The organism is Streptodolium elevatio (assembly GCF_053592165.1).
In genome coordinates, this window is sequence record NZ_JBSFVE010000017.1 from 111,572 (window position 1) to 197,600 (window position 86,029).

An 86,029-nucleotide genomic window follows, 5' to 3' on the forward strand; every position below is an offset into this window, starting at 1 on the left:
GTGCGGGAGCTTCTTGACGATGCCCGTCTCGCGACCGTGCAGGACTTTGTCGCGGTCGCGCAGTTGCAGGCCCTTGCACCAGCGCACGGTGACGACGTACGCGACGACGGGTGCGACGAAGAACGCGATCCGCCCGGTCCAGGTGATGGTGTTGATGGACAGGTGGAAGTGGGTGGCGATGATGTCGTTGCTGCCGCAGACCCACAGCACGCCGTAGGCCGCGATCCACGCGACCCCGAGCCCTGTGCGGACCGGCATGTTGCGCGGGCGGTCCAGCAGGTGGTGTTCGCGTCTGTCGCCGGTGATCCACGCCTCGATCCACGGGTACGCGCCGAGCAGCGTGAACATCAGGCCGGGGACGATCACCGCCGGGACGAGCACGTTGAAGCTGACGGTGTGACCGAACGCGTTCGCCTCCCAGTTCGGCATCAGGCGCAGCGCCCCTTCGAGGAACCCGATGTACCAGTCCGGCTGGGACCCGGCGCTGACCTGGCCGGGGTGGTAGGGGCCGTACGCCCAGATCGGATTGATCTGGGCCAGTCCGCCGAGCAGCGCGGTGACCCCGAAGACGACGAAGAAGAAGCCGCCCGCCTTGGCGGTGTAGACCGGCAGGAACGGCTGCCCGACGACGTTGTCCTCGGTGCGGCCGGGCCCGGGGAACTGCGTGTGCTTGTGGTAAAAAAACCAGGATCAGGTGCACGGTCACCAGCGCCACCATGATCGCGGGGACCAGCAGCACGTGCAGCGTGAACAGCCGGGGTATGGCGTCGTCGCCCGGGAACTCCCCGCCGAACGCGAAGAATTGCAGGTACGTCCCCACCACGGGAATGGCGAGGATGACACCCTCGGCGATCCGCAGGCCGGTGCCGGACAGCAGGTCGTCCGGCAGCGAGTAGCCGAGGAAGCCGTTGAGCATCGCGAGCACCAGCAGCAGGAATCCGAAGAGCCAGTTGACTTCGCGTGGTTTGCGGAACGATCCGGTGAAGAAGTGCCGGAACATGTGCACGAACAGGGCCGCGATGAAGATCAGCGCCGACCAGTGGTGGATCTGCCGGATCAGCAGCCCGCCGCGGACGTCGAAGCTGATGTCCAGGGTCGAGGCGTACGCCTCCGACATGTGGATGCCCTGGAGCGGCACGTAGGAGCCGTCGTAGACGACCTCGCTCATGCTCGGCTCGAAGAAGAACGTCAGGAAGACCCCGGACAGGAGCAGGACGACGAAGCTGTAGAGGGCTATCTCGCCGATCATGAAGGACCAGTGGTCCGGGAAGACCTTCCTGATGTACGGCCCGGCGAGCCGGTAGATCCCCAGTCTCTCGTCGACCGCGTCGGCGCGGCGTACGGCCTTGCTGTCGGTTGCGCCGACAGGTCGTGCGGTGTCGCTCATGCCGGACTCCCCTGCATGACGCCTCCTCGATGCGGACTCGGCACGGACTGGATGTGAAAGGGGCTCTGCCCTCAGACGATCCGGAGCCGCGTTTTGTGACGTCGAGGGGCCCGACCACCCCGCCCTGCCGCCGCACGTTGCAGGTCGCATGCCGCTTGCCGCTTGTCGCTGCCGTACGCGGCCGCCGCACACCGCCGCGTCAGTCGCAGGGTTCCTCGGGTGGCGTGGGGAGGTCCCGAGTGTGCCGGTACTCGCGTGGTGTCGTCGCGTACCGGCTGCGGAAGGCCCGGGCGAACGCGCTGGGGCTCTCGATGCCCACCGACCGGCCGATCGCGGCGATGGGCCGGTGGCGCTGCCGGGGGTCCGCGAGCATTCGGCGGGCCTCGTCGAGCCTGCTCTCACGGATGAACCGGGCCGGGGACCGGCCGCCTTCGCGGAAGACGAGCTCCACGTACCGCAGGGAGACGTCGAACGCCTCGGCGACGGCGCGGGGCGACAGGTCCGGGTCGCCCAGATTGCGGCGTACGAAGTCCAGCATGCGCGGGAGTTGGGCGCTGCGGGACAACCGCGGGTCGGCCAGGTCCTGTCGGCCCGCGCTCTCGAACCGCAAGGTGGAGGCCAGCAGTTCGGCCACCGTGTGGCCGAGTTCCAGGAGTACGTCGCCGTTCTGCGCGGACGTGTTCCGGGCGAGTTCGCCGATCACCGTCGTGAGCACGCGCAGCGTGGGGTTCTCGGCACGGATGGGCCGGCCGAGCGCGGCCTGCCCCAGACTGCCGACGCTGCGCTCGAGGTCCTTCCTCGGTACCCCGACGACGAGTTGGTGGACAAAGCCGTCGGCGGTGAACGCCCAGGGCCGGGAGCTGTCGAAGAGCAGTGCGTCCCCGGGATTCAGCCGGGCGAGCCGGCCGCCCTGGGCGGCCCAACTGGCGCGCTGTCCGATGGACAGGTGGTGGAGGTCGATCGGGTTCCGGTCGATGAGCCGTGCGGTCCGGGCCACGCGCATGGGGTCGGAGCCCACGTCGCTGATGGTGGTGCGGCCGAGTTCGAGGAGATAGACCCACCCGGTGTACCCGGGTCTGCCGTCGTCTGCCCGGTCGTAGCGGGCGGTGGCGCCGATCGGTGTGGCGTCCAACGCGACGATGGCATCGCGCAGAACCGTGCGCCAGGTGTCCGGATCGGGCACCCGGGTGCCCTGGAGGTGCGGGCCGACGCGGACCACCGGCCGGCGCGCGCCGCGCCGGAGGGTGTGGCGCTTCGACGGGCCGGCGCCCGGAGCTGCCGACGGCGACCGGTTGTTCGCCGCGTCGTCCGCAGCGGGTGGACGGCTCACGGTCACGGCCCTCCCGGGTACAAGTCACGCCTGCCGACGGCCGGTCATGTTAACGGCGCGATGCCGCGCGGGGGCGGCAAGGCTCCGACAACGCGGTTCGACAGGTCAGATGACGCGGGAAGGCGGCGTGCTCAGCGGCGGTTGGCCAGGGCGGTGCGGCTGCGGATCGAGGCGGCCGCGAGTTCGTAGCAGATGGTGATGACGCCGAGGACCTCACGAGGAGTGCCGAACTCGCCTTCCAGCGTGCGGTCGGCGGTACGCGTCACCGTCGGGATGAGTGCGCCCAGTTCGGCCGCGGACGCGTTGGGCATGTCCAGCTCCAGCCGCAGCACCTCGGGGATCTCGGCGAGGGCGAGCGCGTCGCGGTCGGCGAGGGCCGCGGCGGCGGCGGCCCGGATCCGCGCGCACGCCTCGGTGGGCGAGAGGCTGTTCGCGGCCGAGAAGCCGTGCGAGGTCTTCACCGCGAGGGTGTGGGCCTTGGGCAGTCGGGCGCGTACCGTCTCGCAGATCACGTCGTCGCCGGTGACCAGCGCGACCGGGACACCGACGGCCGCGGCCTGGAGGGCGTTGACCTCGGTCTCGGAGACCGGGCGGCCGTTCAGGCGGACCTCGGTGAAGTGCGAGGAGTACGTGTGGGCGAGCACGCCGTGCGCGCCGGCCGCGGCGTGGTAGCCGAGGAACAGCGCGACGTCGTGTTCCTCGGTCAGGCCCTCGGCCATGCAGTCCAGCTTCGGGGTGCCGAAGACCAGCCGGGCGCGCGGGTCGAGTTCCGCGTGGACGAGGTTGTCCATCGTCCCGTGGCTGTCGTTGACCACGACCGTCTCGGCACCCGCGTCGAACGCTCCGGCGATCGCGGCGTTCGCCTCGCCGGTCATCAGGCGTTGCGCGGCCGGGTAGCCGTGGCCGCCGCGGACCACCTGGTCGATCGTGGCGACACCGGCCACGCCTTCCATGTCTATCGAGATGTACACCTGCACGGCGGGCTCCGGACGGGTCGGCCTGCGAAGGCGGTGGACGGGCACCGGTACGTACCGGATGCTACCGGCGACGCGGCGGGGCAGCCGGTGACGCGGGGCGGCGGTGCTCCCGGAGGCGGCGGCGGATGTTTCACATCCCTGCCTCGGGCAAGCCGCGGAGCATGATCGCTATCGGCTACACGATGATGACGGAGCAGGCGGGGCCGCGGGAGCTCGTGGACCATGTGGTCCACGCCGAGGAGGCGGGCTTCGACTTCTCCGTCACATCGGACCACTACTCTCCGTGGCTGGCCGCGCAGGGGCACGCGCCGTACGCGTGGAGTGTGCTGGGTGCCGCCGCCCAGGCCACCACGCGCATCCCGCTGATGACCTATGTGACCTGCCCTATCCTGCGCTACCACCCGACCGTGGTGGCGCAGAAGGCGGCGACGCTGCAATTGCTCAGCGAGGGCCGGTTCCGGCTCGGCCTGGGATCCGGCGAGAACCTCAACGAACACGTGATCGGCAAGGGGTGGCCGCCACCTCGGATCCGCCACGAGATGCTCACCGAGGCGGTGGACATCATCCGGGCGTTGTTCGCGGGCGGTGAGGTGACGTACCGCGGAACCCACTTCCAGGCGTCCGGCGCCAAGCTCTGGGACCTTCCCGAGGAACCGCCGCAGATCGGCATCGCCATGTCCGGCCCGCACAGCTGCGCGCTGGCGGGAAAACACGGCGACATCGGCGTGGCCGTCGAACCGGACTCCGACCTCGTCGACGCCTTCGCGAAAGCGGGCGGCGCCGGAAAGCCCGTGGTCGGGCAGGTCCCGGTGAGCTGGGACCCGGACCGCGCGGCGGCGGTGGCCCGCGCCCATCGGGAATTCCGCTGGTTCGGCGGCGGCTGGCCGGTCAACGCCAACCTGCCGGGGACCGAGGCGTTCTCGGCCGCGACGCAGTTCGTGCGCGAGGACGACATCGCCGGCAGCATCGCCTGCGGCGACGACGTGGACGCCTTCGTGGACGCGGTCCGCGCCTACGCCGACGCCGGCTTCACCGAGGTCGCACTCGTCCAGATCGGCGGGGACCGGCAGCACGAGTACATCGACTGGGCCAAGGACAAACTGCTGCCCGCGCTCAAGTCCCTCTGACCAGCCGCCGCGCGCTTCAGACCGTCGCGCCCAGCACCGCCGCCCGCAGCCGTACAACCTCCGCGGGATCCCAACCCGGCCGCGGCACCGAGCCGACGAGGAGCTGGGTGTACGCGTGCCGCGGCGCGGCCAGGACCTCGGCCGTACGCCCCTGTTCCACGGCGACGCCGCGGTAGAGCACGAGCAGGTCGTCCGTGACGTGCTGGACCACCGCCAGGTCGTGGGTGACGAACACCAGCGCCACGTCGGAATCCCGCCGGAGGTCGGCAAGCAGCCGCACGATCTGCGCCTGGATCGACACGTCGAGCGCCGAGACCGCCTCGTCCAGCACCAGGACGCGCGGCCCGGCGGCCAGCGCCCTGGCGATCGAAAGGCGTTGGCGCTGTCCACCGCTCAGCGCGTGCGGCCGGGCGGCCGCCTCGCGGGAGCCCAGGCCCACCTGGTCGAGGAGTTCCGCGGTACGCCGCGCCCGGGCGGCGCGGTCGCCGAGGCCGTGCAGGCGCAGGACCGACCCGACGCACTGCTCGGCGCTCAGGCGGGGGTCGAGGGAGACGTACGGGTCCTGGAACACCATCTGCACCTCGCGCGCCCGGGCCAGGCGCTGTGCGCGGCCCACGTGCGAGCGGAACGACCTTTCCCGGCCGTCGACTTCGACCGTGCCCCGGTCGGGCGCCAGCAGGCCGACGAGCATGCGGGCGATCGTCGACTTGCCGGATCCGGACTCGCCGACGATGCCCAGCGCGCCGCCCGCCGGGACGGCGAAGGACACGTCGGACGCGGCAACCGTGCCGTCCCCGGGCCGCTCGCCGCGCGCCCGGAACTCCTTGCACAGGCCGTGCACCCGGAGCGCGGGAACCGCGTCCGTGTCGGCGCCCGGCGTCGCCGGATCCCGCGGACTCCACTTCTGCCGGGCCTTGCCGGCCTTCGGATCCACCGGGGACATCACGAACCCACCTTCTCGATGCGGACCACCTGGTCGACCGGATCCGACCCGGGCCGGTCGCGTACGTCGGCCAGTCGGCAGGCCACCACCCCGTCGTCGTCCACGCCGCCACCGATCTCCCGCGGGAACGGGCGCCACGTCTCGCACTCCGTCTCGGCCGAGGGACAGCGCGCCACGAACGGACAGCCCTCGAAGGCGTCGTCGAGCGAGGGCGGCCGGCCCGGGATCGGGCGCAGCGCCCGGGCGTCACCGAGTTCGGGCGTGCAGTCCAGCAGTCCGGCCGTGTACGGGTGCCGCGGGTCGCGGAACAGCCGCTCGGCGGAGCGCTCCTCGACGACGCGGCCCGCGTACATCACGTACACGCGGTCGCAGTACGCCGCCGCGAGGTGCAGGTCGTGCGTGATGAACAGCATGCCCAGCCCGCGCGCCGCCTGGTGCTCCCGCAGGATCGCGAGGATCTCGGCCTGGGTGGTCACGTCGAGCGCGCTGGTGGCCTCGTCGGCGAGCAGCAGCTCCGGGTCGCCGGCCAGGGCCGCCGCGATCACGACGCGTTGCAGCATGCCGCCGGAAAGCTCGTGCGGGAACTGGCGCATGCGCTGCTCGGGGCGGGTGATGCCGACGGCGGTGAGGAGTTCGAGCGCGTGCGCCCGGGCGTCCGCCGGGCGTCGGCCCATCGTGTGGACCATGCGCTCGGTCAGGTAGTCGCCGATGCGGCGCACGGGGTTCAGGGACGAGCGCGGGTCCTGGTGGACCATGGACACGCGGTTCGCCCGGAGTTCGCGCAGTGTGCGCGCGTCCATGGCCAAGACGTCGGCGCCGCCGACCGCGACGGTGCCGGCGATCTCGGCGTCGTCCGGCAGCATGGCCAGGACCGCCTTGGCGGTGGTGGACTTGCCGGAGCCTGACTCGCCCACCAGGCCGACCACTTCGCCGCGGTGCACGCGCAGGTCGACGCCGTCGAGGACGGGCCGCCGGGCGCCCGCGCCGGGCAGTTCCACGGTGAGGTCCGCGATGTGCAGCAGCGGGGCCGCGTCGGTTCGCATGGTCATCAGCGCTCCCTCGCGCCCAGGCGGTCGGAGATCCGCACGCCGACGATGTTGAACGCCACCACGACGAGGGCGATCGCCGTACCCGGCACGATGACCGGCCACAATGCCCCCTGCACCAGGGCGGCCTGCCCCTCCTTGACCATCAGTCCCCATTCCGAACTGGGCGGCTGCGCGCCGAACCCGAGGTAGCTGAGCGTCGCCATGCCCATGAGCACCTGGCCGAACATCAGCACCAGGTAGCCGAGCAGCTGCGGCGCGAGATTGGGCACCAGGCGCAGGGCGCAGATCGCCGTGCCGCTCATGCCCTGGACCCGGTACGCGTCGATGTACGGCTTGGACCGCTCGGCCAGCGCGATGCTGCGCGTGTACTTCGCGACGACCGGCGAGTACGCGAGGGCCAGCGCGACGACGGCGGTGGTCAGCCCGTCCCCGAACACCGAGACGACCAGGATCACGAACAACAGCCCCGGGAACGCGAACATCACATCCGTGACCCGGGACAGCAGGGCGTCCACCCACCCGCCGTGCCACGCCGCGACGGTGCCGAGCGCGATGCCAACGACCGACGCGAGGGCGAGGAGGGCGAGGGGCGCGACGAGGCTCGGCCCGGCTCCGTGCAGGACGCGCGAGAGCAGGTCGCGGCCGGATTGGTCGGTGCCCAGCAGGTGGTTCGCGTCCGGGTCGGCGAGCGAGGCGCCGAGGTCGATGGCGTCCGGCGCGTACGGCGAGATCACCGACGCGAGCAGCGCGGCGAGCGCGGTCAGGGCGAGGAAGCCGCTCGCGATCCAGAACGACAGCGGCCACTTGCGGCGCGCGGACCGGCGGCGGCGGGTCGCCGCGGGCTCGGCCCCGGTCCGCGGGCCGGATGCGCGGCCCGGCGAACGGGGGTCGGACGACGGACGCCCCGGCTGGGAGTCCTGAAGGAGGGTCATGCGCGGCTTCCTTCGAGGCGGACCCGCGGGTCGATGAGCGGATGGAGGAGGTCGACGACGGTGGTGACGACCATGTAGGCGAGCACCATGAGCAGCAGCACGGCCTGTGTGACGGGGAAGTCGTGCATGTCGATGGACTGCACGAGCAGTGAGCCCATGCCGCTGATGCCGAACGCGGTTTCGACGACCACGGTCCCGGCGAACAGGCTCGCGACGATCAGGCCGCACATGGTCACGACGGGCGCGAGGGCGTTGCGCAGCACGTGGCGGCGTACGACCTTGTGCTCGGCGAGGCCCGCGGCGCGGGCCACCGCGACGTGGTCCTGTTTGTACTGCTCGACCATGCTCTGCCGGGTGACCCGGCTGACGACGGCGAGTTCGCCGAGCGCGAGGGCGAGCGCGGGCAGGGTCAGGTGGTAGAGGCGGTCGGTGAAGCCGTCGCCGGCCCCGGTGACCGGGAACCAGCCGAGTTGCACGCCGAAGAACGCCACGAGGGCGAGGGCCTTGACGAACTTGGGGATCGAGGCGAGAAGCGTGGACACCGCCACGATCACCGCGTCGAGGCGGCCGCCGCGTACCGCCGACACGACGCCGAGGGCGATGCCGGCGACCACGAACAGGACGGCGGAGTAGGCGACCAGGAACAGGGTCGTCGGCAGTCGGGAGGAGAGCAGGTCCGCGACGTGGTCGTTGTATTGGAGCGAGCGTCCGAAGTCGCCGTGCAGGACGCCGCCGAGCCAGTCGCCGTAGCGCACCAGGAACGGGTCGTCGAGATGGTAGGCGGCGCGTACCGCGGCGAGCTTCTCCGGTGTGGCGTCTTCCTGGCCCCCGACCAGGAAGGTGGCGGGGTCCCCCGGAGCCGCGTACAACGCGCCGAAGATGACGAACGACGCGGCGAACAGGGTGGCGAGCAGCCCGAGTGTGAGGCGCAGGGCGCGGGCGGCCATACGGGAGACCTCCGTAGGAGTGGGATGCGGCGGGACGGCGAAGCGGCGTGGCGGGACGGTGGTGCGGCGGGCGGCCCGGCCGGGGTGGCTGCCGGGCCGCCCGCCGGGCTCAGGCCTTGGTGCCCACGTGGGCCAGCCACGGGTACGCCACGTTGGCCATCGACGCGGGTGCGCCGGTGAACTTGGCGTTCACGACCAGGGTGTTGGGCACCTGGACGAGCGGCAGCCACACGGCGTCCGCGGTGAACATGCGCTCGGCCTCGACGAGGAGCTTGGCGCGCGCCGGGTCGTCGATGGTGCGCAGCGCCTCTCCGACGACGCGGTCGTACTCCGGCGAGCTGTAGCCGATCCAGTTGTTGGACGAGCCGGTGACCGCGTTGTCGTAGAAGCCGGCCGGGTCGGACTTGGAGATGTACCAGTCGTCGGCCACCAGGTCGACCTGCTTGCGCAGGCCCACGTCGCTGTAGAGGGAGGAGAAGTCCGAGCCGGACATCGTCTTGATCTCGGCCTTGAGGCCGATCTTGCGGGCCGCGTCCACGACCGCGTTGGCGATCAGGTTGCGGGTGGGCGTGCCGTCGTTGGCCACCACGATCGTCGGGGCGCTGCCGCCGACCTCCGCGACGAGGCGCTTGGCCTCGGCGAGTTCGGCCTCGGTGGGCTGCGCGGGCGCGCCGGTGAGGGCGTCGTACGCGGCCTGGAACGCCTGCTTCTCGTAGCCCCACGCGCCCGGTCCGAGGGGGGTCTTCCACGGGGTGGCGAGCCCGTTGAAGCCGGATTTGGCGATGCCGGCGCGGTCGAGCGCGAGCGAGAGGGCGCGGCGCAGGCGCGGGTCCTGCATGCCGCCGCGCTCGGTCGGGATCAGTGCCCACGCACGGGTCGAGTTGCCGTACGCCACCGTGAGCTGCCCGTTGGCGGCCAGCGGCGGGACCGCGTTCATCGAGGTCAGGTAGGTGCCGTCGGCGGCGCCGGTGGTGAGGCTGTTGACCATCGCGTTCTCTTCGGCCCACGTGAAGGTCGCGGACCTGGTGAGCGGCTTGACGGCCTTGTCCCAGTAGGCGTCGTGGCGGTCGAGGGTGAGCTTGCTGCCCGCCTGCCAGCCGGCCACCTTGTAGGGGCCGCTGCACGCGTCGGCGCGGCCCGGTGTGCCGTAGTCCTTGCCGGCCGCCTCGGTCTGCTCGCGGTCGAGCACGACACCCGCGTTGCCGGCCAGGGCCTTGAGGAACAGTGCGTCCGGCTCCTTGAGCTTGACCGTCACCTCGGCGTCGCCGGACTTGGCGACGGACGCGACGCGCTCGAACTCGTCGGACTCGTTGCCGCCGTCGGCGGCGTGCCGCTGGAGGCTCCAGACCACGTCGTCGACGGTCATCGGCGAGCCGTCGTGGAACGTCACGTCGGTGCGCAGCTTGAGCACCAGGGTCGTCGGGTCGGTGTACGTCGCGCTCTCCGCGAGGTGCGGGCGCGCCGACAGGTCCGGCTGGGTCTGGAAGAGCCGTTCGCAGACGTTGGCCAGCACGATGTTGGAGTTGGTGTCCGAACGCAGGTCCAGGTCGAGGGACTTCGGTTCCTTGGCGAGGAGCCAGCGCAGGTTCTCCACGGCTCCGACCGCGGTTCCGGTGGTGTCGGTCAGCGCGAGGTCGGCGGGCTCGCCGGGGGCGGCGGTGTCGGCCTTGTCGGCGGAACACGCGGTGGCGACCAGGCCGAGGGCGGCGGCCAGGGATATCGCGGCTGTCCTGCGGAGCACTCTGGGGCGGGGCATGCGGCTCTCCGGGAAGTGGTCGGGCGCGGGGCGCGAGGGGTGGGCGGGTCCGGTGGCGGGCGACGGGTGCGGCTCAGTCATGGGAGGGCCCGTCGTAGAGGTTCCAGGGGGCGAGTCGGTACTCGTTCTCGCAGGGGGATCCCGCGGTGACCCGGTACTCGCCGGTGGTCAGGTCCACGCAGCTGGACAGCAGCGTCGCCCACCGGCGCACCTCCGGTCGGTCCGGGTCGGGGTGGGTGCACAGCGACTCGGGGTGGCCGAGGTGGTCGGACATCGCCTCGCGGATGAACTTGCGGGTCTCGGCCGGGTCGGCGGTCTCGCGGCAGCGGCGCAGCCCGGCCTCGGCGCGCGGCACGCGGAGCAGCGAGTCGGGCGCGGAGGGGCGGTAGGTATGGGCCAGCTGCGGAGGTACGAAGGCCTGGTAGTGGTTGCCGTGCACGAGCAGGCCGTCGACCGGGTACATCCAGCCGTTCGGGCCGGGGGTGGTCTCGACGTCGATCGCGAAGCCGCTGCGGTGGGTGAGCAGGGCGTTCGAGGCGATGTGCGCCCGGGTCCGGAACAGTACGTCGAGGGCGCGGGCCGGGTCGGGCGAGTCGAGGACCCGTCGGCGCACCAGGGTCTGGGGGACGCCGACGGCGTGGTCGAAGCGGCCTCCGAGGCCGTTGGCGTTGAGCGCGATGCCTGCCGAGTTGGCGCCTTGGCGGCCGATCTGACCGGCCTCGACCTGCATAATCACGGTGGGTCGGCCGGGCTGCACGATGCGCAGGAGCATGACGGTGTCGCGCACGCCGTACCGCCAGTCCCAGTTCTGCCCGGCGTACACGTGCCCGTCGCCGGCTGCCGGGCCCAGCAGCGCGAAGGAGGTGCACCCGTCGGGCGCGTCCTCGTGGTCGGCATCCGTCATGTCGGATTCCGAGCGCTTGGTCCCCATTGCCGCGAAGGTGCTGTCGTAGATGATCTCACCACGGGCGTTGAGCGCCATGATGTCGGCCACACCGAGGCCGGCGCCCTGGGCGATGCCGTGCATCTCGTCGAGCAAATCGGGGGCGAAGTCGGCGGCGGGGCCGAGCCAGGCCTCGGCGCGGGCGGTGACCTGGCCCCAGGTGAGGCCGGACGACGCGCCGAAGGCTTCCGCGTAGTAGTCGACGGAGGCGGCGATGCGGCCGCGTGCGGCCTCGCCGTACTGGCGCCCGCGCTCCAGCGGCGTGCCCGAGATCTCGAGCATGGGAAGGGACTGGCCTGCCACGGTGACTCCTTGCGGTACCCGACGTCCCGGATCGTGTATTCCAGGATTCAAGTTTGCGGTAACGTGTAATTCACGGTTCAGGAGGAGAGTAATGGCTGATACGCGAGAGTCAAGAGCCGGGCACGAGGAAAACGGCAACCCCGCCCTCGCACGCCTGCGCTCCGCGGTACGGGACAACTGGGAGACTCTGACGCCGGCCGAGCGCAACGCCGCCCAGCACCTGGCCCGCGCCTCCGCCGAGCAATTGCTCTTCGCCAGCGCGCAGGACCTCGGCACCGCGATGGGCACGAGCAGCGCGACGATCGTGCGTACGCTCCAGCGCCTCGGCCTGGGCGGACTGTCCGGCCTCAAGCGCGACATCGCGGCCGACTTCAACGCCGACGTCGCGCCGGAGGACCGGCTGCGGCAGCGGATCGCCCGGGTCGGCCAGGACCTCGACGGGGTCGTGGCACGGGTCTATGACGAGGCCGCCGAGCGCCTGGAGCACGGCCGGGCCGGCGTCGACCACGACAGGTTCCGGAGCGCGGTGGAGTTGCTGGCGCGCGCCGAGGAGGTGTTCGCGTACGCCGTCGGCGCGTCCGAACTCGCGGGCCGACACGTCGCGCTGCGCCTGAACCGCATGGGCCGACGGGCGCGCTTCGTGGGCGCCACGGGCTTCACGCTCGCCGACGAACTGCTGCACCTGCGCGGCGGCGACGTCGTGGTGCTGTGCGTGCCGGGGCGCATGCTGCGCGACATGGAGGTCGTGCTCGAACGCGCCCGACTCGTCGGCGCCCACACCATCGTCGTCACCGACGAACTCGTGGAACGCCTGGCCGACGACGCCGACGTGGTCCTGTACGCCCCGCACACCCCGGCCGGCATCACCGCCGAGTCACTCGCCGCAATCGTCCTGTGCGACGCCCTGCTGCTCGCGGTGGCCTCCCTGGACGAAGGCCGATCGATCGAACACTCGCACCAACTCACGGTGCTGCGCGGACAGTTGCTTCAGCCCAAGGAGAGCCGCCAACGCCGGTGAGCACGTGGCGGCGCGGTGCGGGGCCGACGTACGACTCCCCCCGTCGCCGAACTGCGCGCCGCCGTGCCGGGGCCCCACGCGGCGAGGTGTCCGGCGCCTGATGGGGACGGCAAAGCGAACGTGCCCGCCCCCACCCGAAATGACGTATTTGGCCCTCGGAGGGCCGGTGTGGGTTGATGCTTGCGTCAACTTGCGGGACTCTTGACGGATGTCTCGCTGACGAAGGGTGGTCGGGCTCGCTGGAATGCGGGCCGAAATTATGACGAGTGTCGAAGGCTCCACGCGCTTGGCGCAGAGCTTGCTGTCGTCCGTGGGCGCTTCGTGGATGCGAGCGCCCTACCCCGCGCTGGTTGTTGACGCGGCAGGCGCCGTCGTGGGTTCCAACGAAGAGGCCTCCCGGCTGTTCCCGGAGGCCGTTCGCGGCACACCGCTCGAAGCGGCGGCCCCCTACTGGCTCGTGCAGGCCCATCGGCGCGTCGCCGCCGGTGCCGGCAATTCCGCCGACCCGGTGCACGGTTGGCACGGCGATTCGTCGCTGGAGGCCCACGCGACCCCCGGTCCGGACGGTGAGGTGGTGTGGTGGCTGATCGACGACACCGACCGACGTCTGGCCGAGACCGCGCTGCGGAGCGAGCAGGAGCGCACCGCCTTCCTCGCCGAGGCGTCCTCCCGCCTGCTGGCCTCGCTGAACCCCGAACGCTGCATGGAAGTGGCGGTCGAGCTGGCGGCCGAGTCGTTTGCCGACGCGGCCGTGCTGGTCGCTCCCGCGACGGGGCGGCGCCATCCGCTCGCCACCTCGTCCGGCGGCGGCCGGTCCACCCGCCGGTCGGTGCGGATCGATCCCGAGATGGTGCCCGGCCTGGCCGAGGCGCTCCAGGGGTTCCCGCCGGTGCCGTCGCGCTGGATCGACCCCGCGGCACTGCCCGACTGGGCCTTCCCCGAAGGATTCGCCGGGCCGGTCGGATCGGTCGTGGTGACCCCCCTTCCGGGGCACGGCGTCTCCGCGGGCGCGCTGATCCTGCTGCGGCGCAGCGACCATGCCGCCTTCGACGCATCCGAGGAGGTCTTCGCCCGGGTCTTCGCCGCCCGCGCCGGCGCCGCCTTGTCCGCGGCCCGGCTGTACCAGGAGCAGAGCGGCGTCACCGCGACCCTCATGGCGGAGTTGCTGCCGCCGACCCTGACGCAGGTGCACGGCGTGGAGTTCGCCGGGGGCTACCGCGCCTCGCAGGACACGGAGCGCATCGGCGGGGACTTCTACGACGTCCACCCGGGTGCCGACGCCGGTCAGCAGACGCTGGCGGTCCTGGGGGACGTGTCCGGCAAGGGGCTGGACGCCGCCGTCCTGACCGGCAAGATCCGCAACACGCTGCAGGCGCTGCTCCCGCTGGCCGACGACCATCAGAACCTGCTGCGGCTGCTCAACGGGGCCCTGCTCAACAGCCACCACACCCGGTTCGCCACGCTGGTGCTCGCCTCGATCCGCCGCCGCGGAGGGCTCACCGCGCTGCGCCTGACCTGTGCGGGCCACCCCGCGCCGCTGATCGTGCGCCACGACGGCACGGTCGAGGAGGCCGCGACCGTCGGCACGCTGATCGGCGCCCTGCCCGAGACGAGGTCCACCACCGCCGAGGCGGTCCTGCGGCCCGGCGAGACCTGCCTGCTGTTCACCGACGGCGTCACCGAGGCCCGGGGCGGACCGTTGGGCGACACCATGTTCGGCGACGAACGCCTGCGGGCCGCGCTGGGCGAGTGCGCCGGAATGCCCGCCGAGGCCGTCGTCGAGCGGATCCAGATGCTCGTCGCCGAGTGGCTCGACGGCAATCGGCACGACGACATCGCGGTCATGGCCATCACCGCACCGCGCACCGCGCATCTCACTGCGGTGAACGGACACACTCCGGGCAGGTACACCTCATGACCAAAACACCCATCGCCGTAGAGGACGGCCAGCTGCTGGAGCAGGCTCGCCAAGCGCTGTGGCAGGCCGTCACCGAGCGCGACGAATACGCCGCCGGCCAGGCCGTCTTCGCCCTGCAGAACGCCGGGGTGAGCGTCGAGGACGTGCTGCTGGACGTCGTCGTCCCCGTACAGCACAAGGTCGGCACCGAGTGGGCCGCCGACCGCCTCACCGTCGCCCAGGAACACGCGGCCACCGCGATCCACGACCGCGTCATCGCCGCGCTGTCCCACCGCCCTCGGGAGACCGGCCCGCCCGGTGCCGCCGGCACGGTCACGGTCTCCTGCGTGGAGGGCGAGTGGCACGCGCTTCCGGCCCGCATCGTCGCCGAGGTGCTGCAACAGCGCGGGTACCGGGTCGACTTCCTCGGCGCCCAGGTCCCCACTGCCCGGCTGGTCGCGCACCTGCACCAGACCGCGCCGGCGGCCCTGGCCCTGTCGTCGTCGTTGCCCACGCGCCTGCCGGACGCGCACAAGGCGATCACCGCCGCGCAAGCGGTGGGCGTACCGGTCCTGGCGGGCGGCGCGGCCTTCGGGCCCGACGGGCGCCACGCCCGCCAGTTGGGCGCGGACGCCTGGGCCCCCGACGCCCGCGCCGCCGTCGCCGTACTCGACCGGGGCCTGCCGCGCCCCCGGACCGGCGCCATCCGGCAGACCGTGGACGACCTGCCGCACCTCGTCGACCAGGAGTACACGCTGGTCGCCCGCCAGAAGCGGCAGTTGGTCAAGAACACCCTCGCCGGGCTGGACGGGCGGCTGCCCGCGATGCGGGCCTACAGCGACGCGCAGCGCGAGCGCACCGCCGAAGACGTCGGCCACATCGTCGACTTCCTCGCCGCCGCGCTCTACACCGACGACGCGCGCCTGTTCCGCGGGTTCATCGGCTGGACCGGCGACATCCTGGAGGCGCGCGGCGTACCCGCTCGCGTCCTCGACCCCGGTCTCGCGCTCCTCGAGCAAGAACTCAAGGACTTCCCCCGGGCCCTCGGTTTCCTCGCCCAGGGCCGCGCCGCCTTGCGCGGCGACACGTCCCCCGCCCCCGGCCCCCACCCCACCGTATGACGACACATCCTGAAGACACCTTCGACCTCCACGTCGGCCGGGACTCGGCCGGTGACGGACACATCCGTGTCGCCGGCGACCTCGACTGGGAGACCGCCGACGAACTCACCCGGGCCGCCCGCGACCTCCTGCACGCCGGCCCCGCACCCGGGCGCCTGCGTGTGGCCTGCGCCGGGCTGACGATGTGCGACTCCATGGGGTTGGCGGCGCTGCTGATGATCCGGCGCGACGCGGCCGCGGTCGGCACCGCTCTGCACCTGGACGACCAACCGCCGGTCCTGCGGCGCCTGCTGGAGATCACCGGCACGGCGTACCTGTTCGGAGGGTCGGCCCTGGGCGAGGAACGCCCGGACGCCGACGAGTGGCAGGCATCGGACAACTACTCCTCGGCGCGGCCCTCGCAGGCGCCGCCGCGGCAGTGAAGCGGCCGACGCGGCGAACAGGCGACCCGGATTCCCCGTCCGGACGCACGCCTGTGAGAATTTCGCCGATGAGGACCGATGTGACCGTGACCGCGCTCGACGACCTGCGGATCGTCCGGGTGGCCGGAGAGTTCGACGCGGACGAGACCGACGCCCTGACCGAACGGCTCGCCCTGCCCCCGGAGGGCTCCGGCGGCACGATCGTCGACCTGGCCGACGTCACCTTCGCCGATTCGTCGTTGCTGCACACCCTCCTCACCGCGCAGGCCGACCACGTGGGGGCCGGAATCCCCCTCGTCCTCGTACGGCTCTCCCCCTTCGTCGAACGCCTGCTGGACCTGACCGACACCGCCCGCGCCTTCCGCGTGGCCGGCAGCGTCCCGGAGGCCGCGGACCTGATCCGCACCGACGACGCCGGTGTCGGCCCGTGAACAGCGCGCCGTCCGGGCCCACCAGCGCCGCTTCCCGGGCCCGGGCCCGCGCCCGGGAGCTGCTGCACGGCCTCCATGGCCCGCACCCTCCCACCACGGTCGTCGACGATGTGATGCTCGTCGTCTCGGAACTCGTCACCAACGCCGAGCGCCACGGGGGCGGCCTCGTCGCCTTCGACGCGTGCCTGGCCGACGACGCCATCGTCATCAGCGTCACCGACGCCTCGCCGGAGCTCCCGCGCACCACCCCACGCGAACGGTCCGCCGCCCCCGGGGGGTTCGGCTGGCCCTTGATCCAACGGCTCGGTCGCAAGGTGGACGTGACGCGCGGCGAGCACGGCAAGACGATCAGGGTCGCGATGTCGACGGGCCACCCGGCCGCCGAGCCTCAGTAGGAGTCGCCGCGTCGGCCTGCTCGCGCAGGATGTCGCCGTGGCCGGCGTGGCGGGCGAACTCCTGGATCATGAGCAGGTAGATCCACCGCAGGCTGACGGTGCCAAGGACGGGATGCTGCCGGGTGTCGTCGAGGCCGACGTCCGCGGCGATCTTTCGCGCGCGGTCGCCGGCGCGCTCGAACTCCGCGACGACGTCGGCGACCGTCTCGCCGTCGTCGACCTCGAAGCTGGCCTCGCCCACCATCGCTCCGTCGCACTCGGACTCCGGCAGCCCTCCCAAGATGTGCTGGAACCACTTCCGTTCCGCGAACGCGGCGTGCTTGACCAGCCCGATCGACGTGGTCATGGACGGGACGAGACGGCGGCGGGCCTCCGCCTCGGACAAGCCGCGCACTGTGTCGACCAGTTCGGCCCGCATGTGGTCGAGCAGGTATTCGAGCAGCGGGCGCTCGGGACCGTCGGTCAGACGAGTCGGGTCGTGCATCTTGGGTGCTTCCTTCCGTGGACAGCATGGGAGACGGGCACGCGGGCCCGGGTCGAGCGGGGTGGTGGTGGCGGGGGCGACGCCGGTGTGGGTGACGGTGTGGCCGTCGCGCCCGAAGCGGGTGTCGACCGGGATCCCCGGGCGACGAAACGTCGTCGACGACCTAGGCGATGACCGAGGCAATGACCGGCAACCGGGCCACCGCGACGAGGGGACCGGCTCCGCCTCGGACTTCGTGTCCGGGCTGCCGCAGATGTCCCGCCGGACAACACGCTACCCCAACGGGCGGCGGGAGCGGAGTCCGGCGGGAACGAGATCCGGCGGAAGGGATCCGGGGGTCAGCCGGCCTGCGGGAGCACGTACGCCTTGACGCCGGGGACCTCGTGGGCCGTTTCGACCGTCACGAGGCCGCCGGGCTTGGACTTGTCCACCTTGAGGATGAAGGTCTGGTACGACGGCGGCCTGCTGTTCGACGAGAAGTCCAGCTTCAGCCCCAGTCCCACGTCCATGCCGGTCTGCTTGCGGTGCGCCGCGACGACGCCTTCGCGGGTGAGGTCGCCGGCCGCGCAGGCCGCCCTCAGGTCCTCGCCGAAGATGCCGGCCGCGGCGTACCCCGAGATGACGCCCTGGTCGACCGGCATGCCGGGGAACTTCGCGAGGTAGTCGGCGGACAGTTTGGCGACGGCCGGCAGGTCCGTCGAACTGACCGGCGGTGCCGGGCTCGCGATCATGAGACGGGCCTCCATCGGGGCGGCGGCCACGGCGAGGAGTTGCGGGTGGAAACCGACCGAGTGCGACAGCACCGGGACCTTGAGCCCGGCCGCCTCGGTGCCGACCATGACCGGGGCGACCTGCCGCGGTCCGGAGCTGATGACGATCGCCTTCACCCCGGCCGACTTGAGCGCGGTGACGACGGCGGTCATGTCCTGGTCGGTCGGCTTGACCTTCTGCTCGACGACCGAAACGCCGGCCGCCTGCGTCGCGTACTTGACGCCCAGAGCGCTGTTCACGCCGAACTCGTCGTCGCTGTAGATGTGTCCGACTTTGTCCCCGGCCGCAAGCGGCGTGGTGCGCGCCAGGTATTCGAACCCGTTGATCATCTCGATGTCGTACGTGGTCGCGGTGACCTGGATGAAGTCCTTGCCGAGCAGCGTGGACGCCCACGCCTGCGGCAGCGTCAGCAGGCCGTCGCGCTCGATGTCGTCCTGGAGCTGGGTGACGATCGCCGAGCCGACCAGCTGCGATATGCCGATCACCTTGCCGGACAGTTCGGTGTAGGCGGTACGCGCCTTCTGCGCGTCGTACGCGTGGTCCTTCACGTCCATGACGACCTTGCGGCCGCAGATGCCGCCGGCCGCGTTGATCTGGTCGAAGTAGAGCTGCTGGGCGTTGGTGACGCTCTTGCCCAGCGGTGCCTGCGGCCCGCTCAGGTCGGAGAGTTCGCCGATGTGGATCTCGGTGTCGGTGACTCCCGGCCCGGTCTTGATCCCGGTGTTCTCCCCGCCGCCGGGGGTCTTCGTGTCGTCGTCCTTGGCGCTGCACGCCGTGACGGTCAGCGCCAGCGCGGCGAGGACCGCGCAAACGGCTCTGGTGCCCGAACCTGGCTTCACGAGTCTGCTCCTTGGGGGCTGCCTGGTACGCGGACGGGTGGCGGCGCCACGACCGGCGGACAGTCCGGTGCCGCGTCGGCGAGCGGCGTCTTGCGCCTGCGGAGGTTGTCCATGCCGAGCACTCCTCTCGGAGTCGCTGAAATCATGGAAGGCACACTGATACAAATCCTGTTGCTGCGTATCACGCAGCGAAGCGGAAGCGGATGGCGAGCACAAGCCTTTGTGCGGGGGAACTTTCGGAGGACCACCGAGTTGTCGGCTGTCCACGGGCGGGCGGTGGAATCCGTACCCCTGGCGAAGCATGGCGTTTCGCGGGCTCGGTGATCGGCGCGGGTAGAGCAGCGGAATGAACCTCGGGGAACCGGAAGGCGGCAGTGGCGCCGATGCGGACGAAGGCGCGTCGGTGCCACCGCCCTGCGACAGCTGCGGAACGGTGTCGACAGCGAAGGCGGGGCCGCGGCCGGGGCCGCGCGAAGGCCCGTACGTGGCCGTGCTGGCGGACTCCTCGTGGATCGATCCGGTCGACCCCGCCCAGGACGGCCGCCGACCGGTGGTCGCATGCTCGGGCCGGTGCCTGGACCGAGTGCGCGCGGTACTTGCGTCCCGCCCGTACACCACGGTCGAACTGTGGGCGGGCAAAGTGGCCCGCGCCGTGACGGCGAGTCAAGGTCCGCCCGTACGTGCCGAGTTGGAACGCGCGACCGGTTTGACGCCGCCGCAGATCCGCGCGGCCTACGACTGGCTGGAGGAGCACGGCATCTGGCTGGAGCGGCACAGTAGATGACGTGCTCCCCCGGACCCCGTGGGAAGGCGGTCCACGGGCGGTCCGGGCCGCTTGCCCGACTGGCGTTGTTGCCAGCGGATTTCGAGGTTGTTGCCGGGTGTCCGAGGCGATGGACAACCCCGCGCGGCCCGGGTTAGCTTCCGGACCACGGCTGTTCACAGGCCGGAATCCAGGGATTGGGGAGGCGCGATGCGGCCTACCAGGCTGCCGCTGACGCTCCTGACCAAGTGCCTGCCGATCGACCTGCGTCGGTCGGCCAGTTCCCTCTGTCGCTGACTCCCCGTCCGGGCCCGTACGCCGAACCGCGGCGACCGCCCGTACCGCAGACCCGGCAGCGCACCGGGCCCGCCGGACGCACCGGGTGCGTGCGGCGGCTTACCCGACTTCGCATCCCACCGCCGGAATCCGCCCAGCGCATCGCCGTCCGCATCGTCGTGCGCGACGCGTCCTTGCCGCCCCGCGCCCGGCGTCCGGGTCTGGATTCCCGCACATCGGAGGAGACCACTCATGAGCCCCACCCCTCTGGCCGTCCTCGACCTCCTTCCGCTCAGCCAGGGAGAAACGTCCCGCGACGCCGTGTCGCACGCGATCGATCTGGCCCGCCGCGCCGAGGAGTTCGGGTACGCCCGCTACTGGTTCGCCGAGCACCACCTGAACCCCGGTGTGCTCGGCGTCGCGCCGGCCGTGGCGATCGCGCTGGTCGGCCAGGCGACCCGGAGCATCCGGCTGGGTTCGGCGGGCGTGCAGTTCGGGCACCGGACGCCGCTGTCCGCGGTCGAGGAATTCGGGCTGCTGGACGCCGCGTTCCCCGGCCGGCTCGACCTGGGCATCGGACGCTCGATAGGACGCCGTGGGCCGGTCGGCACCGCGGGCACGCCGGGTAGCGGCGACGCGGGCGGTGGCGCACCGGACTCCGGCGCACAGGCCATCGCGCGCTACCAGGCCGGCCGCGGCACCTCGGACCATGACCGCCGCGCCCCCAACGGCCTGCTGCTGCCCAGGCAGTTCGATTTCTCGACGACCGTCGACCCGGCCCGACTCGGCGCGCTGCTCGGCCTGTTGCAGCAGCCCGGCGCCTGGACGCCCGGCTATGACGAGCAGATCGAGGAGGTTCTCGCCCTCCTCGGTGGCACCTACCACGATGCCGGCGGTGTCGAGGTGCACGCGTACCCGGGCGAGGGCGCGGACCTGGAAGTGTGGGTGCTGGGCGCGTCCGGCGGTGAGAGCGCCCGGGTCGCCGGAGCCCGGGGGTTGCGGTTCGCCGCGTCGTACCACCACAGCCCGAGCACGGTGGTCGACTCGGTGGAGGCGTACCGGTCCGCCTTCCGCCCGTCCGCGGCGCTGGCCGAGCCGTACGTGTCGGTCTCCGCCGACGTGGTGGTCGCCGAGGACGACGAAACCGCCCGCCATCTGGCCGCCGGGTACGGCCTGTGGGTGCGCAGCATCCGCCGCGGCCTGTCGGCCGTCCCGTTTCCGCCGCCGGACGAGGCGCTCGCCCACGTGTGGAGCGACGAGGACCGCGAGCTGGTGCGCGACCGCGTGGCGACCCAGTTGGTGGGGTCGCCGGAGACGGTGGCCGATCGGCTGGAGCAGCTGCGGGACGCCACCGGGGCGGACGAGTTGGCGGTAACGACGATCACGCATCGGCATGCCGACCGGGTGCGGTCGTACGAGTTGCTCGCGAAGGCGTGGGCCGACCGCGCCTGACGCACGACGGGCGCCCCGGAGTGTTCGCCGGGGCGCCCTGGTGTCTGGTGTCCGGTGTCTGGCGTCGCCTGGTGCCGTCAGGGCCTCATGAGGCGGCCTGCTCCCGGCCGGCCTCCCGCGCGAGCCGCGGAGGGCGGCGCAGCCCCAGGTGGTCGCGCAGCGTCTCGCCTTCGTACTCGACGCGGAACACGCCGCGTTCCTGGAGCAGCGGTACGACCGTGTCGGCGAACTCGTCGAGTCCGCCGGGGGTGATGTGCGGAACGAGGATCACACCGTCCGCGGCGTCGTTCTGGACCAGTTCGTCGATCTGCCCGGCGACCGTCGCCGGACTGCCGACGAACGAGTGCTTGCCGAACAGTTCGACGACCAGCTCGCGCGAGGACAGCTTCTTGGCCTCGGCCAGCTCCCGCCACTCGGCGGCCTGGCGCAGCGCCTCGCGTCCGGCCACCGATCCGGCGCGCCCTTGGGACAGTTCGGTCTCGCCGAGGTACGGGTCGACCGACGGGAGCGGACCGTCGGGGTCGTGGTCGGACAGGTCGCGGTTCCACACCCGTTCCAGGAACGCGATCGCGGTCCGTCCGCTGACCTGTTGGCGGGATACGGCGTACGACAGCTCGGCCGCCTCGGCGTCCGTGTCACCGAGCACGAAGGTCGCGGCGGGCAGGATCTTCAGGTCGTCGTGGGACCGTCCGTGGCGGGCGAGGCGGGACTTCACGTCACGGTAGAAGGCCTGGCCCTTTTCGAGTTCGGAGTACCGACTGAAGATCGCGTCGGCGGACGACGCGGCGAACTCGCGGCCTTCGTCGGAGTCGCCGGCCTGGAACATCACCGGACGGCCCTGCGGGGCCCGCGGCACGTTGAAGCGGCCGGAGATGGTGAAGTGCCGGTCGTCGTGGGCGAATCGGCCCGCGTCGGGGTCGGCGAGGAAGATGCCGGACTCCTTGTCGGCGACGATCTCGTCACCCTGCCAGGAGTCGAACAGCTCCCACGCGGTGTGCAGGAACGTGCGGGCGCGCTCGTACCTCTGTTCGCGCGGGAGGAACCCCCCGCGCCGGAAGTTCTCGCCGGTGAAGGCATCCCAGGAGGTCACGACGTTCCACGCCGCGCGCCCCGCCGAGAGATGGTCGAGGCTGGCGAACTGGCGGGCCACTTCGTACGGTTCGTTGAACGTCGAGTTGATCGTGCCGGTGAGGCCGAGGCGTTCGGTCACCGCGGCCAGCGCGGCGAGCACGGTGAAGGTGTCCGGGCGACCCACCACGTCGAGGTCGTAGACGCGGCCGTGCTGTTCGCGCAGCCGCAGTCCTTCGGCCAGGAACAGGAAGTCGAACTTGGCGCGTTCGGCGGTGCGCGCGAGGTGTGCGAAGGACGCGAAGTCTATGTGGCTGCCCGACCGCGGGTCGCTCCACACCGTCGTGTTGTTGACGCCGGGGAAGTGCACGCCGAGGTGAATCTGCTTGAGCGGCTTGCCCGTCGGGCCGGCCCCGTGGCCGCCGGTGGACCCCGGGTTGCCCCGGGAGTCGCCCTGGGGGCTGTTCTGGACGTTGCTCATGACCGTGGGTACCTTTCAGACCGAGGGACGGATGCTCAGATCCGCGCGTAGCGGTTGGCCGGGCGTTCGAGTCCGAGCAGCCCGCGCAGCGTTTCGGCTTCGTAGGCGGTCCGGAACACGCCGCGGCGCTGCAACTCCGGCACCAGTCCGCGCGTGATCCCGCGCAGGTCGTACGGCAGTGCCGCGGGCCGCAACCGGAACCCGGAGAGCCCGGCGGCACGCCGGTCGAGGAGCAGGTCGGCCAGTTGCGCGGGGGTCCCGGCGAAGATCTCCGCGTCGCGCGTGTACGCGGCGCCCGCGACCTCGTCCAGCCGGTCCCGGCGGGCCCGGGCGGCGCTCTCCGAGTCGTCGACGAACACCACCAGTTCGCCGAACACGTGCAACGGCCGGTCGGCTGATCCGGCGGCGTCCTGGGCGGCGCGGATCCCCGCGACGATCACGCGCGCCTCGTCGGTGCCGTGCGGGGTGATGTAGCCGACGTCGGCGGAACGGGCCAGGAGCCGGTGCCCGGTCTCCTGGTGCACCAGCGCGGTGACCAGCGGCTGCCCTTGCGGCGGTCGCGGCGTGATCGAAGGGCCCTTGACCTGGAACCAGCGGCCCGCGAAGTCGATGTAGTGCACCTTGTCCCGGTCGATGAAGCGACCGGTCGAGGCGTCGCGGATCTCCGCGTCGTCCTCCCAGCTGTCCCACAGCCGGCGCAGCACCTCGACGTAGTCGGCGGTCTCGTCGAACGCGTCCGCGAGGACCGCCTCGAACCTCTCGGCGGGGCCGGTGAGGAAGTCGACGTCCGGGACCTCGCGCCGACCGAACAGCGCGATGTCGGCCGGCCGCAGCGAGACCTGGGCGCGAAGCCCCGCCCGGCCGGTGCTCGCATAGTCGAGCGTCGCCACGGCCTTGGCGAGGTGGAACGGCTCGGTGTGGGTCACGACGACGGTCGGGACGAGGCCGATCCGGCTGGTCAGCGGGGCGACCCGGGCGGCGACGAGGACGGCGTCGAGGCGTCCCCGGACCCGGTCGGTGCGCCGGTCGGCGTGCTGCGGATGGTCGGACTGGAAGCCGAGGGAGTCCTCGAAGGTCGCGAAGTCGAGGAGTCCGGACTCGGCTTCGCGCACCAGATCGGTCCAGTACGCGGCGCCGAACAGGTCGGCCGGGCGGGCGTCCGGCTCCCGCCAGGACGCCGGGTGCCAGCCGGTCCCGTCGAGGGCCACGGCCAGGTGGAGAGGTACGTCGATGTCGCTCCCGGGCTGTTCGGGTGTTGCGGCGGTCATGGCGAACTCGCTCTCTGTCATGGGAGGTTCGGCGGTGCGTGCGTCGGCCGACGCGCAGCCCACACTCTGCGTCCGCCCCACGCCTCAAAGCGTGGCAGGCAGTTGTGAACGTCCCATGTCCCGATCCCCGCCCCGTAGGAAGCGACGGCGGACCGGCGTCTCAGTACGAGCGGTGACTCGGCAGGTAGTAAGGGCAGTACAGGGCCCACGTGTTGTTGGTGCCGAACTTCAAGAACACCATGTCGATGATCGACTGGCCGGTGTCCTTGCCGATGACGCCGTCGGCGCTCAGGCCGAAGAACCGCTGCCAGTTCCTGGTGGCCTGCTCGGTGAGCGGGCCGTGCTGTCCGTCCGGATCCAGTCCCTGGCCTGCGACCGAGTTGTACGCCCACTGCGCGCACCGGACACCGTCGTGGTTGGCCGACCACAGCCCGATGTTCGGCTGGCTCGGGTCGGCCTGCGCGGCGGGTGCGGCAAACAGCGTACTGAGCGCGACGGCGAGCGCGGCCACGAAGGCGGCCGCTCCTCTGCGTCCGACCGTGCCCGTGTTCGGCGTCTTCACGACTCTCCCTGAGTGTTCGACGTGCACCAAGTCCTATGGAACTGCTGTGTATTACACGCATGGCGGGGCGAACCGCCGCCGCTCGCCCGGGTCGTCGAACCACCGGGCCCGGCAGTCGCGACAGTGCTATCGCAGGCGGCCGTCATCGACAAGGGCCCATACCCAACAGGCATCGATCGACTTGCCGGCTCACCTCGCGAGAGTGAAGACCATCGCCGCGACCACTGCGCCGACCAGGCCGCCCACGACCGTCTGCATCGGGGTGTGGTCGCGGAGTTCGACGCGCGACCAGCCGATCAGCGCCACCAGCGGCGCGGCCGCGGCGACCGCCGAGCCGAAGGTCAGCGCCAGCACCGTGACGGTGCCGCCCGCCACCGCGGTGTGCACGGAGATCTTCCAGAAAGCGGTCACCGCAAGGGCCACCGCGAGCCCGGCGAGCATGGCCACGACCAGCGCGACCACGTCCCGCGGGGCGCCGAGTCGGAGCAGCGCCGCAAGGCCGACGACAACGGAGGCGGCCGTACCGAGGATCGGAACCGCCCGCTGCCGGCGAATGCGGATGTGGTGGTCCGTCCAGTAGCCGCGCCGCACTCCGTAGAGCACGAATGCAATGGGGATGACCCCGCAGAACAGCGCGCCGAGCAGCCCCCATCCGACACCGGCCGGCGACCGCGTGCTGTGCCACCCGACGGCCACCAGGACGCCGGGTACCAGGAAGGCAGGGGCGAACAGTTCGGTGACGACACGGGCGACCCGAGTACGCGGCGCCGGGCGCCCGTCCGCCGAAACGCTGACGCTGCTCACCTGGCGTACTCCTCGGCGGGGTTGGCGACCGTCCCGAGCACGCTCGGCCGCCCAAGTCTCCCAGCACCCCGCACCACCGGCAAGCCACCCTGACCCCACGCGGCACAAGCCCCCCGTCATCGTCGCCACGCGCCCGCGCGCGGGGACGACGGCCCCTCCCCCGACGACTCCGGCGGCTCGGTCAATCCGGTGACCTGGGCCGACCGGGTGGGCGCGGCGCGCGGGGCGTTGTGGTGGAGGCGAGGAGACTGCGGGGCATTAAGAAGATTGCTGCGGTGGGCCTTGCCGGTACCGTCCTCGTCGTCCTGGCGCCGACCGCCGCGGCGGAGCCGGGGGTGGACGCGACGAGCCTCGCGTCGTTCGGCATGAAGAGCTTCCGGTCCACGGCGTGCGTGGTCGACCCCGGTGACCTGCGTGGGGTGGACGAGTCGCACTTCGGCATCCGGAACGCCGGCGTCGCGCAGCGTTGCGGCGGGGCTGCTCCTGCTCCGCCCGTACGCGCGGCGCCGGCGTCCGGGTCACGCCAGGTAGCCGGCGATCGTCTCGGCGAACTCCTCGGGAGTGACGACCGGGATGCCGAGCGATTCGGCCTTGGCCTTCTTCGAACCGGCGTTCGCTCCGGCGACGAGCATGCCGGTGGACTTCGAGACGCTGGACCCCGCGCGCCCGCCCGCGCGTTCGATCAGTTCGTTGACGGCGGTACGCGAGAGCTCCGCCAGCGGCCCGGTCATGCTGCCGGTCGCCACGACGGTCATCCCGGCCAGCGGCAGCGGCGTCGCGGCGGCGGCGCCCGAGTCCGGGTCGGAGTCCGGGTCGGAGTTCGAGTCCTGGGCCGGGCCGGCGGGCCGGGGCTCGTCCTGATTCACGCCTGCCGCGATGAGCTTGCCGATGACCGGGGCCAGTTCAACGAGTTCGGTCAGCAGCATGGCGGCCTTCTCGGGGCCGATGCCGTCGACCTGCTGGAGCCCTTCCGCGTCGGCGGCCTGGATCGCGGCCATGGTGCCGAAGTGCCGGGCGATCCGCCGTGACATGCTCCGGCCGGTGCCGCGCACACCGAGCGCGCAGAAGACCCGGCTGAGCGGGCGCTCCTTCGCGGCCGCGATGTTGGCGAGGATCTTGTCCGCGTTCTTCTCGCTGCCGGTCGCGGCGACGAGCTGTTCGCGGGTGAGGGTGAACAGGTCGGCGATGTCCGCGACGGCGCCGTCGGCGACCAGACGGAGGACGATCTTCGGGCCGATGCCCTCGATGTCCAGTTGGTCCCGGCCCACCGCGTACTCCACCGACCGCGACAGGTCGCACGCCCGGCCCTGCACGCAGCGCCAGCGCTCCTGGGTGGTGTCGATGCCGCCGCCGCATCCGGGGCAGCACTCCGGCAGGTCGATCGGCGTCTCGTCGCCGGTGCGCAGCGCGACGACCGGGCCGACGACGTACGGGATCACGTCGCCCGCACGACGTACCGTGACCGTGTCGCCGATCCGCAGGTCGAGCTTGGTGATCATGCCGGGGCTGTGCAGCGTCGCGAACACGACGGTCACTCCGGCGATGTCGACGGGCTCCAACTGCGCGCGCGGCGCCAGGAACCCGGTGCGACCGGTGGCCCAGGTGACCTCGACGATCCGGGTGGTCTTCTCGACGGCCGGGAACTTGTACGCCACCGCCCAGCGCGGCGCGCGCGATCCACTGCCGGCCGCCTGCTGGTCCTCGGGGTGGTCGGCCTTGACGACGACGCCGTCGATGCCCAGCGGCAGTTCCCGGCGCTGCGCGGCGACGGTGTCGACGTAGGCGAGGGCGGCGTCCAAGCTGTCGACGGTGCGCGCCCCGACGGGGGTGTCCGCCACCGTACGCACGCCCAGGTCACCGAGCGCGGCCATGAGCTCGGAGTGGGTGCGCTGCGCGTACCCGTGGGCGTCGGGCACGTCCGGCGCGGGCAACAGCGTGTAGGCGTAGCAGGACAGCGGGATCGTGTACGCACGGCCGGTGGCCCGCAACGTGCCGGCCGCGGCATTGCGCGGGTTCGAGAACACCGGTTCGTTGTGCTCGGCCCGGATCCGGTTTGCCTGCTCGAACTGCTCGTTCGTCAGCACGATTTCGCCGCGCACTTCGATGCTCACCGGCTCGGCGAGCGTGTCCGGCAGGCCGTCGATCGTGCCGGCGGCGTGTGAGACGTCCTCGCCGGTAATGCCGTTGCCGCGGGTGACGAGCCGGGTGAGCTTGCCGTCCGTGTAGTACGCGGCGACCGCGAGCCCGTCGATCTTCGGCCCCACGTGGAACCCGCGCGGCTCAGCCCCCAGACGGCGGGCCAGGCCCGCACCCCAGCGCTCCAGGTCCTCCTTGCCGAACACGTTGTCCAGGCTCAGCATCGGCACCGTGTGCACCACGTCGCCGTCCGGGACCGCGCCCGCGGCGACCAGCCCGGTCGGCGACTGCGGCACCAGGTCCTCGGGGTGCGCCGCCTCGTACGCGGCGATCCCGCGCATGAGCCGGTCGAACGCGTCGTCGTCCAACGCGGACGTCCCGTCGCCGTAATACGCGGCAGCGGCCGCCCGGACCTGCTCAACGGCCTCGAGGTACGCGGCACGATCGGCCACGACGACAGTGGGTGCGGTTTCCATACCCCCGATCCTGCCGTCCCCCACCGACACCCGACTCACGTAGTCGACGGACAAGATCTCGGCGCGGACCTCGCGCCCGACAGGGCGACCTCGGCGACGTCGACCTGCCCCCACGCCATGCCGCGCCGGCAGCGTTGCGCGCGGCACAACTCGCCTGGGGTCAGAAGGTGTTGACGCGTACGGCGGTCGTGGCCAGGGTGGTGTAGTTCATCGTGAAGTGTCCGCCCAAGGCGTCGATGGCGCTCCCGACGGCGTCCAGAACGTCGGCCAGTTGGTCGGGGCGAAGCCGGGTGAGGCCGCCGGTGGTGGGCAGCAGGTCGAGCCATTGGTCGCGCGTGTAGGACCGCTCCCAGTCGAAGCGCCACTGCTCGGCGTCGCCGAACTGCCCGGTCTCGCGGATCGTGTCGGCGAACTTCGCGTACGCCGTCTGGTAGAGGCCGAGCGGACGCCGGGCGGGTTGGCCGTTGAGCGGGGAGTCGGGCGCCACCCGGCGGCAGGCGTCGGCGAACGGTTCGGCCACCGCGGCGGGCGGCTCGTACACGTGCCCGAAGATCGCCAGTCGTCCCCCCGGACGCAGCACCCGCGCCGCCTTGGCGGCTCCTGCGGCCGGATCCACCCAGTGCCAGGACTGAGCGGCGACGACCGCGTCGAACGTACGCCCGGCCGGCTGCCAGGCTTCAAAGGCCGCCACCTCCACCTGAAGGCCACGGGCGCGCGCGAAGTCGGCCATCCGCGCGTCGGGTTCGACGCCGAGCACGGCGCAGCCGACCGCCTGGAACTGACGGCCCGCGATGCCCGTTCCGCAGCCGACGTCGAGCACGTCGGGCCCCGGGCTGCCGGCGACGATTCGCGCCACCAACGTATCGGGATAGCCGGGGCGGGCCTGATCGTAGCGCTGCGCGTCCGCGCCGAACGACTCGGCCATATGCCGGGCCTGATGCGGCTGCGTCGGCGGCGGTTCCGGCTGGTCTCGTGGTCCCCGCGATAGAGTGGGCATGCGCCCACCTTAGTGGGCACATGCCCACTGGGCAACGGGGCAGAATGCCGGGACACACGTACGAGAGGATCTGTGAGTGCCAACGGGAGTGCACCTTCGCGACGCGCGGCAGCAATTGTTCGACGCCGCCGAACGCGTGCTCCTGCGGGACGGGCCGAACGGGTTGACCAGCCGGGCCGTCACCGACGAGGCGGGTTGCGCAAAAGGCGTCCTGCACCGGCACTTCACCGACTTCGACGCCTTCCTCGCCGACCTGGTACTCGACCGCGCCGCGCGGCTCGAGGAGCAGGCGGGCACACTGCGCGAGTCCGTCGGCACCGGCACGGTGGCCGACAACCTCACCGGCGCGCTGACCACCTTGTTCGGCCCCGTCCCGGTGGCGATCATCCCGCTCGTCACCTTCCGGGACGAGTTGCGCGCACGGCTGCGGCAGGCGAGGCCAGGGGGTGGCATCGCGATCCTGGCCCAGGCGACGAACGCCATCTCCGCCTACCTTGCCGACGAGCGCGACCGGGGCCGCATCGCGGCCGACACCGACATCGACTCGCTGACCCTCTCCCTGGTCGGCGGCGGACACCTCCTGTTCGCCGACCGCGACCGCGCCGCCGGCCCGTCGGCCACGGAGGCGGTCAACAAGCTCGTGACCGCTGTCATCGCCGACGCCGTGCAACGGCGGCCTGCCTGAGCACCTGCTGCCCCGGCTGTGTAGAGGCGTGGTGGCCTCGGTGTCCCGAAGCCCGGATGGCGACCGTTCCGGGGTGCCGGTTGCATCTTCTTGCCGTTGTACGCCCGCAATTTGGCCGATTGCCATTTCGTCGCACCGATGACTCCGAAGATCCACGAATAGCGGCAGCCTGCGGGCGGGCCCGTACCTAGCCTCTTGGCACGGACGTGGACCGCGGAGGACCGCGAGTCCGGTCCGCACCACGAGAGACGGGAGCGCCACGCCATGCTGCCTCTGGCACCACTCGATGCGGCCATCAACGCCCGGATCGCGCAGTCGTCGGTCTGGCCCCGGGGAGGGGCCGTCCCCGCCTATCAGAACCTGGTCGCGCAGGGCACGTTCATCGACAACGCCTGGGCGAACGTGAACGTCACCCAGATCGGCCGACCCACCGGCCCCGGGAGCGGGGCCATCCAGCCGATGAAGGACACCATGAGCCCGGACGGCTTCAAACCCGTGCTCACCCACAACCTGGAGGTGGCCCTCGGCTGGCCGAACGGGCGCCCGGCCATGGCGGAGGTCGAGAAGCAATTCCTCATGTGGGGCGCCGCGAAGGCCGTCAAGACACCCTTCTTCGGGGTGTGCGAGGGCTTCGCCTGTGTGACGATCGCCGTGCTCTGCGCCACCAACTCCCCCGTGCCCGGCGGCACCACGATCGAATGGGTGGGCCTCACCCCGAACGGCGTCGTGGGCCGCGGCCACGTGTTCACGGTCGTGGGCCGTACGCCGGGCACCGCGCTCAACAACCCCGCCACCTGGGGCGCCAACTGCCTTGTCGTCGACCCGTGGTACGCCCTGCAAGCGGGCATCAACCCCGCCATCTTCGTCAACGGGGCCAACGCCCACGCCGGTTTCGTCAACTGGATGACCGGGCCGGCCGTCACCCTGCGCGTGCTCAAGGACTTCACCGTAGGCGCGTACAACTACCTCAACGTCAAGACCATCTGACCGGCGATCACATCGGCCGGCGGGTCCCGGCGGAGTCGGCTCGGACGTCCCGCGCTCGCGACCGGTACGCCGGCCGTCGAGCGCGGGACCCGCCTTGCCCTCCGCCGACACGCGCAGGGGCCGACGCCTCCGCCCGGCGCGCCCGGCATAACCTGCTTGGCGGCAGGATCCCGACGACCCCGCGCCCGGAAGGCCGATCCCTCATGAGCCGCCCCATCGCCACCAATACGTCCGTCGACCTGGCGGCTCTGCTGGAGTTCGTCCGTCCGCGGCATCGCGCGCTGCTGATCACCCGGCGTACCGACGGATCCCCCCAGGCGTCACCGCTGACCTGTGGGGTGGACGACTCGGGGCGGGTGGTCATGTCGACATACCCGGAGCGGGCCAAGACCCGCAACGCGCGCCGCGATTCCGCGGTCAGCCTGGTCGTGCTGTCCGACGAGTGGAACGGCCCGTGGGTGCAGATCGACGGTGACGCCGAGGTCATCGACGCCCCCGAATCCGTCGAACCGCTTGTGGAGTACTTCCGGAACATCTCCGGCGAGCACCCCGACTGGGACGAATACCGGGCGGCCATGCTGACGCAGGGCAAGTCGATCATCCGAGTGACGCCCAGGCGCTGGGGCCCTATCGCGACCGGCGGTTTCCCGGCACGGCTCGCCGACTGATCCGGACCGCCGCCCGCGCGGCGCCCGCACCACGTCGCTTCGCCGGGGCCCTCCGTCCGGCGTGCCCGAAAGACCCGCGCACCGTCGGCAGCACTTTCGGAGCCGGTTGCCGTCCAACAGGGTGACAGGCGACCGCACGGCGCCGCACCAGGGTCGCGCGGCGCGGCCGTACGGCTGTGGGCCACGGACATGCGACGAAAGCGGGCAGGACGATGAGACACGGCATCGGGCCACCGGGCAACGGCACGAAGGCGCGGCGGCACTCAGGTGCGGCGGCGGGGCGCGGGGAGCGGCGCGTGACCGAGCCGGGTTCCGCGGGGAGGGCCGCGCTCCCGGCGGCACCGGCGGCGGCCTTGGCAGGACGCGCGTGAGGGCGGCACGGCACGACGACGCGGACCGCGCGTTCCAGGGCTTCATGACGAGCCGTTGGGACCGCCTGCGGCGGGCGGCGTACCTGCTCACCGGCAACTTCCACGACGCCGAAGACCTCGCACAGGCCGCGCTGGTCCGGGTCTACGTGAAGTGGGACCGGGTGAGCACCAGCAACGAGATCGACGCGTACGTGTGGCGAATACTCGTGCACACCAACGCGGATCGGGTGCGGCGCCGCCGGATCCGCGAACTGCTCGGGGTCGGCGCGCCCGAGCAGGCGGGCGACGACCGGACCGGGCAGGTCGACGTACGGCGGAGCCTGCTCGACGCCCTTGGGCGACTGCCCGTGCGGCAGCGGACGGTTCTGGTGCTGTGCTACTTCGAGGACATGAGCCATGCGCAGGTGGCCGAGGTCCTCGGCACCAAGGCGTCGACCGTACGGGGCCAGGTCACCCGGGCGTTGGCACGGTTGCGGGCGGACGGCACGCTGGCCGTCCTCGCGGGACGCGATCCCGAGGAGCCGCCCGACGAAAGTGCGGCAGGCGCAGGCCCAGGGACTGAGACGGGCGCCGACGCCGACGCCGCGGCGAGCGAAGAGCACGCGGCCGCCGTACGGGAGGACCGCCTCGGCGGCAACTTCCGGACGGAAGCGAACAGGTCCGCAGATGCCGGGGGCATCCCCCGTGGGTACACGACGAACTCGGTGAAGGCGGTGGGAACATGACCCGGACGGACGAGGAACTCCTGCGCGCCGCCATGCGCCGAGTCGGCGCGGACTCCGCACCTTCCGGGCCGGGCGAGGGTGCCATCCCCGCTCCGGTCGCCCAGGTGCTGCGCCAGGGCCGTGCCGCACGGGGTCGGCGCCGGCGGCTGGCGGTGGTCGCCACGGCCGCCGTGCTGGTCGGCGGAATCGCGGCGGGATCCGCCGTGTTCGACGGGGTGGGCGGCAGAGCGGCCCCGGCGCCGGTGGCCCCGCCATCCGTCTCCACGCCCGCGCCTGTGCTCGCCCCGCCACGGGTGGTCCCCGCCTGGGAGCGCTTCGATGTCGGGTACGGCTACACGTTCCGCATGGGCGAGGACCGGGCCGTGATCATGCGCGGGGGCTGCGGCATGGTCGTGGGCCTGTCGAAGCCGCGGACCGACAACCGCATCTACGCGCAGGAGCGCTATGACGGCCGGCTGCTCCTGGTCGGCGGGATGTACATCGGCCCCGAGCCCCTGGCCGGCGTACGGGTCGAACTCGACGGGCGGGTACTCGACGCGCAAGCGGTGACCCTGCCCGGCACGCCGGGGTGGTCGTACTTCTACGTGCCTCCGGTGGAACTCCCGGGCGGCTACGCGTACGCGGAGAACATCCACATCACCGCCTACGGCCCCGACGGACGCGTGGTGATCGAGCAGCGGAGGAACACCAGGCAACCCGCGCCGCGCCCCGGGGAGACCGTGCGGGCGCCGGACGCCGAGGAACTCCACAACCCGCTGGTGGGCAACGGAATGCCACCCTCGAATCCGCCTCCCGCGGCCGGCGTGCCGGGATCCGCTCCGCCCGCGCTCACCGCACCTGCCCCGCCTCCCCCGTCAGGGCCCGCCCTGACCGCCCCCGACCCGGTGCCCGCCACGGGGGCCGGACTCCCCGGGCAGACGCCGACCTCGCCTTCGTCGACCACGCGGGACGACGGATGCGGAGGCTTCGTGGTCGAGTCGTCGGGAGGCGTACTGCCCTTCATGCCGACGCTGTTGCCGGCGAGCCCGCCCGCTGCGCCCTGACCGCACGAACGGGTTCCGGCACCGCGTCCTCCGCTTCACCGGTGACCTCGCCGCCGCCTTACGGACCCTCGATCCCGCGGCCGGAGCGCGGCAAGGATCTCCTCGGTGTGCCCGCCCAACAAAGCCGGCGCTCCCCGACGTGGGAGGGAGCGGTACGAAAGGCGGCGGCGAGCCAACCCGGTGAGTTTGTCGCGGTGCGCCGGCCGCGCCGCGTTGCCGGCGAACCCGGGGTCGGCCGGGAGATCCGGTACGCCGACCGATGCGCACAGGGCGGCGAACTGGCGGTCGCTCGTGGCGCCGACGACGAGCGACCCGTCGGCGGTCGGCATCGGCCCGTAGGGGGCAACGTGCCGGTGCGGACGGGCCGCTCGCGGACCAGCCGGGGGTACGACGCGATGGCCCAGACGCGGTCCGGGACCAAGGTCGGCCTGCCGATGGTGGATGTGATGACCGGCCAGTATGCGGCGACCGGCGCGCTGGGGGCGCTCCCCGGGCAGCAAGGGCGGCCCGACGGCCGCCCGGCGCACGTCGAGGCACCGCTGTTCGAGTGCGGTGTCGCGGCGCTTGTCAACCAGGCCGCGAACCACCTGGTCGGCGGTGTCGTGCCGGGCCTGCTCGGCAACCTCCGTCCCAACCTGCCGACCGGCAAATACCGGCAGGGCGCCGATTATCCCGAGGGCTCGCGGCTCGCCCGTTCGCCATGCGACGTTCATTGTTCGCCGGGGCGTTCTGTCGGCTGGTCAGAGTCGGTCGGCCTCAAGGGTGTTGCGCCACACGGCGGCCAGTGTGTCGAGCATCGCCGAGCGCTCGCGCGTCCAACGGCCAGCCATCCACGACGGCATGAACGTCTCCAGTTGCGTGATGAGCAGGTACGCGCGCCGCCGTCCCTCGGGCTTGGAGAAGTGCGCCCATCGCTCCGGCGGCTTCATGAGCAGGGCCACGAACTCTTTCACGTGTTCCTGGTGCTGGTGACGAAGCGTGTGCGGCAGTTGCTCGGCGAAGATCGCCAGCGCCTTCCGGTTCGCCTCGCCCCCGCTGACGTACGCGTCGAGCCACGCCCGAATGGTCGCGTGCGACCAGTCCGGCAGCTCGCCGAACGCGGCGAACTTCGCGCCCGTGTCGGCCCAGATGCGGTCGGCCAACTCGGCGATGATGTCGGCTTTGCCGGTGAAGTGCAGATAGAACGTCGCCCGGGCGGCCCCGGCGGCGGCCACGATGTCGTCGACCGTGGTGGCCTCGTAGCCCTTGGTCTCGAACAGATCGCACGCCGCGGCGATCAGACGCCGACGCGTGTACAGCTTCTGCTGGGCGCGCAGGTCCGGGCCGGACGGGCGGTCCTTGGACTCGGGTGATCGGCGGGTCGTGGCTGGCATAGCGCCAGGGTACTCGTCCGGACTGGGCACTCACCTCCGACGCATCCATTCACTGGTCGCCGTGTCTGCCCGGAATACGTGCGGACGGCGAACCGCCGACCACGGCCCCGCGGTGGGTGCCGGGCCCACCAGCGTGGAACTCCGGCATGCCCGCGACACCGAGATGTGGACCTCAGGGCACGCCTGGCAGGTCGTGGCGAACATGTGGATCGAACCGACACCGGAGGGCGCCGCCGTGCACTACTACATGCTCGGCATGGAGACGTCGACACGATGGGGCGCTTCGTGGACCATGTGGCGCGTACGGACGCGTGCCGGCGCATCCGAACGGCGCGAGTTCACGATGGACCGCCCGGCGACCCCGCCCGACCTGGTCTGACTCCACCCGACCCCGCCCCATCCGATGCCGCCCGGCCCGACCTGGCCCGACCCGGCCCGACCTCCCGGCCCAAGTCACCGCCTCCCGACCCGAGCCGCCTCCCCGGCCGACTACGTCGGCGAGGCGTTGCTGAATATCGGGTTCACCGGCGCCTTGCGGCCCCGCTTGGTCGCGCGTCCGGCCCTTCGCGTCCGGGCGCTCAGCACCTCGACCGCGTCGATGGTCGCCTCGATGACCAGGTCGTCGAGGCGGCCGAAGGCGGCGGGCAGCGAGTCGAGAACCGGGGCCACGCGCGCTTGTTCCTCCGTGCTCGCCGCCTCGAGGGCGCGGCGCAGCTTGGGGATCATGTCCGGCACCGGGGTGCGCTTACTGGCGAGGGTGGCCTGCCCCACGATGGTCGTGCCGACGAGCGTGATCGCCAAGGCCAGGTCCTCGTCGCCCAGCGACAGCGGACTCAGCATCTCGGTCAGCATGATGAAGGAGGGCAGCCAGGCGGGCTGACGCGTGGACGCGATGTACGGCAGCAACTGCGGGTAGGGCCGCAGGTGTTCCATGCTCATCGTCATCCAGTTGCGCAGTTGCTCCTGCCACGTGGCGCCGGCGGGCCGGTCGAAGCCCATGCCCGACGCCACCCGGTCCGCGACCGCGAGCAGCAGGTCGTCGCGGTCCGGGAAATACCGGTACAGCGCCATCGGCGCCGAGTCCACCGCCTCGGACACCCGCTTGACGGTCAGCGGAGTCGCCGGGTCCTCGTACACCAGCGCCACCGCGGCGTCGACGATCTGGTCGCGGGACAGACGCGCCGGGCGGCCGCGGCCACGCGCGGAAGCCGCTCCTGGTACCTGAGTCATCACGTCCCTTTCGCCGCGCCCCGTCGGCGCCGACCGCATGTGACCCCAGGTTACGCATCCCGGCGACCGGATCGCCGTACGCCGCGAGGGTCAGTGGAAGGTCATCGGCGCGGCGGGACGCGGGTCCGCCGCGGGGCCGGCCGTGCAGCCGCCGTGCAGACATCGGCACCCGCACCCGCATCGCCTCGGCATAGACGCCGCCGACGCCGCCACGGACGGGAGAGCCCGGCCACGCGCGTCCGGCGTCCGGTACCCCGTCACGGGCGCCTCACTTTGCGTAACAGTTTCACTTATGGACGATCCCCGTCGATGGGCCAGAGTCATCCGCTCGCCACGCCCGGCTGCCGACGCACGAAAGCGGCACGCCTGGACGGGACGTGCCCCGTCCAGGCGTACCGCGAGTGCGGCCGGAGTCGGCTCGCGTCAGCGCCGGGCCGGCTCACCGACCGCCGCGCGCAGTGCGTCGCAGGCGCGGTCGAGTGCGTCCGACGAGGCGGGCACCTGCGTGTAGTAGGAGAGGAATCCGTGCACCGCGCCCTTGACCACGAGCACGTCGACGGTGCCGCCCGCCTTGGCGACCAACTCGGCGTAGGCGCGGGCGTCGTCGCGTCCCATGTCGTACTGCGCCGTGACGATCATCGCGGGCGGCAGACCCGTCAGGTCCTCCGCGTAGATCGGCGAGAGGTAGGGGTGGCGCAGGTCGGCGTCTCCGGCGTACGCGCGCCACATCGACTGCGAACTCGACCGGTTCAGCATGGGCGCGTCGGCGTTCTCGACCGCGGACGGCCGTTCCGAGAGGGCGTCCAGCCCGGGGTACGCGAGGAGCTGGAAGGCGAAGCGGGGTCCGCCGCGGTCGCGCGCCATCAGGCCGGCGACCGCGGCCAGGTTGGCGCCCGCGCTGTCGCCGGCGACCGCCACGCGCGCCGGGTCTCCGCCGATCTCGCCGGCGTGCGCGGCGACCCAGCACGCCGCCGCGTAGAAGTCCTCGGCCGCGGCGGGGAACACGTGCTCCGGGGCCAGCCGGTATTCGACCGACACCACCAGGAACCCGCTGCGGTTGGCGATCTCCCGGCACAGGCCCTCGTGCGTCTCGATGCCGCAGATGGACCAGCCGCCGCCGTGTGCGAAGACCAGGACGGGCAGGTCGTCGGCGTCGCGGGGCCGGTAGATCCGTACCGGGATGTCACCGGCGGGGCCGGGCACGGTCCGGTCGGCGACGGCGTGGATGTCGGGGCGGGGCTGGCGCGCCGAGGCCTCGGTGACCCGTCGGCGTATCGCGGCCACGGTCTCCGGCGAAACGACCGGCAGCGGCGGGATGACCGCCATGATCGCGGCCAGCTCGGGCACGAGCTCGAACTTCTGGGCGGGTGGGTTCACCGCAGGACCTCCTGGCGAACAGGTCCGGCCCGCAGGCCGTCCCTGGTGGAACGAATTGGGCGAGACACACGGAGCCATGGACAAGGCGTCCACTCAAAAGCCAGATCATGCACCCAAGCGCGGCAATCTTCCAGTGCGTGCGGACGGTCGGCGCCAGGCGGTGCCGGCGTCGCTGGACACCGACACATGCTGCATGCATCATTCACTCACTAGATAGAGTGTCCACCCAATAGGGCATCTGTCGCCACCGCTCACGCCGCCGTCGTACGGAGCACACGCATGAACGACTCGTCCCGGCGCAAAGCCGTCCACCCGCGCCCCACCCCCGCCGACCTCCCCCTCACCGGCCCCGGGTCCGACCCCGCCTCGGTGCGGGCCCATCTCGCGCAGGCCGATCCGCGCACGCTCCTGATGTCGCTGACCCACCTGACCCGGAACCCGGAGTACCTGACGCGCTTCGCCGCGGTCTGCGATCCGGCGAACGTGGAATCCGGCGGCGCCCGGCCCGAGGCGGACGAACTGCGCGACCTGCTGACCGCGGTACTGACCGGCGAACGCCCGGCCGCGGCCGACGCGGGACCGATGCCGACAGGGCTCTTCCAACAGATGGCGTCGACGTACGCCAACGAACCGGTGGACGACGAGTTCATCCCGCTCCTGCTGGACCAGTGCGGCTTCGCGAACCTGCCCGGCACCCCGGAAGCCCCGGCCCCCGACCGCCCGCGTCCGCCGGAAGGCTTCCACGTCGTGGTGATCGGCGCCGGGCTCTCGGGCATCTGCGCGGGCGTCAGGCTGGGCGAAGCCGGCTACAGCTACCGGATCTATGACCGCAACAAGGACGTCGGCGGCACCTGGCTCACCAACATCTATCCCGGTGTGGGCGTCGACACGCCCAGCCACTTCTACTCGTACTCCTTCGAAATCATGCCGGACTGGCCGGAGTTCTACTCGAAGGGCAGCTACGTCCTGGATTACCTGCGCCGCTGCGCCGACGGGCACGGAGTGCGCGACCACGTGACATTCGAGACCGAGGTCCTGTCCTGCGCCTACCACGAGGCGACGGGCCGGTGGCTGGTCACCACGCGCGGCCCCGACGGCGTCGAGTCGACCGAGTGGGCGGACGCGGTCGTCACCGCGATGGGCTTCTTCCAAGGCTCGGTACGCCCCGACATACCCGGGCTGGGCGACTTCGCCGGCCCCGCGGTGCACACCGCCGACTGGGACCCGGACATCGACCTGTCCGGCAAGCGCGTCGCCATGATCGGCACCGGCGCCAGCGCGATGCAGGTCGGTCCGGCCGTCGTCGACGACGTCGCGGCCCTGACCGTCTTCCAGCGCACTCCGTCGTGGATCATGCCGCGCCGCAAGGACGACCTGACCGTGTCGGACGGCGCCCGCTGGGCGATGCGGCATGTCCCCTACTACGCCGAGTGGTTCCGCTTCATCACCTACTGGCTCGCGTCCGACAGCAACTTCGTGCGGGTGGTCGTGGATCCCGAGTGGACGATGCCCGACGTGTCGGTGTCCGCGGCCAGCGAGGCAATGCGGCAATGGCTCCTGGCCTACGCCCGCGAGGAACTGGCGGACCGTCCGGACCTCTTCGACAAGGCCATCCCGGCGTACCCGCCCTTCGGCAAGCGCATTCTGCGCGACAGCAACTGGTACCGCATGCTGCGCCGCGAGCATGTCGACCTGGTGACCTCACCGATCGAGCGCGTCACCCCGGGCGGCCTGGTGACCGCGGACGGCGCCGAGACGCCCGCCGATGTGCTGATCTTGGCCACCGGCTACCAGGTGCTGCCTATGCTCGACAAGATCCGGATCACCGGGCGCGGCGGCGCGGAACTCGCCGACGTCTGGGGCTTCGACGACCCGCGTGCCCACCTCGGCCTCACCGTCCCCGGCTTCCCGAACCTGTTCGTCCTCGGCGGCCCGAACAGTGCGCCCAACCACGGCGCCGGGGTCAACATCATCTCCGAGGCGCAGGTCCACTACGTACTGGGCTGCCTGGGCCTGCTGCACGAGCGCGGGGCCCGCGCCATCGAGCCGCGGCAGGACGTCCACGACGCCTACAACGAGGCCGTGGCACAGGCGTTGGAGCAGCGGGTGTGGAGCCACCCCAGCGTCCGCAGCTACTACCAGAACAGCAAGGGACGCGTCGTCGTCTCCAACCCCTGGCGACTCGTCGACTACTGGTCGATGATGCGCTCCCCCAACCCCGAGGACCACATCGTCAGTTGACGCACCCGTTGGTGCGTCGCGCCGGATGGGCCCGGTCGCGGCGCGCGCCACGGGGACATCGGTACGCCGCTCAGCGGTCACGCGTGTGCGGCGGTGCCCCTCGCACTGGGGGCGCCGCCGCACGCGCGCGGCAAAGACGCCTCGGACCACGATCTGGACCGGGGCATGCGCAAACTTCTGGACCGGGTGGAGCAATTCGACTGTGTGCACCGGGACTTGGACAAAGACGGTCACGACCTGCTCGACGCGGCGGCGGCCCGCGCCGCGCGACGACGACGCCACCTTGCTGCTGGCCCGCGTCCACCCGGTGGGCGACGAGGACAGCACCACATGGGAGTTGGCCGCCGACCCCGCCTGCGTCGGGCAGGCCCGCGACCTGACCACGCGCCAATTCACCGCTGGGACCTGAACGAACTCGCCTTCACCACCGAACTCGTGGTCAGCGAACTGGTCACCAACGCGGTCCGCTACGGCGGAGGCGGTCCCATCACCCTGCGCCTGATCCGCGGGAACGTACTCGTCTGCGAAGCCTCCGACCCCGGCAACACACAGCCGCGCCTGCGGCGGGCGCGCAGCACCGACGAGGGCGGCCGCGGGCTGTTCCTGGTCGCCCAGTTGACCCGTCGGTGGGGCAGCAGATACGAGCAGTCCGGCAAGACCATCTGGGCCGAGCAACTCTGCCGGGGGAGCTGCCGTCCGTACGCCGGCCGTCCCGCCTGCCGCACCCCGGATGCCGTACCTGAAATTCAGGCCACGCGGAAATCGGGCGGCGCGTATCGCCCCACGGGGCGGGACCGCGGGCATGATGGAGGCCATGGCCCACACCGCCCGTCGCATGTTCGAGCTCCTGGAGCCGATCTGCCTGGTCACCTACCTCGCCGACGAGTGCAACGAGGAGCTCGCCGCACTCGGCCACCGCACCTACTGGGACGGCTACTTCGCCAGCCGCGCCGCCCCGCTGGGGCGGGTGCCGGCGCAGGTCGTGCACGCGGTGTTCTACAGCTTCGCCGACGGGGAGGCCGCGCGGCACATCCCGAGCGCGTGGGAGAAGATCCCGCCCGAGGCGTCCGTCGCGGCCCGGGAGCGGGGCAGCACGGCCTCCCTCCGGCGGATCCTCGGCGACGAACTGGCCGACTCCCCGGGCCTGGTACGCGCCGCCGACCTGACCACCAAGGCCGCGACGAGCGCACCCACGGAAGGCCGGGTGATGTACGCCGGGCTGCGCACTCTGCCGGTGCCGCGCGATCCGGTCGCCCGGCTGTGGCATTCCGCGAACATGTTGCGCGAGCACCGCGGCGACGGGCATGTGGCCGCCCTCGTCGGTGCACGCATCGGCGGTACGGAGGCCCACGTACTCTCCGCGCTGGCTCAGGGCATCCACCCGCCGGAGTCGTTCGGGCGCATCCACCACCTGCCGAAGAAGCGGCTGGCCGCGGTCATGGACGGACTGCGCGGGCGCGGGCTCGTGGACGCCGACGGCCGGTTCACCGACGCCGGACGCGAGACCACGCAGCGCATCGAGGCCCTCACCGACGAACTCGCCGCCGCGCCCTACGACGCCCTCTCCCCCACCGAGCTCGACGAGCTGGTCGCCGAGCTCGAACCCGTCACCGCGACGCTGGTGGCCGCTGGTTCGCAGTGACGAGGGGGTTCAGACCGACAGGGCTGCCCATTCCGTGGCGGGACTGATCGAATAGGCGGCGATCAGCGCGCGGATGAACTCTTTGTCGTGCAGCGGGTCCGAGGGCTCGGCGACGTTCGTTCCGCGGGCGTGCGTGTCGGCGAGGAGGCGTTCGAAGACGATGTCGTGGGTCAGGTCGTCGAGGTCGCTGTAGACCTCGACGTTCCAGTGCTCCGGCAGCCGCATCTCCTCCGCACGGTAGCGGCGGATCACCTCACCGTCGGTGGTGATCGCCCAGTCGCCGCGCGCCGCGTCGTACCCGAGCAGGGACCGGTGGCGCAATCCCTCGACGTCCCGCTCGTCGGGCCGACCGACCGGGTCGCCACGATGGAACATCGACTCGTTCTGCAGTTCCTCGACGGTGTCGAAGTGGTGCGCGGTGATCGTGGGCCGGACCGTTCCGCTGGATCACCCCGCGATCGGCTCCGCGCAGCAGCGCCTGCGTGCTGCGCGACGAAGCATGCGGCCAATTTAGTGTATGTCATATTTTAAATCCAGGGCGGCCTCACCGCCTGTCCCGGACCATGGCGCTTGCCGGTCATCTCGGGCACGTTCGCGTGCGGCGGCCCGCCGCCGCGGGAAGCCGCGCCCCTGCCCGGCCCGGCCGAGTCCTACCCGGCCCTGCCCCGGCCGGCCCGGCGACCAGTGCGCGCTACCGTGGACCGATGGTGTCGATCAGGAAGATCCAGGTCACTTTCGACTGCGCGGAGCCGGAGCGCGTCGCTCGCTTCTGGTGCGAGGTGCTGGGGTACGTCGTACCGCCCCCGCCCAAGGGGTTTGCCAGTTGGGACGGCTACGAGCGCTCGCTGCCGCCCGAACGCCGGGGCGCCGCGTTCGCTTGTGCCGATCCCTCGGGGGTGGGCCCGCGACTGTTCTTCCAGCGCGTTCCCGAAGGCAAGGTCGTCAAGAACCGGGTGCATCTCGACGTACGGGTCGGCACCGGGCTCGTCGGGGAAGAGCGCCTCGCCGCCCTCGAAGCCGAGTGCGCACGACTTGTCGCGCTCGGTGCGGTCCGCGAACGGCTGCTCACCGCCGACGAGTTCAACGAGTCGTGCATCGGGATGCGGGACATCGAGGGCAACGAGTTCTGCCTCGACTGAGGGGGCGCACCGCACGCCGTCGGCAACAGTTGTCGCGCGGGCTTCGGAGAGCCGGGTTGCGGCGGGCCCGGCCTCGACGGCTCGACGAAGTGCGCGGCGGTCGGTTCCGGGTCAGCGCCGGGTGGCGGCGGGGAAGTCCGGCGGGGCGGTTCCGCGCAGTTCGCGCGTGACGGCGTGGGAGGCCGTCAGCAGCCGTTCGCCGATGGCCCGGATGGTGGGCGGGTCGAGGTCGCGCCACACGTGCACGCTGATGTTGAGTGCGGCGGTGCCGTCCCCGGCGAACGCGGGGGCCGACATGACGCTGATGGGGTACGGCTGTCCGTCCCGCAGGTCGTCGTCGAGGTACTCGATGCCGCCGATCTCGTGGAGCAGTTCGGTGACGGCGGGGCGTTGGCGTGGGGACAGCGAGTCGAGTTCGGCCAGGACCTCGCCCAGGCGCCGGGACGCCGCGGTCATGCTCTCGACGGTGTAGCCGCGGCGACGGACGGCGGCCAGGACGTCGTGGAAGCGGCGGAGGCCGGCGTCGTCGGTGCGGGGGGCGCGGCCGAGCCAGCGCTCGATGTCGGCGGCGGTCCCCCACGCGACGAGGCCGGGGCCGTACGGGGGCGCGAACGGGTAGCGCTGGCCGACGCGTACCGTGTCGCCGCCGCTCGGGGTCGCGGGGCTGCGGCTGCCGACGACGATGTGGTCGCCGCTGGGGTAGCTGATGGTGGCGGTCAGGCCGAGGTCCTTGGCGAGGACGGCGAGTTCGCCGTCCGCGGCGCGCGCCGCGGGGACGCCGGATTCGGCGGCGCGGCCGAGGGCGATGAGCGCGGGGCCGGGGGTGAAGGTCTTCTCCGCCGGATCGCGGAGCACCCAGCCGGAGCGGACCAGCGCGGCCAGGACCGCGTGGCAGGTCGCGCGGTTGAAGCCGAGGTGGCGGACGAGTTCGGCGACGGTGGCCGGCTCGGCGGGCCGGGAGGCGAGGAACTCGACGACGGCGACCACTCGGTCGGTTGGCGGGGACGGCATCGCGGACCACGCGTCACGGCTCTCGGCGGCGGGCACGGGTCGCCGTTCCTCCTTCGCTTTCGGCCGCCGGTGCCATCCCGGGTCGGCGCGGTCTGCCTGTTGATCTCGTTGGTGAGCAGGGCTACCGTACCCGCTCGACAGCAAGTGTTGAATATTTGTCATTGGAGGCTTCGTGGCTTCACCCGGCCCCGAACCGCTGCCGGTGGTCGAACGGCTCGCGGCGATCGAGGACATCAAGCAGCTCAAGGCCCGCTACTTCCGACTCATGGACACCAAAGACTGGGCCGCCATGCGGGAGGTGTTCACCGACGACGCGCGGATGGACATCGACGGGTTCGCCAACGAGGGCGGGGACGCGATCATCGCGTTCATGTCCGAGGTGCTGGCCCCGCTGCGCACGGTGCACCACGGCCACATGCCGGAGATCACCTTCACCTCCGCCGCCGCGGCGACCGGGGTGTGGGCGATGTTCGACTACGTCGAGTTCCCGTCCGAGGGCGCCCCGCAAGGCTTCCACGGGTACGGGCACTACCACGACGAATACCGGATCGAACGCGGCGCGTGGCGCATCGCCTCGACCCGGGTGGCGCGCCTTCGCATCGACCCGTTGGCCGGCGGACTCCCCCAGGGGGCGGCATGACCACGCACGAGTCCGCCGCGCACGAGACGGCCGCGGCCGACCGATTCGCGGTGACCGACCTGGCCAACGCGTACGCCGACGCCCTGGACCGCCGCGACTGGGCGGCGCTCGACGACGTGCTCACCGAGGACGTGGCCGCCGACTACAACGGCCAGCACGTCATCAACGGGCGGCGGACCGTGGTCGGCATGATCCGCGGCTATCTGGACGCCTGCGGCCCGACACAGCACCTGCTCGGCAACCACCGCGTCACCGTCGACGGCGACCGGGCCGAACTGACCGTCAAGATGCGCGTCCACCACATCGGCGCGGGCAGGCACGCGGCGCTGACGTACGAGTGCTTCGGTTGGTACCACGCCGACGCGGTGCGCACCGCCGACGGCTGGCGGCTGGCCACGTGGCGGCAGGAGGTCACCGCCGAACTCGGCACACGTGACCTGTTCGTCGTGGACTGACATCCCACCGAGCCTGTTGTTCCCAGGAGTTCGGCGGGGGCGTCACCGGGCTCCCCCAAGCCGCCGCGAGAGCGCGCCGTTCCGCGCGTGCGAGAGGACCGCGACATGACCGATTTCCACGTTCTCGACTGCCACCACCACGTGGCCGATGTGTCCGGCCCGTCAGGGTTGGCGGGGCCGTCCGTCCCCTCCGAAGCCTCCGGACGGTCAGGCGCGTCCGGCGCCGACTCCGGCGATGACAGGGGTATCGCCGGCGAACGCGAAACGCGCCTGGCGACGATGGACCGCAACGGCATCGGCCAGGCCGTGGTGATCCCCGGGCACAGCTACCTCCGGCCGAACGGCCTGGCCGACACCCGCCGAGTCAACGACACCATCGCCGCCTACCGCGACGCGGCACCCGACCGGTTCCCGGCCGCGATCGGCGTCACCGAACCGCTGTACGGGCCCGCCGGACTCGCCGAGATCGACCGCTGCGCCGACCAACTCGGCCTGCGCGGCATCAGCATCCACGCCCGCTTCCACGGCGTCGCCGTCGGCTCGCCGCTCGTCCGCGCCATCATCGAACGCTGCGGCGAGCGCAGCCTCGTCCCCTTCGTCCACGCCATCGGCGAATCGGCGAACGAGGCGCTGTGGCAAGTCCAGGAACTCGGACGGGACTTCCCCGACCTCACCATGGTGGTCCTCGACGCGTTCTCCTCCTTCGAGCAGTGCCAACAAGCGCTCTCGGTCGGCGAGTCGGCCCCCAATCTCGTCTTCGACACCTCGCTGGCCTACACCTTCGACCTCGTCGAGCCGTTCGTACGTCGCCACGGCGCCTCGCGCCTCGTCTTCGGCACCGACCTGTACTCCCCTCCCCTGGGCTACCGGCGCACCCACGTACTCGGCCAGATCCTGGACTCGGAACTGCCCGACGACGACAAGCGGCAGATCCTCGCCGACAACACCCGGCGCATCCTCAAATTGGCGAACGGAGGTGCCACCTCGTGAAGTTCGCCACCGGCACCACCGTCAAGAACTTCGACGACTACGCCGCCTGGCTCGACGTCGCCGCCGACTGCGGGTACGCCATGCTCACCACCGGCGACTCGCAGTCCCTGTGGGCCGACCCGTACGTCTCGCTCGCCTTCGCCGCACAGCGCACCACCACCCAGCGCCTCGGCATCACCGTCTCCAACCCCAAGACACGCCACCCGGCCGTCGCCGCGTCCGCCGCCTCCGCGCTCCAGCACATCAGCGGCGGGCGGTTCGTCCTCGGCATCGCATCCGGCGACTCCGCGCTGCGCAACATCGGCGTACGGCCGGGAACCGTCGACGAGACCGAGACGTACGTCCGTACCGTACGGGCCCTCACCCGCGGTGGCCACGCCACCTGGCAGGGCACCGACCTCGTGCAACGCTGGGCACCGGCCTCGACCCCGGTGTGGATGGCCGCCGAGGGCCCCCGCACCCTGCGCGCCGCCGGACGCAGCGCGGACGGCGTCATCCTGTCCAACTCCCTGACCCGCGAGGCGTATACGCGCAATCTGGCGCACATCGCCGACGGCGCGGCCGAGGCCGGACGTACCCTGGCCGACCTAGAGATCTGGTGCATGGCCAACGTCGTCCCCGCCGCCACCGAGGCCGAGGGCATAGCCCAGGTCCGCTCCGTCCTGGCCGGCACCGCCAACCACGTCTTCCGCTTCACCACGGAAGGCAAGGGCCTGCCGCCCGCGCTGGTGCCCAAGGTCGAGGAGCTCAAGCGCCGCTACGACTCCACCCACCACGCGTCACCCGAGACCGCCGCGCACAACGCGTCCCTCGTCGACGAACTCGGCCTGACCGCCTGGCTCGCGGGCCACTCGACCATCGCCGGCCCCATCGAGCACTGCGCGGACCGGCTCGCCGAGATCGAGGAGGCGGGCATCCACAACCTCGTCGTCGCGCAGTTCGTCCCCGACCCGATCGCCTTCATGCGCACTTTCGCCGACAAGGTCGTCAGCCGCCTGGTCTGAGCTGCGTGGTCGCCGACTGCCGGGCCGGAATCAGGGGTGGGCCTGAGGCGGCGGCACGCCGTGGCGGCATACGATCCGGTCGGCGCTCGGCGTGTCCGGTTGCGGATGGCCGAACCGGGACACCGACCGCTCGGAGCTGCCGACGAGCGAGGTCCGGGAGCCGGTCTGGGTGCGCGAGACCGGCACCGTCGACGCTCTGGTGGCAGGGCCCCCGGGCACGTTGCTCGCACTGGAGTTCCTTCCGTCGCAGCGCCTCGTCCAGTTGGACGCGGCCACCGGGCGGGAACGGTGGCGCGTCATGCTGCCGCGAAGTCTCGGCCGGGCAACCGCGGGTGGCGGATTCTTCGTGACGTACGGGCTGGGCGCCGACCTCACCGTGATCGACCAGGCGACCGGCGTGGTGCGATGGACCGCCGAGACCGCGGGCCTCGCGAGCCCCAGGGTGCGCGATGGGGTCGTGTTCGGTGCGACGTACGAAACCGGTTTCATCGCACGGGAGTTGGCGACCGGCGTACCGCGGTGGGAGTTCCCGGCCGAAGACCCGCAGCATGTGTCGGTCGCCGGCGACCTCGTGTACGCCGAGGCCGGAGACCAGGTCGTGGCGCTCGACCGGGCGTCCGGGCGACGGTTTGGCGGATCAGGGCCGGCATCCCCCCGGCGACAAATGGCCGAGCCAGGGGATACACGTCGTCGACAGCGGGACGCTGTTCACTTCGGTGGGGCGCTACGACCTGCAAGGCGACGAAGCGGGGGGCGAATCGTACGGCGGTCTGGCCGCGTACGACGCCGCGACCGGGCACTGCCGCTGGTGGTACGACGCCGGCGGCATGAGCACCGACACGGTCCTTCCGACGGCAGGTGTCGTCTGCATGCACGACGGGCGCCGAGGCCTGCACGCGATCGACGTCGCCACGGGCCGGCGATGGTGGTGGTACGACACCGGAAGCGAACTGGCCGAGCCACTGGTCGTCTCCGCGGACCTGGTCGCCGGAATCGCCATCGGCCGCAGCCGGCTGTTCGCCCTGCGGCCTTGACGGGGTGAGCCTTCCCACCGGAGCCTCCCGGGGCCTGTCGGGCCCTCCCGGGGCCTGCCAATGGAGAAGCCTCACCCGGCTCGGCTCGTGCAGTCGGGTGACTTTCACGAGTGTCGGCGCCGTCGTGCGTGGCTGCGGACCGACTCCGGCCAATAGTCGATATATCCGACTAACGGACGGTCGGCACAAACTGGAGCCGCACGTGAACACCACCCACCCGAGCCGAGCCCTCCGCGGGCTCGCCATCTCCGCGTCGGTCGCGACCGCCGGTGCATCGTTGATCCTGGCAGCGCCGTCGGCGTACGGCGCACCGGGTGACAACGGTGACGTCAAGATCCACGCGACGACCACGCCGTTCGACGACCAGCGCAACGAACCCAAGGTCTGCCGCTTCTACCTCGCGGCCTTCAACTTCGACACGGTCCAGCAGGTCACCTGGTCGATCGACCCGCAGCCGGCGGCGAAGGGCACCGGGCACCTCGACGGGGCACTCGTCCTGGCGGACGGCACCGGGCACACCGGCCCGCTGTCCCTGCCCAACGGGATGTACAAGCTGACCTGGAACTTCGAGGGCGAGAGCGGGAAGGCGAAGCAGAAGGTCTTCAAGGTCTCGTGCGTCGACGTCCCGCCGGGCTCCGGGGTCCCGACCGTCAAGGACGTGTTCGGCAACGTGGTTCCCGCAGGCGGCGCGGACACCGGCGTCGGCTCCGCGGCCGACTCGATCGACCCGTTCAAGGCCGGTGCGGGCATCGCCCTGGCGGGCGGCGCCGGGCTGTTCCTCGGCTACCGGCTGCTGCGCCGCGGCCGCCGCGGGCGCCCGAGCGGCGGCTGACCCAGGTACTCCGGCGGTGACACCTCCGCCCGCCGTGCGCCGTACCGGGAGGCCGTCCGACCATCGGGCGGCCTCCCGGTACTCGGCCGACCGCGGCCGTAGCCCCGCACACCCGCGCCCCGCACGGCAGCGTGGCATGCGGCCCGTGCGTCTCACCCGTCGCGGACGGCTGCTGCGCGCCGCCTGTGTCCTGATCGCGTTCGTCTCGGGCATCGTCCTGGCCGTCGACGGCTTCACGCCGAGCGGCGGCCCACCGCAACCGGCGGGCGCGGCACGGCCGGACGCGAAGGATCCGGTGGCCTCCGCCACGGCGCACCCCGCCGATGCGGCGGCCAATCCGGCACCGCGCCCAATCCCGCCGCTCCCGGCCTCACCGCCGACCCGCATCGTCGTGCCCTACGTGCGCATCGACGCGCCGGTAGGCCTGACCGGCCTGAACCGCGACGGCAGCGTGGCGGCCCCCACCGTCGACGACCGCAACCTCGCCGCCTGGTACGAAGGTTCGCCGGCGCCGGGGGCCGAAGGCACATCGGTGGTCGTCGGACACGTGGACGTCAAGACCGGCCCGGCGGTCTTCTACAAGGCCGGCAGCCTGCGCAAGGGCGACACGATCCGCGTGCTGCGCGCGGACGGCGTGACCGCGGTCTTCACCATCTACGGCATCCAGGTCTTCGCCAAGCGGAGCTTCCCCGTCGAACGCGTGTACGGCGGGACCGGTCACCCCGAACTGCGGATCATCACCTGCGGTGGAACCTTCGACAGCAAACGCGGCTACAGCGGCAACGTCGTGGTCTTCGCCCGCCTGACAGCCCGCATGTGAACCGCCCCAGCCCCGAACTCAACGCAGAGATCAACCGCCGTAACCTCGCCGATCGCACACCTGAGCGCACTCACCCGGCGGCGGCCGAGGTGGCGCCGGACGCGGCGGTACGCACCCGGCAGTCCCCCATCGCAGCTCCGCCGGCCACGACGAGGAGCGAGACGCAGAAGTACGTGGACAGTAGCTCCTGGTCGTTCGCCCACTCACACGGAGGTCCTGCAACGCCGCGAGGCGCGGGGTCCGGGCGGCGACAACCAGTGAAGGTCTGCGGTCACCGCACTAGTGCTGTGGCCGGGAGGGTTTGCCGGTTCCCGGTGTTCGGTGCCGTGCCGCCGGGCCTGGCGGCCCTTCCGAGCAAAGCGCAGGCCTTGGGAGGGCCGCCAGGCCCGGCGAGCTCGTACTCGGTCGTACTCGCGAGGGTCTGCAACGCGGCGCTTGGGAGGGCCGTCAGGCCCGGAGCGATGCCGGCCGCCGGGAACCGGTGAACCTTTCCGGGTCACAGCACTAGCTGACGGTCCCGGTCTTGAGGCCGCCCACGATCAGGCCGACCAGCGCGGTGACCACGTCGTCCACGGAGGCCCGCCCGCGGTTCAGTTCGGCGGCGAGTGCATCGGCCGCACCGAGCACGCCGGCACAGCACAGCCGCAACGCGTCGGGCTCGAGGTGCGCGTACGGCCGCAGCGCGGCGGCCATCAGGTCCACGTAGGTGTCGGTCATCTCCAGTCCGGCCGCCTCCATGTCCGGATTGCCCTTGAGCGCCGCGGAAACGGCGTTGAGCTCCGGCATGTCGGTGGCGCAGGCGAAGTACGCGGCGCTGATGACGTGGGCGACCTCCTCGACACCGGGTGCGGCGTCTTGCAGCGCCCGGGTGACCGAGGCCCGGTGGCGTTCGTCGAGGCGCCGGTAGAGCGCGAGCAGCAGTCCCGGGCGGGTGCCGAAGTGGTCGTACACGATCGGCCTGCTGACGCCCGCGGCCTCGGCGAGGGTCACCAGCGTGAGCCCGTCGGCTCCCTGGGTGCGCACGATCGCCACCGCGGTGTCGAGCAGCTGCTCACGTCTGGCCGCTTTGGCCAGGCGGGTCGGTGTGGTCGCCATGGCCCTCCCTTGTTGTCGCTTCCCGGCCTTGCTGTCGTACTCCAGGCTATGTTACAAAACGTAGGTTACAAAATGTAGGTTAGTGGTCGCGAAGGAGACCCACCATGGGGCAGCTCAATTCGGTTCTGATCCTGGGCGGTTCGGGGCAGGCGGGGGCGGGCGCCGCCGCCGTGCTGCGCCGATGGCACCCGGAACTGCCGCTGACGATCGCGGGCCGGGACCTCGGCCGCGCGCAGCGGGTCGCGGACGAACTCGGCGCGGCCACCGCCGCGACCGTCGACCTGCGGCGCGCGGACCTCGGCCTCCCGGCCGACGCGGAACACACGGCGGTTGTCGCCGCACTGTGGGACCACCAGTTGCGGGGGCTGCGGTACGCGCAGGAGCGCGGACTGCCGTACCTGAGCATCTCCAGCGGCCTGGTGGACATCGCACCGGAGATCGTCGCGAGTGCTCAACGGCCCAGCGCCTCAGCGGTCTTAGTGGCGAGCCACTTCTGCGCGGGGATCGGTGCTCTGGCGACGCTGCACGCCACCAGGGAGTTCGAGCGGATCGACACGGTCCGGATCGGCGCGGTCCTGGACGAACTGGACGCCGGCGGTCCCGCGGGGCTGGCGGACCTGGCGCGTTGGGCCACCGCCACCTCGGCCGGACTGGTACGCCGTGACGGCGTGTTCACCTGGGTCGCCGAGCCCGACGCACGGACGGATGTGCCGAGTACCGACGGGGTCCGCGTACCCGGCCAGAGCATCGCCATCCTCGACGTGCCCGGCATTGCCCTCGCCACGGGAGCGCCGAACGTCCGCTTCGACTTCGCCGTCGGCGAGTCCGCGGGCCGGCGCCGCGGCGGCCCCGCCTCCGTCGAGCTGCGGATCGACGTCGAGGGAACCGGCCCAGGAGGGGAACCGCGCAGCTTGCACCGCTACCTCGTCCATCCGGAAGGGCAGCGACCGCTGACCGCGCTGGGCATCGCCCTCGGTGTCGAGCGGCTGCTCGGGCTGCGTGGCGAGGCCGTACCGCCGGGCGTCCACACCCCCGAGGCACTGCTCGACGCGTCCTACGCGGCCGAGCGCCTGGCGGAAATCGGCGCCCAGTTCGTCGACGCACCCGGCGGCACTTGAACACGCTGGGCGCCCGGCGGTGCGGGATCAGGCTGTGCCGCCGATGAGGAACGCGTACCCTAGGGCGGCCGCCGGATCAGTGGTGCTCAGGCGGATGATGTAGGTCTCCTGCTCGATGTCGATCTCGGTGTTCGGGACTTCGCAGATCGAGGCGGCGTCGAGGAGCGGCGTGTCGTCGCTCTCGTCGAAGACCGCGAAGCGCACCCGGCAGTCGGCGGAGGGTTCGGCGGCGAACATCATCTTCTTGAAGCCCTCCACCGAGAAGCGGATGGTCGCGGTGGGCAGGGCCGCGGTGAGTGTCCCGTCGCAACGGGCGACCCACGTCGTGGCCGTGGCGCAAGTGGCGTCCCCGGAGAAGGGGCCCAGGCGCGCGGTGGTTTCGGGCGGCTCGACCGGCGCCGGCTCCGGCATGCCGGTGTCGGGTGTCTCGGCGAGGAACTGCTGCTGGTCCGCGGCGGCTTCGGCGAACTCGGCGCGGCCGGTGAGCGCGACGTCTAGGGTGCACCCGGACAGGGTCTCAGGCGTCACGACGCCCGCTGCGAGGCATTGGTCGCGGGCCGCGTCGTGGTTGGGCACGGTGGCCGCGTCGGTCGGGCGGCGCGGGAACGAGCGGTCTGTAAACGTCGCGGTCGACTGGCCGGGCCCGTACTCGAAGAGCGACTGACCCTGCTGGATCCGCCAGTGGTCGGCGTACGTGTGGTACAGGTCGTCGAACGGCAGTGGTGCGTACGCCGACGATGCCTTCAGCACCCGCCCTCCGCCCATGTCGAGGTCGTTTGCCCTGCTTCCGTCGGCGTTGCCGAGCAGGCCCTGCATCCGGCCTTTGCGGGCTTCGGCGAGGGCGATGTGGACCTGGAATCCGTAGCCGCCGATCGATTCGGCTCGGAGCGATGTCTCGTCCGGCCAGAGCACCGTGTACTGCTCGTGGTCGCCGTCACCGGTGCGGGTGAGCGTCCCTCCACCGGGCAGCGGGGCCGGCTGCGCGCCGGGCGTGACCGGCCGGCCGTCGACGCGGACCGTGACGGCGCCGGGGAACCGGTCGAGGGTGAAGCTGACCCGATGGCCCGCGACCTGGGCGGCCACCGCCGAGTTGGCGGTGACGTCGGGCCAGCCCGGGAAGGGCAGTTGCCGGACCTGGACGCGCAAGTCGTCGTCCTGCGACGCCGCGAGGGTGAACTCCCCGGCCGCCTGGAAGTCGTAGTGCCGCCGGTCGAAGGTGACCAGGTGCGGATCGCCGGTGCTGCCACCGCGCGGGCCCTGAGCGCCGGAGCCGCCGCCTCCCGGCGGCCGCGGGGGCTGCGGGGGCTGCGGCGTGGTCTTGGGCCTGCCGCAGAAGTCGGCGAGTGTCTGGCCGGTGATCCGCACCGCCGCCGCGTACTCGCCGCCGCTCACCGCGACGACACCGCGCCCCCGATTGATCCGTTCGAACGAAGTACCCTCACCCGGCGTGTCCTTCGGGCACTCGCAAGCCGAGCCGAGTGTGCAGAAGATGGTGCCCATATGCGCGCTGAGCACGTAGTCGCCGCTGGTGCCGGGGCCGAAGCGTCCGAACACCTGTGCGCCGCCTCCGGGCGAGAGTCGCAGCACTTCGGCGGTGATGTTCAGCGCCGTCTGGTTCGGGTCGAAGGCGGGGCTGACGAAAGGCACCGGTTGCCCCGAACTCGCGACCTCCACGGTGTTCTTGAGGGTGACCCTGTCGCCGGTCACGCCGATGCCGACGATGTCCCAGGCGGGGTCGCGGGCGATCTCACGGGTGTAGCTCGCGGGCCAGCCCTCCAGAACCAGCTGGCGTTTAGCGCCCAGGGCCGCGGCGAAAGCGGCCTCGTTCCGGGCCACGCCGTTCTTGGCCGAGGCCACGACAGCCGCCCGGCCCGTCGTCCACACGTCCACACCGCGGAAGTCCAGCTCCCACCAGAAGCCGAGGCCCTCGTACGAGTGCTCGGTCAGGAGCCGCTTCTGCCGCGTGAGGTACGCCGTCCACTTGCCGGGGGCGCTGCGCGAGGCGAAGTGGCCGGACAGTTTGCCCGCCATCCAGTCGGCAAGCCCCTCGGCCACCCACGGGGGCTGGGCGCCGTAGTCGGCGAGGTTCCCGAGGATGATGCCCTCGGCGCAGTGGGCCAGTTCGTGGATCATCAGCTCGTCGCGCGTCGCGTCGTCCCGGTCCGGGGCGTTGTACGGCGCGTAGAAATTGATGCGGCAGTACGGGCCGCGTTCGTCGACCGTGCCCGTGCTGCTGGCCGCGGCGTTCGCCGGAGGCGGCGGTTGCCCCTCCTCGACCGGTGCCGGCGTGGAGAACTGGCAGGTCAGGAACGTCACCTGGCCGGGGACTCCGATCTTCGCGGCCAGCTTGGGCCACCAAGCGCGCAGCCGCGCGGTCACAGCGGAGGCGTCGGTGACCGCGGCAGCCGGGCAGGGCTGCCGGACTGTACGCAATGCGGTGGGCGTCGCCGACCCCGACGGGCGCCGGTCCGTTGCGGCGGCGGCACCCTCCGGCTGAGGCGGCCCGTCCCAGCCGGACAGCCGGCTGACCGCCTCGTGCTGTTCCTCGGTGAGCCCGTCCCAGTACTTCCAGACCCAGCGCAGCGCGGCCGAGCCCGAGGTGAGGTCTTCGCGGCTCCCGGACTGGACCTGGCCTCCCGGCACCGGCCCGAACACCGTCGCGAAGGCGGACATCGCCATGTCCTCGGACACCGAGCCGTCCGGCCCGAGCATCGCCATCACCTTGCTCCACGCCGTCGGCGGCGCGGGCGTGTCCTTGTCCTTGCCGCCAGACGAGCAGGCGCCCAGCAACAGGGCGCTCGCGGCCACGAGTGCGACAGCGGAGGACCGTACACGCGAGCCTCTTCGAGGAGACGGCGACCCAAGCATGCCGTCCGTCTCCCCTTTCGGGGCACGGCCACTCCCCGGGGACACCCGTTCGGCCGAGGCGCGTTCCCCGACGGCCGGTCAGCCCAGACCTGCCGCATCCCCGACCCGACGCGCGGCGAGTCCTGCCGGGCCGCGCCGAACCCGCGGCAGATCACTGCCCGCGACTCTCGCGACCGTCGGTTCCGCCGCGGGATGTCGCGGGACGTCGCGGGATCAGTTGTCGTTGTACGCCCTGGCGACGGCGTACGTGTCCTCGTAGAGGTGGTAGCGGGTGATCCGACCGTCCTCTACCGTGGTGTGCAGGGCGAACGCGGTGTCGATGTCGCGGCCGGTCTTCTTGACCTCGGAGACCATGCGTCCGAAGAGCACCACGTGGTCGCCGTCGGCGATGACGTGGTGGAGGTCGAACTCCTTGGCCTGCACGTGGGTTTGCAGCAGCTCGAAGAAGGTCTTCATACCCGCCGCCGAGTCGACCTCCGGCACCCACGGGATGCCCGGAGGGTGCGGGATCGAGAAAGACACCGAATCGGCGAACAACGCCGCCGCCTCCGCGCTTTCGCCCGCGGCAAGCAACGGGAACAAGCTCTGCACAACCTGCGCCGGTGACTGTGCTGTCATGGGCGTCGACGGTACACGCCGCTCGGCGCCGCGGTCCGCCTTCGGGAGTCGGATCTCGCCCGGCTCCCGAACGCGAGGTGGCCGGCCACGTCGTCAGCCGCAGCCCCGCGAACACGCCCTCGTTCACTCGGCTGCTACGTTCGCCGCGTCTCGCGGAACGGAACGGACGGGGTGTCTAGTGGGCGGCCATCGTGAACGGGAGTGGGCGCGGCGGGTGCCGAAGGGCCGGCATGTGCCGGGACGGGCGTCGCGGGCGCGGTTGCGTACGGCAGCGGTCCTGGCGGCTCTGCCCCTGCTCCTGACCGCGTGCTCCGCCGGGGCCCACGGCTCAGGGGCCGGCGGCGTCCGGGACGCCGCACGCACCGGCGGCACGCCGTCCGGTGACGCTGCCCCGACAACGACGACCAAGCGTCCGGCAACCACGGAAGCGCCCGATCCGGCCTCCGCGCCGGTCAACGTCATCGAGGTGGTCGGCTCGCAGTGGCAGTGGGCGTTCACCTACAAAGAGGGTCCCGGCCAGCAGATCGGCGCGGTCCACGACGCCGCGGCGAGCGGGGACGTCCCCACGCTGTACTTGCCTCAGGGACAGCTGGTGCGGTTGGAGATGAAGTCCACCGACGTGATCCACTCGCTCTACGTACCTGCCTTCCTGCTCAAGTTGGACCTCGTCCCCGGCCGGACGAACAAATTCGAGTTCACGCCGAACGTCGTGGGCGATTACGACGGCCACTGCGCGGAGTTGTGCGGTGCCGGCCATCACGAAATGCGCGTCGCGACAAAGGTCGTCACCCCAGAGGAGTACCGGCGACACCTCACCCAGTTGAAAGCCCAGGCCCGAACCGAAGCCGCGCCCTGACCAACTGCCGCACGCCACACCGTGACTGCGTGGTGTCCGGCAGCCGGCAGAAGGGACTGGCGACGCCGTTCGGCCCTGCGTCCGTGACCGGAGAGGGAACTACAGGAACAGGTACGCCGACAGCGCCGTCAAGGCTGCGAGGAGAAGGAGCCACAGGAGGCGGGGCGCGGGAGCATGCCGGTCCCGTTCGGTGGGGCGCAGGTCCGGGTTGGCGTGCATGGTGGCGAGGACGGCTGCCACATGGGCCAGTTCGCTCTGCCCAGGGAGGAGCGCGCGTCGGCCCGAGGTGGTCGTGACCACCAACGTGCGGACGACGTAGGACACTTCGGCAACGTCCGACCATGCGACGGTACGGCGTCCCCAAGCGGCGGTCAGATGGATGCCGTCGGCGTCGCCGGCCACGGTGCCGGTTCGGGTGCGCCACACCACCGCCGCCTCCCGCGGGGCCATCTGGGCCGCGGTCACGTCCAGTTGGCGGGGGCGGTAGGGGGCGCGTGCGGCGGGCCGGATCAGCCGGATCCCGGTGGCGGCAATGCCGGTACGCGTCCCGCCATCCGCGGTCGGCACGGTCAGGGCCACGGACGCGCGGGGGCGGGGCACTCCGTACAGGACCGCTTCGCACATGCGGTCGGACGCGCTCGGCGAGGGCACGTCGCAGCCGAACAAAGGGGTGCGGCCGTACCGGTCGTCGGCCGGGTACACGATTGTGCGCCCCGGGCGGTGTTCGCGTACGAGAACAAGGCGCGCGGGCGCCGAGCCGTTTGCCGACCGAGCCGCGCGCGCAGGTGCCAGGAGCGCGCCGGCCAGGGTCACGAACACGGGTCCCGCCGCCAGGATGCCCCACCAGGTCGCCGCCGAGATGTCGGTCAGGCGCCACCCGTAGGTGAAACCGCGTTGGTTCAGTGCGCCGTCCTGCCGGTCCGTCTCGCCGGGCCGCGGCGGCACGGCCGTGATCGCGCTTTCCAGGACCGTGATCTGAACACGTTGTTCCGTCGCCTGGTTCTGTTGTCGGTACCAATCCTCCAACGCGGCAGGAGGTGGTTCCTGGTAAGGGTTCGGATCCACGTCCGGGTCCACGAACGTGCCGAAGCGTCCGTCCCGGCCGACGAGCGAGCTGTCGTGCGCCACCACTGCCGCATCGGCACGATCCGGTCGGTCGGCGGCTCCGCCCGCGGCGGATACCCCTGCCGCCATCAGGAGCACGCCGGCGAGCCCCGCCGTACGCAGGGACGCCTTCCGGTCCCAACGACCGGACGGGGCGGCGGCGATGTCCAGCCCGTCGGCGGCGAAAAGCCGGCCGCGGCGCCGCGCCACGAGCAGCGCGGCGGTCTGCGCCGCGAACCCCCACAGCAGCGCGCCGGCCAGAAGCCACCAACGCCACGCGCCGTCGTTTGTCATCGGATCCGTGAGGGCGGCTGCGATCGCGAGCGCGGGGGCGCAGAGCGTCGCCATCCATGGGAGTCTGACGAGCGATACGACGTACACCACCATGAGTGCGAACATCACCGGCGCGGATGTGTCCGGCGCGCACGGGCCGCCGGCGCCGCAGCTCTGCGGCACCGCGGTGGACAGCACGGTGAAGCCGACCGCGACCATCGCCGCCGCGGGCCACCACACGCGCAAGAACCAGTGGGGCCGGACCGCGGCCCAGGCGTCCGCGCCGGACGCCGTCCACGGCTGCACGGCGTCGGGTTTGCCCTCGTCGGGCAGAGCCAGGTGTTCGCGCACTGCCGAAGTATGCCGGTTGGTTGGCGTCCGCCGCAGGCCCACCATCCCGATTGTGTACGGCTCTTGACTGGACGTCAGCTTGCCGGGCAGCCGTCGGCAACCGGCGGCTGCCCGCCCCCGGCACTAGGCTCTGGTGCCATGTTGGTCGGCCGGGATGCGGAGCGGGACCACGTCGAGCGGATCCTGGGGCAGGCGTCCACCGGTCGCAGCGCGACGCTGGTCATCCGGGGCGAGGCGGGGATCGGCAAGTCGGCGCTGCTCGACCACGCCGTGGCCGCGGCGGACGGCATGCGGGTGCTGCGCGGCGTCGGCATCGAGTCCGAGGCGGAGTTGGCGTTCGGCGCCCTGCACCTGCTGCTGTATCCGTACCTGGATCGCCTCGACCTGCTGCCGGACCCGCAGGCGGCCGCGCTGCGCGGGGCGTTCGGGCTGAGCGACGACACGGCGAGCAACCCCTTCCTGATAGGCGCGGCGACGCTGACGCTGGTGGCCGAGTTGGCGGCGGAGAAGCCGTTGCTGTGCGTGGTCGACGACGCGCAGTGGCTGGACCGCGGTTCGTCGGACGCGCTGCTCTTCGCCGCCCGGCGGTTCCAGGCGGACCCGGTCGCGATGCTGTTCGGGGTCCGCGACACGCCCGTACCGTTCCCGACGGCCCGGATCGAGGAGTTGCGGCTGCCGGGTCTGTCGTCGGACGCCGCGGCCGGGCTGCTGGACCGCCACAGTCCCGGACTGACCGCCCCGATGCGCACACGGGTCCTGGAGGAGGCCAACGGGAACCCGCTCGCGTTGCTCGAACTCGGCGCGGCACGTCTGGCCGCGCAGCGCGAAGGTCGCGCCGAACCCGCGCACCAGGTCAGCCCGTTGCCGGTCACACAACGGGTGCAGGAGACCTTCCGCGCACAGATCGTCGGTCTGCCCCCGGCGTCCCGGTCGATCCTGCTGGTCGCCGCGGCCGACCGGTTCGCGGGGATGGACACGGTGCTGCGCGTCGCCCGTGCGGTCGGTGCGGACACGTCCGACCTGGAGGCGGCCGAGCACGCCGGTCTGATCAACGTGGCGGACGGCGAACTGGCGTTCCGGCACCCGCTGGTGCGGGCCGCGGCCTACCAGTGCGCCACCCACCACCAGCGGATCGCGGTCCATCGGGCCTTCGCCGACGCACTCACCGCGCCGGACGTCCTCGACCGCCGGGCCTGGCACCTCGCGGCGGCGACCACCGAGCCGGACGAGGCGGTGGCCGCCGAGCTCGAACGGACCGCGCTGCGGGCGGAGCGGCGCGGCGGGGCCATGGCGGTGTCCGCGGCGTACGACCGCGCCGGCCGGCTGAGCGTGGACCCCGGGCTCAAGGCGCGGCGCATCGCCAAGGCCGCGGCCGCCGCGTACGACGCGGGCAAACCCGACCGCGCGGCGCGGCTGGCCGTCGAAGTCACCTCCCTCACCGCCGATCCGGGCCTGGTCGCGGAGGCGACGTTGCTGCGCGGCCAGATCGAGTACGAGCGGACGTCCCCCGAAGCGGATGCCGCGCTCGCGTCGGAGGCGGCGCGGTTGGTCGTGGACCGCGACCCCGAACGAGCGCTCGTCATGGTGACCGAGATGGTCTGCGCCGGTCGCGATGCGGGCGCGCTGCCGCTGATCGCCGAGGCCGGGCGGTTGTTGGGTGCGTTGCGGCTGCCGCCGGAATCCGCGATGCGGGCGTCCGCCGACGCGCAGATCAGCTGGGGGGACATGCTGAGCGGCAGGACGGAGAAGGCCGTCGGCCCGCTCCGCGCCATGCTCACGGTCGGTCTCGCGCCGGACGCGGAACTCATGCACCGGATCGTCGCCGGGTTCAGCGCTCTGATGCTGGCCGAGGACCGTACGGCCGTCGCCGTGATGGACCTGATGCTGGCCGAGGTGCGGGCCAGTGGGGCGTTGACGTGGATCCCGTACGCGCAGGAGATCGTCGCGGCGGCCCAGGCGCTGCGCGGTGACTTCCTCACGGCGCAGACCTGCCTGGCGGAGGCGGTGTCGCTCAGCGCCGAGTTCGGGATGGACATGGAGGTCGCGGTGTTGCGGGCGACGTCCGTGTGGCTGGCCGCGGTGACGGGCGACGAACCTCGATGCCGCGAACTGGCCGCCGAGGTGCTGCCGGTCGTCGCGGGCCGGCACGCGGTCGGTACCGCGTGGACGTACTGGGGCCTTGGTCTGCTCGACCTCGCCGCCGGACGGTACGGCGCCGCGTTCGACGCGCTGCACGCCGTGTGTGCCGGTCCGGCCAAGTACGACTTCCTCATTCGAGCGGTCCCGGATCTGGTGGAGGCGGCGGTCCGCGACGGCGGCCCCGACCGGGTCGCCGAGCCGTTCGCCGCGTTCGAACTGTGGGCCGGGCACGTGGCCGGCCCGGGCGCGACTGCGCTGCTCCGGCGCTGCCAGGCCGTACTCGAGGACTCCGAGGAGCACTACCGGGCGGCGCTCGACCTGCACGCCGCGCACGGCGGCCGGTTCGACCAGGCCAGGACCCGGTTGCTGTACGGCGAATGGCTCCGCCGCAGACGCCGCCGCGGCGACGCCCGGACCGAACTGGACGCCGCCATGGCCGGGTTCAAGCGGCTGGGCGCGTCGCCGTGGGAAGCACGCGCGACGGGCGAACTCGCCGCGCTCGGGGAACGCCCGACCCTCCAACCGATCGCCGACGACCCGCTGAAGGACCTGACGCCGCAGGAGCTGCAAGTCGTTCGACTGGCGGCCACCGGGCTGAGCAACAAGGAGATCGGCGCGCAGCTGTACCTCAGCCCGCGGACGATCGGCCACCACCTGTACCGCGCCTATCCGAAGCTGGGCGTCACCCGACGGATGGAACTGGCGCAGCTCGGGCTCGGATGACTTAACCGGCCGTCCCACGAGTGGGTTTCGTGCCGGTCACGTGACCGATGTGAAGCGGTGAGCCCCGGCCGTAGCTTCTGCGGTGACGAAAGGAGCAACCGATGTTGCTGGAGAACAAGACCGCGGTGATCTACGGTGGCGGCGGCACGATCGGCGGCGCGATGGCCGGTGCCTTCGCCGCCGAGGGTGCGCGGGTCTTCCTGGTGGGCCGGACGCCGGCGACCCTCGAAGCGGCCGCGGACCGGATCCGCGCCGCGGGCGGCCAGGCCGAGACAGCCGTGGTGGACGCGATGGACGCGTCCGCGGTGAACGACCACATCGACGCCGTCGCGGAGAAGGCCGGCAGCGTGGACATCTCGGTCAACGTCATCAGCCAGCAGGGCATCTTCCAGCCCCTGGCCGACATCTCGACGCCCGACTTCGTCGCGGCCATCGGCAATGCGCTGGCCACGCAGCTGATCACCACGAAGGCCGCGGCCCGGCACATGGTCGACCAGGAGTCCGGCGTACTGCTGTTCTTCGGCGGGTCGGACCCCGCGCACAGCATCCCCGGCCTCGGCAACGTACAGGTCGGCATGGACGCCATCGAGTCGCTGCGCAGGCAGTGGGCGACCGAGCTGGCGCCGCACGGCGTCCGCACCGTCACCCTGCTGAGCGGCGGCATCATCGACAGCTTCCCGGACATCCCCGAGATGGAGGCGGCCAGGCAGGGCATCGTCAACGCCTCGCCGTTCAAGCGTGCCGCGACGACGGCCGACGTGGGCAGGGTCGCCGCGTTCGTCGCCTCGGAGCAGGGCCGCAGCATCGCCTCGACCCAGGTCAACATCTCCTTCGGCGCCTGCTACGGCTGACGGCCGCACGCCGCGGTACGTCCCCTGTGGGGGTCGGCCTTCTGGCAAGGCGGACCCCCACAGCCGCCCACGCCTCGGCTGCCTGGCCTACGACGTGTACGAGCCGCCGTTCAGGTGCAGGGTCTGGCCGGTGATCCACGCCGCCTGGTCGGAGGCCAGGTACGCGCAGAGCGCCCCGGCGTCGTCGGGGAGGCCGATGCGTCCGACCGGGATGCGCTTGGCGAGTTCGCGGGTGTGGTCGGCGACGCGGCCGCTGGCGGCCGGGTCGATCATGCCGAGGGCGATGGTGTTGGCCGTGATGCCGTCGGCCGCGGTCTCCATGGCCAGGTGCCGCATGAAGGCGATGGCGCCGCCTTTCGCGGCGGCGTACAACGAAACGCCGATGGCCTGGCCGACCACCCCGGATCCGGAGGCGATCGTGATGATGCGTCCGTGCCGGCGGTCGGCCATGCCGTCGAGGACCGCCTTGGCGCAGTTCATCACGCCGAACAGGTTCACCTCGGTGAACCGCCGCCACTCGTGCGGCTCGGTCTCCCGGAAGGGCCGGGGGCGGAACGCTCCGGCGCCTGCGTTGCCGGCGTTGTTGACGAGGATGTCGACCGGCGCCGCGTCGTGCGCGAATGACCGCACGGCGTCCGCGACGGACTCGGGGTCGGTCACATCGAACACCAGCGCCCGCGCCTGGTGCCCCGCGTCGCGGATGTGCTTCACCGTGGCGTCCGCGCGGGCGGCGTCGAGGTCGTTGACCGCCACCAACGCGCCTTGAGCGGCCAGGAGTTCCGCGATTCCGGCGCCGACTCCTTGGCCGGCGCCGGTGACCAGGGCGGTCCTGCCGTGCAGGTCGAACATGTGCTTCTCCCGTTCGGGTTGTCGCGCTCGGCCCGGAGGGGTTGCGTTGCGCGCTCGGTCGAAGAATTCGCGGTCAGGACGGTGTGCCGTCGAGATTGCGGACGGTCAGGCCGAGTTCGGCGATGAGGTCGAGACTGATGTGGGTGTTGCCGGTGTGGTCGGCCGGGCAGTCGCACAGCGCGAGGACGGCCTCGACCATGGCCTCCATGGGCTCGATCTGGTCGGGGCGGACGATGTCGCCGACCAGGTCGCGCGCGCCTTCGCTCATGACCGCGGCGCGCGGCTCGACGGTGTTGACGCGGACGCCGGTGCCGTGGAGTTCGGCGGCCAGGCCGTTGTTGACGCGGTTGAGCGCGGCCTTGGTGGCGCCGTACACGGTGGTTCCGGTCCCGGTGCCGCCGAGTTGGAAGGGCGGGCCGTCCCAGTGCCGGGCGGTGCCGCTGGACACGTTGACGATCCAGCCTGCGCCGCGCTCGGCCATCGCCGGGACGACCTGCTGGGCGAGATGCAGGGGTGCGACGCAGTTCAGTTCGTACATCAGACGCATGCGCTTGGCCTGGTAGTCGGCGACGGTCCCGTACAACGCGACGGCCGCGTTGTTGACGAGGACGTCGATCGGGCCGCCGAGGCCCTGTTCGGCCTCACGCACGACGCGTTCGCGGTCGCCCTCGTCGGCGAGGTCGGCCTGGACGACGACGACACCGCCGCCGAACACCCGCAGCCGCTCCGCGGTGTCGACCAACGTGCCCGGCAAATAGGCGTCTTGCGCGTTGACGGTACGGGCCACGATGGCCACGTCGGCGCCCTCCGCCGCGACGCGGTGCGCGACGGCCGCGCCGATGCCCCGGCTGGCGCCGGTGACAAGCACCCGCTTGCCGTCAAGTCGCTGGCTGCCCATACGCGGACTCCTTGGTCGTGGGGCGGGGGTACGGCCGTCGCCGGGCGCCGAAGTGGCCGGCGACGGTCACCAGTTCTTCTGGCGGTCCGCAACGAAGTCGACCTCGTGGAACGGGGCGGACTCGATGGAGTCCAGGACGACCTCCTTGCGCCGGACGAGGTAGCCCGCGTCGGTCCGCACGAGGGTGAAGTGCACGATGCCGCTGGACAGGGTGCTCGGCCGCCGGTCGGCGATCTGGGTCACGAACAGGTAGGACTCCAGGTCGATTTCGTCACCCCGCTCGGCGGTGACATGCACGTTGGCGGCGTTGTGCCGCAGCGGGTACGGGCTGTGCCTGCGGTGCTCTCGCGTCCAGGCCAGCACCGCTTCGGGGCCACGGGCGTCCGAACGGATGAACTCCTCGTGCGGGTGCTGCCCGGTCTCGGTACGGGAACTCGTATGGCAGTCCTCGGCCAACAGCCCGGCCAGGACGTCCAGGTGGCCTTCGTCGTAGTTGAACCACCAGCGGTGGACGACCTGGTGGGCGGCGAGGTGGTCATGTGCGGGCATGCGTACGCTCCGTCGGGGTTTCGTGGGGGCAGTTCTCATGGGGCTGTTCTTGTGGGGCAGTTCTTGTGGCGCCGGGTGTCTGGAGCCGAACTCCGCGACCGGGTCTGCGTCGGAGTGGTCCATGCTCTTCTTGACCTCGTCGAGGTCGGTGTAGACCTCGGCGTTCCAGTGCACCAGCAGCCGCATCTCCTCCGGAGGCGCTGCGCATCGATGGTCGTCATTGCGTACCTACCTCCTGGCCGCCGTCGCCGAAAGGCGAGCGTGCCGCTTCCCGGGCACCGTCACCGCGTACATGCAACAAATACATGCATTGATGCATGGCATCAATGTCATCCGGCCGTTTTTTGTACGTCGTCCACAAAATTAGCGGGTCGGGCGCCGGCGCCTCCTCCGCGAGGAGGTCCTTGCCTACATGTATCAATGCATGTATGACTGGCCGGATGGCACGCACTGCGGAAGACGATCCGGCGGTCCGACGCATCGAGGCGTTCATCGGACAGGTGACCGCCATGAGCCGACTGCCCGCCTCACGGCGGCGACTTCGGCGGCTCGCCGAGATCGACACCCACGAATCCGGACTGTCGATCCTCCTGCTCCTGCGGCGGACCGGCCCGCTGTCGGTCACCGACCTGGCCCGCAACCTCGGCGTCAACCAGTCCACCGCGAGCCGGCAGATCGCACCGCTGGAAGAGGACGGCTTCATCACCCGCACCGTGCACCCCGCCCACCGTCGCATCACCCTGTTGGACCTGAGCGAAGAGGGCCTGGCCGCCTGCGAACGCGCCCAGGCCGTGGGCCGCAGGGACATCGCCTGGGCCGTCAAGGACTGGCCCCCCGAAGACCGCGCCGCCCTGGGCGAACTGATGGAACGCTTCTGGGGAGCCTGGTCCCAGGTCGCGGAGAGCCAAGGGCTCGTGCCCGACGTCACCGATCCCGCACCCACGCCCCCCACGCCGACACAGTCGCCGGAACCGGCACCGCGACCGCGGGCAGGCCGCTCCGGATCTTGAAGTCATGCATCAATGCATGTATGACTTATCGAGGTAGGGCGCCGGAGCGCGACTCGCTCGCGCCCGACATCAACCTCGCAGGCCCCGGAGGGCTCGTTGGAAGACCACGACGGCATCCGTGCCCGGGTACGCGACCTCGTCGCCCGGCACGACCCGACCGCGACCGAGCCCCGGGAGTTCCTCGGGCACCGCTTCGACGCCGGACTCGCCTGGGTGCACGCCCCGGTCGGGCAAGGCGGGCGCGGCGCCCCTCGCGACCTGCAAGCCGTCGTGGACGACGAACTCGCCGCCGCCGGTGTGCCCCGGCTCAACGCCGCGCGGAACCCGATCGGGCTCGGCATGGGCGGCCCGACCGTCCTCGCGCACGGCACCGACGAACAGCGCGCCCGTCTGCTGCGCCCGCTGTGGACCGGCGAGGAGGTCTGGTGCCAGCTGTTCAGCGAACCGGGCGCCGGCTCCGACCTGGCCGGACTCGCCACGCGGGCCGTCCGCGACGGGGATTCGTGGGTGGTCGACGGCCAGAAGGTATGGACGTCCCTGGCCCACCACGCCCGGTGGGCCATGCTGCTGGCCCGCACCGACCCGAACGTGCCCAAGCACCAGGGCATGACGTACTTCGTCCTGGACATGCGCGCCCCCGGCGTGGAGGTCCGGCCGCTGCGCCAGGCCACCGGGCAGGCCGAGTTCAACGAGGTGTTCCTCGCCGACGTACGCATACCCGACACCATGCGGCTCGGCGACGTCGGGCAGGGCTGGACGGTCGCGACCACCACGCTGATGAACGAACGCGTCGCCATCGGCGCCGCCGCCGCACCGCGCGAGGGCGGGCCCCTCGGCGACCTCATGAGCCTGTGGCGCGACCGGCCCGACCTGCGCACCCCCGGGCTGCACCACCGCCTGCTGCGCCTGTGGGTACGGGCCGAGGCCGCCCGCATCGGCAACGAGCGCACCCGCCAGGCCACCGCCGCCGGCAAGCCCGGGCCGGAAGGCTCCGCCGCGAAGCTCGCGTACGCCGCCATCGCCCAGGACACCGCGCGCCTGCACCTCGAACTCACCGGCGCCGACGCGCTGGGCTACGACGACTGGACGTTCCGCCGCAGTGAGATGACCGGCAGCGGACAGGTCCGCTGCCCCGGCTTCCACTACCTGCGCACCCGCGCCAACTCCATCGAGGGCGGCACCAACGAAGTCCTGCGCGGGGTCATCGCCGACCGGGTGCTCGACCTGCCTCGCGAACCGCGCACCGACACCCGGACCCCGTGGAAGGACATCCCCCGGTGAACGCCGCCCACTCCTCCGCCTCCGCCGCCTCCACCCGCTCCGCGCACCGCGCCAACCCGCCGATTCCGTCGCTCATCCCCGGCGACGTGGAAGACGACCTGCGTGCGTCCCTGCGCGCGCTCCTGGGCGAACGCAGTTCCTGGCAAAGGGTCCTGGCCCGCCTGGACACCCCGGACCAGCCGTACGACGAGGACCTGTGGAAGCGCCTGGCCCAGGACATGGGCCTCGCCGGCCTGCTGATCCCCGAGCGCTTCGGCGGTGCCGGGGCGACCGCCCGCGAAGCGGCGCTGGTGCTGGAGGAACTCGGCCGGTTCCTCACGCCGGTTCCGTACCTGGCCAGCGCGGTGGTCGCGACCAGCGCCCTGCTGAGCTGCAGCCCCTGGGCCGAACGGGACGTGGCCGACGAACTGGGCGCGCTCGCCGCCGGATCGCTCACCGCGACGGTTGCGGTGTCCGCTCATCGGGCACCCCGCGCGGCGTTCCCCGACGAAGTGGTCGGCGTCCTCGCCGGTGATGCCGCGACGCTGACCGGAACGGTGCCGCGCGTCCTGGCCGCCGACCGTGCGGACCTGCTGATCGTGCCGGTGCTCGTCGACGGAGCGCCGCACCTGGCCCTCGTCCACGGCGGCGCCCCGGGAGTCACCGCCGCACTCGACATCGGCCTGGACGCCACCCGACCCCTCGGCACCGTCGAACTGCGCGGCGCGCAGGGCCGCGTACTGGCCGGCCCGACCGTGGCAGCCGCCATACTGCGGCACGCGCTGGAGGTCGGCGCGGCGCTGCAGGCGTCGGAGCAACTCGGCACCGCCGAGCAGGCGTTCGAGACCGCGGTCGACTACCTCCGCACCCGGCACCAATTCGGCAGGCCCATCGGCTCGTTCCAGGCGCTGCGGCACCGCGCCGCCGACCTGTGGGCCGACCTGGCCGCGGCCCGCGGCACCGCGCGCTACGCGGCGGCCTGCGCCGCGGCCGACTCCGAGGACTTCCCGCTCGCCTCCGCACTGGCCGCCGCCCACGTGGGTGAAATCGCCGTGCGGACGGCGGAGGAAAGCCTGCACCTGCACGGCGGCATCGGCTTCACCTGGGAACACCCGGCCCACCTGTACGTGAAGCGAGCGATGAGCAGCGCGGTGATCTTCGGAACCCCGGACCGGCACTACGCGGCGCTGGCCGAACTCGCGGACATACCCGGCCCATGAGGCGGCGGCCGCCCGAACCCGCCGGTGCCGCACCGGCCTTGCCACACACCCACGCACCCACGCACCCACGCACCCACAGGCATACGGGCTCACGGTCTCGCCTCTCCTCGCCGCTTGCATGCGTGCCACCGTCACCTATTTCGTGTAGTCAGTACGCCAACTCGCTCCTCCCACCCTCTTCCTCAGGTGGCGAGACCCAGTTGGCCAGAGTGCACCACCACATCCGCATGCCCGCACTCCGATCGGCCGCCGTCCGGCGGTACCGGCTGCTGGTCGCCGTGGCCGCCGCGCTCGTGCTCGCCGCCGGCTGCGCGGCGGCCGGTCGCGGGCCCTCCCCCGGTGCCTCGCAGTCGGGCGCCGCAGCGGAGTTGACGTTCGCGGTGACCCGGGACTCGGCGAGCCTCGACCCGCGGCGACGTACACCCTCGGTGCCGCGGACGGCAGCCGACCGGCCGCCGTGTACGACCTGTTGGTCTGGTCGGACCCGGCCACCGGCACGGTACGCGCGCAGATCGCGGACAGCCTGGAACCCGGTGACGGACGCACCTGGACGCTCCGGCTGCGCCCCGGCGTACGGTTCACGGACGGAACCGCCTTCGATGCGGAGGCGGTTCGCTTCAACTGGGAGCGGCACCGCAACCCGACCAACCGCTCCCTGAAACTCGCCGCCACCTCCGAGATCACCGCTTTCGGGGTTCTCGACCCGCGGACGCTGGTCGTCCGACCGGCCCGGCCCAACGCCAACTTCGACCGCATCGTGGCCGGACAGCCCGGGTTCATCGGGTCCCCGACGGCCATCCGCGCCGACCCCGCGGGCATCGACCGCGCGCCGGTGGGCGCCGGGTCGTCGCTTTCGCGCTCGACGCCGCCGACATCGACGCGCGCTTCCTCCACGCCTAGGGCGCCCCCGCCCGGGGCGTCTTCGCAGAACGCCCCGGACCGGGCGCGGAGCCTCTTCGCGCAGGTCACCTGGAACGGAACGCGGCAACTGGCCTTCGTCCTCCTGGCCCTCGGATCCAAGAGGTGCTGATCGCCAACCACGGCATCCTGCTGTGGGACCGCCTGAACGCGGCGTGACGGTCAGTGGATGATCGACACGATCCGGCAGGCGGCTTCGGCCAGGTCGCGGCGGCCGTCCACCCGGGCGCGGGCCAGTGCGGTGTCCGGCTGGATCCCGCGAGTGCACAACTGCCAAGCGGTCTCCGCGTCCAGGCGCACCGTCGCGCCAGGGTCCGTGGTCGCGGTCCCCGTCGCGGCCTCCGTCGCGGTCCCGGTCGCGGTCTCGTTCGCCGTCAGGGCCACGGCCAGGGACCAGCGCTCCTCGGTGGAGGTGGCGGTCCAGGCGCCGCCGGCCGGGCCGTCGACCTGCACCCGGATCCGGGTGCCGACCGGTGCGTCGGTACCGCGCAGCGTGTGGGGCAGCGCCCGCATGAAGGTGTCCAGAACCACGGTCAGGGACCGTGGGTCAGGGTCCGTGTCCTGCCCGACGGCACGGCGGATCTGCTGGCGGTGTGTCCAGAACTCGGTGAAGTCGCGGGCGCCGTCCAGCCACATCGGGGCCGGATCGACCCCGGCCCAGGACACCCCCAGCGACGGGGCGTCGGGGTCGGCGGCCTCGAAGAAGCGGGCGACCTGCCCGCCGAGCAAATCGAGGGTGTCAATCAGCGCGGGCGGGCTCACCCGCCGGCAGGCGTCCACCCATTCCTGGTTGATGCGGTGGATGAACGGCTCCAGTTCCTCGCCCGCCGCGAAGGCGGGCCCTTCCTTGTGGCCGTCGCGGTCGCGGGCGAGGCGTCCGTAGAAGTCGCCCAGGATGTGGGTGGCGAGAGCGCGCACCGTCCAGCCGGGCACCGCTTCCCTGCCCCAGTCCGCGGCCTCCAGACCGCGCAGGGTGGCCATCAGCGCCGCGTGCTCGGGAGCGAAGAGTGGGCGGGCGTCGATCGGGGCACCGAGCCAGGAAAGGTCCGACCCGTCATTGAGCGGGGAGTCCATAATCCAGACCCTGCCAATCAGACGACCGTTCCACCAGTGAATATCGCTCCAAGTCCACCCCGGCTCGGCGGTCCGGACACCTCACTTCGGCCCGGGCGCATCCGAACTTTTTCGGCGCATGTCAAGAACGCCCGGCCGGATCCGACTGATCGGTGAACAGCCCCGAACGAACGAAGGAAGGCCATGCCTGTCAGCGGCCAGTCGGCGAACAAGCAGACCGTCGAGCGCTACATCGACGGGTTCAACAAGTCCGACCACGCGCAGATCCTGTCGTGCCTGACCGACGACATCGAGTGGACGGTGTTCGGTCACTTCCGGGTCACCGGCAAGGAGGCGTACGACGCCAACATCGAGGGGCCGGACCCGGTCGGCGTCCCTCCGAAGGTGCGGATCACGCGGATGGTCGAGGAGGACGACGTCGTCATGGCGGAGATGACCCTTGAAGCGCTCCAGGCCGACGGCTCCGTGATGCGCGCCGCGATGGGTGAGGTGTTCGTGATGCGCGACGGCCTGATCCGCGAGCGCCGGGCGTACGTCGTGGCCTTGGCCGAGAACGACTACAAGTGACGGGTTCGACGTCAAGGGCCTGGCCAGGTACGGCCACCAGGACGACGCGCAGCCACCGGCGGCGCCGCCGGTTCGCGCGAATTGGCCTCGGCCGACGGCCCCTGAGGCAGTGACTCGAAGTGCCCTCTAAGGTCACGATCATGTTCAAGTCAGGCGTTGGCTTCTTCGCGCTCTTCGGGCTGGGCTGGTGGCTGCTCGCCACCGGCGGACTCGGCGGCGTGCCGGGCGTGACCGCGGTGATCGTCGGAGGCGCCGTCACGGCCGGCGTCCTGCTCGCCGCCCGACGCCTCCCTGCCGCCGCACCGGACGGGTCGCTCAGCCCCGCACGGCGGCGACGCTTCCACCAGGTCAACGCCGTGCAGTGGCTGCTGATCGTGGTCATCGCCGTCGTGTGCGCCCGCGCGGGGGCGCCGTCGCTCATCGGCCCGCTGGTGGCGGCCGTCGTCGGACTCCATTTCCTGCCGTTGGTGGCGGTGTTCGAGCAGCACCGGCTCCGGGTGCCCGCCGCCGCGCTGGTCGCCGTGGGCGCGACCGGCACGGCGGTCTGGCTCGCCGACGGCCCCGACACGTCGGTTCGCCTCGTGGCCGGGCTCGGTTCCGCGGTGACCTTGTGGGCGACAGCCGTCTGGACGCTGCACGGGATCCGGAACGGTGCGCGCAGCGCACGCTGACCGCCGCGCCGCCTTTCGTGGTTGCAGACCCGTCGTACGCGCGGCGCCGAGCCGGCGGCACCGGCCAGGCCCCGCCCGGTTCAGCTCGGTGGGACCAGTTCCCGCGCCAGGGCCACGATCGGCTTGACGCCGGTGTCGTGGTGGGTGAGGACGACGACCAGCCAGTCGTTGTCCGGGAACGCGTCCAGATTGGTCGCCCGCCCGGGTCCGCTGCCGGAGTGTCCGACCACTCGGCGCTTCGCCGTGACGGACTCCGAGTGGCCGTACCCGTAGAACTGCGTCTCGCCGGGCAGGACGGGCGGCCGATCCCCGGGGCCGAGCGCGTGCCTGCCGCTCGTGACGACGCGCGTGAACGGGCCGCTGAGCAGCCTGTTCCCGTGCAGCGCGGTCGCGAACCGGAGCAGATCCGGCGCCGAGGAGAACGCGCCGTGGTACGGGCTTCCCACGGGTGAGTCCGGCCGGGGCGAACACGGCGCCGGGGCCGGTTCAACGTCCGGGGCCGGCGCGTCCGCCGGCACCACACCAAACGCGACACCGCCGTCCGGCCCGGCCCGGTCCGCCGCGCTCGTGCCGCCTGTGAACGCCTACGTCACGGCGGTCAACGGCAAGGATCTCGACGGCCTGGTACGCGCGTTCGCCGCCGGCGCCGAGATCGTCGACGTCGGGCGCAGCATCCGCGGTCACGACGCCATTCGCCGCTGGGCCCAGGCCGAGGTCATCGGCGGCACCTTGACCGTCACCCAGGTCGCCGAAACCCGCGACGGGTACCAGCGCCTGCTTGTGCGGTTCGCCCCCGGCGGGACCGGCGGATTCGCCGCTTACTACGCCTTCACCGTCGACGGGAGCAGCATCACGCGGGCCGAACTCACGTACGCCTGAACCCGGTTGCCCGGCCGGGGGGTGTCACGCAGCACCCCCGGGAAGGCGGCTCGCCTCGGAAGGGCACGGTGCGGTGCCGCGGCGGCCGCCTCCCCGTTGGCCACGGGCCACCGCCTCATGGCCTCCGGCCCCCTGCCGGACCGCTAGCCGGGCGTCCCGTCCCCCGCTTCCCCTTGCGTGACGCGCTGGAGTTGCCCCTCGTGCACGTCGACCACCCATTCCCAACCGGGCTTGGCCGACGGACCGATGCGCGGGTCGTCGGCGGTCCGGCCGTCGCGCAGGGCATGGCCGTACGCCCGGTCCTGATCGATACGTGCGCGTACCTCGTCGGCCCCGCAGACGGAGCCGTGCCCCGGGACGAGAACCTTGACGTCGCCCGCGACGCTCTCCAGCCGTTGCAGCCCGACAAGGTAGTCGGCAACCGGGTCGGCGGTGTCGTCGAGCATCGGGACCAGGACATCGGAAAGCATGTCGCCGGCGACGAGGACCCCGCGGTCCTCGATCAACAGCGCCGCATGGCCCGGGGCATGGGCCGGGTGCTCGACGATCCGGACCCGCGGGCCGTCCCAGGGAAGCCACACGGTGTCGGCGGGCAGCCCGGTGATGAGGCCGAACAGGTCCAGCGGTACGTCCTCGGCGATCTCCGGCGGCAGCCCTTCGGTGACGCGGGCCCTCCAGTCCGGGTTCGCCAGCAGGTCCCGCAGGTACTCCGCACAGCGCGCCGTACCGTAACGCGGCGCGTCGCCGAACTCGGGGTGCCAGAGGACGTGGTCCCAATCGGGATGCGTCGCAAAGCCCGCCACCACGGGCTGACCCATCTCACGAAGGTCGTTCGCGACGGTGGCCATTTCGTCGCGTGTCAGCCCGGGGTCGACAAGCAACACGCCGGCCCGGCCCTGCACGACAACGGTGTTGTTCTCGAGCAATTCACTCTGGTGGACCAACACACCGTCTGCGACCTGGCGCAGCATGGGAGGCTCCTTCCGATTGTGGTTTGCAACCACTCATCGTGACGCTACTCCCCGACGCCGACACGCGCCCCGCAACACCGACGGCGGCGACCTGCTTCGCGGCTTCGGCCCCCTCTGTCGGGTGTCCGATCATTCGGATAGGTTGCGCGCGTGTCGGATCAAGAGAACAGCGGGGGCGGGTCCGAGGGACCCGGAAGACCGGGCCCGGACCCGGAGGTGACGGCGAGTCGGCAGCCGTCCGAGAGCGATCCTTTCAAGGACCTCGTCCTCGACGAGGAGTTCGTCCGCGGTGCCGGTCGGCGCGAGCCGTCGGCGCGGGCCAGGATGCTCGCCGAACGATGGCGCGACGAACCGCCGCAGGCGGTCGGCTTCCGGGAGGCGGCGGACACCCCGCAGCCGACGCGGAGGCCCAGGCGCGGATTCCGCCGGCGGCGTACCGACCCGTGGGGTCGTCCTGTGCGCCGGGACCGGACCAACCTGAAGATCGCCGTGTGGTTCGTGCTGCTCGCGGCCCTGCTCCTGGTGGCCGATCGGCAGGACACGTTCCGCGACCTGCTCGGCGGCAACAACCACGGCGAGGAGGGCCTGACCGACTCCGCGCCGATGACCGCGCAGCCGTCGGTGTCCGGAATAGCCTCGGCGGCGGCCCCGCTGCCGCCCACCCTCCAACCCGTCGACCCCGACCGGCCGACCCGGGAGAACCCCTTCGCCGGATCGCCGGCCCTCAACTACGCGGACGGCGCGGCGGGGATCGTGCTCCCCGAGGCCAAGCAGGTGAAGGGCTACTCGGCGGCGCAGGTGCAGTCGGCCTTGGAGGCCACCAGGGACCTCCTGATCGCCGCGAACCTGGATCCGGCGGCGCTGCGCGGCGAGACGCCGGAAGCCTTCCGGGCCCTGGTGGATCCGCAGCAGAGTGAACTGTTGGACGAACTGGAAGCCGCGTACGCCCGGTTCACCACGGAGAACGACCCGCTCCTCACCATTGCGCGCTTCGATCCGCGGGAAACGGAACTGGTCGGCAGCGTCGTCAAGGTCTCCGGGATCATGGCCTACGCGCTCGACGACGAGGGAATGCTCACCGTCACCGCCGACTATTCGTTCGTCTACCCGGTGGCCAAGGTGGGCCAGGCGGACCGTGAGGTCACCCGGACGCTGGTACGGCGCGCGCTCGAGACGAAGGTCTACAAGGGGCCGAGCTACGAGCCCAGTACCAAGGGCAAAGTCTGGATATCGTCCAGGAACTCCGAGTTCGCCAACAGTTCCTGTGACGTGGACGACGGATTCCTGCACCCGGGCTTCGCCTCCGATCCGGAGGAGAAGACGAAACCGTCCGGGGCCCCGTTCGACCCGTACGACCGCAGCCAACCCCTGGAGACGGCCGCTCCGTCGCCGGACGCGACGACAGCACCCGACAGCTGCGGCCTGCTCGCCAGAATCTGACCGGCCCGACCCGGTACGCGGCACGGACTAGTACGCGGAACGGAAAAACGGTCCGTGTTGCAGGTTAGCGGGTCGGCGGGAAGCCACCTCGCGGCCCGGTGGCGCCGATCGGGATGCGGGGCGGGACCGGCTGCGGCGTCCCCCGGACGGGTGGCCCCGAGTGCCGTCTCGTCGTGGGCACCGCACGATGGTGCTGGTCCGCCGGCATCGGGCCGACGGGGATGCGAGGGACGCATGGGGATCACAGCGGTTCGCGGGGAGCTGCCCACGGCGGGCGGGTGGCCGCGCGTGGAGCTGGCGGCGTTGCGGCGCTGCTCGCTCGGGATCGAACTGGGGGCCGATCGGACCCGGATCGTCCGCGAGGGCGGCGTGGTCGCCGACGCGCCCAGCGTCTTGGCGCTGGAGGTGCGCTCCGGGAAGCTCGTGGCGGTGGGCGACGCGGCGGTGGCGCTGGAGCAGCCGCGCGCCACCGAGGAAGGGGTCACGTGCGGGGCGGCCGCCAACGGTGGCGGCCCGGAAGTCACCGTCCTACGGCCGGTGGCCGACGGCAGCGCGGAGAGCCCCGCCGCGGTCGGCCTCATGCTCCGGGCGTTGCTGGCCAAGGCGGGCCTGCGCCGCTCCAGGTGGCGCCGCGTGGCCGTCGCGGTACCCCACGCCCGCAGCCCGCTGCTGATGCTGGGCGTACGCACGGCCGTCGAGGCCATCGGCGCGCGGGAGGTCGTCCCCGTGGCCCCCACGTTCGCCGCGGCCTGCGCCGGGCATCTGTCGCTGGCCGACAACCGCCCGGTGCTCTCGGTCGTCTGCGGTGCCACCCGTACGCACGCGGCCGTCCTGGTCGGGGACGCCATGCTCGACGGGGACCTCGTCCCGGTCGGCGGCACCGACGTCCATGAGGCGCTGGCCCAGTACCTGATGGACACCTATGGCCTGCGTCTGGGCCCCCGGCACATCCGCGCCCTCCACCCGCACCTGACCGGCGCGGCGGCGGGGGCGGGCGGCACGGTGACGGTACGGGGCTGGGACGTACGTCGTGCGCGACCGCGCGCGCAGGAGCTCGACGCGAACGAGTTGATCGGGGCCGTCGGAGTCCCCCTGGACCTGATGGCCGATCTGGTGCGCCGCGTCGTCGCCCGTACTTCGGCCGAGATCCTGCTCGATCTCGCCGACCGCGGCGCGGTGCTCGCGGGGCCCGGGGCCGCCGTCGCCGGGCTGGCGGACCGGATCCGTACGGCGACGATGCTGCCGACCTACCTTGCCCCCGACCCCGGCCTTGCCGTGGCGCACGGGATGACCAACCTCATCCGCTCCGACCCCCGCTGACCCTCTGTCGCCGTCCTCGGGACCGGAGTCTTCCGGAAAGCCTCCGGCCGATCGGAGCGCATCCACCAACCAAACGGCGTCCGGTGCCGTCGGCGTCACACCGTCGACCGTGCCCGTGTTGGTCGACGACGGTCACGCCCCGTCGTCGACCCCGTTGTTCCCGGCCGCCGGGCCGTAGAGCCGGGCGACGTCGGGAGAGTCCAGCCATTTGGAGTACGTCGGCGACTGCGGCCACCCCTCGGGCGAGTCCTGCCACTCCTCCTGGCGCCCCCACGGCAGGACGTCGACCAACGCGAAGGTGTAGGCGAGTTGCTCGGTGCCGCGACCGCTGGTGTGCCAGGTGCGGTAGACCGTGTCGCCGTCCCGGAGGAACACGTTCACCGCGAAGCCCCCGCCGGGAGGCGCGCCGACGTCGGCGCCGAACGGGCTCTCCGACGACGAGTACCAGTCCATCGTGTTGCCGACCTTGGCCCGGTACGCCAGAGCTTCGTCGATGGGCCCGTTGGTGACCACGACGAAGCGGGCGTCGTAGTTGTCGAGGAAGCCCAGCCGGACGTACTGCGAGGTCAGGCTGGTACAGCCGCCGCACTGCCACTCCGCGCCGTCGGACCACATGTGGTTGTACACGATGAGCTGCGAACGCCCGTCGAACACGTCGACGAGCCGGATCGGGCCGTCCGGACCGATCAGCATGTAGTCGGGCAGCTCGACCATCGGCAGTTTGCGGCGTTGCGCGGCGATGGCGTCGAGTTCACGGGTCGCGGCCTTCTCCCGCACCCGCAGATCGTCGAGCGCGGCCTGCCACGCCTGCTGGTCGACGACTGGAGGCAGGGCCTTGCCGGTGTACTCGGTCATGATTCCTCCGGGCTCGGATAAGTCCTCTCCTCCCTGTAGACCCGAAACGCCGCCGGAAATCATCGGACGTCCGCCGGTCGCCTTCCGCGGGCGGCGCATGCCAGGGCCGGGTGCGGGGAAGCCGCTCCCCCATGGACCCCCGACCGAAGCGAGTACCCATGAACGCGTTCCCGCAGCTCATCGAGGAGAACGACCGCCTGCGTGCGCTGATCGCCCGGTGGCGCGCCACACCGCAGAGCGTGGCGGAACTCCTGCCCGCGGCGGCCGAGGTACTCCGCGCCACGGCCGCCGCCAAGGAGCAGGAGCTGTACCCGGCGGTCCTGCGGCACGACCCGCGGCGCGCGGACCGGGTGGACGAGGCGGTACGCACGAACCAGCAGGTCGAGGCGTTCCTCTCGGCGGCGCTGCAGTCGGGCCCGGAGGGGCGCGGGTTTCTCGACGACGCGTACGAGGCGGCGGCCGCGGCGGACGGCCTCCTCCTCCACGAACGCCGCGACCTCCTGCCCGCTCTCGAGGGCGACGACGTCCCCGAGACCGAACTCGACCGCGTTGTCGGCCGCCTGCGGACCGCCCGGTCCGACTACCTGAACGACCACCGCGCCGACCGCAGCCACGACGCACCCGCAGGCAGCGACGACCTCGGGCACTGACCCGGCCACCGGTCACCGGCCACAGCCCGGGAACCCGCCGTCCGGCTCCCGCCCGGCCGCGGCAACCACGTGCGGGGCCGGACGGCGGCCGGTGCCGGACGGTGCCCGGGCCCGGGCCGTGGTCGTCGGCTCCTCCTACCTAGCGGCCGGCTGTGGAGCCGGAGCGGCCGGTGCCGCGCGAGGACTTGGCACTGCTCGTCGAGGCACCCGGGGAACCCGAGCCACCCGACGAACCCGAAGAACCCGACGAACCGGAACTCCGGGAAGTCCGGGCCCCGGTGCCGCCCTTGGCCCCGGCCTTGGCGGCCGTACGGCGGGCACCCGCCTCGGCCTCGCCGCCGAGTTCGCGGGCCATGCCCTTGGCCTCGTCCTTGAGCTCGCGTACGTCGCCCTTGGCCTGCTCCTTCAGGAGCTTCGCGTCGCGCGTGGCCTCGTTTTTTGCGCGCCGCAAGTCGTCCGCGGTCTGCTCGGCCTTGCCGCGCATCTTGGCGACGACCTTGTGCCCGCGGATACCGAGGTCCTCGTACACGTCCAAGGCCCGGCCGTACTGGCTGCGCACGTACCCGCCCGGGTTCTTCCCGATCGCGTCGGCCGTCTCGCCGATCGTGGACTGGACCTGTGCCACGGTGTTCGAGACCCGGTAGCGCAGCGGCCGCACACCCACCGGAATGTCGATCTTGCCTTCCATGATCATCGTCGACGCGTCGCGGGCTTTCTCCACCGCGAAGTCACCCGCGCCGACGACCACATAGAACGGGTTGACGTCGGTACGGCCCAACCAGCGTTCCCTTGCAGTCACCATGATCTCTGCTCACTCCTCCGATGTCGGGGGCTTGGGAGGGCCGGTGCCCGAGAGCCGGGCCGGCCCGCAAAGTCCGCAACTGAGCTGTCAGTTGCGCCGGCACGCGCGCCGCTGCCCCGTGGCGCCGCACGCATGCGCGCGCCTACCGACTCTTCACAAGCGGAACCCCGCGATCGGCTCGCGTCCACCGATGGGTCAGCCCAGCGCGACCGCGGCCGACGCCCGACGGACGATGGCAGGGGGCTGCGTGGCAAGCACGACGCCGCATCGAACGGCCTGGAGATGGTGGGGCATGCTGATGGACCGACGGGGTTTCCTGGCCGCTTTGGGAGCGGGTGCGGCGGTGGCGCTGAACGGGGCGGCGTCCGGCGGTGTGGCGCAGGGTGCAAGCCGGCGGCGGGTGGCCGGGTTCGTGGCAGGCGGGTCGCCGAACTGGGCGGCGTTGAAGGCGCGGCTCGGCGGGCGGCTGCTGCTCCCGGAGGACCAGGGGTACGCCGTCGCCCGGCTCGGCTACAACGAACTCTACGACTCCCAGCTGCCGGCGGCCGTGGCCCGGTGCACGTCCGCGGAGGACGTGCAGAGTTGCCTGGACGTGGCCCGCGGTCACGGCGTGCCGATCGCCGCGCGAAGTGGAGGGCACAGCTACCTCGGGTACAGCGTGCCGAACGGCGGACTGGTGATGGACCTGCGGCCGATGGCGCGGGTCCAGGTGCAGGACGACGGGACGGTGCAGGTCGGCGCGGGCGCGCGGCTCATCGAGGTGTACGCGGCACTTGCCGACGCCGGGCGTCTGATGCCCGCCGGTTCGTGCCCGACGGTGGGCGTCGGCGGGCTGGCCCTCGGCGGCGGGGTCGGCGTGCTCGCCCGCAAGTACGGACTGACCTGCGACCGACTGGTGTCGGCCGAGGTGGTCACCGCCGACTCGCGGGTGGTCACCGCGTCCGCGTGCTCCGAGCCGGACCTGTACTGGGCGCTTCGCGGCGGGGGCGGCGGCAACTTCGGCATGGTCACGCGGTTCACCTTCAGCACGGAGCCCGCGCCCGAGCTCACCGTCTTCTCGTTGCGCTTTCCGGCCGGCTCCACCGCGGCGGTGGTCGGCGCCTGGCAGGAGTGGGTCGCGGACGCACCGCCGGAATTGTGGTCGAACTGCGTGGTCTCCGGCGGCACTCCGCCGACCTGTCGGGTGGGCGGTTGCCATGTGGGGTCGGAGACCGGGCTGAACCCCCTCCTGGACCGGCTGGTGTCCGCCTCCGCGACGCAGCCGAGTTCGCGGACCGTGCAGGCCAAGACCTATCTGGACGCGATGAAGTACATGGCCGGCTGTGCGAACGACACCATCGCCCAGTGCCACCCGACGTCCGAGGGCGGGGTGCTGCCGCGAGCGGCCTTCGTCGCCGTCTCGCGCGTGCTCCCCGCCCCCCTCGACGCGCAGCGGATGGTGCAACTGATGGACGGGCGTACCGGCATCGACCTGCTGCTGGACTCGATGGGCGGCGCGGTGGCGCGGTTCGCCCCCGACGCCACCGCTTTCCCGCACCGCTCGGCGCTCGCCACCGCGCAGATCTACGCGAGCACCACCCCGGCCGGGAAGGCGGCGGCCACCGCCGAGGTGGACGCCGTCCGGGACGGGCTCGCGGCGCTGGGCGCGACCGGCGCGTACGTCAACTACATCGACGCGAGCCTGCCGGACTGGGGCACCGCCTACTACGGCGGGAACCTGCCCCGCCTCAAGGCGGTGGCCCGGCACTACGACCCGGACCAGGTCTTCGCGTTCCCCCGATCGGTGGCGCGTGCCTGAGGGCCGCGCCGCCGCACGCAAACCCTGGGGGCCGCCAGCCGCCGGGCAGCGACGGTCAGGCGTCAGACGTGTACCGGCCTGGCCCGCCGATAGAGGATCGTGCCGCCGAGCAGGAACGCGATGCCGGTCGCGGCCAGCACCGAGGTCTCGGCGCCCGTCTCCGCGAGGCGGGCAGCCTGCGGTACGGGGGCCGCAGCCGGCCGCGGCGTCCCCGGGTCACGGCTGACAGGTGCGGGCGGCGTGGTGGCCTGCACCACCTCGGGCGGCGGCATGACGCGCGACCGCGGCGGCGTCGGCGGCTCCGTGGGTGTCACGGACGGCGTCTCGACCGGGGCCGGGGCGTTGGCGCACGCGACACCGCCGAGCGTCGGGCTCAACACGCCCACTACCCGAAGGCCGTCGGCGCACAGGTTCACGGGGACGTCGAGCGGAACCCCCGTGGCGTTCCCGGCCGCCACGCCGGACGAACCCGCGGCGGCTCCGTCCGCGCCGCTGTCGGCGTGGGCGACGCCACCGACCACGGCAACGATCGCACCTGATGTGGCAGCCGCAGCCAACAGTCGCTTGCTTGCAGTGTGTCGCACGGGAATCACCGGCCCCTTCGGTATCCGAGGCGGGACCTTGTTCCCGCGAAGGTGCTAACGGCCGCCGAGGGGGCAAGTTACTCAAAAAGAACATTGCCAATCCAAAGCCCATTTACGGCGTTTATGTTACTTGACCATCACATGCCTCCAACGGCGTTGTCGGCGCGTGGTGTTCGCGATCACCGCCCCGGCGCGGGACCGTCCCGAATCACCGGCAGCGACAGGTGCGCAAGGTCCTCCGGGACGGGCCCGGTCACCGACCACAACGGCGCCGCGGCCCCGTCGGCGACCGCGGCCGGGGCGTCGGTGAGGTTCATCCGCCGACGCAGGCGCCCGTAGAAGTCCATCGGCCCCAGCCGTACGACGCGCAGGCGGCGCGGCGACGCGTACACGCCGATCCAGTCCCCGGGTTCGAGGACGCCTTGGATCCGGCCGTCGATGCTGACCGCCGCCGCACCCGACCGCTCCAGGACCCGCAGGCCGATCGGCTCGTCGGGCCCGGCCACGATCGACCTGTCGAAGGCCATGTGCGGGGCGACCGGCGTGAACACGAGCGCCTCCGCGCGCGGCGAGACCACGGGGCCGCCCGCGGCGAAGCTGTAGGCCGTAGAACCGGTCGGCGTCGCCACGAGCAGCGCGTCGGCCGAGTAGGACGCCAGGAGTCGGCCCGAGACGTACACCCCGACCGACACCTGGCGGTCCCTGGACAGCTTCTCCACCACGATGTCGTTGAGCGCGGTGACGCTCAGCGCGACACCCCACACTTCGTCGACCTCGCAGTCGGTCCGCACCTGCGGGGGCGGCAGGAGCGGGCCGCGACCGTACTTCATCAGAGCCTCCATCTCCGTCGGCACCTGGAGACGGCGCGAGGCGCGGAGGGTGAGCAGCATGCGGCTGTCCACCTCGATGACCTCCTCGCGCACCGCGTCGAGGGCGGCCCGCATGGCCGACACCGAGGTCTCCGTGAGGAATCCGACGCGGCCCAGGTCCACGCCGAGTACGAGGGCGTCGTTTTCGGCGGCCAGCCGTGCGCCGCGCAGGAAAGTGCCGTCGCCTCCCAACGTGACGACGAGGTCCGGGTTGCCCGCGGCGTCCATCTCCTCGCGGGCGGTACGCCCTTCTCCGTCGCGCCACACATCGATGTCCGTGCACTCCACGGCGTGTTCCGCGGCCCACGCGCGGACCGTGACCGCCGCCGCCGTCGCCTCCGGGCGGCCGCCGTGCACCACAAGACCCAGCCGGGTCACCGCCACATCCGCCTCCGGGCTGCTCGGGCCGCCGGACACTCCGGCTGCCGGACACTCGGGCTGCCAGATACTCGGGCCGCCGCATCTCGGCCACGCTACGAGGGACGGTCCCCGCAGTCCCCGCAGTGCGCGCGGTCGGCGGCCGGATGCCCGATCCGATTCGCCCGAGTGCCGTACAACTCCGCGACAATTCCGCGACAACTTCGCGGCCCTTGGCCGATGCCGCGGACCGAACCGGGTCGCCGGTCACGCGCCCTGCACCGGAGGCCGGCCGTGCGGCGCGTCCCGTCGGAAGGCCGCGACCGCGTCGGCGACCGACGCCGCGGACAGGGCGACCGCGAGCTGCGGATCCCCGGACACGTCCGCGACGGTCGCCGCGGACAGCACCGCGGCGGCCGAGGTCGCGCCGACGATCAGGAACCTCGACGTGCCGAACAGCACGTACGCGAGCAGCGCGACGGGCGCGCCGTAGAACGCGTTCTGCGGCGGCACCCCGGCGATCTGGGCGTACGCCACACACTCGGGAACAATCGGCGCCCACGCGGTCAGCGCTCCGATCGTGTCGTTGCCGAGCCGGTCCCGCCGGTACGTCCGCAGCCAGTCCGCGACCGGCCACGCCCCACCGGCGCGATGCCGCACGCCGCCGCCCGTACGGCCCTTCGCCCTGTGCGCTCCGTTCGACACTCCGCCTCACGTGGTGCGCGGCCGCCTGCCCCTCCCCGCCGCTGTCCCTCCCGCGCTCTTTCCGGGACGGCCGACTTCCGCGGCCGACTTCCCGGCCACGGCGATCACCGACCTGCGGCACGCCCGGTTCGTCGGAAAGCGGACCGATCCCACCTGGAAATTCAACCCGCAAACCGGGCAAATCAAACAAAACAAGCAGTGGGTCGACTCGCGGTAGATGCCTCACCGCCGTCGATGACGGCCACGCCAGACTCGCGGGCTGGGGGCCGCCCCGCGTTTGGAGCACACCCCGGAAGGCAATTGATATGAATTGTCGGATTTACTCCGCATCATGGCCTCCCCTACCCGGAGGCGTCGCGAAGGAGTGCCCGTGGACGACTACCCGCTTCTCAACCTGTTCTGGACCATGCTGATCTTCTTCGTCTGGATCATGTGGTTCTTCCTGCTCTTCCGGATCATCACCGACATCTTCCGCAGCGACGACATGGGTGGCTGGGGCAAGGCCGCGTGGATCGTGGGCGTGATCCTGCTGCCCTTCGCGGGCGTCCTGGCGTACGTCATCGTCCGCGGCCGCGGCATGAGTCGGCGCGACGTCGCCCAGGCCAAGCAGACCGACGCGGCGATGAAGGACTACATCCGCGAGGCCGCGGGCACGGACAACCGCCCCACGGTCACCTGGTCGGCAGACGAACTGGGCAAGCTCGCCGATCTGCGCGCCAACGGCGCCCTGAGCGAAGAGGAATTCCAAGCCGCGAAGGCCAAGCTGCTCGCCTGACCACGGGGGCCGGTGGTCAGGGCTGTCGGTCGCGGCGGCCGCCGAGACGCGCGGCGGCGGCGCCGACCAGGGCTCCCGTGGTCTCCTGGCGGTCGGGCCCGAGTCGGCTGGTCGGGGCGCTGACGACCAGGGCCGCCGCGGGGCGGCGCAGGTCGTCGAGGACGACCGCGCCGACGGTGGTGATCTCCGAGGTCACCGCGCCCGCGTTGAGCGACCAGCCGCGCTCGCGGGTGTGCTCCATCGCCGCCACCAGGACCGGATCGTGCGGGTCGACGCCGTAGCGGGCGATCTCGTCGGGGTCCATCGCGCTGAACAGCGCGATCCCGGCCGCGCTGCCCGCCGGCGGGAGCACCGACCCCAGGCCCGGTGCCGCGCGGAGCTGGTGGCTGCTCTCCACGACGTCGACGGCCACGATCCGGCCTCCGTCCGGCAGGGCGAGCATCGCCGTCTCGCCGGTACTGCGCGCCAGTTCCTCCAAGACCGGGCGGGCGCGCGCCGGCAGGTCGGAGGGTCTGCGGGACAGGCCGGCCAGGATCAGGGGACGGGTGGACAGCTCCCAGGCGGTCGGACCGCCGCCCGCGGGCCGGATCCAGCCGCTGGCGTGCAGCGTGACGAGGATGCGTTGGACGGCGCTCTTGTCGCTGTCCAGCAGCCGGGACAGTTCACCCACTCCCACCGGCTGGTGTTCGGCGACCGCCTCCAGTACTTCCAGGGCGCGTTGCACGCTCTGGAGGGGTTTGACGCTCATCGACACACTCCTCGACCGGACGGCTCCGACGCACACCGTATCGCTTGGCGACACGGTGTCCACCGACGCTCTCTGGCACGTCCACGAAGCGTGGCCGCATGGCTTCGATGCCCATTGACCTTCATATAGCGGGCTCCTATAGTCCGAACCCGAAGGTCGCCTTGCAACACATCGTATCGCTGAACGATACGCCAAGCGGGATTGCAAGGCGGAAAGGGAGCCCCCATGACGCAGTCCCAGCCGAGCCGGCCGACACCGCCCGTACTCGACACCGAACTGTTCCTGCCCGACCCCGAGCCCGCCGAGGTCCGCTACACGGTGATCTCGGTGGACGACCACGTCGTCGAGCCGCCGCACCTGTTCGAAACCCACATGCCCGCGTCGCTGCGCGACCGCGGCCCGCGCATCGTCGAAGCCGAAAACGGCGCGCAGACCTGGGAGTTCGAGGGCGAGCACTACTCGCAGGTCGGCATGAACGCGGTCGCCGGGCGCCGCCCCGAGACAGTCCGCCTCGAACCCTTCCGCTTCGACCAGATGCGCGCCGGCTGCTACGACGTACACGCGCGTGTCAAGGACATGGACCTCGGCGGCATCTGGGCCATGCTCAACTTCCCGTCGCAGATCACCGGCTTCTGCGGCCGCGTGTTCGCCCACGCGAAGGACGCCGAGGTCGGCAAGGCCTGCGTACGCGCCTGGAACGACTGGATGTACGAGGAGTGGTACCTCGCCTACCCCGACCGCGTCATCCCGGGCGGGATCACCTACCTGTCGGACCCGGTCGAGGCGGTCGCCGAGATCGAGCGCAACGCCGCCCGGGGCTTCACCTCGGTGACCTTTCCCGAGCGCCCGCACGCGATCGGCCTGCCCTCGCTGTGGGACCGCGACCACTGGGACCCGATCATCCGCGCGTGCGTCGAGACGGACACGGTCATCTCTCTGCACGTGGGCAGCTCCGGCATGCACCCCACCCCGCCGGGCGGCCCCACGTTGCAGATCGGCGCGACGATGTTCGGTCAGCTCTCGCTCGGTGCGTGCAGCGAATGGCTGTGGTCCGGCTACCCGGTCAAGCACCCCGACCTGAAGATCGCGATGAGCGAGGGCGGCATCGGCTGGGTGCCCATGCTCATCGACCGCCTCGACAACATCATCGACCGGTCCGGCTACGGCCTGGGCTGGGCGGAGCGCCCCGCCGACGTGCTGCGCCGCAACTTCTGGTTCTGCACCCTCGACGACCCGTCCACGATCGCGCTGCGCCACGTCATCGGCGTCGACCACATCATGCTGGAGACGGACTACCCGCACGGCGACGGCACTTGGCCGCACACGCAGGACGTCGTCGAGCGCTACTGGGGCGACATCCCGCCCGCCGAACTGCGGATGATGTGCAGCGAGAACGCCGCGAAGCTCTACCGCCACCCGCTGCCCGACGTGGTCCTGCCCCTCGACGCCTGACGCCGGACTCCCGACGGACCCGACAGACCGTCACACTCCCTCAGGAAGGCAAGCCATGACGTTCGTGCCGACGGCCGACAAGCTCATCCCCGAACTCACCCCCGCCCAGGAGATCGTGCTGCTGGCCCGCACCCTGTGGCGCGAGGGCTACAACGACCACCTCGCGGGACACATCACCTACAACCTCGGCGACGGCACCCTGCTGTGCAACCCGTGGCTGCTCACCTGGAACGAGATCCGCCCGCGCGACATCATCCGCATCGACCTGGAGGGCAAGGTCGTCGAAGGCGACTGGCCCGCACCGCTCGGCATACCGCTGCACCTCGAACTGCACCGGCTCCGCCCCGACGTCCAGGTGGCGATGCACAACCACCCGCAGTACGGCACGGTGTGGGCCGACATGGGAGAGATTCCGCCCGCGTACGACCAGAGTTCGAGCCTCGGCGGTGGCGGCAACCTGGTCCTGGTCGACGAGTACCAGGGCGCCGTCGACAACAGCTCGGCCGCCGCCAGGACGGTCGCCGCGATGGGCGACGGGGAACTCGCGCTGCTCGCCGGACACGGCGTGTTCGTGCTCGGCATCACCATTCGCGCCGTGCACCAGCGGGCCGTCGCGCTGGAGACCCGATGCCGCAACGCCTGGATGGTCCGCGCCGCCGGCGGCCGGACGACCAGCCCGCTGCCCGAGTCCTGGATCGCCCGTACACGCACCAGCGACGGAAACGGCTTCCGGGGCTTCTGGGAGGCGAGCGTACGCGCCGAACTCGCCGCCGACCCCACGCTCCTCGACGACTGAATCCGCTGCCGGTCGCGCCCGCCTCTCCGCCGATTCCGGAGGGGCGGCCGTCCGGCGTGACACCGGCAGCGACAGGCGCGCAGGGCATCCGACGAACGCCCGCGGACGACGCACCGCCGACATCCCACCGCCGACATCCCACCGCCGACAACTCACCGCCGGCGGCTCGCAGCCGACAACTCACGGAGCACACCATGGTCACGGTCGCCGAATTGGTCCACGCGCAGACGGGCGATCACCGCACCGGCCTGATGTTCGAGGACTTGGTGTGGACGCATGACCAGGTTGCCAAGGCCGCCGCTGCCCGTGCCGCGTTCATCGCCGACCGGCTGCCCGCGGGTGCCGCTCCGCACGTGGGTGTGCTGCTGGACAACGTGCCGGAGTTCCCGATGTG

82 protein-coding genes and 6 pseudogenes (1 of these 88 only partly in view) are annotated in these 86,029 nt (G+C 71.9%); 47 read left to right on the forward strand and 41 right to left on the reverse strand.

Going from position 1 to position 86,029, the window contains the following annotated elements; all coding sequences use genetic code 11:
• The 5 genes and pseudogenes from ACWD12_RS28195 to ACWD12_RS28215 form a co-directional block, all read right to left on the reverse strand.
• On the reverse strand, window positions 1–429 hold the 5' portion of the coding sequence (locus tag ACWD12_RS28195; RefSeq protein ID WP_450101920.1) for a hypothetical protein. Its footprint begins 273 nt before the window's first position; 429 of the gene's 702 nt are visible here — the first part of the coding sequence; it begins with the start codon at window positions 427–429; the stop codon falls past the left edge of the window.
• Window positions 430–552: 123 nt separating this feature from the next.
• A pseudogene (locus ACWD12_RS28200) lies at window positions 553–612 on the reverse strand (hypothetical protein); the annotation flags it as partial.
• 67 nt (window positions 613–679) lie between these two features.
• Window positions 680–1,537 (reverse strand): annotated as a pseudogene (locus ACWD12_RS28205) (cytochrome b); the annotation flags it as partial.
• A 49-nt stretch (window positions 1,538–1,586) separates the two neighbouring features.
• Entirely contained in the window at window positions 1,587–2,717 is a 1,131-nt protein-coding gene (locus ACWD12_RS28210) for a helix-turn-helix domain-containing protein (protein ID WP_450101921.1), read from the reverse strand.
• A gap of 131 nt (window positions 2,718–2,848) precedes the next feature.
• Window positions 2,849–3,694, reverse strand: a complete 846-nt coding sequence (locus ACWD12_RS28215) for a M55 family metallopeptidase (RefSeq protein WP_358359621.1) — start codon at window positions 3,692–3,694, stop codon at window positions 2,849–2,851.
• 161 nt (window positions 3,695–3,855) lie between these two features.
• On the opposite strand from ACWD12_RS28215, the gene ACWD12_RS28220 reads away from it, so the two are divergent.
• A complete protein-coding gene (locus ACWD12_RS28220) occupies window positions 3,856–4,821 on the forward strand; it encodes a TIGR03557 family F420-dependent LLM class oxidoreductase (RefSeq protein ID WP_450101993.1) in 966 nt (321 codons plus the stop codon).
• A 16-nt stretch (window positions 4,822–4,837) separates the two neighbouring features.
• Here ACWD12_RS28220 and ACWD12_RS28225 read toward each other — a convergent pair whose 3' ends face one another.
• The 6 genes from ACWD12_RS28225 to ACWD12_RS28250 all read right to left on the reverse strand — a co-directional run bounded on the left by ACWD12_RS28225 (window position 4,838) and on the right by ACWD12_RS28250 (window position 11,673).
• Complete coding sequence (locus ACWD12_RS28225; protein WP_450101922.1) at window positions 4,838–5,764, reverse strand: ABC transporter ATP-binding protein; 927 nt, start codon at window positions 5,762–5,764, stop codon at window positions 4,838–4,840.
• Window positions 5,764–6,813 carry an ABC transporter ATP-binding protein gene (locus ACWD12_RS28230; protein WP_450101923.1) on the reverse strand — a complete coding sequence of 350 codons (1,050 nt, stop codon included), beginning with the start codon at window positions 6,811–6,813 and terminating at the stop codon, window positions 5,764–5,766. The genes ACWD12_RS28225 and ACWD12_RS28230 overlap by 1 nt, the downstream gene beginning before the upstream one ends.
• On the reverse strand, window positions 6,813–7,745 hold the full coding sequence (locus tag ACWD12_RS28235) for an ABC transporter permease (RefSeq protein ID WP_450101924.1): 933 nt from the start codon (window positions 7,743–7,745) through the stop codon (window positions 6,813–6,815). Before ACWD12_RS28235 ends, ACWD12_RS28230 begins: the two co-directional genes overlap by 1 nt.
• Window positions 7,742–8,692 (reverse strand): ABC transporter permease, encoded by a 951-nt coding sequence (locus tag ACWD12_RS28240; RefSeq protein WP_450101925.1) that lies wholly within the window; start codon window positions 8,690–8,692, stop codon window positions 7,742–7,744. The genes ACWD12_RS28235 and ACWD12_RS28240 overlap by 4 nt, the downstream gene beginning before the upstream one ends.
• Before the next feature lie 109 nt (window positions 8,693–8,801).
• The gene (locus tag ACWD12_RS28245; protein ID WP_450101926.1) at window positions 8,802–10,529 is read right to left on the reverse strand and encodes an ABC transporter substrate-binding protein; all 1,728 of its coding nucleotides are present in this window, start codon (window positions 10,527–10,529) and stop codon (window positions 8,802–8,804) included.
• Window positions 10,522–11,673, reverse strand: coding sequence for a C45 family autoproteolytic acyltransferase/hydolase (locus tag ACWD12_RS28250; protein WP_450101994.1), 1,152 nt, complete (start codon window positions 11,671–11,673; stop codon window positions 10,522–10,524). The genes ACWD12_RS28245 and ACWD12_RS28250 overlap by 8 nt, the downstream gene beginning before the upstream one ends.
• 112 nt (window positions 11,674–11,785) lie before the next feature.
• Between ACWD12_RS28250 and ACWD12_RS28255 the strand changes: the two genes are divergently transcribed.
• The 6 genes from ACWD12_RS28255 (at window position 11,786) to ACWD12_RS28280 (ending at window position 16,978) form a co-directional block, all read left to right on the forward strand.
• Window positions 11,786–12,712 carry a MurR/RpiR family transcriptional regulator gene (locus ACWD12_RS28255; RefSeq protein ID WP_450101927.1) on the forward strand — a complete coding sequence of 309 codons (927 nt, stop codon included), beginning with the start codon at window positions 11,786–11,788 and terminating at the stop codon, window positions 12,710–12,712.
• A gap of 259 nt (window positions 12,713–12,971) precedes the next feature.
• Window positions 12,972–14,630 (forward strand): SpoIIE family protein phosphatase, encoded by a 1,659-nt coding sequence (locus ACWD12_RS28260; RefSeq protein ID WP_450101928.1) that lies wholly within the window; start codon window positions 12,972–12,974, stop codon window positions 14,628–14,630.
• Window positions 14,627–15,730 (forward strand): cobalamin B12-binding domain-containing protein, encoded by a 1,104-nt coding sequence (locus tag ACWD12_RS28265; RefSeq protein WP_450101929.1) that lies wholly within the window; start codon window positions 14,627–14,629, stop codon window positions 15,728–15,730. Before ACWD12_RS28260 ends, ACWD12_RS28265 begins: the two co-directional genes overlap by 4 nt.
• On the forward strand, window positions 15,727–16,152 hold the full coding sequence (locus ACWD12_RS28270) for an STAS domain-containing protein (protein ID WP_450101930.1): 426 nt from the start codon (window positions 15,727–15,729) through the stop codon (window positions 16,150–16,152). The genes ACWD12_RS28265 and ACWD12_RS28270 overlap by 4 nt, the downstream gene beginning before the upstream one ends.
• 68 nt (window positions 16,153–16,220) lie before the next feature.
• Window positions 16,221–16,583 (forward strand): STAS domain-containing protein, encoded by a 363-nt coding sequence (locus ACWD12_RS28275; RefSeq protein WP_450101931.1) that lies wholly within the window; start codon window positions 16,221–16,223, stop codon window positions 16,581–16,583.
• Complete coding sequence (locus tag ACWD12_RS28280; protein WP_450101932.1) at window positions 16,580–16,978, forward strand: ATP-binding protein; 399 nt, start codon at window positions 16,580–16,582, stop codon at window positions 16,976–16,978. The genes ACWD12_RS28275 and ACWD12_RS28280 overlap by 4 nt, the downstream gene beginning before the upstream one ends.
• Here ACWD12_RS28280 and ACWD12_RS28285 read toward each other — a convergent pair.
• Window positions 16,932–17,462: a DinB family protein gene (locus ACWD12_RS28285; RefSeq protein ID WP_358359649.1), complete on the reverse strand. Its 531-nt coding sequence runs from the start codon at window positions 17,460–17,462 to the stop codon at window positions 16,932–16,934. The two genes, ACWD12_RS28280 and ACWD12_RS28285, sit on opposite strands and share 47 nt — an antisense overlap.
• A gap of 338 nt (window positions 17,463–17,800) precedes the next feature.
• The gene (locus tag ACWD12_RS28290) at window positions 17,801–19,072 is read right to left on the reverse strand and encodes an ABC transporter substrate-binding protein (protein ID WP_450101933.1); all 1,272 of its coding nucleotides are present in this window, start codon (window positions 19,070–19,072) and stop codon (window positions 17,801–17,803) included.
• A gap of 346 nt (window positions 19,073–19,418) precedes the next feature.
• Between ACWD12_RS28290 and ACWD12_RS28295 the strand changes: the two genes are divergently transcribed.
• A complete protein-coding gene (locus ACWD12_RS28295) occupies window positions 19,419–19,856 on the forward strand; it encodes a hypothetical protein (protein ID WP_450101934.1) in 438 nt (145 codons plus the stop codon).
• Window positions 19,857–20,363: 507 nt separating this feature from the next.
• Window positions 20,364–21,563: an LLM class flavin-dependent oxidoreductase gene (locus ACWD12_RS28300; protein WP_450101935.1), complete on the forward strand. Its 1,200-nt coding sequence runs from the start codon at window positions 20,364–20,366 to the stop codon at window positions 21,561–21,563.
• 85 nt (window positions 21,564–21,648) lie between these two features.
• On the opposite strand, the gene ACWD12_RS28305 is transcribed toward ACWD12_RS28300, so the two are convergent.
• The 6 genes from ACWD12_RS28305 to ACWD12_RS28330 all read right to left on the reverse strand — a co-directional run bounded on the left by ACWD12_RS28305 (window position 21,649) and on the right by ACWD12_RS28330 (window position 29,355).
• Window positions 21,649–23,112: an NtaA/DmoA family FMN-dependent monooxygenase gene (locus ACWD12_RS28305; protein WP_450101936.1), complete on the reverse strand. Its 1,464-nt coding sequence runs from the start codon at window positions 23,110–23,112 to the stop codon at window positions 21,649–21,651.
• Window positions 23,113–23,147: 35 nt separating this feature from the next.
• The gene (locus ACWD12_RS28310; protein WP_450101995.1) at window positions 23,148–24,380 is read right to left on the reverse strand and encodes an LLM class flavin-dependent oxidoreductase; all 1,233 of its coding nucleotides are present in this window, start codon (window positions 24,378–24,380) and stop codon (window positions 23,148–23,150) included.
• A 160-nt stretch (window positions 24,381–24,540) separates the two neighbouring features.
• Window positions 24,541–24,942: a peptidoglycan-binding domain-containing protein gene (locus ACWD12_RS28315; protein WP_450101937.1), complete on the reverse strand. Its 402-nt coding sequence runs from the start codon at window positions 24,940–24,942 to the stop codon at window positions 24,541–24,543.
• Window positions 24,943–25,131: 189 nt separating this feature from the next.
• Entirely contained in the window at window positions 25,132–25,746 is a 615-nt protein-coding gene (locus tag ACWD12_RS28320) for a hypothetical protein (protein ID WP_450101938.1), read from the reverse strand.
• A gap of 518 nt (window positions 25,747–26,264) precedes the next feature.
• Entirely contained in the window at window positions 26,265–28,358 is a 2,094-nt protein-coding gene (gene ligA, locus ACWD12_RS28325; protein WP_450101939.1) for an NAD-dependent DNA ligase LigA, read from the reverse strand.
• Between the two features lie 160 nt (window positions 28,359–28,518).
• Entirely contained in the window at window positions 28,519–29,355 is an 837-nt protein-coding gene (locus tag ACWD12_RS28330; RefSeq protein ID WP_450101940.1) for a class I SAM-dependent methyltransferase, read from the reverse strand.
• A gap of 76 nt (window positions 29,356–29,431) precedes the next feature.
• On the opposite strand from ACWD12_RS28330, the gene ACWD12_RS28335 reads away from it, so the two are divergent.
• The 5 genes from ACWD12_RS28335 (at window position 29,432) to ACWD12_RS28355 (ending at window position 33,834) form a co-directional block, all read left to right on the forward strand.
• Window positions 29,432–30,040, forward strand: a complete 609-nt coding sequence (locus ACWD12_RS28335; RefSeq protein WP_450101941.1) for a TetR/AcrR family transcriptional regulator — start codon at window positions 29,432–29,434, stop codon at window positions 30,038–30,040.
• Window positions 30,041–30,304: 264 nt separating this feature from the next.
• Window positions 30,305–31,027: a hypothetical protein gene (locus ACWD12_RS28340; protein ID WP_358359775.1), complete on the forward strand. Its 723-nt coding sequence runs from the start codon at window positions 30,305–30,307 to the stop codon at window positions 31,025–31,027.
• A gap of 203 nt (window positions 31,028–31,230) precedes the next feature.
• The gene (locus ACWD12_RS28345) at window positions 31,231–31,695 is read left to right on the forward strand and encodes a PPOX class F420-dependent oxidoreductase (RefSeq protein WP_450101942.1); all 465 of its coding nucleotides are present in this window, start codon (window positions 31,231–31,233) and stop codon (window positions 31,693–31,695) included.
• Between the two features lie 367 nt (window positions 31,696–32,062).
• Window positions 32,063–32,791 (forward strand): SigE family RNA polymerase sigma factor, encoded by a 729-nt coding sequence (locus ACWD12_RS28350; protein WP_450101943.1) that lies wholly within the window; start codon window positions 32,063–32,065, stop codon window positions 32,789–32,791.
• Window positions 32,788–33,834: a hypothetical protein gene (locus ACWD12_RS28355; protein ID WP_450101944.1), complete on the forward strand. Its 1,047-nt coding sequence runs from the start codon at window positions 32,788–32,790 to the stop codon at window positions 33,832–33,834. The genes ACWD12_RS28350 and ACWD12_RS28355 overlap by 4 nt, the downstream gene beginning before the upstream one ends.
• A gap of 35 nt (window positions 33,835–33,869) precedes the next feature.
• On the opposite strand, the gene ACWD12_RS28360 is transcribed toward ACWD12_RS28355, so the two are convergent.
• On the reverse strand, window positions 33,870–34,334 hold the full coding sequence (locus ACWD12_RS28360) for a CoA transferase (RefSeq protein WP_450101996.1): 465 nt from the start codon (window positions 34,332–34,334) through the stop codon (window positions 33,870–33,872).
• Here ACWD12_RS28360 and ACWD12_RS28365 point away from each other — a divergent pair.
• Window positions 34,230–34,475, forward strand: a pseudogene (locus tag ACWD12_RS28365) (CoA transferase); the annotation flags it as partial. The gene ACWD12_RS28360 and the pseudogene ACWD12_RS28365 overlap by 105 nt on opposite strands.
• Before the next feature lie 99 nt (window positions 34,476–34,574).
• On the opposite strand, the gene ACWD12_RS28370 reads toward ACWD12_RS28365, so the two are convergent.
• Window positions 34,575–35,207 (reverse strand): TetR/AcrR family transcriptional regulator, encoded by a 633-nt coding sequence (locus ACWD12_RS28370; RefSeq protein ID WP_358363849.1) that lies wholly within the window; start codon window positions 35,205–35,207, stop codon window positions 34,575–34,577.
• Window positions 35,208–35,268: 61 nt separating this feature from the next.
• On the opposite strand from ACWD12_RS28370, the gene ACWD12_RS28375 reads away from it, so the two are divergent.
• On the forward strand, window positions 35,269–35,586 hold the full coding sequence (locus ACWD12_RS28375) for a hypothetical protein (RefSeq protein WP_450101945.1): 318 nt from the start codon (window positions 35,269–35,271) through the stop codon (window positions 35,584–35,586).
• Between the two features lie 110 nt (window positions 35,587–35,696).
• Here ACWD12_RS28375 and ACWD12_RS28380 read toward each other — a convergent pair whose 3' ends face one another.
• Together ACWD12_RS28380 and ACWD12_RS28385 are read right to left on the reverse strand one after the other, a co-directional pair.
• Window positions 35,697–36,437 (reverse strand): TetR/AcrR family transcriptional regulator, encoded by a 741-nt coding sequence (locus ACWD12_RS28380; protein ID WP_450101946.1) that lies wholly within the window; start codon window positions 36,435–36,437, stop codon window positions 35,697–35,699.
• Window positions 36,438–36,860: 423 nt separating this feature from the next.
• Entirely contained in the window at window positions 36,861–37,814 is a 954-nt protein-coding gene (locus ACWD12_RS28385; RefSeq protein ID WP_450101947.1) for an alpha/beta hydrolase, read from the reverse strand.
• 279 nt (window positions 37,815–38,093) lie between these two features.
• On the opposite strand from ACWD12_RS28385, the gene ACWD12_RS28390 reads away from it, so the two are divergent.
• From ACWD12_RS28390 to ACWD12_RS28400, 3 genes and pseudogenes are all read left to right on the forward strand, one after another.
• Window positions 38,094–40,055 carry a flavin-containing monooxygenase gene (locus ACWD12_RS28390; protein WP_450101948.1) on the forward strand — a complete coding sequence of 654 codons (1,962 nt, stop codon included), beginning with the start codon at window positions 38,094–38,096 and terminating at the stop codon, window positions 40,053–40,055.
• A 271-nt stretch (window positions 40,056–40,326) separates the two neighbouring features.
• Window positions 40,327–40,730, forward strand: a pseudogene (locus tag ACWD12_RS28395) (ATP-binding protein); the annotation flags it as partial.
• 139 nt (window positions 40,731–40,869) lie between these two features.
• Window positions 40,870–41,697: an SCO6745 family protein gene (locus ACWD12_RS28400; protein WP_450101949.1), complete on the forward strand. Its 828-nt coding sequence runs from the start codon at window positions 40,870–40,872 to the stop codon at window positions 41,695–41,697.
• A 9-nt stretch (window positions 41,698–41,706) separates the two neighbouring features.
• Here the strand turns inward: ACWD12_RS28400 and ACWD12_RS28405 are convergent, their stop codons facing one another.
• The gene (locus tag ACWD12_RS28405; RefSeq protein WP_450101950.1) at window positions 41,707–42,072 is read right to left on the reverse strand and encodes a hypothetical protein; all 366 of its coding nucleotides are present in this window, start codon (window positions 42,070–42,072) and stop codon (window positions 41,707–41,709) included.
• A 329-nt stretch (window positions 42,073–42,401) separates the two neighbouring features.
• Between ACWD12_RS28405 and ACWD12_RS28410 the strand changes: the two genes are divergently transcribed.
• Window positions 42,402–42,836, forward strand: coding sequence for a VOC family protein (locus ACWD12_RS28410; RefSeq protein WP_450101951.1), 435 nt, complete (start codon window positions 42,402–42,404; stop codon window positions 42,834–42,836).
• A 111-nt stretch (window positions 42,837–42,947) separates the two neighbouring features.
• Here the strand turns inward: ACWD12_RS28410 and ACWD12_RS28415 are convergent, their stop codons facing one another.
• The gene (locus ACWD12_RS28415) at window positions 42,948–43,883 is read right to left on the reverse strand and encodes an IclR family transcriptional regulator (protein ID WP_450101952.1); all 936 of its coding nucleotides are present in this window, start codon (window positions 43,881–43,883) and stop codon (window positions 42,948–42,950) included.
• A 136-nt stretch (window positions 43,884–44,019) separates the two neighbouring features.
• Between ACWD12_RS28415 and ACWD12_RS28420 the strand changes: the two genes are divergently transcribed.
• From ACWD12_RS28420 to ACWD12_RS28455, 8 genes and pseudogenes are all read left to right on the forward strand, one after another.
• A complete protein-coding gene (locus tag ACWD12_RS28420) occupies window positions 44,020–44,487 on the forward strand; it encodes a nuclear transport factor 2 family protein (protein ID WP_450101953.1) in 468 nt (155 codons plus the stop codon).
• Window positions 44,484–44,942: a nuclear transport factor 2 family protein gene (locus tag ACWD12_RS28425; protein ID WP_450101954.1), complete on the forward strand. Its 459-nt coding sequence runs from the start codon at window positions 44,484–44,486 to the stop codon at window positions 44,940–44,942. Before ACWD12_RS28420 ends, ACWD12_RS28425 begins: the two co-directional genes overlap by 4 nt.
• Before the next feature lie 105 nt (window positions 44,943–45,047).
• A complete protein-coding gene (locus ACWD12_RS28430) occupies window positions 45,048–45,932 on the forward strand; it encodes an amidohydrolase family protein (RefSeq protein ID WP_450101955.1) in 885 nt (294 codons plus the stop codon).
• On the forward strand, window positions 45,929–46,936 hold the full coding sequence (locus ACWD12_RS28435; RefSeq protein WP_450101956.1) for an LLM class flavin-dependent oxidoreductase: 1,008 nt from the start codon (window positions 45,929–45,931) through the stop codon (window positions 46,934–46,936). Before ACWD12_RS28430 ends, ACWD12_RS28435 begins: the two co-directional genes overlap by 4 nt.
• Window positions 46,937–47,234: 298 nt before the next feature.
• Window positions 47,235–47,534, forward strand: a pseudogene (locus ACWD12_RS28440) (outer membrane protein assembly factor BamB family protein); the annotation flags it as partial.
• 31 nt (window positions 47,535–47,565) lie between these two features.
• The gene (locus ACWD12_RS28445) at window positions 47,566–47,970 is read left to right on the forward strand and encodes an outer membrane protein assembly factor BamB family protein (protein ID WP_450101957.1); all 405 of its coding nucleotides are present in this window, start codon (window positions 47,566–47,568) and stop codon (window positions 47,968–47,970) included.
• A 202-nt stretch (window positions 47,971–48,172) separates the two neighbouring features.
• A complete protein-coding gene (locus ACWD12_RS28450; protein ID WP_450101958.1) occupies window positions 48,173–48,802 on the forward strand; it encodes a hypothetical protein in 630 nt (209 codons plus the stop codon).
• 136 nt (window positions 48,803–48,938) lie between these two features.
• Complete coding sequence (locus ACWD12_RS28455) at window positions 48,939–49,622, forward strand: class F sortase (protein ID WP_450101959.1); 684 nt, start codon at window positions 48,939–48,941, stop codon at window positions 49,620–49,622.
• 504 nt (window positions 49,623–50,126) lie between these two features.
• On the opposite strand, the gene ACWD12_RS28460 is transcribed toward ACWD12_RS28455, so the two are convergent.
• Entirely contained in the window at window positions 50,127–50,717 is a 591-nt protein-coding gene (locus ACWD12_RS28460) for a TetR/AcrR family transcriptional regulator (protein WP_450101960.1), read from the reverse strand.
• A 104-nt stretch (window positions 50,718–50,821) separates the two neighbouring features.
• Here ACWD12_RS28460 and ACWD12_RS28465 point away from each other — a divergent pair, with 104 nt between their 5' ends.
• Window positions 50,822–51,835, forward strand: coding sequence for a saccharopine dehydrogenase (locus ACWD12_RS28465; RefSeq protein WP_450101961.1), 1,014 nt, complete (start codon window positions 50,822–50,824; stop codon window positions 51,833–51,835).
• 27 nt (window positions 51,836–51,862) lie between these two features.
• On the opposite strand, the gene ACWD12_RS28470 is transcribed toward ACWD12_RS28465, so the two are convergent.
• Both ACWD12_RS28470 and ACWD12_RS28475 read right to left on the reverse strand, forming a co-directional pair.
• Complete coding sequence (locus ACWD12_RS28470) at window positions 51,863–54,643, reverse strand: VWD domain-containing protein (RefSeq protein WP_450101962.1); 2,781 nt, start codon at window positions 54,641–54,643, stop codon at window positions 51,863–51,865.
• A gap of 273 nt (window positions 54,644–54,916) precedes the next feature.
• Window positions 54,917–55,321: a nuclear transport factor 2 family protein gene (locus ACWD12_RS28475; RefSeq protein WP_358363817.1), complete on the reverse strand. Its 405-nt coding sequence runs from the start codon at window positions 55,319–55,321 to the stop codon at window positions 54,917–54,919.
• 232 nt (window positions 55,322–55,553) lie between these two features.
• On the opposite strand from ACWD12_RS28475, the gene ACWD12_RS28480 reads away from it, so the two are divergent.
• Window positions 55,554–56,177 carry a cytochrome c oxidase subunit II gene (locus tag ACWD12_RS28480; protein WP_450101963.1) on the forward strand — a complete coding sequence of 208 codons (624 nt, stop codon included), beginning with the start codon at window positions 55,554–55,556 and terminating at the stop codon, window positions 56,175–56,177.
• A gap of 99 nt (window positions 56,178–56,276) precedes the next feature.
• On the opposite strand, the gene ACWD12_RS28485 is transcribed toward ACWD12_RS28480, so the two are convergent.
• The gene (locus ACWD12_RS28485) at window positions 56,277–57,905 is read right to left on the reverse strand and encodes a hypothetical protein (RefSeq protein ID WP_450101964.1); all 1,629 of its coding nucleotides are present in this window, start codon (window positions 57,903–57,905) and stop codon (window positions 56,277–56,279) included.
• A gap of 138 nt (window positions 57,906–58,043) precedes the next feature.
• Between ACWD12_RS28485 and ACWD12_RS28490 the strand changes: the two genes are divergently transcribed.
• Both ACWD12_RS28490 and ACWD12_RS28495 read left to right on the forward strand, forming a co-directional pair.
• Window positions 58,044–60,767, forward strand: coding sequence for an ATP-binding protein (locus ACWD12_RS28490; protein ID WP_450101965.1), 2,724 nt, complete (start codon window positions 58,044–58,046; stop codon window positions 60,765–60,767).
• Between the two features lie 101 nt (window positions 60,768–60,868).
• Complete coding sequence (locus ACWD12_RS28495) at window positions 60,869–61,618, forward strand: SDR family NAD(P)-dependent oxidoreductase (protein WP_450101966.1); 750 nt, start codon at window positions 60,869–60,871, stop codon at window positions 61,616–61,618.
• Between the two features lie 87 nt (window positions 61,619–61,705).
• On the opposite strand, the gene ACWD12_RS28500 is transcribed toward ACWD12_RS28495, so the two are convergent.
• The 3 genes from ACWD12_RS28500 to ACWD12_RS28510 all read right to left on the reverse strand — a co-directional run bounded on the left by ACWD12_RS28500 (window position 61,706) and on the right by ACWD12_RS28510 (window position 64,100).
• On the reverse strand, window positions 61,706–62,467 hold the full coding sequence (locus ACWD12_RS28500) for an SDR family NAD(P)-dependent oxidoreductase (RefSeq protein ID WP_358363824.1): 762 nt from the start codon (window positions 62,465–62,467) through the stop codon (window positions 61,706–61,708).
• A gap of 73 nt (window positions 62,468–62,540) precedes the next feature.
• Window positions 62,541–63,365 carry an SDR family NAD(P)-dependent oxidoreductase gene (locus tag ACWD12_RS28505; protein ID WP_450101967.1) on the reverse strand — a complete coding sequence of 275 codons (825 nt, stop codon included), beginning with the start codon at window positions 63,363–63,365 and terminating at the stop codon, window positions 62,541–62,543.
• A gap of 66 nt (window positions 63,366–63,431) precedes the next feature.
• Window positions 63,432–64,100, reverse strand: a complete 669-nt coding sequence (locus tag ACWD12_RS28510) for a nuclear transport factor 2 family protein (protein WP_450101968.1) — start codon at window positions 64,098–64,100, stop codon at window positions 63,432–63,434.
• A gap of 254 nt (window positions 64,101–64,354) precedes the next feature.
• Here ACWD12_RS28510 and ACWD12_RS28515 point away from each other — a divergent pair, with 254 nt between their 5' ends.
• The 4 genes from ACWD12_RS28515 to ACWD12_RS28530 all read left to right on the forward strand — a co-directional run bounded on the left by ACWD12_RS28515 (window position 64,355) and on the right by ACWD12_RS28530 (window position 68,434).
• On the forward strand, window positions 64,355–64,924 hold the full coding sequence (locus ACWD12_RS28515; RefSeq protein WP_450101969.1) for a MarR family winged helix-turn-helix transcriptional regulator: 570 nt from the start codon (window positions 64,355–64,357) through the stop codon (window positions 64,922–64,924).
• Between the two features lie 96 nt (window positions 64,925–65,020).
• Window positions 65,021–66,205, forward strand: coding sequence for an acyl-CoA dehydrogenase family protein (locus ACWD12_RS28520; protein WP_450101970.1), 1,185 nt, complete (start codon window positions 65,021–65,023; stop codon window positions 66,203–66,205).
• Window positions 66,202–67,404 (forward strand): acyl-CoA dehydrogenase family protein, encoded by a 1,203-nt coding sequence (locus ACWD12_RS28525; protein ID WP_450101971.1) that lies wholly within the window; start codon window positions 66,202–66,204, stop codon window positions 67,402–67,404. Before ACWD12_RS28520 ends, ACWD12_RS28525 begins: the two co-directional genes overlap by 4 nt.
• A gap of 457 nt (window positions 67,405–67,861) precedes the next feature.
• The gene (locus ACWD12_RS28530) at window positions 67,862–68,434 is read left to right on the forward strand and encodes an ABC transporter substrate-binding protein (RefSeq protein ID WP_450101972.1); all 573 of its coding nucleotides are present in this window, start codon (window positions 67,862–67,864) and stop codon (window positions 68,432–68,434) included.
• 50 nt (window positions 68,435–68,484) lie between these two features.
• Here the strand turns inward: ACWD12_RS28530 and ACWD12_RS28535 are convergent, their stop codons facing one another.
• Entirely contained in the window at window positions 68,485–69,396 is a 912-nt protein-coding gene (locus tag ACWD12_RS28535) for a maleylpyruvate isomerase family mycothiol-dependent enzyme (protein WP_450101973.1), read from the reverse strand.
• Window positions 69,397–69,579: 183 nt separating this feature from the next.
• On the opposite strand from ACWD12_RS28535, the gene ACWD12_RS28540 reads away from it, so the two are divergent.
• Both ACWD12_RS28540 and ACWD12_RS28545 read left to right on the forward strand, forming a co-directional pair.
• A complete protein-coding gene (locus tag ACWD12_RS28540; RefSeq protein WP_450101974.1) occupies window positions 69,580–69,963 on the forward strand; it encodes a nuclear transport factor 2 family protein in 384 nt (127 codons plus the stop codon).
• 140 nt (window positions 69,964–70,103) lie between these two features.
• The gene (locus ACWD12_RS28545; RefSeq protein WP_450101975.1) at window positions 70,104–70,634 is read left to right on the forward strand and encodes a hypothetical protein; all 531 of its coding nucleotides are present in this window, start codon (window positions 70,104–70,106) and stop codon (window positions 70,632–70,634) included.
• An 80-nt stretch (window positions 70,635–70,714) separates the two neighbouring features.
• Here ACWD12_RS28545 and ACWD12_RS28550 read toward each other — a convergent pair whose 3' ends face one another.
• Entirely contained in the window at window positions 70,715–71,155 is a 441-nt protein-coding gene (locus ACWD12_RS28550; protein ID WP_450101976.1) for a serine hydrolase, read from the reverse strand.
• Between the two features lie 55 nt (window positions 71,156–71,210).
• On the opposite strand from ACWD12_RS28550, the gene ACWD12_RS28555 reads away from it, so the two are divergent.
• Complete coding sequence (locus ACWD12_RS28555; protein ID WP_450101977.1) at window positions 71,211–71,513, forward strand: nuclear transport factor 2 family protein; 303 nt, start codon at window positions 71,211–71,213, stop codon at window positions 71,511–71,513.
• Window positions 71,514–71,656: 143 nt separating this feature from the next.
• On the opposite strand, the gene ACWD12_RS28560 is transcribed toward ACWD12_RS28555, so the two are convergent.
• Window positions 71,657–72,484 (reverse strand): MBL fold metallo-hydrolase, encoded by an 828-nt coding sequence (locus tag ACWD12_RS28560; protein WP_450101978.1) that lies wholly within the window; start codon window positions 72,482–72,484, stop codon window positions 71,657–71,659.
• A 150-nt stretch (window positions 72,485–72,634) separates the two neighbouring features.
• Between ACWD12_RS28560 and ACWD12_RS28565 the strand changes: the two genes are divergently transcribed.
• A complete protein-coding gene (locus ACWD12_RS28565) occupies window positions 72,635–73,924 on the forward strand; it encodes an SCO2583/SCO2584 N-terminal domain-containing protein (protein ID WP_450101979.1) in 1,290 nt (429 codons plus the stop codon).
• 234 nt (window positions 73,925–74,158) lie between these two features.
• Window positions 74,159–75,244, forward strand: coding sequence for a rod shape-determining protein (locus ACWD12_RS28570; RefSeq protein ID WP_450101980.1), 1,086 nt, complete (start codon window positions 74,159–74,161; stop codon window positions 75,242–75,244).
• Window positions 75,245–75,376: 132 nt separating this feature from the next.
• On the opposite strand, the gene ACWD12_RS28575 is transcribed toward ACWD12_RS28570, so the two are convergent.
• Window positions 75,377–76,099, reverse strand: coding sequence for a DUF899 domain-containing protein (locus ACWD12_RS28575; protein ID WP_450101981.1), 723 nt, complete (start codon window positions 76,097–76,099; stop codon window positions 75,377–75,379).
• A 158-nt stretch (window positions 76,100–76,257) separates the two neighbouring features.
• Here ACWD12_RS28575 and ACWD12_RS28580 point away from each other — a divergent pair, with 158 nt between their 5' ends.
• Window positions 76,258–76,749, forward strand: a complete 492-nt coding sequence (locus ACWD12_RS28580) for a hemerythrin domain-containing protein (RefSeq protein ID WP_358360886.1) — start codon at window positions 76,258–76,260, stop codon at window positions 76,747–76,749.
• A gap of 139 nt (window positions 76,750–76,888) precedes the next feature.
• Here the strand turns inward: ACWD12_RS28580 and ACWD12_RS28585 are convergent, their stop codons facing one another.
• On the reverse strand, window positions 76,889–77,551 hold the full coding sequence (locus tag ACWD12_RS28585) for a hypothetical protein (protein ID WP_450101982.1): 663 nt from the start codon (window positions 77,549–77,551) through the stop codon (window positions 76,889–76,891).
• Window positions 77,552–77,849: 298 nt separating this feature from the next.
• Here ACWD12_RS28585 and ACWD12_RS28590 point away from each other — a divergent pair, with 298 nt between their 5' ends.
• Entirely contained in the window at window positions 77,850–79,349 is a 1,500-nt protein-coding gene (locus ACWD12_RS28590; protein ID WP_450101983.1) for an FAD-binding oxidoreductase, read from the forward strand.
• A gap of 62 nt (window positions 79,350–79,411) precedes the next feature.
• On the opposite strand, the gene ACWD12_RS28595 is transcribed toward ACWD12_RS28590, so the two are convergent.
• From ACWD12_RS28595 to ACWD12_RS28605, 3 genes are all read right to left on the reverse strand, one after another.
• Window positions 79,412–79,870 carry a chaplin family protein gene (locus tag ACWD12_RS28595; protein WP_450101984.1) on the reverse strand — a complete coding sequence of 153 codons (459 nt, stop codon included), beginning with the start codon at window positions 79,868–79,870 and terminating at the stop codon, window positions 79,412–79,414.
• A 242-nt stretch (window positions 79,871–80,112) separates the two neighbouring features.
• Window positions 80,113–81,186: an NAD(+)/NADH kinase gene (locus ACWD12_RS28600; RefSeq protein ID WP_450101985.1), complete on the reverse strand. Its 1,074-nt coding sequence runs from the start codon at window positions 81,184–81,186 to the stop codon at window positions 80,113–80,115.
• Window positions 81,187–81,426: 240 nt separating this feature from the next.
• Window positions 81,427–81,819: a SulP family inorganic anion transporter gene (locus tag ACWD12_RS28605; protein ID WP_450101986.1), complete on the reverse strand. Its 393-nt coding sequence runs from the start codon at window positions 81,817–81,819 to the stop codon at window positions 81,427–81,429.
• Between the two features lie 415 nt (window positions 81,820–82,234).
• On the opposite strand from ACWD12_RS28605, the gene ACWD12_RS28610 reads away from it, so the two are divergent.
• Window positions 82,235–82,639, forward strand: coding sequence for an SHOCT domain-containing protein (locus tag ACWD12_RS28610; protein ID WP_450101987.1), 405 nt, complete (start codon window positions 82,235–82,237; stop codon window positions 82,637–82,639).
• A 16-nt stretch (window positions 82,640–82,655) separates the two neighbouring features.
• Here ACWD12_RS28610 and ACWD12_RS28615 read toward each other — a convergent pair whose 3' ends face one another.
• Window positions 82,656–83,387, reverse strand: a complete 732-nt coding sequence (locus ACWD12_RS28615) for an IclR family transcriptional regulator (RefSeq protein WP_450101988.1) — start codon at window positions 83,385–83,387, stop codon at window positions 82,656–82,658.
• 225 nt (window positions 83,388–83,612) lie between these two features.
• Here ACWD12_RS28615 and ACWD12_RS28620 point away from each other — a divergent pair, with 225 nt between their 5' ends.
• The 3 genes and pseudogenes from ACWD12_RS28620 to ACWD12_RS28630 all read left to right on the forward strand — a co-directional run.
• Entirely contained in the window at window positions 83,613–84,839 is a 1,227-nt protein-coding gene (locus ACWD12_RS28620) for an amidohydrolase family protein (protein ID WP_358360907.1), read from the forward strand.
• 55 nt (window positions 84,840–84,894) lie between these two features.
• Window positions 84,895–85,635: a class II aldolase/adducin family protein gene (locus ACWD12_RS28625; protein WP_450101989.1), complete on the forward strand. Its 741-nt coding sequence runs from the start codon at window positions 84,895–84,897 to the stop codon at window positions 85,633–85,635.
• A 194-nt stretch (window positions 85,636–85,829) separates the two neighbouring features.
• Window positions 85,830–86,029: pseudogene (locus ACWD12_RS28630) on the forward strand (acyl-CoA synthetase); the annotation flags it as partial.

Excerpts from the sequence above, each read along its gene's own strand:
- ACWD12_RS28220 (WP_450101993.1), top strand. The coding sequence starts at position 3,856 with ATGATCGCTATCGGCTACACGATGATGACGGAGCAGGCGGGGCCGCGG.
- ACWD12_RS28225 (WP_450101922.1), bottom strand. The coding sequence starts at position 5,764 with ATGTCCCCGGTGGATCCGAAGGCCGGCAAGGCCCGGCAGAAGTGGAGT.
- ACWD12_RS28230 (WP_450101923.1), bottom strand. The coding sequence starts at position 6,813 with ATGACCATGCGAACCGACGCGGCCCCGCTGCTGCACATCGCGGACCTC.
- ACWD12_RS28235 (WP_450101924.1), bottom strand. The coding sequence starts at position 7,745 with ATGACCCTCCTTCAGGACTCCCAGCCGGGGCGTCCGTCGTCCGACCCC.
- ACWD12_RS28240 (WP_450101925.1), bottom strand. The coding sequence starts at position 8,692 with ATGGCCGCCCGCGCCCTGCGCCTCACACTCGGGCTGCTCGCCACCCTG.
- ACWD12_RS28245 (WP_450101926.1), bottom strand. The coding sequence starts at position 10,529 with ATGACTGAGCCGCACCCGTCGCCCGCCACCGGACCCGCCCACCCCTCG.
- ACWD12_RS28250 (WP_450101994.1), bottom strand. The coding sequence starts at position 11,673 with ATGCTCGAGATCTCGGGCACGCCGCTGGAGCGCGGGCGCCAGTACGGC.
- ACWD12_RS28255 (WP_450101927.1), top strand. The coding sequence starts at position 11,786 with ATGGCTGATACGCGAGAGTCAAGAGCCGGGCACGAGGAAAACGGCAAC.
- ACWD12_RS28260 (WP_450101928.1), top strand. The coding sequence starts at position 12,972 with ATGACGAGTGTCGAAGGCTCCACGCGCTTGGCGCAGAGCTTGCTGTCG.
- ACWD12_RS28265 (WP_450101929.1), top strand. The coding sequence starts at position 14,627 with ATGACCAAAACACCCATCGCCGTAGAGGACGGCCAGCTGCTGGAGCAG.
- ACWD12_RS28270 (WP_450101930.1), top strand. The coding sequence starts at position 15,727 with ATGACGACACATCCTGAAGACACCTTCGACCTCCACGTCGGCCGGGAC.
- ACWD12_RS28275 (WP_450101931.1), top strand. The coding sequence starts at position 16,221 with ATGAGGACCGATGTGACCGTGACCGCGCTCGACGACCTGCGGATCGTC.
- ACWD12_RS28285 (WP_358359649.1), bottom strand. The coding sequence starts at position 17,462 with ATGCACGACCCGACTCGTCTGACCGACGGTCCCGAGCGCCCGCTGCTC.
- ACWD12_RS28295 (WP_450101934.1), top strand. The coding sequence starts at position 19,419 with ATGAACCTCGGGGAACCGGAAGGCGGCAGTGGCGCCGATGCGGACGAA.
- ACWD12_RS28300 (WP_450101935.1), top strand. The coding sequence starts at position 20,364 with ATGAGCCCCACCCCTCTGGCCGTCCTCGACCTCCTTCCGCTCAGCCAG.
- ACWD12_RS28305 (WP_450101936.1), bottom strand. The coding sequence starts at position 23,112 with ATGAGCAACGTCCAGAACAGCCCCCAGGGCGACTCCCGGGGCAACCCG.
- ACWD12_RS28310 (WP_450101995.1), bottom strand. The coding sequence starts at position 24,380 with ATGACCGCCGCAACACCCGAACAGCCCGGGAGCGACATCGACGTACCT.
- ligA (WP_450101939.1), bottom strand. The coding sequence starts at position 28,358 with ATGGAAACCGCACCCACTGTCGTCGTGGCCGATCGTGCCGCGTACCTC.
- ACWD12_RS28330 (WP_450101940.1), bottom strand. The coding sequence starts at position 29,355 with ATGCCCACTCTATCGCGGGGACCACGAGACCAGCCGGAACCGCCGCCG.
- ACWD12_RS28340 (WP_358359775.1), top strand. The coding sequence starts at position 30,305 with ATGCTGCCTCTGGCACCACTCGATGCGGCCATCAACGCCCGGATCGCG.
- ACWD12_RS28345 (WP_450101942.1), top strand. The coding sequence starts at position 31,231 with ATGAGCCGCCCCATCGCCACCAATACGTCCGTCGACCTGGCGGCTCTG.
- ACWD12_RS28355 (WP_450101944.1), top strand. The coding sequence starts at position 32,788 with ATGACCCGGACGGACGAGGAACTCCTGCGCGCCGCCATGCGCCGAGTC.
- ACWD12_RS28370 (WP_358363849.1), bottom strand. The coding sequence starts at position 35,207 with ATGCCAGCCACGACCCGCCGATCACCCGAGTCCAAGGACCGCCCGTCC.
- ACWD12_RS28380 (WP_450101946.1), bottom strand. The coding sequence starts at position 36,437 with ATGACTCAGGTACCAGGAGCGGCTTCCGCGCGTGGCCGCGGCCGCCCG.
- ACWD12_RS28390 (WP_450101948.1), top strand. The coding sequence starts at position 38,094 with ATGAACGACTCGTCCCGGCGCAAAGCCGTCCACCCGCGCCCCACCCCC.
- ACWD12_RS28400 (WP_450101949.1), top strand. The coding sequence starts at position 40,870 with ATGGCCCACACCGCCCGTCGCATGTTCGAGCTCCTGGAGCCGATCTGC.
- ACWD12_RS28405 (WP_450101950.1), bottom strand. The coding sequence starts at position 42,072 with ATGTTCCATCGTGGCGACCCGGTCGGTCGGCCCGACGAGCGGGACGTC.
- ACWD12_RS28410 (WP_450101951.1), top strand. The coding sequence starts at position 42,402 with ATGGTGTCGATCAGGAAGATCCAGGTCACTTTCGACTGCGCGGAGCCG.
- ACWD12_RS28425 (WP_450101954.1), top strand. The coding sequence starts at position 44,484 with ATGACCACGCACGAGTCCGCCGCGCACGAGACGGCCGCGGCCGACCGA.
- ACWD12_RS28430 (WP_450101955.1), top strand. The coding sequence starts at position 45,048 with ATGACCGATTTCCACGTTCTCGACTGCCACCACCACGTGGCCGATGTG.
- ACWD12_RS28455 (WP_450101959.1), top strand. The coding sequence starts at position 48,939 with ATGCGGCCCGTGCGTCTCACCCGTCGCGGACGGCTGCTGCGCGCCGCC.
- ACWD12_RS28460 (WP_450101960.1), bottom strand. The coding sequence starts at position 50,717 with ATGGCGACCACACCGACCCGCCTGGCCAAAGCGGCCAGACGTGAGCAG.
- ACWD12_RS28465 (WP_450101961.1), top strand. The coding sequence starts at position 50,822 with ATGGGGCAGCTCAATTCGGTTCTGATCCTGGGCGGTTCGGGGCAGGCG.
- ACWD12_RS28475 (WP_358363817.1), bottom strand. The coding sequence starts at position 55,321 with ATGACAGCACAGTCACCGGCGCAGGTTGTGCAGAGCTTGTTCCCGTTG.
- ACWD12_RS28490 (WP_450101965.1), top strand. The coding sequence starts at position 58,044 with ATGTTGGTCGGCCGGGATGCGGAGCGGGACCACGTCGAGCGGATCCTG.
- ACWD12_RS28495 (WP_450101966.1), top strand. The coding sequence starts at position 60,869 with ATGTTGCTGGAGAACAAGACCGCGGTGATCTACGGTGGCGGCGGCACG.
- ACWD12_RS28500 (WP_358363824.1), bottom strand. The coding sequence starts at position 62,467 with ATGTTCGACCTGCACGGCAGGACCGCCCTGGTCACCGGCGCCGGCCAA.
- ACWD12_RS28505 (WP_450101967.1), bottom strand. The coding sequence starts at position 63,365 with ATGGGCAGCCAGCGACTTGACGGCAAGCGGGTGCTTGTCACCGGCGCC.
- ACWD12_RS28510 (WP_450101968.1), bottom strand. The coding sequence starts at position 64,100 with ATGCGGCTGCTGGTGCACTGGAACGCCGAGGTCTACACCGACCTCGAC.
- ACWD12_RS28515 (WP_450101969.1), top strand. The coding sequence starts at position 64,355 with ATGGCACGCACTGCGGAAGACGATCCGGCGGTCCGACGCATCGAGGCG.
- ACWD12_RS28535 (WP_450101973.1), bottom strand. The coding sequence starts at position 69,396 with ATGGACTCCCCGCTCAATGACGGGTCGGACCTTTCCTGGCTCGGTGCC.
- ACWD12_RS28540 (WP_450101974.1), top strand. The coding sequence starts at position 69,580 with ATGCCTGTCAGCGGCCAGTCGGCGAACAAGCAGACCGTCGAGCGCTAC.
- ACWD12_RS28545 (WP_450101975.1), top strand. The coding sequence starts at position 70,104 with ATGTTCAAGTCAGGCGTTGGCTTCTTCGCGCTCTTCGGGCTGGGCTGG.
- ACWD12_RS28560 (WP_450101978.1), bottom strand. The coding sequence starts at position 72,484 with ATGCTGCGCCAGGTCGCAGACGGTGTGTTGGTCCACCAGAGTGAATTG.
- ACWD12_RS28570 (WP_450101980.1), top strand. The coding sequence starts at position 74,159 with ATGGGGATCACAGCGGTTCGCGGGGAGCTGCCCACGGCGGGCGGGTGG.
- ACWD12_RS28575 (WP_450101981.1), bottom strand. The coding sequence starts at position 76,099 with ATGACCGAGTACACCGGCAAGGCCCTGCCTCCAGTCGTCGACCAGCAG.
- ACWD12_RS28580 (WP_358360886.1), top strand. The coding sequence starts at position 76,258 with ATGAACGCGTTCCCGCAGCTCATCGAGGAGAACGACCGCCTGCGTGCG.
- ACWD12_RS28585 (WP_450101982.1), bottom strand. The coding sequence starts at position 77,551 with ATGGTGACTGCAAGGGAACGCTGGTTGGGCCGTACCGACGTCAACCCG.
- ACWD12_RS28590 (WP_450101983.1), top strand. The coding sequence starts at position 77,850 with ATGGACCGACGGGGTTTCCTGGCCGCTTTGGGAGCGGGTGCGGCGGTG.
- ACWD12_RS28615 (WP_450101988.1), bottom strand. The coding sequence starts at position 83,387 with ATGAGCGTCAAACCCCTCCAGAGCGTGCAACGCGCCCTGGAAGTACTG.
- ACWD12_RS28620 (WP_358360907.1), top strand. The coding sequence starts at position 83,613 with ATGACGCAGTCCCAGCCGAGCCGGCCGACACCGCCCGTACTCGACACC.
- ACWD12_RS28625 (WP_450101989.1), top strand. The coding sequence starts at position 84,895 with ATGACGTTCGTGCCGACGGCCGACAAGCTCATCCCCGAACTCACCCCC.